This window comes from Asticcacaulis sp. MM231 (assembly GCF_964186625.1).
In the GTDB taxonomy this organism is placed as follows: Bacteria; Pseudomonadota; Alphaproteobacteria; order Caulobacterales; family Caulobacteraceae; genus Asticcacaulis.
This window is the reverse complement of the sequence record NZ_OZ075108.1, coordinates 2,572,501-2,686,432: the sequence shown is the minus strand read 5'-3', so window position 1 is coordinate 2,686,432 and position 113,932 is coordinate 2,572,501. Positions and strand designations below refer to the sequence as shown.

Genomic DNA, 113,932 nt, shown 5'->3' with positions numbered 1-113,932 from the left:
TCTGTTTGTAGGCGGGACATAAAGACGCTAAACTTCAGATCAGACCAGAGGAACGGGGGAGGGCAACCATGCGTCTGAGAGCGATAAAGGTCTGTTTTGCCGCAGCGATCGTGATGGTAACGGTCGGCGCGCCGGTCGCCGGTCATGGCCTGGCTTTGAAGCCCTCGGCGGCCGCGACGGTTTCAAACCCTCTTAAGGCTTTTCCGAATACGACTTTAAGGTATCACGACGTCGCCGGCACCGATGTCCGCTCCATTCGTGCCTATATGAATGCGCACGGAGCGAAAGACCCAAATGACGGTGGCGTTTTTGACGCTATGACGCGCTGGCGTATCTCCTGGCGCTGGCCGGTCATCAACGGCGTCTGTCAGACGTCACAGGTCCGGGTGAGCTTTTCGGCCGATGTGCTGTTACCGCGACTGACCAAAATCGACACCCTCACACCAGAGGTGCGGAACGCGTGGAATCGCTACATGTCGGCCTTGATCACCCATGAGGCTGGCCATTTGCGCCACGCCTACGAGCATATGGATGAGGTTGCGGCGGCGATCAGACCGGCCGGATGCGCCGATGCCAACAGGGTAGGGCAAGCGGCTGTTAAGCGTCTGAATCAATACGATATAGAGTATGATCGTGAGACACGTCATGGCGAAACCCAGGGCGCGATATTCCCATAGTATTGAGTGCAGGCGCGTAGGCGGTTGATATAAATACCTGTTCTTTTGACGGCCTGGCCATGTTAAACATAGGCTCCGGGGGCGCTTTCAACGAGAGACAAAATCATGACGGATAAGCCAGATATGCCGCCCTCCGAGAGCTTCAAGCCCGAAGTCCTGCAACTGTTTGACAAGTATGTGCACGGCCTGATGGACCGTCGCGCTTTCCTCACCCAATGTGCACAATATACCGCCGGTGCCGCCGGTGCGGTGGCCACCCTGGCGGCGCTGACGCCCAATTTTGCCCGGGCCCAGCAGGTCAAACCCGATGATGCGCGCCTGAAAACGGAATGGGTCGAGATCGCGTCACCCAGTGGCTACGGCAAGATCAAGGCCTATGTCGTGCGGCCTTTGAAGTCTGCTGGCAAGCTCCCGGTGGTGCTGGTGGTGCATGAAAACCGTGGTCTGAACCCACATATCGAGGATATAGCCCGTCGTCTGGCTCTCGATAACTTCATCGCCATCGCACCCGATGCCCTGACCACGCTCGGCGGTTATCCCGGTGACGAAGACAAGGCGCGGGCGCTCTTTGGCCAACTGGAGCAGGCGAAAACGCGCGAGGATTTCGTGGCGGCTGCGCATTACGCGGAGACGGTCGCGGGCGGCAACGGTGCGCTCGGCGTGGTCGGCTTCTGTTATGGCGGTGGCATCGCCAACCTTCTGGCGACCAAGTTGCCGAGGCTTAAGGCCGCCGTGCCGTTCTATGGCTCGCCGCCACCGCTCGATCAGGTGGCAAACATCAAGGCTGACCTGCTGATCCATATGGGCGGCAATGACCAGCGCATCAACGAGGCCTGGCCGGCTTATGAGGCAGCGCTTAAAGCCACCAATATCCCTTACGAGGCCTTTGTCTATGCCGGCGCCGAGCACGGCTTCAACAACGACACCACGCCGCGCTTCAATCCGGAAGCGGCTAAGCTGGCGTGGTCGCGCACGCTGGCTCTGTTTAACCGTACTTTACGCAGTTAGGTTTATCTGAAATTTATGGACGCGGCGTGTCTTCACGCTGCGTTCCTTACCCTCCCGCGCCTAAGCTTTAAGGCTGCAATCGGGAGTGCATCATGGCCTTACGTCCTTACTGGAGCGGCACCATCCGGCTGTCGCTGGTATCCTTGCCGGTGAACATGTACGCGGCGCTGAATCGCTCCAAAACCATCGCCTTTCACGAAATCTATCGCCCGACCGGCGAGCGCGTCCATCATGAACTGGTGGCCGGTGACAAGACGATCGAGCGCGACGACGTGATCAAGGGGTATGAATACGAGAAGGGCGAATATGTCCTGATCGAGCCGTACGAACTGAAAGAGTTGAAAATACCCTCCAGCAAGACGCTTGATATCGTCGAGTTCGTCAATGCCGATGAGATCGACGATGTCTATATGGAAAGCCCGTATTTCATCGCGCCCGATGGCAAGGGCAATGACGCCACCTTCGCGGTGATCCGCGATGCCTTGCGCGATTCGAAGAAGGTGGGCGTAGGCCAACTGGCGATCGGGGGGCGTGAACGCTTATGCGCCATAAAGCCGTGTGGCAGCGGTCTTTTGCTGCAAACCCTGCGTTACGAAGACGAAATCCGCGAGACCGATCCCTACTTCGAAGGCATCCGCGACAAGAAGCCCGACAGCGAGGAGCTCGATCTCGCCAAGGAACTGATCAAGCGCAAGACGGTCAAGTTCGACGCCGGCAAGTTTCATGACCATTACCGCGAGGCCTTGCAGGAGTTTATCGACGCGCGTGTTGAGCACCGTGAGCCGCGCCAGGTGGAAGAAGAGCGCCCGACCGCCAAGGTGGTCAATCTGATGGACGCCTTGCGCCAGTCGCTACGTGAAAAGGGTGGCAGCGATGCGCCCGCCAAGGCAAAGACGCCGGCGCCGAAACGCACCCGCAAGGCGACACCGCCGAAATCGACCGAGAAAGCCAAGGCGCCGGCACGAAAAGCGAGTTAAGCTATGGCGGATAATCTGGATAAGTATCGCCAGAAGCGCGATTTCAAGCTGACCGCCGAACCGGAAGGCGTTTTGAAAAAGACGACGGGCAACCGCTACCTGATCCAGAAGCACGACGCCACGCGACTGCATTATGATTTCCGCCTCGAACTCGACGGCACGCTGAAATCCTGGGCGGTGACCAGGGGGCCAAGTCTCGATCCGGCTGATAAGCGTCTGGCGGTCGAGGTTGAGGACCATCCGGTTTCGTATGGCACCTTTGAGGGCACGATCCCAAAAGGCGAGTATGGTGGCGGCACGGTCATGCTGTGGGACGAAGGCACATGGGAGTTTATTGGGGAGCCCATCGGCGACCCGCACGAAGCTCTGAAAAAAGGCGACCTGAAATTTCGCCTCAACGGCAAGCGGTTGCAGGGCGAGTGGGTGCTGGTGCGGATGAAGCCGCGACCTCAGGATAAGGGCCGCAACAACTGGCTGCTGATCAAGCATCATGATGAGCATATGGTCGAAGGCGATCATGATCAGTTTTTAAGCGATAACATCACCAGTGTCGTTTCCGACCGGACCATGGAGGAGATCGCGGCGGCCGGCGACAAGGTGTGGAATTCATCGCCAAAAAGAGCAGGGCCCGCAAAGGAGCAGCTGACATTTATCGCGCCCGAACTTGCGACCCTGGCGGATGCGATTCCGACCGGGACAAACTGGCTGCACGAGGTCAAGTTTGATGGCTACCGCACCCTCGCCATGATCGAGGGCGAAGAGGTCCGGATGATGACGCGGACCGGTCTCGACTGGACGCACAAGTTCCGCCACACGGCCGATCTGCTGAAAAGCCTCGGCGTTACTTCGGCCATTCTCGATGGCGAGATCGTGGCTATTAATGAAGCCGGACGCTCGAGTTTTAAGGGGTTGCAGGACGCCTTGATGGAGGGTCATAGCGCTGACCTGCAGTATTATGTCTTCGATCTGCTGCACCTCGATGGCGAGGACCTGCGCAAATTGCCCCTGACTGAGCGCAAGGCGCTTCTGGAAGACTTGCTGAAAGGCAAAGACCTCAGCGAGCGCATCATCTACAGCGATCATTTTCTCGAAGCCGACAAGGGGTTCTTGAATAAGATCTGCGATCTGGAGATGGAAGGCATCATCTGCAAGCGCGCTGATTCCACCTATGTCAGTGGGCGCGGCAAGTCGTGGTTAAAGGTGAAGTGTCACAAGCGGCAGGAATTTGTCATCGGTGGTTTCTCCGAATCAACCCACGCCGAACGTGGTATAGGCGCTTTGTTGCTCGGCTATTATGAAGAAGAAAAGTTCGTCTTCGCCGGTAAGTGCGGCACCGGCTTCGACCGCAAATCATCGGTGGCGATTTGGAAAAAACTCGACACGCTGGAGCAGGACACACCGGCCTATGACGACAAGGTGCCGGCTGATGCGCGGCGCGGCGCCCACTGGGTGAAGCCTGAGGTCGTCTGCGAGGTCGAGTTCACCGAATGGACGACGGATGGGCGATTGCGCCACCCGTCGTTTCAGGGCTTGCGCGAAGACAAGCCGGCCGGCGAGATTGGCCGCGACCGCGAACTGCATGTGACGAAGACGATTTTGCTGCCGGAGCCGCCCGCCATGGACGAAGACACAAAGCCTACCCGAAAAAGTGCAGCCAAGAGCAAGGATGAGGAGGTCGCAGGCATCCATATCTCGCATCCGGAGCGCGTGATCTTTCCCGCGCTTGGAGCCACCAAGCTGCAACTGGCGCACTATTATGACAGCGTTGCCGACCTGATCCTGCCCTTTGTCAGGGAGCGGCCGCTCTCCATGCTGCGTTGCCCCGAAGGTATCGGCGACACGTGTTTCTTCCAGCGTCACATCGGCCACGGCGAGATGAAGCACATCTACGACACGGGTATTACGGTCAAAGGCCGCAACGAAGACTATATGATGATCAAGGACCGCGAAGGCCTGATCTCCCTGGTGCAGTGGGGCGTCATTGAGTTGCATCCCTGGGGCTGCAAGGCCGACAAGCCGGACCTGCCGGACAAGATGATCTTCGACCTCGATCCCGATCCGGAAACACCCTGGAAGCAGGTGATCGACGGCGTGCATGAGGTAAAGGCGCGCATGGACGAGTTTGGTCTGAAAAGCTTTCTGAAAACCACCGGTGGCAAGGGGTTGCATATCGTTGTGCCGTTGACGCGCAAGCATAACTGGAACACCGTCAAGGCCTTCACGCGTGCCATCGCCCAATCGATGGCGCATGACATGCCGGACAAATATATCGCCGTGGCCACCAAGGCCGCGCGCAAGGGCAAGATCTTCGTCGACTATCTGCGCAACGACCTGACAGCGACGGCGGTGGCGCCCTTCTCGGTGCGAGCGCGTGAAGGCGCTGGGGTGGCGACACCGCTATTCTGGGACGAATTGAGCGTAAGGCTCAAGCCTTCGGATTATACGATCAGCACGATTGCCAAACGTCTGGCGCAGTTGAAAAGCGATCCGTGGGCTGATTTCGAGACGACTAAGCAGACAATTCCTGATGAGATTTTAAAGGCGCTGAACATCGAAGCGGATATTTAACGCGCTTTACGGCCAATAACCTGCAATAACTACGTTTACGCCATTTGGGCGAACAAGGAGACGACGATGGCTAAGGGACAAAAGAAGAGCACCAAAGAAGTCCGCAAGCCCAAGAAGGCCGCCGTCAAGGTCGAGACCGTGCAGGCAAGCTATGGCCGCAGCCAGCAAGCGACCCTGGACACTATCAAGAAGTCTTGATGTTGGACGGCAAATGCTGGTAACAGCGGCGCTTAACATGCGCACCTGTATGCTGGAGACCTGCCTTGACCGTTCACGACGCCCTCGAAAAAATCTATGAGTCCCTGGCCAACGACAATGTCGAACTCGACGCAGCCATCAAAGACCTGAAGACGGCCCTGACCGAAGAAGGTTTGAAAGAGGCTGTGGTCGAGCCTGCGCGTCTGGCGCAGAACAACCGTCAGGGACGCAAGCTGATGCAGTCCTACTTTAAGAAAAAGGGCGTCACCGTCACCTTTGCTGGCTGATGATGTCGAAAAGGCTACACGCCCGCCATTCAGGTAACGTTATTATGCGGAATATTTGAGCGGCCCTTTACCGAATATACGCTTTCGTCATCTAAACCTTTGATTCCGCCGCTTGATTCAGGCGTGTCTTTCGGCAAAAGTAGGTTAATCCCGCATTTGGCGAATCCGACGCGCGTCACGGATAAGCTCAGGGGCGCCAAACATAACCGGAATTGACGGCGAGGTAGCTAATGAAGATCGTTTCCCATACTCTGATGGCGCTTTCCGCGGCCATGATGTCGCTGGCCACGCAGGCCCATGCGCAGGCGATGAATCCGCAAGGGTCTTCGCCGATCTCGAACGCGCTCGACTGGATTCAGGGTACCCTCATGGGTAAGGTGGCGACGACCGTCGCCGTTATCGCTGTCGCGGCTGTCGGCTTCATGATGCTGACCGGCCGTATGAACTGGCGCTTTGGCGCTACGGTTATCGTTGGTTGCTTTATCCTGTTTGGCGCGGCGACCATTGTCGGCGGCATCCAGGCCGTCGCGAATTAATGTCTGACCTGATCAAATCGCCGGTCTTCAAGGCGCTGACCCAGCCCCAGATGTTTGCGGGCGTGACCTACAGCTTTTTCATCATCAATGCCGTGGTGACAACCGAGGTTTTCCTGATCACGCGCTCCTTCTGGGCGTTTGGCGTGGCGCTTATCGTTCACGCCATCGGGTATCTGGCCTGTCTGCGGGAGCCGCGCGTTTTCGATCTGTGGATGACCAAGGTGCAGCGCTGCACCCGTATTCGTAACTGGCGCCGCTGGCGCTGCAATTCGTATCTTCCTTAAAGCCAGAGAACATAACGAACGATGGTCGACGGTCCAAAAACTTTGAAGGGTTTCGCAAGCTGGTTCGCCACGGAAAAGCGTGTCGGCGACCGTCTGCCCTATGACCGCCTCCTCGATGACCGCACCATCGTGATGCGTGACGGTTCGCTGATGCAGTCTATCTATCTTGAAGGGTTCGCCTTCGAGACGGCTGATACCGAAGAGGTCAACCACCGCCAGATCATACGCGCCGCCGCCCTGCGCGCCATCGGTTCGTCGCGCTTCGTGCTCTATCACCACATTATCCGCCGTCGCGTCAGTGTGGGGCTGGACTCGACCTTTGATGATCCGGTGTGCAATCTGATCCAGCAGCGCTGGCAGGACAAGCTGTCGTCACGCCAGTTGTTCGTCAATGACCTGTTCATCACCGTGGTCCGCCGCAACCCCAAGGGCAAGGTCGGTTTCGCCGAAAGGCTGGCCGATATGTTCGGCCGTGGCATGGGCGAAAACAGTCAGGCAGCGGGTCTGGCGCGCGACCACAAGGAGCTGCAGGGCGCGAGCGAAGCGCTGTTGGCGGCTTTGCAGGCCTATGGTCCACGCATTTTGAGCGGTTACGAAACCGCCAATGGCCGCTGTTCGGAGCCGCTTGAGCTTCTGTCGGCCATCTATAACGGCGAGATGCGTCCGGTTTTGCGTCCGGCCACCGATCTTGGCCAATATATCCCCTATCGCCGCGTCAGCTTCGGGCTGGAAGCGATGGAGCAGTCGAGCCTTGGCAATGGCAAGGATTTCGCCGCCATCATGTCGCTGAAGGACTATCCGCCGCACGCCACGCCGGGCATGTGCGACGCCATCCTGCGCCTGCCGTTCGAGATGGTGCTGACCGAGAGCTTCGGCTTCGTCGATCGTCAGATCGGGCTAGAACGCATCAACCTGGCTCTGCGCCGCATGCGGGCCGCCGACGAAGAGGCGATGAGCCTGCGGCAGGGGCTGATGTCGGCCAAGGATGACCTCTCGACCGGCGCCATGGGGCTGGGCGAACATCACATGAGCCTGCTGGTGCGCGCCAAGTCGATGGCTCAACTCGATCCGGCGGTGGCGCAATCTCTCGCCGCCCTGGCTGATCTCGGCGCCGTGGCGGTGCGTGAGGATGTCAATCTGGAACCGGCCTTCTGGGCGCAGTTCCCCGGCAATGAGGCCTATATCGCCCGCAAGGCGCTGATCAGCACAGGCGCCTATTCGTCCTTCGCCAGCCTGCACGGGTTTCCGATCGGCCAGCCGGAGGGCAACCACTGGGGGCAGGCGGTCTGCATCTTCGAGACGTCGTCTGGCACGCCTTATTATTTCAATTTTCACAAGGCCGATCTCGGCAATTTCACCGTCATCGGGCCATCGGGTTCCGGCAAGACGGTGGTGCTCAACTTCCTGGCGGCGCAATCGCAGAAGTTCAAGCCGCGCACCGTGCTGTTCGACAAGGACCGCGGCGCCGAAATCTTCATCCGCGGCATCGGCGGCCACTACGCCACCTTGCGCCCCGGTGAGCCGACCGGCTTCAATCCGCTGCAACTGCCAGATAATGCCGGCAATCGCGCCTTCCTGCGCTCGCTGATCGCACAACTGATCGTGCGTCCGGATCTGCCGCTCAATTCGGAGGAAGAGGCGATCATCTCTGAAGCGGTCGACGCCAATTTCGATCAGGAACCGCGATATCGCCGCCTGCGCTTCTTCCGCGAATTGCTGGGCGGCGTGCGTCGGCCGACACACGGCGATCTTGCCGCCCGTCTCAATCCATGGGTTGGTGAGGGCGAACACGCCTGGCTGTTCGATAATGCCGAGGACGAACTGGACATGGAGACCCGCACGCTTGGGTTCGACATGACCCTGCTGCTCAATGAGCCGATCCTGCGCACGCCTTGCATGATGTATCTGTTCCAGCGCGTTGAGGAACGTCTGGACGGCACACCGACGCTTATCATCATCGACGAGGGCTGGAAGGCGCTCGATGACGAGGTGTTCGCCGCCGCCATCCGCAACTGGATGAAAACGCTGCGCAAGCGCAACGCCATCCTGGGCTTTGGCACGCAAAGCGCGCGCGATGCGCTCGACAGCCGCATTTCGTCGGCGATCATCGAACAGGCAGCGACGCAGATCTTCATGCCCAATCCGCGTGCGCAGGAGGAGGACTATTGCGTTGGTTTCGGCCTGACCCTGCATGAACTCGACTTGATCCGCGCCTTGCCGGCCTCGTCACGCGTCTTCCTGATCAAGCACGGCAACCATTCGGTTGTGGCGCGCCTTGATCTGGGATCGATGCCCGATATCCTGACCGTCCTTTCCGGGCGTGAATCGAGCGTGCGTCAGCTTGATGAACTGCGCGCCCAGTATGGCGATGCGCCGGCTGACTGGTGGCCGCATCTGCTTGGCCAGCCCTATCCGGGCAGCGTCCCAAGCCAGACCAGGAGGCTGTAATGGCCGGTTATTGCCCCGCCATCAATCTGGTCGGTGAGACCTCGGTTTCGGGGTCGCTTCAGGCCATGGACTGCCAGATCAATGCGGCAGTCCAGACCGGCTATGACCGTCTGTTTGGTGCGGGTGGCGCCTTTGGCTCGGCACTTTTCGTGCTGCTCAGCATTTATGTCGCTTTGATCGGCATCGGCTTTATGACCGGCCGCACGCGGCTGACCCTGACCATGATGAGCCCGCGCATCATGACCATGGTGCTCGTGCTGACCTTCGTGTCGTTCTGGCCGGCCTATCACGCCGTCTTTTACGGGCTGATGATGAATGGCCCTGACGAGGTGGCGGCGGCGCTTCTGGGGCAAAAGGGCAGCGCGGTGATGAATTTCGCCCAGTCTCTGGACGGGCTGTTCGTGCGTTTCGCCGATATCGCCCGGCGTCTTGATCCTGCCTATACCGCCAATGCTGGTAATGTGATGACCACAACGGCGCAGCCTGTGCTGGTGCTGCCGCAATCCATGCCGGTGACCCTGTTCTGGCTATCGGGCCTGTTCCTGCTGGTTTCGACGCTCGGCGTGCTGATCCTGACGCGGCTGGTGCTGTATCTTTTGCTTATTCTGGGGCCGATCTTTATCGTCTTTGCGCTGTTTCCGCAGACGCGTGGCCTGTTCAATGGCTGGCTGCGCACCACGGTGGTGTTCGCCCTATCGCCCATGCTGGTCGTGCTGGGTGGTACGGCGGCGCTGATGTTGTTGGTGCCGCTGATCGAGAGCATCAGCAATGATCCCTTGGGTGCGGTCAGGGCGGTGCAGCCCATGGTCATTCTGTTCATGGGGGCGCTGATCTATTGCGGATTCCTGTTTACGCTGATCTGGGTTGCGGCCTCGCTGGTGCGCGACTGGCAGGCGGCCTTACGCGAAAAACCGGCTACCGATATCCCGGGCGGGCAGGTGCCCATGGTGTCGCCAGGCAGTCAGTCCGCCATGTGGCAAACCGGTGGCGGGCAGGGCGCGCGCGGGGACGCATCCTATGCCCGCACCGAGCCGATGATTTCCGCCATCACCCGCAGCGCCGATGTGGCGGCCGGTGCCGCCACCGGCACGGTCAGCCGCACCGAGACGCTCGGGCTTTATGATCAGCAAGGACGTCAGGGTAGCGCTGACCGGTTCAGCCGCGTTCAGGGGCTGGGCCAGCAATTCCGCAATGCTCAGACCATGCCCAATATGCAGCCATCCGGCGCAGCTCCTGTCACGCCTAATGTCCCCCCAAATGTCCCTAAGGGACCGATTTCATGACTAAGACCCGTATTTCATTGGCTGTCAGCCTGTTGCTTGCCCTGCCGCAGTTAAGCTTTGCGCAAGGCTACGAAGCCGATTCCCGCTTGCAGACGATTGACTATGATCCGGCGGCCGTGGTGCGTCTGGAAGGCTGCGTCAATTTCCAGACCATGATCAGTTTTGCTTCGGATGAGCACGTCGAGAATGTCGGCGTCGGCGATTCTGCCGGCTGGCAGGTGATGCCGAACAAGCGCGGCAATCTCCTGTTCGTGAAGGCGACGGCTGGCAGCGGGCATACCAATATGACGGTGGTCAGCGACAAGCGCAGTTATAATTTCGAGCTGCGCACGGCCAGTGCCTCTGACTGTACCCGTGGCCGCATATCCTATGAACTGCGGTTTCGTTATCCGCCGGCGCCAGCCAAGCCGGAGGCCAATGCGCCGTCGGGGCCTGTCGATCCTAACGCCTTCCTGCCGGTTCCGGAAAAGCGCAACGCCGCCTATACCTATTCGGGCGACGTAACACTGGTGCCGATCCGCGTGTTTGATGACGGTACCTCGACCTATATGAAATGGGCCGCCGGCGTCAGCGTACCGGCTGTCTATGCGCTCAATCCGGATAATACCGAAAGCCTCGTCAACTATGCCTCGCGCGGTGATTATTTCGTCATCGAACAGGTGGCACGCGGCTTTGTGTTGCGCCGTGGCGATCTCAAGACCGTGCTTTATAACGATACCTATGTGGTGCAGGGGCTGGACACGCTGTCGCCCAAGCCCCGTTCCAAGAGCCAAGGAAGCATAAAGTGATGCCCGAAGCTAAAGATTCGACCCTGCGTCGTCGTTTGCCGCAAGGCGACGATCCGCGCCTCAAGATCGACGCTGATGAGCTCGACGCCGCCAATACGCAGGCCCTGCCGCAGGTCGCGCGTTCGTCCGGCATGGGCGACAGTGCCGTCATGATGCTCGGTGTTCTTGGTGTTCTAGGGCTGGGCGCCATCACCTGGTTCGGTATCGGCCAGCAGCCACCACGTCCCGCGCCACAGCCAACCCAGCAAATCGCAACGCCGCAGTCGCAGCCATCAACTCTGCCGCCGGTCGATCCCTCGCTGAACCCGGTCGAACCGCCGCCGCAATCCTTCCTAATGCCGCAGCCGGCGCAACCGCTGCAGCAACCTGTGGCGGCGCCTGCGCCGGACAACAGTGTGCGATCGCCGGCCCTGATCATCGACAACAGCAATCCGGCTGGACAACAGGCGGCGCAGGCTCAGGCCGCGCTGGCGGCCAAGCCGGCGGGCAATGCCAATGACCAGTTCCTGGCGGCGCAAACCTCGGAGGTGTCGCAGCGCGCCTGGAAAATCGGCGATCCATCTAAGGTTGTGCCGCAAGGCGCCGTCATCCCGGCTGTGCTGGAAACCGCCATCAATTCCGACCTGCCGGGCTATACCCGCGCTATCGTTTCGCGCGATATCCGCAGTTTCGACGGCACGGCGATCCTCATTCCGCGCGGTTCGCGTCTGATCGGGCAATACAAGAGTGGCCTGACCAGCGGCGAAACGCGCGCCTTCATCATCTGGAACCGCCTGATCCGGCCCGACGGCCTGTCGGTGCAACTGGCGTCGCCGGCGACCGATGACCTTGGTCAGGCGGGCATGACCGGCAAGGTCGATACCCACTTCGCCAAGCGCTTCGGCTCGGCCATGCTATTGTCGGTCGTCAACGGCGTGTCCGGCGCCCTGAGCGGCAAAAGTTCCTCGACCATTGTCATCGGCACCTCGAAAGATGCCTCCGGCGTTATGGGCGAGGCGCTGTCCAACGACATCAAGATCCCGCCGACGATCAAGGTGCCGCAAGGCGCGCCGATTCAGGTTTTCGCCGCGCGCGACCTTGATTTCAATCAGTAGGGATAGCATGGTCGCTCCAGACAATAGCGTTGTGGCTCTGGATGGGGTGTACTTACGCACCTATCTGCGTCCGTTCCTGCCGTTTCTGGAACGCGATGAGATCACCGAAATCCTCGTCAACCAGCCGGGCGAGATATGGATCGAGGTCTCCGGCCAAGCGCATATGCAGCGTATCGAACTGCCGGAGGTCGATGACGTCCTGCTCAGCCGTCTGGCGGCGCAAATCGCCCGCGTGGCGCACCAGGGCATCAACCGCGAAAATCCGCTGCTGGCGGCAAGCCTGCCGAGCGGCGAGCGCGTGCAATTGGTTGGACCGCCGGCGGCGAAGCACTGGGCGCTTGCCATACGTCGTCACCGTATGGTTGACTTGTCGCTCGAAGCCTATGAACGTGGCCCTATTCCTGATATCGGCGGCCAGGTTCAGCGCGATGATCTCGCCTATGCTCGCAAGAACCCGGTCGCCTTCCTGAAAGAGGCCGTGCTGGCGCGCAAGACGATCCTGATCTCCGGTGGCACGTCATCCGGCAAGACCACCTTCCTCAACGCCATGCTCAAGACGATTCCGCCGCATGAACGCATTATCCTGGTCGAGGATACGCCGGAAATCGCCGACAATCACGCCAATGCGCTGCGTCTGGTGGCGGTGAAAGGCGACATGGGCGAGGCGCGCGTCACCATCAATGACCTGCTGCAGGCTAGTCTGCGCCTGCGCCCAGACCGTATCATCGTCGGCGAAATTCGCGGCGAGGAGGCGGTCACCTTCCTGCGCGCCATCAATACCGGCCACCCGGGTTCGTTCACCACGGTGCACGCCAATACGCCCAAGGGCGCGCTGGAACAGATCGCCCTGATGGTGATGCAATCGGGTACGCAACTGACCCGGCTGGAAACCCTGAGCTATGCCTCGTCTCTGATCGACGTGGTGGTGCAGTTGTCGCGCTTCGGCGGTGAGCGGATGATCTCTGATATCGACCTGCCGACGAAGAGTTAAGGCCTCGTCTTTCGAAATTGTGTTTGCTGGAATGCTTTCAAGGGTGACATAAACCGATCTGAACATTTGCCGTAATCCCTGCGTATCGCTGTTGTCTTAGCCATACACCGGGGAGTACATTATGTCTGATCATCAAACGAACCAACCTGCTCACAAAGATGAGGGTAGTCTCGAAGACTTCATCGTTTCCGCCATGCCGTCACGCCGCAAGGCCATATGGTTTCTTGGCGCCTCGGCGCTTTCGACCAGCGCACTGGCGGCCTGCGGGGGCGGCGGTTCCGGCGGCACCTCTGTCAGCGTCTCAAGCTCATCGTCCTCCAGCAGTTCGTCATCGTCTTCCTCGTCATCGAGCAGCAGTTCGTCGTCAACCTCCTCCGCCTCAGCTACGGGCTCCTGCACCGAACTGCCGGAAGAAACCGCCGGTCCCTATCCGGGGGACGGCTCCAACTCGGCCTCTGGTTCGATCGTCAATGTGCTGACCCAGAGCGGTATCGTGCGTAGTGATATCCGCACCAGCATCGGCAGCTATTCGGGCACGGCTTCAGGCGTTGAACTGACACTGACCATCCGTCTGGTCAATACCAGCCTTGGCTGCACACCCTTGGCGGGATATGCCATCTATCTTTGGCACTGCACGCTCGATGGCAAGTATTCGCTCTATACCGTCACCAATCAGAATTATCTGCGCGGCGTTCAGGTGACCGATTCGGACGGTTACATCACCTTCACTACCATCGTGCCAGGGTGTTATTCCGGTCGGATGCCGCACATCCATATCGAGGTTTATTCGAGTCTGGCCACCGCCACCGCCTACACCAATAAGATCCAGACGACGCAATTCGCGCTTGATCGCGCGTTCGCCACCACCTTCTACGCGGCGGCCAGCGGTTACAGTGCCAGTATAGCCAATCTAAACGCCATAACCTTCGCCAGCGACAATGTTTTTGGTGACGATACCGCCGCGCAACTGGTCGCCTCAACCATCACCCCGACAGGCAGCATCACCGCCGGCTATACCGCCACTATTGATCTCGGCGTCGCAATCTAGGCCTAGAGAGACCGGGCTGAGACAGCCGGCGTCGGTAACGGCGCCGGCTTTTTCCTGGACGGCTGGCAGACGATCAGCGTCACCGGAATATTGCGCCACTCGCACTGTTTGCGCGTGAGGTAGTGGTGATAGGTCAGAGGTGCATAGAAGAGATAACTGCCGGCGATGGCCACGCTGATCGTGCATAGAATGGTGAAGCGATGCTTCTCGATCAGCGGGATCTGCCGCGCAGCAATCTTGAAGCTAAGCGCCACCAGGAAGAAGCTCAACGAGAGCCCGATGAAATAGTGATAAATGTACATGACCCGGTGGATGCCGAGATAGATGTGGAAGGTCCAGAAGATCATGTACATGGCGAGCAGGGCTTCGAGGCGATCGTAATCCTGCGAAACCTGCGCGGCTTCCTTGTCGAAACGCCGGCGCAAAACCAGTACGCAGGCGCCGACGATACCGACAATACCTAAGCCCCAGTCCACCGGATTGCCGACCATATGGGTGTAGGCGGTGCGCTTGCCGTCGAAGTCCCAGCGGTAGCTGATCGCCTTGGCCATGAAGGGCCAAAGCGCCGGCTGCGAGCCGTTGGGTTCGGTTTTCACCTCTCCGGTGAAGTCGTACTTCATGTATTTATAATAGCCGGCGGTAGCATCCCAGACCACGGCGGGTGACAGACCGCGTTTATCGGCCAGGTAATCCTTGTAGGTCTGGCCCATGGCGCGCAGGTCGCGTTGGCCGGCCTTGGTGGTCGAATTGGGCAGGTTGGGATTGAAGACGACATGCAGGGTGAAGACGGTGACGACCACGGCCACGAAGGCCCCGGCGATGGCGGCGCCATTACCGATCTGACACAGCCAGTTTTGGCGCGAACGGTCGATCCAGACAGCTCGGATCAGGCTTAAGGCGCCAAGCGCCAGCATGACCAGCGAATTGACCTTGACCATGAACGACAGTCCGCACAGCAGACCGAACAGGCCGTACATCAGGAGCGGCCGTTTCGGTTCCTTGCCGAAGGTATGCAGCCACACCAGGATCGAGCCGAGGGTGAAGGTGAACTGGTAGGAATCGAGATGGGCGGCGCGGAAATGGACGATGTAGGCGTTCTCGAAGACGAACAGCAGCGAGAAGACAAAGGCCTCGAACGCTTCACCATTGAGCCGCAGAATTATGAGGTAAAAGAGCAAGGCACTCAAAACGGCGAACAGCGCCGAAGGCATCCGGATCGGTGTGAAGTTGTAAGCCTTGGGCACGACGCGCGAATCGATCTTCTTCAGATCGCCGAGCGCGTGGGTGTTGACGTCCGTATTGACGCCCAACATATAGCCGACCTTGACGCCGGCATCCATGAACATGAAACCAAGCGGCGGATGCGAGGCGTATTGCGCCTTGCCTTCTTCGTAGCGCTGGGTCGAGGTCAGATAATAGGATTCATCCCAGAAGGCGCGATTGGGATTGTTGATATCGCGGGCGAAGTTGAACACCGCTAGAATGACGATCAGTACGCCGAGCACCCAGCGCAGGGTCTTGTCATCGGCATTCCACAGGGCATGGGCGAAGCGGGCGATTTTCTGGCGCAAGGTGAGGGCGGCGGCAGGCACATTCGCGTCGGTCGTCATGAGGGCTCGCAAGGGTCGCATAAGGATCGGGTCTGCTCTTATGCCCTATTCGGCACGGCCTGCCTATAGATTTGACAAGGAAGACATGGCTTTGATGCGCAAAGCTGGCTGTGTTGAACAAGACGCCTTTGGCGTGCGCATTTTCAGTTCATTAAACCCTTGCGCGATATCGTAATGGTGTTGCGGCGCTTCCGCGACTAAGGACGTCAACCGCCGAGTCCACTGGCCCTGGACTCGGCGGACCACTCAGGCAGCGAGGCTTCTTCGACGCGCCTGCACGCTCCGCATGGCTCAACTTCTCAGGCGGTAACCGGTCTTGAATATCCAGGTAATGACGGCCACACAGGCCACCATGAAGAGCGCGGTCATACCAAAGCTGACCATGGCGTTGACATCCGCCTTGCCATAAAAGGCCCAGCGGAAACCATTGACCAGATAGACGATGGGGTTGAACAGGGTGACGGTCTTCCAGAATTCCGGCAGCATCTTGATCGAGTAGAACGTGCCGCCGAGGAAGGTGAGGGGCGTGATAATCAGCAGAGGCACGATCTGGAGTTTCTCGAAGCCATCGGCCCAGACGCCAAGGATAAAGCCAAACAGCGAAAACGTCAGGGCGATCATGACGAGGAAAAGCGCCGCCCAGACGGGGTGGACGATCTCATAGGGTACGAACAGCCGCGCGGTGAGCAGGATGATCGAGCCCAGGATGACCGATTTCGTCGCCGCCGCCCCGACATAGCCCAGCAGCACCTCGGCGACCGAGACCGGCGCCGATAGCAACTCGTAGATCGTGCCGGTAAAGCGCGGCAGATAGATGCCGAAAGAGCCGTTGGAGGTGCTTTCGGTCAGGATGCTGAGCAGGGTCAGGCCGGGGATGATGAAGGCGCCGTAGGAGACACCGTCGATCGTGGTCATCTGGCTGCCGATGGCCGAGCCAAAGACGATGAAATAGAGCGAGGTCGAGATGACCGGCGCGGCGATACTCTGGAACAGGGTGCGCCAGGTACGGTGTAACTCGAACATATAGATGGCGCGCACGGCGTGGAGGTTCAGGCTCATGTCTTTTTCTCCACCAGATCGACAAAGATATCTTCGAGTGACGAGCGCTTGGTATTGACCGATTTGAAGTCGACCTTGCGTTCCATCAACGCTTTCAACACATCGGCGACGCCGGCATCTTCTGAATCGCCTTCACCGGTCAGGGTGAAGGTCAGGGTTTCGCCGTCTTCCGACAGATCGAGCTTTTGCGGGATATCCGGCGGCGCATCCAGTTTTGACTTCAGGCCGATGGTAACGCGGGTCTGGCCGAGCTTCTTCATCAGGGCGTGCTTTTCCTCGACCAGAATAATCTCGCCCTTATTGATGACGCCGATGCGGTCTGCCATCTCCTCGGCTTCCTCGATATAGTGGGTGGTGAGGATGATAGTGACGCCCTGATCGCGCAGCCGGCCGACCATGGCCCACATGTCGCGGCGCAACTCGACATCGACGCCGGCGGTCGGCTCATCAAGGAACAGGATCTTCGGTTCATGCGACAAGGCCTTGGCAATCAGCACCCGACGCTTCATGCCTCCGGACAGCGTGGCGATCTTGTTGTCCTTCTTGTCCCACAAGGAGAGGTCTTTCAGGATCTTTTCGATATGGGCCGGATTGGGCGCCAGTCCGAAGAGACCGCGCGAAAAACTGACCGTGGCCCAGACGGTTTCGAACATGTCGGTAGCCAGTTCCTGCGGCACGAGGCCGATCTTGGCGCGGGCGGCGCGATAGTCTTTCGTGATGTCGTGGCCATCGGCGATGACCGTGCCGCCGGTCAGCTTTACCAGCCCGCAGACGACGCCGATCAGGGTGGTCTTGCCGGCGCCGTTAGGGCCGAGCAGAGCGAAGATTTCACCACGTTTGATATCGAGATCGATGGATTTCAGCGCCCGGTGGCCACTCTTGTACGTCTTGTCGAGCTGTTTGATCGAGATGACCGAATCCATATGATTTCCTTTGCCGGGTAGCGTGCGGCCTATATAGTCGTGCCTGCGCCAAAAAACGACAGGGGATGCGTCGATGAAAAGAGTTTTGTGTCTGGCAATGGCTTTTACGGCGTTCAGCACCGAGGCTAAGCCGCTTCCCAAGGCGGATACCGTTTTCCTGCATGGCTATGTCTATACGGTCGACGCCAGGGACAGTGTGGCGCAGGCCGTAGCGGTGCGTGAGGGTAAAATCATCTACGTTGGTGACGATGCCGGCACAAAACAACTGATCGGCAAAAAGACACAGGTGATCGATCTTAAAGGTCGCATGGTCATGCCGGGTCTGATCGACGGTCATATGCACCCGCAATCGGGCGGCCTGCGGATGCTCAACTGTAATCTCAACTACGAAGCCCTGACCATTCCGCAGTTTCAGGCGCGCATACAAACATGCGTCGATGCCGACACGGAGGACGGTCCCGATAGCTGGCTGGTGGTGATCAACTGGTTCGAGCAGAACATGCAGCCGGCGGGAACCGTGCTGACGCACGCAGCGCTCGAAGGTGTCAAGACGACGCGGCCGATCATGGTGCATTCGTCGTTTGGCCATTCCAATCTCGTCAATGCGCGCGCAATGGCCCTGGCGGGGATCACCCGCGATACACCCGACCCTAAGGATGGCCGGATCGTGCGTGACGCCGACGGCCAACCGACCGGCCTGTTGGAAGAGGCCGCTCAGGATCTGGTCGATAAGCTGGTGCCGCCGCCTTCGGTGGAAAAGAACTACAAGGCTACGCACTTGGCGCTGGAAGCTATGCGCGAGGAGGGGATCACATCGTTCCTCGACGCCTATACCGATATCGAAACCATGACGGCCTATCGCACAGTGGCCGACGAAGGCGGGCTGACGGCGCGGGCGCATTTCGCCGTGCTGATCGATTCGCCGGCTGATTATGACCCCGATAAAGCGATTGCCGAAGTCCTGCGCCAGAAGGCCGAGTTCGAGCAAAAGGACGATGGCGCGAAGCCGGTCATGAAGGTCGATACCGCCAAGCTCTTCCTCGATGGCGTCTATTCGGCGCCGGCCTTTTCGGCGGTAATGGTCGAACCCTATTTCGAGCATGGCCGGCCTGGGCAAAGTTACGGTCCGAAGCCCTATTTCAGTCAGGCACAGCTCGAAGATACCCTGATCAAGCTTGCGGCGGCGGGGCTGAATCCGCACATGCACGCCGATGGTGATGGCTCGGTGCGCCAGGGACTGGACGCCATCGCGGCCATGCGCAAGGTCCATCCGGGGGAGGATATCCGTCCGGCCATTGCTCATGACGAAATCGTCGATCCAGCCGATTACAAACGCTACGCCGAGGTCGGCGCCCTGCCGGTGCTGTCGTTCCAGTGGGGCAAGCCGTCGGTCGATATCGCAGCCTCGAAGGAGGCGCTGGGGCCTGTGCGCTATGCCCTGATCGAGCCGACCGGACTGCTGGAGCTTTATGGCGCGCGGATTGTCTACGGTTCGGACTGGCCGGTCGATCGGCTCGATGAGTGGCTGGCCCTGCAGGTAGCGGTGACACGCGAAGCGGTGGGCGAGGACGCGGTTAAATATCCCGGTCGGTTGGGTATCGATCCGGGACTGAAGATCACGCAGGCGATTCGCGCCATCACGATCAATGCGGCGTATAGTCTGCGACGGGACAAGGTGACGGGATCGCTTGAGCCGGGCAAGTTCGCCGATCTGATCGTGCTTGACCGTAACCTGCTGGAGATCAGACCGGAAGAGATTTCCGGCACACAGGTTCTGCTGACCATGGTCGGGGGCAAGGTGGTCTATAAGGCCAGAGAATGAGTGCGCTGGCGCCGGTCGAAGCCTTCTGACACCTAAGAAAAAGGCCGGCGAGGGGAACTCGCCGGCCTTTCAGGTTAAAGCAACAAAAGCTTATTGGAACTTGTAGCTAAGTTCGAGATAGGCGCTACGTCCTACGGAATCGTACCAGTTGGAGTTATAGTAGGGGTATGACGCCCAGGTGTTGTCTTTGGCCGGCTTGGTGTCGAGAAGGTTATTGATAGTCAGGGTCGCTTTCACGGAAGGCGTGATATCCCAGAGCGCTGTTGCGTTATAGAGGGTCCATGGCTTCACCCATGCATCTTCATCATAGTTAGGCAAGCGGCCAATACGGGTGCCTGACACGGTAACGGATACTGGTGCCAGCGACCAGGTCAGCGCCATGTTGGTCTTGTCACGCGGAATGTAGTAGCCGCTATCCTGCGCCAGGCGATCAACCTCGGCATCGCCGGCATACTGGACGGAGGTGTGGTTCAGGACGTGGGTATGACCGGCAGACAATTTGAACTGACCGTAGGGGGTTGGCCACAGGGCGTGCATTTCAACATCAATACCATCGGTCTTTTCATTCGAGACGTTGATAGGGTTGATATAGACGTAGGTAATATCGCCATCTTCGTTGCGGTGCACACGAGAAAGGGCGTCAAGACAGGTCGGAGAAGCGCTGTTGACGGCGTTTCCCGATTCCGTGGTGCCGACCCGGCAATCGGCCTCATCGCGCAACACCTGATCAAGACTCATGTCATTGACCTGATCCTTCATATCGACGTTGAAGTAATCAACAGAGATGTCGAAATAGCGGTTGGGCTGCCAGACTGCACCATAATTATAGGACGAAGAGGTTTCCGGCTTGAGTTTTCGGTTGCCTTCGCGATGCTTCAGAATGTCCTCATCGGAATAGGAGCAGTCCGAGTAGTCGGTGCCTGGTTCTTCGGTGCGGCACTTGTAATAGTCAGTGACCGATGGATGGAAGAGATCGAGATTGGCAAAAACATAGTGCAAATCTGGGGCGCGGAAACCGGTGCCATAAGCGGCACGGAGCAGCACCTCTTTGACGGGGCGATATTCAAGGCCAGCATTGTAGGTGAGTTTGCCGATGGTGTTGCCGTCATACTTGTACTGGTCATAGCGCGTGGCGAGGCTGCCTTGAAGCGTCGACCGTAAGGGCAGGTTGAATTCGGCACCGAGCGCCTGATGACTGCGCTCACCTGCGCCTGAGGTAGCGGCATATTGGTAGTAATAGCCAAAGTCCGTAGCTTCTGGATTAGGATTGACCGTGTAGTTCTGGTGATCGAGTTCGGCGATGACGGCAAAGCCGACCGGACCGGCAGGAAGGTCGAAGATATCCGGGTGGTTCAGCGTAAGAGAGACACCCTTCGTCGTGGCCTTCGCGCTGGTGCGCGCTTCTTCGGAAATCGAGTCGTATTGTTCCGGCGTCAGAGCCGTGAACAGTTTGGCTGGATCAGCGTTGAAGATATCGTAACCATCCGAATCCACGCCCTGAGATTCACCCAGGTAGAAGGCATTGGCCTTGGCGGCAACAATCTGTGGAATTTTGATCGTGCTGGAATATTGCGAATAATTCAAAGCGGCTTCATAGGTCCACTGTTCGCCAAACTGTCCGCGAATGCCCGGCGACACCGATATGGTCGATGAGTGGTTGGTGATCATGCCTTTTTTCAGACCACCCATTTCCTCCGGCATGAACACGCGCGACCAGTTTTCATAGCTGCCGGAATATTCATTATAGAAGTCGGAGGTACTGCCATCGGGCAGTTGATAGCGCCAGTAGGTGACATCGTTCATCAGGGCCGTGTCGCTGGTGCCAAGAGACACTTCGGCGAACAGGCTTGTCGTATCATTGAGTTGATAATTGATGTTGGTGAAGGTGTTGAGCGCTTCTCTTTGCGATAAAATAGTGCCGTATGAAACAGCCGTAGGCGAGGCGCAATAGTAATCGTCAAAACGGTCGGTCGTTTTAACGACCGTGCCGCCCGCCAGCTTCGCCAGATCAGAACAGTCCGTTCCGCCCTCGGTGGCGATGTAGGCGTCATCGTCATAGCGCTGCGCCACCTTGAACGGGAAACGGGCGCGCGCTGTCGGCGCGTCATCGCGGGAATCCTGAATGTCGCGGTCAAAAGCCCACAGAGGATCTTGCTTATCGTATTGCGCGCCAAAGGTAACGCTCAGGCGGTCTTTATTAAATCCGGTCGCCAGTGACAGGCGGTGGCTGGCACCACCACCGTGCTCGGTCATGCCGTAACGATAGTTGAGTGTGGTGTCCTCAACATTTTTCTTCATGGAGAAGTTCACGACACCCGCAATGGCGTCCGAACCATAGATGGCGGAGGCCGAACCTGACAAAACCTCAACGCGGTCGATGAGAGCGGCAGGAATATTGGAAATATCGGTAAAGTTGCTCAGTCCGTTAAACGGCATCGGGAAGTCAGCCACGCGACGTCCGTTGATCATGATCAGTGTATGGTTAGGACCGAGGCCACGCAGATCGACCTGCGCCGAACCCGGTGTCATGATGGCTCCACCGTAGGATTGCTGGCTCAGGGTTTCGCCGCTGTTTTGTGTCACCGACTTCAAGATATCCGGCACGCTGGCAAAGCCGCGGGCGCTGATATCGCTGGATGTGATCACAGTAACGGGCGCCGGACCTTCTTTTTGCGTGCGGGGAATGCGCGAACCGAGCACGGTGACAGTGGTGGGTTCGTCAGCCGCCGGTGCGGTAGCCGCATCCTGAGCTTGCGCCACGCCGTGAAGGCTGTATAGGCTGCATCCTGCCAGCAGGGTGAGCTTGCAGAAGCGGGTGAACTTCGATCTCGTCATGTCGGGAAGTCTCCTTTTACCATAGTGGCGTTCGCGGTTGCTAAATAAGGGAATTTCGCAAATATGGTTTCAAACTGTACCAATTGCGAGATAACTTGAGCAAAAGTGACATCAATGTGTCATGCATGGCAATCAAATTGTTGCCATCAGGTCAATTTGCGATCACAGTTGTGCGTATATGTTGCATTTGCGCACTAACCGCACGGAGCCCCGCATGTCCCGCCGCAATCTAGCCTCAAAACTTGCCCTGAGTTCTCGCGCTTGTCGCCTTAAGTTTCGCTCATGCGGCGCAGGCCGCACCGTGGAAAAGCGGTCCGGGCTACAAAACCTTCGTCATCGGCGACGAAAAGAAGCCGACGCCCGATCCGGTGACGGGTGGTTTTCTCTTAAGTGGCGGCGGCGATTGGGCCCTCGACGCCTTCCGCTGGTTTACGGCGCATTCGGGCCACGGTCATATCGTTGTGTTGCGCGCTTCAGGCACGACCGAGACCCAGGACGAGATGTACAAGACCGTCAAGGGCGTCACCTCGATCCGCACCTTCCTCTTTACCGACCGCAAAGCGTCCTATGACGCCAAGCTGCTGGAAGCAGTTAAGAATGCCGACGGTATCTTTCTGGCGGGTGGCGATCAGTCGAACTATGTCCGGATGTGGAAGGGCACACCGTTGAACGCGGCGCTCGACGCCCACATCGCGGCCAACAAGCCGATCGGCGGCACCTCGGCAGGGCTGGCTGTGCAGGGAAGCTGGCTCTACAGCGCCATGGATGGCGGCAGCATCACCTCACCCGAAGCCATGAACGATCCGATGGGGGCGGCCAACACCATTGAGGGCGACTTCCTGCATTCCGAGCTGATGAGTAACATCGTCACCGACAGCCATTTCGGCATCCGCGACCGGCTCGGCCGCCTGATCGCCTTTGTGATCAAGGCTGAAGCCCTGCGCGCCTCGCCGAACAAGCGCTACGCTCACCCGCTCGTCGGTCTCGGCATCGATGAAGAGGCGGCGATGACGGTGGAGACGGACGGCACGGCGAAAGTCTATTCCAATCTCGATGGCCATGCCTGGCTGGTGCAGCGCGGTGAGGTCAATGAGCTGGCCCTTGGTAAAAAGCTCAATGTGAAGAATGTCAGCGTCACCGGTATCGGCAAGGCCAGCACTTTCAACATCAGAACGCTGGAGGTCGGTCAGCCGTCCTTCACGCGCACCTATGATGTGACCGATGGCGTGCTGACGCAGCAAAAGCACTGGTCGCTGGCCATCCATGGCGGCGCCGGCGTGATTGATCGTGGCGACCTGACGCCGGCAAAGGACGCGACCTATCGCGCCGGTCTGGCCGAAGCGCTCAAGGCCGGTCAGGCGGTGCTCGACAAGGGTGGTTCGTCGCTCGATGCGGTCGAGGCGGCGCTGAAACCGCTGGAGGACAACCCTCTGTTCAATGCCGGCAAGGGCGCGGCCATAGCCGCCGACGGCAAGACCTATCTCGATGCGGCCATCATGGATGGTGGCACGATGAAGGCCGGTGCGGTGGCTTCGATCACCCGGACGAAGAACCCGATCATGGCGGCGCGCGCCGTCATGGACAAGACGCGTCATGTGTTTCTGGCCGGTGAGGGGGCTGACGCCTTCTCCCTGCAACAGGGGCTTGAGCAGGTCGATCCGAGCTATTTCCATACGCCGGAACGCGAGCAGATGCTCGTTGACTGGAAGAAGGATCATTCGGCGATGATCAACCCGACCCATATGTACGGCACGGTCGGCGCGGTGGCGCTGGACAGTGACGGCCATCTGGCGGCGGCCACCTCGACCGGCGGCCTGACCGGCAAGCAATGGGGCCGTATCGGTGACAGCCCGCTCATCGGCGCCGGCACCTATGCGCGTGACGGTGATTGTGCCGTTTCGGCCACTGGCACGGGTGAATATTTCATCCGCGATACGGCGGCACGTCAGGTTTGTGACCGTGTGCGCTGGAACCATCAGGCCATCGAACAGGCGGCGCAGGACACAATCATGTCGGTGGGCAGCCTCGGTGGCGACGGCGGTCTGATCGCCATGGGCGCCGACGGCAAGCCGGCCTTTGCTATCAACGACCTGGGGATGTATCGTGGGGCGATCTCTTCCGATTCTCCCGTTATCCGAACGGCGATCTATGGCGATGAAAAGCTCAAATAAATGACAACTCGCAAGCCTGCTCCCGAACTCGATCCGACCGACCGCAAGCTGATGGCCAGTTTGCGCGAAAACTCGCGTTTGCCGGTGTCGCAACTGGCCACCATGCTCGATATTCCGCGCACTCAGGTTTATGCACGGCTGGAACGGCTGGAGGCTGAGGGCATCATCGACGGTTATACGGTGCGTCTGGGGCAGGCCTATTCCAAATCGCGCCTACGGGCGCACGTGATGATCAAGACCCTGCCGCGGCTATGCCAGGAAGTCGAAATACGGCTGGCGGAGATTTCTGAGATCGCCGCCATTTATGCCATCAGCGGCGAGTACGACATTATCGTGCTGGTTGAAGCCGCCGACAGTATAGAGATGAACGAGCTGATCAACCGGATCGGTCTGCTCGATGGTGTGGAACGCACTACAACCTCGATCATTCTGGCGGCCAAGCTGGAGCGATAAAGCCGGCTTTTGTTGTTAAATCCCTGACCAGACCCATCTAAAGGCCACCTGTGCATGAATAAAGCACCGGAAAGCTTGTAACTGCCCATAGAGTTTGCTAGGTGAGAATGATTATCAAATACTGACGGTACGCGTTGTTCCATGCCCGGTTCTCCAACAACCTCTCCCTCCTTCTGGGGCACCTTCTGGCGTAATCAGTTGCGCCAGTGGCACTGGATCAGTTCGGCCATTTCGCTGATGGGGCTGGCGCTTTTTGCCGTCACCGGTTTCACGCTCAATCACGCCAGCCAGATCGAAGCTAAGCCGCAGATTGTTACGATAGAGAAAGACCTGACGGCCGAGGGCCTTGCCGCCATGGCGAGCGTTGCCGACAAGACACCGCTGACCTTTGCGCAAACCGCGGTAATCAAAACCGCGACCGGCGTCGATGTTGGCAAGTCCGCCCCCGATGTCGATGACGATGAAATCTATCTCGCCATGCCGCAGCCGGGCATCGACGCCACCATGACCATCGATCGTCATGACGGCCATATCGTTTATGAACGCACGGATCGCGGCGTCATTGCCGTGCTTAACGATCTGCACAAGGGCCGTCATTCCGGGGCGGTATGGTCGCTGTTCATTGACCTGATCGCCGTAGCCAGCGTCGTCTTTTCGATCACCGGCCTTGGCCTTTTGTGGCTCTATTCCAAAGGGCGCCGTATCACCTGGCCGCTGGTGGCGTTCGGTTTGCTGGCGCCCTTCATCCTCTTCCTGCTGTTTGTTCACGCCTGATGACCCCGCCGGCCTATACTCTGGATCGCCACGTGCTGATCCCCGATCTCGACGAGGCGCCGGACCTGTATCCGCAGGCGCGGCGCATGGATTTGAAGGGCAAGGCCTTCGCCACCACCTGGTCGATCGCGCTCTATGCCGATACGGCGACGGAAGGGCTTGATGTTCGCTGTCAGGCCGTGCTGGACCGCATCGATAAAGAGATGAGTCCCTATCGTATCGACTCCGACCTGACACGCTTTAATCTCGCGCCCGCTGGCACTTTTGTGAATCTGCCGGACTCCCTGCGCACTGTGGTGGGGCATGCGCTGGAGATCGCGGCCTTAAGCGCCGGCGCCTTTGATCCGGCACTGTTGTCGGCGGTCGAACTGTGGGGCTTCGGTGCCCGCGTCGTGGCCGAAGGTCTGCCAGAAGCCAGCGATGTCAGCGCGTTGCGCGGGCAAAAGCATGGCTGGTGCGATCTGGTCGTGCAGGGCGGTGGGATGGTCAAGCCTGCTGAAGTGCGGCTCGATCTGTGCGCCATCGCCAAGGGTTTCGCGGTCGATGAACTGATGCGCCTGTTGCAGGTCGAGCCCGGCGTCAGGGCCGCTTTGGTCGAAATCGGTGGTGAACTGAAGGGCTGGGGCGTGCAGCCCGACGGCCTGCCGTGGTGGGTGGAGATTGAAGCACCGGAAGCCGCGAAAGAGCCGCGCACCGTGGCGGCCTTATGTGGCTGGGCGGTGGCGACCTCTGGTGAGCGTGTGCGCTCATTTGTGCACGAGGGGCAGGTCCATTCCCACACCATCGACAGCGTGACGCAATCGCCGACCCGCTCAGATATCGTCAGCGTTACGGTATTCGATCCGCAGTGCTGGCGCGCCGACGCCCTGGCCACAGCCCTGATGGTGATGGGCGAAGAACGGGCGATCGAGTTTACCCGGCAACACGAAATTCCCTGTCTGCTGTGGGTGCGTGCCGAGACCTTGCATAACGGCCTTCGTGCTGTGCGCAGTCCGCGTCTGGAGGGCTGGCTATGATTTGGGAGACCCTAACGGACGATCCGACGCGGCTGGCATGGGCTTACGGCTCGGCGGCGGCGTTCGGACTGGTCTGTTTGTGGGCGGGGCTTAAAGGCCGAAAGCGCACGACAGCGACCAGCGACTATCTCGTGCTCTATGCGTCTCAAACCGGTCAGGCCGAAGAGATTGCGCGTAACAGCGCCAAAGCCTTGCTGGCGGGTGGGCGGGACGCTCAGGCGTTTTCGATCGCGCAGGTCACTGTGGCGCAGTTACAGGCGGCCAAAACGATTTTGTGCGTGATCTCGACCACCGGCGAAGGCGATGCGCCGGACGAAGGCCTGCGCTTTGCGCAAAGCCTGATGCAGGACAGACCTGATCTGTCTGGTCAGAGCGTGGCCGTGCTGGCGCTTGGCGACCGCAACTATGATCAGTTTTGTGCTTTTGGACGCCGGGTATTCGACTGGCTGGTGGTGTGCGGGGGAAAGGCTCAGTCCTTGATCGAGGTCGATGATCTGGACGCTGCAGCCCTGAAACGATGGGACGAACTGATCCATGCGCTCGGCGGCAAGGGAAATAGCGCCACCGAGGCCGGTGTGCCGTGGCGAATGGAGCAGCGCACCCGCCTCAATCCGCTCGGTGACAATCCTTTGTATCATCTGAGGTTCATGTCGGATCAGGTGCTGTCATGGCAGGCGGGTGATCTGATAGAGATTGTCACACCACAGGGGCATCGCCGTGATTATTCGGTGGCCAGCCTGCCGGAAGAGGGCCACCTCGATCTCTATGTCCGTGAGGTTATTAAAACGGATGGCAGTTATGGTGATGGTTCGGGTTTACTGATCCACGGGCTGCAAGCCGGCGACAGCCTGCCACTAAGGCTCAAGTCGCACCGCAACTTCCATGCGCCGGAAGGCGAGGGGCCGCTGTTGCTGATCGGCGCCGGTTCGGGACTGGCGGGCTTGCGCGCGCATATTCTGCAAGCCGCCAAAATAGGCCGGCCTGTCTGGCTGATCTATGGTGAGCGCCATCCGCTTCATGATGGTGCGCTGACGGAGGCCATGATGGTATGGCGCGAAGAGGGCACATTGCAGGGGCTCGACATCGCCTTCTCACGTCCGGATGAGGGCGAAGGCCGCTACGTTCAGGCGGTTGTGGCAGCGTCTGGTGCAGCCATCAAGGACTGGCTGGGCCATGAAGGCGGGCTTATGTGCTGCGGTGGTCTTGCCATGGGGCGCGAGGTCGAAAACGCGCTGGCCGGCATCATGGGGCAGGCCTGGGTTGATGATGCCAAGGTCTCGGGGCGCTACCGTCGCGATCTGTATTAGGCAAGGAAAAAGCCGCTCGCAGGTCTGGTGAGGCAAGATGCTTAGTCTGAAGCTACACTTTGCTGTCGGCTGTGCTAAGTAAACCTCTCAGGCACAAACCACGAGGCAGGGATGTTAAAGAGTTTTGTCACAGGGCTGTTGGTCTTATTCGCCATTCCAGCCATGGCGGCGGACCTGCCGCAGCTCAAGCTCAATCCTGACACCGGTCGTATGTATTCTGACGCCTCGCCGGAGGTGCGTCTGTTTGGCGTCAACTACCTCGGCGGCAGCTACCAGTATTTCGCTGTCTACAAAGGCAAGGGCGGAGATATCCAGCCGCTCAAACGCCCCCTGTTTCAGGATATCGGCGTCACCGATGTCAAGCGCGAGGTCATCGATCGCGATCTTGATGATCTGCAAAAGATGGGCGTCAACCTGATCCGCATCCATGTGCTGATGAGCGATATCGCCCTGCCGGAACGCTTTTAGGGACAGGAATGGGAAGGGACGGCGTTTACTTCCGACCGCAATATCATCGACCAGGAAGCGGCCTTTGTCGTCAATCTGCTGCGCCACACCAACGGCTATCTCGATGAGGGACGCGGCCGCGCCTATGGCGCCGAACCGGGTCTTGGCCTGATCGGCCTGATGAACGAGCCGCCTTACCGCACAGATCCGAAGGGCGCCTACAATCTGGGGCCTTACGATGAAGGCTATATCCGCGAAGGCCTGATCAACCGGCTGATATTTGCCGTGCGCGAAGGCGAAAAGGTGCCTGGCGGCGTGCCGCATCTGGTCGGCTGGAGCACCTGGGGTTGGGACAAGACCGAATTGGACAACGGCCAGGGGCCACGAAATCCGAATATTTTAGCCGCGATCCGCGGCAGCAAGGCGCAGTTCCTTGAGCACACAGGCTATACCAGCGAAGCCTACTGGAAAACCTATCCCTTTGCTGAAAATCCGTCCGCCGAACCGCAGTTTCGCATGTCCGGCATCGCCGGCCGGGCACGCTCGATGATCCCGGCAAGCGCAAGGCCGATGTGGTCTATGAATGGGATGCGCCGGGCACGCAGAAAGCCTATGTCTACCCGAACCTGTCGGCGCAGATGCGCTCCAATGGCGTGCAGGTGGCGGCGCAATTTCAATATGATATGGCGGTTGAGGCCGACAAGAACGTGGTGTGGCCGCGTCATTATCTCAACTGGCTCTATACGCCGGAGCGCACCGTCGCCTTTATGATCGCCGGTGAAACCTTCCGCGATGGCGCGTTGAAAGAGCCGTTCGCCGATAGCGATACTCATAGCTTCGGCCACACCACGACGTCGTTTTCCAGCGACGTGGCGATCTATAATGATGATGACACCCTGATGTACAGCCGCAGTATTCCGGCGGCTTTGGCGCCGAAGGTTTCCCCCGATCTCAAGCGCGTGGTGGGCGTGGGCACCTCATCGGTGGCGACCTATGATGGCAGCGGTCTTTATGAGTTGATGAAAGGTGAGGGCGGACGGATCGAACTGACGCTCAATCCTGATGTCGATGTGAAAACGCGGACCTACAAGATGGATGGCCGCAGCCTTCAGTCGACCGTGACCGGCGATCCCTCATGCTATTGCGGGCTCGATCCGAACAAGGTGGCCGATACGCGCACCCTGGCATCGCGAACGCACAGTTTCAGCCTGCAATGGCCGGGGGTGACGACGTTTCGGGTGACGCAGAAGACGGGGAATCTGGAAACCGAGATTGGCCATTTCCGCGCCGGCGATCCGGTGCCGGTGACGGCGGGTGAGGTGGTGGCCAGGAGCAAGCCGGTCAAGGCAGAGGCTACGGTTTATGTGTTTTATCCGGAATAGTCTTCCTTAACGCGCATTCGATACCCCTTGCCGTGGACCGTCTGGATAATATCGAACGGTGACTGTTCAAACAATTTGGCGCGCAGGCGGTTGACAAGCAGGTCGACGCCACGTGAAGGCATGGCAAGTTCGCCGTCCGACGTGAGGTGCACCTGGATATCCTGCCGCGTCAGGGTGTAACCGGCGCGATCGAGAAACAGCCGTATGACGCGGTATTCATTAGGCGACAGCCTGAGCACTGTGCCATCCTCATGCGTCAGCAGGCGGCGGGAGTTATCGAGTGTCCAGCCAAAAAAACGACTGAGGGCATGGCGCTCCGGTGCCTTATAGCGGCTGCGCAGGATGGTGCGGATGCGCGCCACCAGTTCGCGCGGATTGAACGGCTTGGCCATGAAATCGTCGGCGCCCAGTTCAAGGCCTATGATACGGTCAATGGCGTCGGCCCTATCGCTGACAATGATCAGCGGCGCCGGCGCCACCCAGGACTTGGTAGCCTGGGTGATCGACAGGTCGGTATCGTGTCGGTTAGGAAAATCAAGCACAGCCAGATGGAAGCGTCCGGCCGGGCTCTCATGATGGCGCTCGTTGAGATAGACGACATCGAGATCGAAACCGGCGTCGCAAAGCTCGGTCGCCGGAACCGGCTGGCCGCCACGGCCGGTCCGTATGAAAAGGATGCGTGCCTCCCCAGCGTCCACCTAGAACTGGAACCGTGTGCGCAGCGAGATCGAAGTGTTGGTATAGGCGTCGGTCTTCTCGTATGCGGCTTCTATGGCGAAATAGCTGTAGGGGTTATCAGCCGAGATACGGAAACCGGCCACAGGCCCGCCGCCTTCGATATTGCCGCCGCTGAGGGTGAAGGGATCGCCGCTGGCGAAACTGGCCACGGTATCGGCCAGCGTGGCCGAGATGTTCTGTTTATAGCCGAGCCATAGCTCTGGCTTGATCATTCCAGTCTTATAGCTGACATTGACTTGCGCGGTCGAGCTCAGGAGATGGCCCTCGCGCTCATCGATCGTCAGATCGAAATAATCACCGCCCCCCGATTCGGCGTGCTTGCTTTCATTCAGGCCGTAATAATCGATAAACACCTGCGGTGTGACCCCGAGCTTGCCGGAGGTAAGGTCGTAGGACGCCCCGGCGCCGGCGCTGGTCGAATAACCGTCCCACTTGGCGATGGCGGTGTGGCTGACCGTGGTGGTTAGCAGATTGCGCGTGGTTTTGAACTGGGCGTAGCCGGCACCGGCATGGGCCCAGCCCTTGAATGCGCCCGAGTTAAGGCGCCAGTAACCACCTAAGGTAATATCTGAAACCGAAGCGATTTCGTTACCGATGGCGAAGGTGTCTTTCGGCGATGACGAGGTCAGCGACATGTAGGCGCCGACCATCTGGTTGCCATAGACCTGACGTTCCCGGCCGCCGGCGAAGCTGAAGCCTGTTGAACTGAAGCCCGCCGTATCGCTATAGCCGCGCTTGGTGTTGAAGCCATATTCCTGGAGCCAGTACTGGCCGCCGTTATTGTCGGGGATAACGGTCAGGTTGCCGAGGGAGCGGTTGAGCGCTGAGGCGCCGACGGACAGACTGAGCAGGTTTTCACCCGAATAGTCCGGCAGGTATTGGTTATAGACCTGATCGAAACTGGCCTTGGTGGTCTGGCTAAGAAGAGCGCTGTCTGCACCGGAATCCTGCGCCACAATGGCCAGAATGGGCTTCAAAGCGTTATACTGGTTGTCGGAATAGCCGGCTTCTTCCTGAGTTTTGAGGCGGAAGTTGGCGTAAAGCTCAGTGCCGGCCGTATTGGTCTCCAGGTCGGCATGATAGAGATAAGGAATATAGCCGTCGAGCGTCGAGGTCGTCATGTTGCCGAGACTAAAGCTCGAAGCGGTCATCACTTTGAAGGTGGACGGTGTGATCAGGATCTTGTCGAGCGTCAGGTAGAGAAGGGCATCGTCATCAAAGACCGCTGCCCCACTATTGATAAGGATCGGTGTATCTGGATTGTCGACCCCAAGTGTCAGGGCCAGGGTACTGTCGGCGCCGACATGCAGACTGGATAGCAAAACTGAACTGCCGGCGGTCAGGCCTGCGCTGGCGCCTGAATTGATGTTCATGGCGATCTCGCCGGTCGAGGTCATCTTGCCGAGGAAAATGGCGTCATCGGTCAGAGTGAAGCTGCCGGTGCCAGCGCCGTAATCGATGTTGCCGTAGATATAGCCGCCGGAAGACGAGATCGAATCGTTACCCGAACCCAGAAGGATATTGCCGTAGATATAGGGCGCGGCGATGTCCTCATCGTCATCGCTGTCGGTCGCATTGTTATCGACCTGGGTGATGGTGACACCGGTGGTGTTGGCGCGGAGATCCATGGCGGTCGCAGTGCCGGTAATGGTCTCGGTCACATCGTCGCCGTCATCGTCGGTGGCGGTTATGGTGGCACTGATCGCGCCACTGTTGGTGATGGTGGAAAGGGTACCTGAAGCATCAATGATGGCTGTGGCGCTACCCGTAGAACCACTGGAGGAAGCGTAGATGCCGGAACTGGCAGAGACATTGACCGTCGACAGGCTGGCGCCGGAAGAGATGCTGAGCGCCGTGGCCTTGCCGACATTCGAGACGGTGTAAGACGTGATATTACCGTCATCATCTTCTGTGGTGGTGAGGTAGCGTGTGGTGGTGGCGCTGATGCTGCCGCCATTGATATCGAGTTCCGGTGTCGTGGCGCCATCGAGCAGCGAGACCGCCGTGGTGTCGCCTCCATAAGATGTGGAGGTCACTGAGCCTTCTATGCCGATTCCATTGGCGATGGTGGTGGCATAGCCGGTGCCGCCAATAACCAGGGCATTGGAGGTGATGCCCGGATGGACGCCATAAGCCCCAACGCTGCCGCGGATCAGCAGGCCATAGTTGACGGAGGGCGGATCTATGGCGGTTGAGGTATAGGTCAGGCCGCCCAGAGTGATGTCCTCGGTTGTTGAGCCGATGACAAGCGCTGGTGCGCTGCCATACTGTGCGAGGGCGGCCGTGCTTTGGTCACTGTCGGTTAGACCATCGCCGTCTTCGTCGGTATTGTCGTCATCTTCACTGGTTACAGACGAACCGAGTAAAACGCCGTTGGCGACATTGCTGGCAATGGTGACGAGCGGGCCTGCCTGCAACAGATTGTTGGCCGGAATCAGGTTGTCGTAGACATCCTGGCTGAGCGCCGAGGTCGAACTGTAGGCGTAGCCGGTATAGGTGCCATCGATCAGCAGGCTGCCGCCGAGATCGCCGGTGATCTTGATAGCCGAGGCATTTTCGCCAACGGCCGTGACTGAACCCGACAGATAGACGTTGCCGGTGACGCCCTTTTCCAGCGAGATGCCGGTCGAATTGTCACCGATCAGCGTCATGCTGCCGTCATAGGTGAAGGCGCCGTCTATATTGTTTTCGAAGCGGATTCCGTAAGAGTTGTTGCCCTCGACATCGATCGCCGAGCCGCTGACGATATCTATATCGCCCACGAACGGGGATGTTCCGATGGAGTGGATACCGTATCGGCCTGTGCCCTCTGCCCACGGTGCTTCGACATAGCCATCTTCGGATTCGTCCAGGCTGGTGGTGTCCTCAGCCGTATAGTCGTCGGTGACCGTAATGTCGCCCGTAAAGGTGAGGGCAGCGGTGCGATCGACATAGTCGGTGATCAGGATGCCGGTCGAGCCCGATTCGGATTCTGACATATCTATAGCGCCGGCGAAGCTCATGGTGTTGTTGCTGTCGACCGTAATGGCCGTACCGCTGGTCAGGGTGATCGTGCCATCGGAGGTAACGGTCAGATCGCCTGTCGTGCTGGTGACCAGCGGAGTTGTCGTCGACGAAGAGATGCTGGTTTCAGCGAGTGCCTGACCGGTGAAGGGGATAAGGCCTCCACCCAGAACGAGCCCAAGGGCGGTGGCGGTCAGAAGGCTGTTTTTGCGCATGTCGTCGGTTTTCCAATGGGTTCGCGTGCGGCGGGCAGGCGGGTGGCCGGAACATGGAAAATCAGGAGGGCGCCAATAAGTCGTCTATACGACAGTGTCGAAACGCTGCGACAAAACGGTAAGGATTTGGCAGCTTTGGGGCTGAAATGAGGCGCGGGGGTGGTACTAAGGTGTAATTGGCATGGCTCTGTAACATTGCCCAGATAAGGACGCGTGACTATCTAAGCTGACACAGGCAGTTATTAAGTCCTAAACCCAGGTGGTCATCTGAGCCGTTGCCAGCGCTTACCGGTCTTGCACTCGCGTAAATGGCCAGTTTCTGAAATAGCCCTGCATACAGGCCCTAAAGATGGGGTAACGGGCCGGCTTTAGCCAGGGCTTGCGCTTTGGTGGTCGTCCCTCAGAATGATGGTGTCATCAACCAACGGCGTCAGGTTAGTGGCCTGCGCCAAGCATCATCGAGAGACGACCATGAAATACTATGCCGGAATTGATGTGTCTTTGGAACGTTCAAGTGTATGCGTTGTCGATGCGGCGGGCAAAATTTGTCGCGAAGGCGAAGCGTTGAGCGATCCTGAATCCCTGGTCGCGTGGTTTGCGGCCTTCGGAGCTGAGCTCGAGCTCATCGGCCTTGAAGCCGGTCCGTTGTCGCAATGGCTCTATGCCGAGATGACGGCCAAAGGGTTATCCTGCGAACTGATCGAGACCCGGCATGTGCGCACGGCGTTTAAAATTATGCCGGTCAAGACCGACAAGAAGGATGCTCGCGGCATTGCTCAACTGATGCGGCTGGGCTGGTTCCGCCCTGTACATTGCAAATCTCAGCCGGCTCAGGAAGTCCGTGCGGTCTTGACCGCACGCAAGCTTCTGCAAACAAAGCTTCTAGACATCGAGAAAAGTCTTCGTGGTATTCTTCGGGGCTTTGGCCTGAAGGTCGGCGCCATATCAACCGGAGGATTCGAAGCTCGGATACTTGAACTTTGCGAAGGTCATGAGACGCTGACGCAGATCGCCAGGTCAATACTCGACGCCCGACAGGCCCTTCTGGAGCAGTTCAACCTTCTCCATCGAAAGGTTCTAGCTATGGCAAAGGCCGACCAGCGAACGTGTCGACTGATGACCATACCCGGCGTCGGCCCTCTAACCTCGCTGACTTTTGTATCTGCTATCGACCAAGCCGAGCGGTTCTCCTCGTCACGCGACATTGGTCCACACTTCGGACTGACCCCGCGAAAGTATCAGTCAGGAGAAACAGACTACACCGGCCGCATCTCAAAGACGGGGGATGCCAGCGTACGCACAGCTCTTTACGAGGCGGCGAACACAATCATGATCCGGCCCAGCAAAGCCATACGCCTGAAAGCGTGGGCGACAGCGATTGCCACGCGCTCGGGCCTGAAAAAGGCCAAGGTCGCCTTGGCCAGGAAGCTCGGCGTCATCATGCATGCCATGCTCCGCAATGGGCAGGACTTTGCGGCTACCCAAACAGAAAGGGCTGCCATGGCCTGACATATTACACCCTCAGGCCGCTCTACCATCCTCGGCCTGAGCCAGGTCCCTTCGCCGGGACGCGAGGATCGGTCAGACCGCATGTCCGCTCGCAGCCGAATAGGACTGCGACCTAAAGATTGGTCGGCCGAGCCTTTTTCCTACACCATCATGCAGCGCTCTCAGAGATGACTGCGGACAGAAGCACGAAGCCGGCGATCGGAAATGGCTCAAAAGGGATTGACTTTAAGTGGCCCGTTACAGAAGCGGACGCTTGAAAACCAGGGCCATGCGATCGGTCTTGCCGCGGACCTGCGGATCAAACACGATCTTCGTATGGTCATCGGCCGGATTAGCAAGAGTATTGCTATCCGCAACCAGCTCAAAGCCCGCCGCCTTGAAATCGGCCAGAACGCTCGCCTTTTCAATGCGATGCAGGCTATTTGTGGCGCTGGTTCCTGCGCCGGCTACGGTGGCGTGGTCGGTTACGATGACAAGGCCGCCCGGCTTGAGCGCCGACAGCAGGGCCTTGTCGAGCATCAGGGCATCGTGGCCCTTTTCATTGTAGGTGTCGTGGTAGACCGTGCCGATAAAGATGACATCGTAAGGCACAGCAGGCACGGGGATCTTGTCGAAATCGGCGGTGAGCAAATGCACATTGGGACGCGCGGCGGCCATGGCGTCACGCGCCGGCCCCATCTTGTAGCCATCGACCCAGCCCTGAGGATTTTGCGAATCAACCTGACCGGAGCACACCGCGGCTGACAGCAGCATTGAGGCGTAGCCCTGGCCGGCGCCCATATCGAGGACATGATCGCCCGGTTTGACGTGAGACAGTACAAAGCGTGTTTCACTCAGGCGGTGAGCATCGTTATCGCGCTGATGGGCGGGACGGTCGGTTTTGGCCAGCACCGCCTCGACACGGGTGTCGAGCGTGGCGCCTGGCGCACATTCGGGTGCGGTTTCGGCCATGGCGGCGCCGGATAAAGCGCCGAAGGACAGCGCCAGGGCGAGACAGAGGATACGCTGCGATACCATGGTATTTCTCCCGAAATTGATTATTGGCCAAAGAAAAAAGGCGCTCAGAAAGAACGCCTTTTTCACATATCTCACAAGTAAATTCTCGGTAACCTAGCACTACTTTGGCAGAAAATGAATTTTGAGGATTCCCCCGGCTGACATTGCGTGATTTATAGAGAGCCAGCTTTAAGGAGACTGGCGATGTCGGAACATTGGCGCGTAGATTTGGAAGATTGGTTGACGCCCTTCCTGGTGGCCTTGCGGCATAAGACCCGGATGCGGCTGTGCCCTGCCTATATTGCAGGCCTGATTGGCCCGGGTGACCGCAAGAGTGTCCAGCCGATGGCCGCCCGCGATGGCGAGTTTGGCTATGACCAACTCCATCATTTTGTCTCTGACGGCGTTTGGGAAAGTGGACCGCTTGAAGCCGTTCTCCTGAAGGAGGCCGACCGTCTGGTGGGGGATGATGCCGGTTATCTTGTCATCGATGACACGGCGCTGCCGAAAAAGGGCAGCCATTCGGTTGGCGTGGCGGCGCAATATGCTTCCTCGCTTGGCAAGACGTCCAACTGCCAGTCGCTTGTTTCGGTGACGCTGGCATCGCGCGAAGTGCCTGTGATGGTGGGCCTGCGCCTGTTCTTGCCCGAGAGTTGGACGAATGATGTCGCGCGGATGAACCGGGCTCGGGTCCCGCAAGAATGCCAGGTTGCCCTGACAAAGCCGGAGATCGCCATTGAGGAAATTGATCGTGTTATAGCCTCTGGGGCCCGGTTCGGGTGCGTGCTGGCCGATGCTGGCTATGGGTCAAGCGGGCCGTTCCGCGAGGCCCTGAGCAAGCGCGACCTGTTGTGGGCCGTCGGCATATCACGGCGTCAGAATGTGTATCAGGCAGACGTCGGCCTAATCTTCCCGGAAGCGGCAACCGGAAGGCGGCGCAAATACCATGTCCCTGACGATGTTGCTGTCTCTGCCGAAAAGATGTTGGCTGATGGGAAATGGAAGAAAGTAAGTTGGCGGCGCGGAACCAAAGGCAAGCTGAACTGCCAGTTTGCCGCTTGCCGCGTTCGGGTCGCAGATGGCCACAGGCATCGTATGAGCGACGGTCGTGTCCAAGCCATGCCTGGCGAGGAGGAGGTCTGGCTGGTCGGGGAAAGGCGTTCAACCGGAGAACAGAAATACTACCTGTCAAACCTGCCTGCCGACGCCCCCCTCAAGATGCTAGCCGCGGCTATCAAGGCAAGGTGGATCTGCGAACAGGCACATCAGCAACTCAAGGAAGAGCTTGGGCTTGATCACTTCGAAGGCAGGTCATGGACCGGTTTGCACCGACATTGTCTAATGGCGATGATCGCTTTTGCATTTCTCCAATCCCGCCGCCTCAAAGCAGCGGGACGAAAAAAAAAGAGTTGGGGGGCCACCGCCTCAGCCGACAATGCCCGCCATCCGCCAGGCCATTCTCGACCTCTTCATGCGACCGCCACCAAGGCGCTGTCCCCACTGTGACAAACGCCTCGCCGAGCCCGCCAAGAATAATATGCCAAAGTAGTGCTAGTGTTGTGACTTTAACGCCTGTCGCCCCCTGGCGACCTTTTCAAGAATGTCTGTAGCGGATTTGGTCCAAACGAAGGGCTTTGGATCGGCGTTGTGATGATCGAGATAGTCTTGAATTGCGCCTTCGAGTTCGGCGACACTCTTGAACACGCCGCAGCGGATGCGATCGCCTGTTATCAAGCCGAAAAAGCGTTCGACCTGATTGAGCCAGGACGCCGAAGTGGGGGTGAAATGCATGTGGAAGCGAGGATGTTTGGCCAGCCATGCTTTGACCGCCGGATGCTTATGGGTGGCATAGTTGTCGGCGATCAGGTGCAGGTCGAAGCCCTTGGGCGTGCTGCGGTCGATGAGTTGAAGGAATTTGAGCCATTCCTGGTGCCGATGACGTTTCATGCATTCGCCGATCACCCTGCCGGTGGCGACATCGAGGGCGGCGAACAGTGTCGTCGTGCCATGCCGCTTATAGTCGTGGGTCATCGTTCCCGCCCGCCCCTTCTTCATTGGCAGGCCCGGTTGGGTGCGGTCCAGCGCCTGGATCTGTGACTTCTCATCGACCGAGAACACCAGTGCCCGGTCCGGCGGATCAAGATAGAGACCGACGACGTCCGTCACCTTCTCGACGAACTGCTTGTCGTTCGACAGTTTGAACGTCTTGGTCAAATGGGGCTTGAGCCCATGCGCGCTCCAAATGCGCTGTACGCTGGTGTGGCTCAGACCCACCGCCTTGGCAAGCGTGCGCGCGCTCCATTGCGTGGCAGCCGGTGGCTTCTGTCGCAGCGTCATCTCGACCACACGCGCAATGACTTCGGCGCTCAACGGCGTCTTACGGCCAGGCCGGGTCGCGTCGCGCCCAAGCCCATCGACACCCTGCTCAAGATAACGATCGCGCCAGCGGTAGGCCGTCTTCTTGGTCTTGCCCAGCGTCCGCACAATCGACGCCAAACTCGCCGCGTCCGCCCACATCAGCACGATCCGCGCACGCCAAACAAGCTTCTGCGGCGTGTTCCGGTCCGCCACCCAACCTTCCAACCGCACCCGAGCCTCAGGCGACAGCAACAGCCTTTTGTCCATGTCCATCGACACAGACTCGCATATTTGCAAGATCAAGGGAATCGATCCGTTGATTCCGCAACACTAGAGGCCTTGCTTTACAGGCCGGGCAGCTTGAACTTGCGATCCGGCTTTTGCGTGATGATGATCGGCTGCGTGCCGACCAGAGCCTTGACGCGCTCGGCCTCTGCGGTGGCGTCAACCGGAGTTGACAGGTTGCCCAGGCTGGCATTAGTGGAGGCGGCCGTGGTGTCGTCCTTCTTTTTCCAGAACATCACCTTGTCGGCGAAGGAAGGCTCCTTGTACGCCAGATCACCAAATTGATCGTCTACCACATAGCGGGCCAGCGGGTCAGCCTTGTCGGCGCCCATGCGCGCGACGAGGGCGGTTTCACCGGCTGTGCGGTTGGTGGCGTCGCGCTGACCGAGCAGGGCCTGACGGGCGGCGCTGTCGGGTTGCAGTTCCTGCGGACGGGGCTCACCGGGTGCGGGCGGACGCAGGGCGTAATCGGGCGGCACGACGAGCGGCGCCTTGGTGACCACGCGGAATTCGTCGGGCACAACCTTATTCAGGCCGAGCGCGTTCTTGGTGGACGAGCAGCCTGACAAGGCTACACCCGCCAAAATCATCAAACCCGCCGCGATCTTAACCGACTTCATCATTTGCTCCAAATTCCCCATCCGACATTTTAACCATGCGGGACTGTGAAGTGATACTTGTTTTCTACATACCTGCCAAGCGCTTTACGCCTGACCGGCATCTTTGTCCTTGGTCGTCATGTCCGCGCGGATGAAATACCACACGAGCAGGGCCACCCCGATGCAGATGGCGCTATCGGCGACATTAAAGACCCACGGGAAGATATGCGTCCCAGAAAAGTCAAGAAAATCTACCACATAGCCCAGCCGCGCCCGATCGATGCCGTTACCCAGAGCGCCACCCATGATCAGACCGAGGCTCAAGGCGGCCAACGGGCTTTTCTGGTTGCGCAGGAAATCGACAATGACCGCGGCCATGCCGAACTGAAACAGCACCAAAAGCCACCTGCCAGGGCCTTCCGAAGTCAGAAGTCCGAAGCTGATGCCTTTGTTATGAACCATGGTGAAGGAAAAGAACGGCAAAATATTGACGTGCTGTATCTCCTCCAAGCGCAGGCCGAATAAAATCCATAGCTTGCTGGCCTGATCGAGCACCAGCACGACCAGCGCCAGAAGGATGCCTTGCAGGCCAAGCGGGCTGTAAAGAGGTGTGAAATGGGGGCGCAGTTTCTGCATCAGGTTATCCGGCATGGGTTTGGTCCCACAGGGCCACGGCCTCGGCGTCACGCACCGACAGGTCGGGGTAACGCGAATCCGTGCCAACCTCGGGCAGGATGCGCCACGATCTCTGGCACTTTTGCCCTTCGGCGAGCGCGAATTCGACCGCGATCATCGGCAGGCCTTCTAGCGTAAAGGCGTGGGCCGGCGGCGAATTGGTGGTGACACTCGCCTGTGACGTGCGGAACACTTCTGCGGCGTCAATGTCCTCGAAGGCCTCAAAGGCGGCGCCATCGGCGAGATAGACCCTGGGCGCAGCTTCGAGCGCCGAGCCGATCACCTTGTCACGGCGCTTGTCTTCGAGGGCTGCGGTGACGACCGAAAGAACCGTCTCGATCTTGGCCCAACGGTCGCCTTCGGCGACATTGTGCCAGACGTCCGGCGCGGCTTCGAGCACGCGGAACAGATTGGCCTTGTCGTTCGGGTTACGTGAAGACCAGGCTTCTTCCATGGTGAAGGTCATGATCGGCGCCAGCCACAGGGTGATGCGCTCGAACAGGATGTTCATGACGGTGCGGCAGGCGCGGCGTTTCAGCGACGAGGGCGCGTCGCAATAGAGGCTGTCCTTGCGGATATCGAAATAGAGCGCGGAAAGCGTCTGGATACAGAAATCGGCGACCGGGCGAACCACGGCGGCGAAATCATAGACCTCGTAGGCGGCGCGCACCTTGGCATCGAGCGAATAGACCTCATTGAGGATATAGCGCTCCAGCGACGGCAGGTCAGCGTAATCGACAGCTTCGGCCTCGCTGTAGCCGTTGAGTGCCCCCAGCAGGTAGCGCACGGTGTTGCGCAGCTTGCGATAGGCGTCAACCGTGGTCTGGATGATCTGCTTGCCGATGCGCAGGTCTTCGGAATAGTCGGCGAAGGCGACCCACAGGCGCAGGATTTCAACGCCGGATTCCTTGGCGATATCCTGCGGGGCCACGACATTGCCCTTGGACTTCGACATCTTCTCACCCTGTTCGTCGAGAACGAAACCGTGGGTCAGGACGGCGTTATAAGGCGCGCGGCCGCGCGTGCCGCAGGATTCCAGCAAGCTTGACTGGAACCAGCCGCGGTGCTGGTCGGAGCCTTCGAGATAAAGATCGGCGGGCCAGTGTGAGTTGGCACGGCCTTCGATGGTGAAGGCGTGGGTGCAGCCGGAATTGAACCAGACGTCGAGGATGTCGGTGACCTTCTCGTAGTCGTCCGGGTTATAGCCATTACCCAGGAAGTCGGCATCGGGTCGGGTGAACCACGCATCGGCGCCGCCATCAGCGATCATCTTGATGATGCGCTCGTTGACGGCTTCGTCCTTCAGAGGTTCGCCGGTCTTCTTGTCGACAAACATGGCCAGGGGGGTGCCCCAGTTGCGCTGGCGGCTGATCAGCCAGTCCGGGCGCGTCTCGACCATGCCGCCGATACGGTTGCGGCCCTGATCGGGATAGAACGCCGTGGCGGCGATGGCGGCCATCGCCTTGTCGCGCAGGGATTTTCTGCGTTGCGCTACCGCTTCGCTGCTTGAGCGCGGCATCGCCATCCATGCGGATAAACCATTGCGGCGTGTTGCGGAAGATGACCGGGGCTTTCGAGCGCCAGGAATGCGGATAGGAGTGCTCGACCCGGCCGCGCGCCAGCAGATTGCCGGTCTCGATCAGCTTCGTCATGACCGCGCCATTGGCCTCGCCGAACTTGCCGGCCTTTTTGCCTTCGGTTTCCAGCACCTTCATACCGGCAAAGAGCGGCACGTGCGGATAGTAGGCGCCGTCGGGATCGACCGTATCGGGGATCGAATTGAGCGAGCGGCCCGATTTCAGCCAGACAAGGTAGTCGTCGGCGCCGTGGCCCGGCGCGGTATGGACAAAGCCGGTGCCAGCATCGTCGGTGACGTGATCGCCGGCCAGCATAGGCACGTCGAAGCCGTAGCCTTCATCGAGCGCGGCGAGTGGGTGCGACAGCTTGAGACCACCCAGGACGTCAGGCGGCACGTCGATAACCTGTTTCCAGGCGGTGGCGTTGGCGGCCTGCAGCACGCCTTCGGCCAGCTTTTCGGCAAGCACCAGCTTGTCGCCGGCCTTAACCCAAGGTGCGAAGCCGAGCTCTTCCTCGGTCTTCACGGCGGTCACTTCATAGACGAAGTAGGCGACCTTGGGATTGAAGCTGACCGCGCGGTTGGCGGGGATCGTCCATGGCGTCGTCGTCCAGATAACGACCGAGGCGTCTTTCAGATTGTCGAAGGCTTCGGTGGCTTCCGCCCAATCGCCGGTCTGGATCGGGAACCTGACCCAGATGGTGGGGCTGACATGCGGATGGTATTCGATCTCGGCATCGGCCAGCGCCGTGCGCTCAACCGGCGACCACATCACCGGCTTGGAACCGCGATAGAGCTGGTCCGACATCAGGAACTTGTGGAACTCAGACGTTACCTTGGCTTCGGTGGTGAAATCCATGGTGGCGTAACGGTTCTGCCATTCACCAAGCACGCCCAGGCGCTTGAATTCGTCGCGCTGGCTCTCGATCCATTTGGCGGCGTATTCGCGGCAGGCCTTGCGGAACTCGGCGGCGGGCACCTCGTCCTTCTTGCGGCCTTTGGCGCGGAATTCTTCTTCGATTTTCCATTCGATCGGCAGACCGTGGCAATCCCAGCCCGGCACATAATCGACATCATGGCCGGTCAGGAACTTCGAGCGCACGACAAAATCCTTGAGGATCTTGTTGAGGGCATGGCCTATGTGGATATTGCCGTTGGCGTAGGGCGGGCCGTCATGTAGCACGAACAGCGGCGCGCCGGCGGCCTGGCGTGCCTTGCGCACGGCGTGATAAAGATCGGCCTCATCCCACTTTTTCAGCATTTCAGGCTCAGCCTTTGGCAAGCCGGCGCGCATGGGAAATTCGGTTTCGGGCAGGAAGACGGTTTCGCGGTAATCGCGGGCCGCAGGGGCATTTTCGAATTCGGGCATGACTCTCAGGTCTTATAAAAAGATGTCGGTAATGGGGCAGGCATGTCTATTCCCAGCACAGGCGATCCTGCGCTGGGCCTCAAATTCGTATGATTTGCAAGCCTGACATCAACATGGTTCTGGCTTTAACAGAGCGTCCCAAACTTGCCTAGAGCCTTATGCCAAAAAGTGGATGCCACTTTTTGGAAAAACATAAGGCGTCACAAAGATTTACAGCCTTGAACCGATTTAACCTCATCGTTCAAGGCTATAACGCACAATAGGATAAAGTGGCTTTTTGCAAACACAAAGCCGCATTGACTTTGCCGGTGGCTCCGAACTAGCCTGCGCTCATAAAACAGCCAAGGAAGCGCCCCATGAAAGCCATCCCCGTTCTCAGTCTCGCCCTGCTGGTCCTGACCGCCGGCGCCTGTCAGGCGCAAACCCCCGCGGAATTGGGCGCCGCGCCCTTCACCGTCACCGAGGTGGCGCGCTTCGATCAGCCCTGGGCGATGGTCTTTCTGCCCGGTGGCGACGCGCTCATCACTGAAAAGGCTGGCAAGCTGAAATGGCTGTCCGGCAAGACCATCAGGGAGGTGGCCGGTGCGCCCAAGGTGCTTGAGGAAGGCCAGGGCGGTTTCGGCGATGTGGCCCTGGCGCCGGATTTCGCGCAATCGGGTATGATTTATCTGAGTTGGGTCGAAGAAGGCGAAGGCAGCCTCAGCGGCGCCGTGGTCGGTCGCGGCAAGCTGACGCTCGATGCGGCCAATCCGCGTGTTGAGGGGCTTGAGGTCATCTGGTGGCAGACCAAGGTGGAAGGCGACGGGCACTTCTCGCACCGCCTGCTGTTCTCGCCGGATGGCAAATATCTTTACGTGACCTCTGGCGAGCGGCAGAAAAAGACGCCCGCGCAGGATCTCACGGTCAATCTCGGCAAGGTGCTGCGCCTTACGCCCGATGGCAAGCCGGCGCCGGGCAATCCCTTCGCCGGCAAGGGCGGGCAGTCGGCGGAAATCTGGAGCTATGGCCACCGCAATCTGTATGGGCTCGGTTTCGATAAGGTCGGCCGTTTGTGGGAAAACGAGATGGGGCCGCAGGGCGGCGATGAGGTCAATCTGATCGCGGCGGGCAAGAATTACGGCTGGCCTATTGTTTCCAACGGTAGCGACTATGACGACACCGATATTCCGGATCATTCGACGCGGCCGGAATTCGAGGCGCCGAAGGTGTGGTGGAATCCGTCGATCTCCCCGTCTTCCATGCTGATCTATACAGGCAAAAAATTCCCGAAATGGCAGGGCGACATGTTCATCACGGCGCTTTCGGGCAGGCCCTGATCCGTGTCCATCTCGATGGTGACAAGGCCACCAAGGGCGATCAGTGGCCGATGGAGCGCCTGCGTGAAGTCGAGCAGGGGCCTGACGGTGATATCTATCTGCTGGAGGATGGTGACGGGCGGTTGCTCAAGCTTTCGCCGAAAGCCTGATCCTGCTGGCAGATTTTGGCATCAGGCCGGTTATTCTGCTCAAAACAGGAGACCGGAATTGAGCAAGATCGATCTGAAAACGGAATATAAGTCGCTGTATAGCGCCACGTCGAAGGACTTTGCGCTGATCGAGGTGCCATCGCTGCACTATCTGATGTTCGATGGTGTGGGCGATCCCAACACCGCGCCGGCATATGCCCAGGCCATCGAGGCGCTCTATTCCTTGTCCTACACGCTCAAATTCATGAGCAAGCGCGCGTTTGACCGCGATTATGTCGTCGGGCCGCTGGAAGGTCTGTGGTGGGCCAGGGACATGAAGACCTTCGTCACGCGCGAAAAGTCAAAATGGTCATGGACCATGATGATCCTGCAACCGGACTGGATCGAAAAAGGCCACCTGTGCGCCGCGCTCAGCGAGGTGGTGATGAAAAAAGGCCTGCCGGGACTTGAAAAGGTGCGGCTGGAACGGCTGGACGAGGGTTTGAGCGCCCAGATTCTGCATGTCGGCCCTTATGATGATGAAGGGCCGGTTTTACAGCGGCTGCATGAAGAGTGGCTACCGGCACAGGGGTTGATCGAAACCGGTAAGCATCACGAAATCTATCTTAGCGATCCACGCAAGACGGCGCCGGAAAAGTTGAAAACCATCCTGCGTCAGCCGGTAAAAAAGCGTTAGAGCACTGGACTTGCCGGGAAAGGGACGGCATTTTGCCCGCAGTAGCGGCGGAGTGTTATGCGTATCAAGTGGATCAGTGGCGTGGTGGTGATGACTTTGGCGGTAGCGCTGGTCAGCCGACTGGGGAGTAACGCCGATGCGGCCATTCGTTCCCATTGCACCGCTATTGGTCTGGAACTGCGGGTTCGTGCCGCTAAGAAGGCCAAAGACATGGCGGCCTTACGCAAACGGGGCGCCGATCCCGTTGTGATGACGCAGTGGGACGTCTATATCAGCCATGTTGACGCCATGGGGCGCACACTGATCGATAATTTCAGCGAGCCTGAGCCGCCACGCCCGCGCGATACGGCTGCCATGCGACGTCTCGATCTCGACAGCCTGACCCATGCGGGCGAAGGCTGTACCGGTTAAGCTTGGAAATAGGCCCGCGCCTTGGCCGCATCGCCCTGGATGGCGATCTTCCGACCGGACCGGCAGGAGGATCGAAGATATCCGGTGGTTCAGCGTAAGAGAGACACCCTTCGTCGTGGCCTTCGCGCTGGTGCGCGCTTCTTCGGAAATCGAGTTGGTATTGTTCCGGCGTCAGAGCCGTGAACAGTTTGGCTGGATCAGCGTTGAAGATATCGTAACCATCCGAATCCACGCCCTGGAGACTTCACCCAGGTAGAAGGCATTGGCCTTGGCGGCAACAATCTGTGGAATTTTGATCGTGCTGGAATATTGCGAATAATTCAAAGCGGCTTCATAGGTCCACTGTTCGCCAAACTGTCCGCGAATGCCCGGCGACACCGATATGGTCGATGAGTGGTTGGTGATCATGCCTTTTTTCAGACCACCCATTTCCTCCGGCATGAACACGCGCGACCAGTTTTCACAGCTGCCGGAATATTCATTATAGAAGTCGGAGGTACTGCCATCGGGCAGTTGATAGCGCCAGTAGGTGACATCGTTCATCAGGGCCGTGTCGCTGGTGCCAAACACTTCGGCGAACAGGCTTGTCGTATCATTGAGTTGATAATTGATGTTGGTGAAGGTGTTGAGCGCTTCTCTTTGCGATAAAATAGTGCCGTATGAAACAGCCGTAGGCGAGGCGCAATAGTAATCGTCAAAACGGTCGGTCGTTTTAACGACCGTGCCGCCCGCCAGCTTCGCCAGATCAGAACAGTCCGTTCCGCCCTCGGTGGCGATGTAGGCGTCATCGTCATAGCGCTGCGCCACCTTGAACGGGAAACGGGCGCGCGCTGTCGGCGCGTCATCGCGGGAATCTGAATGTCGCGGTCAAAAGCCCACAGAGGATCTTGCTTATCGTATTGCGCGCCAAAGGTAACGCTCAGGCGGTCTTTATTAAATCCGGTCGCCAGTGACAGGCGGTGGCTGGCACCACCACCGTGCTCGGTCATGCCGTAACGATAGTTGAGTGTGGTGTCCTCAACATTTTTCTTCATGGAGAGTTTACTACACCCGCAATGGCGTCCGAACCATAGATGGCGGAGGCCGAACCTGACAAAACCTCAACGCGGTCGATGAGAGCGGCAGGAATATTGGAAATATCGGTAAAGTTGCTCAGTCCGTTAAACGGCATCGGGAAGTCAGCCACGCGACGTCCGTTGATCATGATCAGTGTATGGTTAGGACCAGGCCACGCAGATCGACCTGCGCCGAACCCGGTGTCATGATGGCTCCACCGTAGGATTGCTGGCTCAGGGTTTCGCCGCTGTTTTGTGTCACCGACTTCAAGATATCCGGCACGCTGGCAAAGCCGCGGGCGCTGATATCGCTGGATGTGATCACAGTAACGGGCGCCGGACCTTCTTTTTGCGTGCGGGGAATGCGCGAACCGAGCACGGTGACAGTGGTGGGTTCGTCAGCCGCCGGTGCGGTAGCCGCATCCTGAGCTTGCGCCACGCCGTGAAGGCTGTATAGGCTGCATCCTGCCAGCAGGGTGAGCTTGCAGAAGCGGGTGAACTTCGATCTCGTCATGTCGGGAAGTCTCCTTTTACCATAGTGGCGTTCGCGGTTGCTAAATAAGGGAATTTCGCAAATATGGTTTCAAACTGTACCAATTGCGAGATAACTTGAGCAAAAGTGACATCAATGTGTCATGCATGGCAATCAAATTGTTGCCATCAGGTCAATTTGCGATCACAGTTGTGCGTATATGTTGCATTTGCGCACTAACCGCACGGAGCCCCGCATGTCCCGCCGCAATCTAGCCTCAAAACTTGCCCTGAATTCGCGCTTGTCGCCTTAAGTTTCGCTCATGCGGCGCAGGCCGCACCGTGGAAAAGCGGTCCGGGCTACAAAACCTTCGTCATCGGCGACGAAAAGAAGCCGACGCCCGATCCGGTGACGGGTGGTTTTCTCTTAAGTGGCGGCGGCGATTGGGGCCCTCGACGCCTTCCGCTGGTTTACGGCGCATTCGGGCCACGGTCATATCGTTGTGTTGCGCGCTTCAGGCACGACCGAGACCCAGGACGAGATGTACAAGACCGTCAAGGGCGTCACCTCGATCCGCACCTTCCTCTTTACCGACCGCAAAGCGTCCTATGACGCCAAGCTGCTGGAAGCAGTTAAGAATGCCGACGGTATCTTTCTGGCGGGTGGCGATCAGTCGAACTATGTCCGGATGTGGAAGGGCACACCGTTGAACGCGGCGCTCGACGCCCACATCGCGGCCAACAAGCCGATCGGCGGCACCTCGGCAGGGCTGGCTGTGCAGGGAAGCTGGCTCTACAGCGCCATGGATGGCGGCAGCATCACCTCACCCGAAGCCATGAACGATCCGATGGGGGCGGCCAACACCATTGAGGGCGACTTCCTGCATTCCGAGCTGATGAGTAACATCGTCACCGACAGCCATTTCGGCATCCGCGACCGGCTCGGCCGCCTGATCGCCTTTGTGATCAAGGCTGAAGCCCTGCGCGCCTCGCCGAACAAGCGCTACGCTCACCCGCTCGTCGGTCTCGGCATCGATGAAGAGGCGGCGATGACGGTGGAGACGGACGGCACGGCGAAAGTCTATTCCAATCTCGATGGCCATGCCTGGCTGGTGCAGCGCGGTGAGGTCAATGAGCTGGCCCTTGGTAAAAAGCTCAATGTGAAGAATGTCAGCGTCACCGGTATCGGCAAGGCCAGCACTTTCAACATCAGAACGCTGGAGGTCGGTCAGCCGTCCTTCACGCGCACCTATGATGTGACCGATGGCGTGCTGACGCAGCAAAAGCACTGGTCGCTGGCCATCCATGGCGGCGCCGGCGTGATTGATCGTGGCGACCTGACGCCGGCAAAGGACGCGACCTATCGCGCCGGTCTGGCCGAAGCGCTCAAGGCCGGTCAGGCGGTGCTCGACAAGGGTGGTTCGTCGCTCGATGCGGTCGAGGCGGCGCTGAAACCGCTGGAGGACAACCCTCTGTTCAATGCCGGCAAGGGCGCGGCCATAGCCGCCGACGGCAAGACCTATCTCGATGCGGCCATCATGGATGGTGGCACGATGAAGGCCGGTGCGGTGGCTTCGATCACCCGGACGAAGAACCCGATCATGGCGGCGCGCGCCGTCATGGACAAGACGCGTCATGTGTTTCTGGCCGGTGAGGGGGCTGACGCCTTCTCCCTGCAACAGGGGCTTGAGCAGGTCGATCCGAGCTATTTCCATACGCCGGAACGCGAGCAGATGCTCGTTGACTGGAAGAAGGATCATTCGGCGATGATCAACCCGACCCATATGTACGGCACGGTCGGCGCGGTGGCGCTGGACAGTGACGGCCATCTGGCGGCGGCCACCTCGACCGGCGGCCTGACCGGCAAGCAATGGGGCCGTATCGGTGACAGCCCGCTCATCGGCGCCGGCACCTATGCGCGTGACGGTGATTGTGCCGTTTCGGCCACTGGCACGGGTGAATATTTCATCCGCGATACGGCGGCACGTCAGGTTTGTGACCGTGTGCGCTGGAACCATCAGGCCATCGAACAGGCGGCGCAGGACACAATCATGTCGGTGGGCAGCCTCGGTGGCGACGGCGGTCTGATCGCCATGGGCGCCGACGGCAAGCCGGCCTTTGCTATCAACGACCTGGGGATGTATCGTGGGGCGATCTCTTCCGATTCTCCCGTTATCCGAACGGCGATCTATGGCGATGAAAAGCTCAAATAAATGACGACTTGCAAGCCTGCTCCCGAACTCGATCCCGACCGACCGCAAGCTGATGGCCAGTTTGCGCGAAAACTCGCGTTTGCCGGTGTCGCAACTGGCCACCATGCTCGATATTCCGCGCACTCAGGTTTATGCACGGCTGGAACGGCTGGAGGCTGAGGGCATCATCGACGGTTATACGGTGCGTCTGGGGCAGGCCTATTCCACAAATCGCGCCTACGGGCGCACGTGATGATCAAGACCCTGCCGCGGCTATGCCAGGAAGTCGAAATACGGCTGGCGGAGATTTCTGAGATCGCCGCCATTTATGCCATCAGCGGCGAGTACGACATTATCGTGCTGGTTGAAGCCGCCGACAGTATAGAGATGAACGAGCTGATCAACCGGATCGGTCTGCTCGATGGTGTGGAACGCACTACAACCTCGATCATTCTGGCGGCCAAGCTGGAGCGATAAAGCCGGCTTTTGTTGTTAAATCCCTGACCAGACCCATCTAAAGGCCACCTGTGCATGAATAAAGCACCGGAAAGCTTGTAACTGCCCATAGAGTTTGCTAGGTGAGAATGATTATCAAATACTGACGGTACGCGTTGTTCCATGCCCGGTTCTCCAACAACCTCTCCCTCCTTCTGGGGCACCTTCTGGCGTAATCAGTTGCGCCAGTGGCACTGGATCAGTTCGGCCATTTCGCTGATGGGGCTGGCGCTTTTTGCCGTCACCGGTTTCACGCTCAATCACGCCAGCCAGATCGAAGCTAAGCCGCAGATTGTTACGATAGAGAAAGACCTGACGGCCGAGGGCCTTGCCGCCATGGCGAGCGTTGCCGACAAGACACCGCTGACCTTTGCGCAAACCGCGGTAATCAAAACCGCGACCGGCGTCGATGTTGGCAAGTCCGCCCCCGATGTCGATGACGATGAAATCTATCTCGCCATGCCGCAGCCGGGCATCGACGCCACCATGACCATCGATCGTCATGACGGCCATATCGTTTATGAACGCACGGATCGCGGCGTCATTGCCGTGCTTAACGATCTGCACAAGGGCCGTCATTCCGGGGCGGTATGGTCGCTGTTCATTGACCTGATCGCCGTAGCCAGCGTCGTCTTTTCGATCACCGGCCTTGGCCTTTTGTGGCTCTATTCCAAAGGGCGCCGTATCACCTGGCCGCTGGTGGCGTTCGGTTTGCTGGCGCCCTTCATCCTCTTCCTGCTGTTTGTTCACGCCTGATGACCCCGCCGGCCTATACTCTGGATCGCCACGTGCTGATCCCCGATCTCGACGAGGCGCCGGACCTGTATCCGCAGGCGCGGCGCATGGATTTGAAGGGCAAGGCCTTCGCCACCACCTGGTCGATCGCGCTCTATGCCGATACGGCGACGGAAGGGCTTGATGTTCGCTGTCAGGCCGTGCTGGACCGCATCGATAAAGAGATGAGTCCCGATCGTATCGACTTCGACCTGACACGCTTTAATCTCGCGCCCGCTGGCACTTTTGTGAATCTGCCGGACTTCCTGCGCACTGTGGTGGGGCATGCGCTGGAGATCGCGGCCTTAAGCGCCGACCCGCTCAGATATCGTCAGCGTTACGGTATTCGATCCGCAGTGCTGGCGCGCCGACGCCCTGGCCACAGCCCTGATGGTGATGGGCGAAGAACGGGCGATCGAGTTTACCCGGCAACACGAAATTCCCTGTCTGCTGTGGGTGCGTGCCGAGACCTTGCATAACGGCCTTCGTGCTGTGCGCAGTCCGCGTCTGGAGGGCTGGCTATGATTTGGGAGACCCTAACGGACGATCCGACGCGGCTGGCATGGGCTTACGGCTCGGCGGCGGCGTTCGGACTGGTCTGTTTGTGGGCGGGGCTTAAAGGCCGAAAGCGCACGACAGCGACCAGCGACTATCTCGTGCTCTATGCGTCTCAAACCGGTCAGGCCGAAGAGATTGCGCGTAACAGCGCCAAAGCCTTGCTGGCGGGTGGGCGGGACGCTCAGGCGTTTTCGATCGCGCAGGTCACTGTGGCGCAGTTACAGGCGGCCAAAACGATTTTGTGCGTGATCTCGACCACCGGCGAAGGCGATGCGCCGGACGAAGGCCTGCGCTTTGCGCAAAGCCTGATGCAGGACAGACCTGATCTGTCTGGTCAGAGCGTGGCCGTGCTGGCGCTTGGCGACCGCAACTATGATCAGTTTTGTGCTTTTGGACGCCGGGTATTCGACTGGCTGGTGGTGTGCGGGGGAAAGGCTCAGTCCTTGATCGAGGTCGATGATCTGGACGCTGCAGCCCTGAAACGATGGGACGAACTGATCCATGCGCTCGGCGGCAAGGGAAATAGCGCCACCGAGGCCGGTGTGCCGTGGCGAATGGAGCAGCGCACCCGCCTCAATCCGCTCGGTGACAATCCTTTGTATCATCTGAGGTTCATGTCGGATCAGGTGCTGTCATGGCAGGCGGGTGATCTGATAGAGATTGTCACACCACAGGGGCATCGCCGTGATTATTCGGTGGCCAGCCTGCCGGAAGAGGGCCACCTCGATCTCTATGTCCGTGAGGTTATTAAAACGGATGGCAGTTATGGTGATGGTTCGGGTTTACTGATCCACGGGCTGCAAGCCGGCGACAGCCTGCCACTAAGGCTCAAGTCGCACCGCAACTTCCATGCGCCGGAAGGCGAGGGGCCGCTGTTGCTGATCGGCGCCGGTTCGGGACTGGCGGGCTTGCGCGCGCATATTCTGCAAGCCGCCAAAATAGGCCGGCCTGTCTGGCTGATCTATGGTGAGCGCCATCCGCTTCATGATGGTGCGCTGACGGAGGCCATGATGGTATGGCGCGAAGAGGGCACATTGCAGGGGCTCGACATCGCCTTCTCACGTCCGGATGAGGGCGAAGGCCGCTACGTTCAGGCGGTTGTGGCAGCGTCTGGTGCAGCCATCAAGGACTGGCTGGGCCATGAAGGCGGGCTTATGTGCTGCGGTGGTCTTGCCATGGGGCGCGAGGTCGAAAACGCGCTGGCCGGCATCATGGGGCAGGCCTGGGTTGATGATGCCAAGGTCTCGGGGCGCTACCGTCGCGATCTGTATTAGGCAAGGAAAAAGCCGCTCGCAGGTCTGGTGAGGCAAGATGCTTAGTCTGAAGCTACACTTTGCTGTCGGCTGTGCTAAGTAAACCTCTCAGGCACAAACCACGAGGCAGGGATGTTAAAGAGTTTTGTCACAGGGCTGTTGGTCTTATTCGCCATTCCAGCCATGGCGGCGGACCTGCCGCAGCTCAAGCTCAATCCTGACACCGGTCGTATGTATTCTGACGCCTCGCCGGAGGTGCGTCTGTTTGGCGTCAACTACCTCGGCGGCAGCTACCAGTATTTCGCTGTCTACAAAGGCAAGGGCGGAGATATCCAGCCGCTCAAACGCCCCCTGTTTCAGGATATCGGCGTCACCGATGTCAAGCGCGAGGTCATCGATCGCGATCTTGATGATCTGCAAAAGATGGGCGTCAACCTGATCCGCATCCATGTGCTGATGAGCGATATCGCCCTGCCGGAACGCTTTTAGGGACAGGAATGGGAAGGGACGGCGTTTACTTCCGACCGCAATATCATCGACCAGGAAGCGGCCTTTGTCGTCAATCTGCTGCGCCACACCAACGGCTATCTCGATGAGGGACGCGGCCGCGCCTATGGCGCCGAACCGGGTCTTGGCCTGATCGGCCTGATGAACGAGCCGCCTTACCGCACAGATCCGAAGGGCGCCTACAATCTGGGGCCTTACGATGAAGGCTATATCCGCGAAGGCCTGATCAACCGGCTGATATTTGCCGTGCGCGAAGGCGAAAAGGTGCCTGGCGGCGTGCCGCATCTGGTCGGCTGGAGCACCTGGGGTTGGGACAAGACCGAATCGGACAACGGCCAGGGGCCACGAAATCCGAATATTTTAGCCGCGATCCGCGGCAGCAAGGCGCAGTTCCTTGAGCACACAGGCTATACCAGCGAAGCCTACTGGAAAACCTATCCCTTTGCTGAAAATCCGTCCGCCGAACCGCAGTTTCGCATGTCCGGCATCGCCGGCCGGGCACGCTCGATGATCCCGGCAAGCGCAAGGCCGATGTGGTCTATGAATGGGATGCGCCGGGCACGCAGAAAGCCTATGTCTACCCGAACCTGTCGGCGCAGATGCGCTCCAATGGCGTGCAGGTGGCGGCGCAATTTCAATATGATATGGCGGTTGAGGCCGACAAGAACGTGGTGTGGCCGCGTCATTATCTCAACTGGCTCTATACGCCGGAGCGCACCGTCGCCTTTATGATCGCCGGTGAAACCTTCCGCGATGGCGCGTTGAAAGAGCCGTTCGCCGATAGCGATACTCATAGCTTCGGCCACACCACGACGTCGTTTTCCAGCGACGTGGCGATCTATAATGATGATGACACCCTGATGTACAGCCGCAGTATTCCGGCGGCTTTGGCGCCGAAGGTTTCCCCCGATCTCAAGCGCGTGGTGGGCGTGGGCACCTCATCGGTGGCGACCTATGATGGCAGCGGTCTTTATGAGTTGATGAAAGGTGAGGGCGGACGGATCGAACTGACGCTCAATCCTGATGTCGATGTGAAAACGCGGACCTACAAGATGGATGGCCGCAGCCTTCAGTCGACCGTGACCGGCGATCCCTCATGCTATTGCGGGCTCGATCCGAACAAGGTGGCCGATACGCGCACCCTGGCATCGCGAACGCACAGTTTCAGCCTGCAATGGCCGGGGGTGACGACGTTTCGGGTGACGCAGAAGACGGGGAATCTGGAAACCGAGATTGGCCATTTCCGCGCCGGCGATCCGGTGCCGGTGACGGCGGGTGAGGTGGTGGCCAGGAGCAAGCCGGTCAAGGCAGAGGCTACGGTTTATGTGTTTTATCCGGAATAGTCTTCCTTAACGCGCATTCGATACCCCTTGCCGTGGACCGTCTGGATAATATCGAACGGTGACTGTTCAAACAATTTGGCGCGCAGGCGGTTGACAAGCAGGTCGACGCCACGTGAAGGCATGGCAAGTTCGCCGTCCGACGTGAGGTGCACCTGGATATCCTGCCGCGTCAGGGTGTAACCGGCGCGATCGAGAAACAGCCGTATGACGCGGTATTCATTAGGCGACAGCCTGAGCACTGTGCCATCCTCATGCGTCAGCAGGCGGCGGGAGTTATCGAGTGTCCAGCCAAAAAAACGACTGAGGGCATGGCGCTCCGGTGCCTTATAGCGGCTGCGCAGGATGGTGCGGATGCGCGCCACCAGTTCGCGCGGATTGAACGGCTTGGCCATGAAATCGTCGGCGCCCAGTTCAAGGCCTATGATACGGTCAATGGCGTCGGCCCTATCGCTGACAATGATCAGCGGCGCCGGCGCCACCCAGGACTTGGTAGCCTGGGTGATCGACAGGTCGGTATCGTGTCGGTTAGGAAAATCAAGCACAGCCAGATGGAAGCGTCCGGCCGGGCTCTCATGATGGCGCTCGTTGAGATAGACGACATCGAGATCGAAACCGGCGTCGCAAAGCTCGGTCGCCGGAACCGGCTGGCCGCCACGGCCGGTCCGTATGAAAAGGATGCGTGCCTCCCCAGCGTCCACCTAGAACTGGAACCGTGTGCGCAGCGAGATCGAAGTGTTGGTATAGGCGTCGGTCTTCTCGTATGCGGCTTCTATGGCGAAATAGCTGTAGGGGTTATCAGCCGAGATACGGAAACCGGCCACAGGCCCGCCGCCTTCGATATTGCCGCCGCTGAGGGTGAAGGGATCGCCGCTGGCGAAACTGGCCACGGTATCGGCCAGCGTGGCCGAGATGTTCTGTTTATAGCCGAGCCATAGCTCTGGCTTGATCATTCCAGTCTTATAGCTGACATTGACTTGCGCGGTCGAGCTCAGGAGATGGCCCTCGCGCTCATCGATCGTCAGATCGAAATAATCACCGCCCCCCGATTCGGCGTGCTTGCTTTCATTCAGGCCGTAATAATCGATAAACACCTGCGGTGTGACCCCGAGCTTGCCGGAGGTAAGGTCGTAGGACGCCCCGGCGCCGGCGCTGGTCGAATAACCGTCCCACTTGGCGATGGCGGTGTGGCTGACCGTGGTGGTTAGCAGATTGCGCGTGGTTTTGAACTGGGCGTAGCCGGCACCGGCATGGGCCCAGCCCTTGAATGCGCCCGAGTTAAGGCGCCAGTAACCACCTAAGGTAATATCTGAAACCGAAGCGATTTCGTTACCGATGGCGAAGGTGTCTTTCGGCGATGACGAGGTCAGCGACATGTAGGCGCCGACCATCTGGTTGCCATAGACCTGACGTTCCCGGCCGCCGGCGAAGCTGAAGCCTGTTGAACTGAAGCCCGCCGTATCGCTATAGCCGCGCTTGGTGTTGAAGCCATATTCCTGGAGCCAGTACTGGCCGCCGTTATTGTCGGGGATAACGGTCAGGTTGCCGAGGGAGCGGTTGAGCGCTGAGGCGCCGACGGACAGACTGAGCAGGTTTTCACCCGAATAGTCCGGCAGGTATTGGTTATAGACCTGATCGAAACTGGCCTTGGTGGTCTGGCTAAGAAGAGCGCTGTCTGCACCGGAATCCTGCGCCACAATGGCCAGAATGGGCTTCAAAGCGTTATACTGGTTGTCGGAATAGCCGGCTTCTTCCTGAGTTTTGAGGCGGAAGTTGGCGTAAAGCTCAGTGCCGGCCGTATTGGTCTCCAGGTCGGCATGATAGAGATAAGGAATATAGCCGTCGAGCGTCGAGGTCGTCATGTTGCCGAGACTAAAGCTCGAAGCGGTCATCACTTTGAAGGTGGACGGTGTGATCAGGATCTTGTCGAGCGTCAGGTAGAGAAGGGCATCGTCATCAAAGACCGCTGCCCCACTATTGATAAGGATCGGTGTATCTGGATTGTCGACCCCAAGTGTCAGGGCCAGGGTACTGTCGGCGCCGACATGCAGACTGGATAGCAAAACTGAACTGCCGGCGGTCAGGCCTGCGCTGGCGCCTGAATCGATGTTCATGGCGATCTCGCCGGTCGAGGTCATCTTGCCGAGGAAAATGGCGTCATCGGTCAGAGTGAAGCTGCCGGTGCCAGCGCCGTAATCGATGTTGCCGTAGATATAGCCGCCGGAAGACGAGATCGAATCGTTACCCGAACCCAGAAGGATATTGCCGTAGATATAGGGCGCGGCGATGTCCTCATCGTCATCGCTGTCGGTCGCATTGTTATCGACCTGGGTGATGGTGACACCGGTGGTGTTGGCGCGGAGATCCATGGCGGTCGCAGTGCCGGTAATGGTCTCGGTCACATCGTCGCCGTCATCGTCGGTGGCGGTTATGGTGGCACTGATCGCGCCACTGTTGGTGATGGTGGAAAGGGTACCTGAAGCATCAATGATGGCTGTGGCGCTACCCGTAGAACCACTGGAGGAAGCGTAGATGCCGGAACTGGCAGAGACATTGACCGTCGACAGGCTGGCGCCGGAAGAGATGCTGAGCGCCGTGGCCTTGCCGACATTCGAGACGGTGTAAGACGTGATATTACCGTCATCATCTTCTGTGGTGGTGAGGTAGCGTGTGGTGGTGGCGCTGATGCTGCCGCCATTGATATCGAGTTCCGGTGTCGTGGCGCCATCGAGCAGCGAGACCGCCGTGGTGTCGCCTCCATAAGATGTGGAGGTCACTGAGCCTTCTATGCCGATTCCATTGGCGATGGTGGTGGCATAGCCGGTGCCGCCAATAACCAGGGCATTGGAGGTGATGCCCGGATGGACGCCATAAGCCCCAACGCTGCCGCGGATCAGCAGGCCATAGTTGACGGAGGGCGGATCTATGGCGGTTGAGGTATAGGTCAGGCCGCCCAGAGTGATGTCCTCGGTTGTTGAGCCGATGACAAGCGCTGGTGCGCTGCCATACTGTGCGAGGGCGGCCGTGCTTTGGTCACTGTCGGTTAGACCATCGCCGTCTTCGTCGGTATTGTCGTCATCTTCACTGGTTACAGACGAACCGAGTAAAACGCCGTTGGCGACATTGCTGGCAATGGTGACGAGCGGGCCTGCCTGCAACAGATTGTTGGCCGGAATCAGGTTGTCGTAGACATCCTGGCTGAGCGCCGAGGTCGAACTGTAGGCGTAGCCGGTATAGGTGCCATCGATCAGCAGGCTGCCGCCGAGATCGCCGGTGATCTTGATAGCCGAGGCATTTTCGCCAACGGCCGTGACTGAACCCGACAGATAGACGTTGCCGGTGACGCCCTTTTCCAGCGAGATGCCGGTCGAATTGTCACCGATCAGCGTCATGCTGCCGTCATAGGTGAAGGCGCCGTCTATATTGTTTTCGAAGCGGATTCCGTAAAGTCGTTGCCCTCGACATCGATCGCCGAGCCGCTGACGATATCTATATCGCCCACGAACGGGGATGTTCCGATGGAGTGGATACCGTATCGGCCTGTGCCCTCTGCCCACGGTGCTTCGACATAGCCATCTTCGGATTCGTCCAGGCTGGTGGTGTCCTCAGCCGTATAGTCGTCGGTGACCGTAATGTCGCCCGTAAAGGTGAGGGCAGCGGTGCGATCGACATAGTCGGTGATCAGGATGCCGGTCGAGCCCGAATTCGGATTCTGACATATCTATAGCGCCGGCGAAGCTCATGGTGTTGTTGCTGTCGACCGTAATGGCCGTACCGCTGGTCAGGGTGATCGTGCCATCGGAGGTAACGGTCAGATCGCCTGTCGTGCTGGTGACCAGCGGAGTTGTCGTCGACGAAGAGATGCTGGTTTCAGCGAGTGCCTGACCGGTGAAGGGGATAAGGCCTCCACCCAGAACGAGCCCAAGGGCGGTGGCGGTCAGAAGGCTGTTTTTGCGCATGTCGTCGGTTTTCCAATGGGTTCGCGTGCGGCGGGCAGGCGGGTGGCCGGAACATGGAAAATCAGGAGGGCGCCAATAAGTCGTCTATACGACAGTGTCGAAACGCTGCGACAAAACGGTAAGGATTTGGCAGCTTTGGGGCTGAAATGAGGCGCGGGGGTGGTACTAAGGTGTAATTGGCATGGCTCTGTAACATTGCCCAGATAAGGACGCGTGACTATCTAAGCTGACACAGGCAGTTATTAAGTCCTAAACCCAGGTGGTCATCTGAGCCGTTGCCAGCGCTTACCGGTCTTGCACTCGCGTAAATGGCCAGTTTCTGAAATAGCCCTGCATACAGGCCCTAAAGATGGGGTAACGGGCCGGCTTTAGCCAGGGCTTGCGCTTTGGTGGTCGTCCCTCAGAATGATGGTGTCATCAACCAACGGCGTCAGGTTAGTGGCCTGCGCCAAGCATCATCGAGAGACGACCATGAAATACTATGCCGGAATTGATGTGTCTTTGGAACGTTCAAGTGTATGCGTTGTCGATGCGGCGGGCAAAATTTGTCGCGAAGGCGAAGCGTTGAGCGATCCTGAATCCCTGGTCGCGTGGTTTGCGGCCTTCGGAGCTGAGCTCGAGCTCATCGGCCTTGAAGCCGGTCCGTTGTCGCAATGGCTCTATGCCGAGATGACGGCCAAAGGGTTATCCTGCGAACTGATCGAGACCCGGCATGTGCGCACGGCGTTTAAAATTATGCCGGTCAAGACCGACAAGAAGGATGCTCGCGGCATTGCTCAACTGATGCGGCTGGGCTGGTTCCGCCCTGTACATTGCAAATCTCAGCCGGCTCAGGAAGTCCGTGCGGTCTTGACCGCACGCAAGCTTCTGCAAACAAAGCTTCTAGACATCGAGAAAAGTCTTCGTGGTATTCTTCGGGGCTTTGGCCTGAAGGTCGGCGCCATATCAACCGGAGGATTCGAAGCTCGGATACTTGAACTTTGCGAAGGTCATGAGACGCTGACGCAGATCGCCAGGTCAATACTCGACGCCCGACAGGCCCTTCTGGAGCAGTTCAACCTTCTCCATCGAAAGGTTCTAGCTATGGCAAAGGCCGACCAGCGAACGTGTCGACTGATGACCATACCCGGCGTCGGCCCTCTAACCTCGCTGACTTTTGTATCTGCTATCGACCAAGCCGAGCGGTTCTCCTCGTCACGCGACATTGGTCCACACTTCGGACTGACCCCGCGAAAGTATCAGTCAGGAGAAACAGACTACACCGGCCGCATCTCAAAGACGGGGGATGCCAGCGTACGCACAGCTCTTTACGAGGCGGCGAACACAATCATGATCCGGCCCAGCAAAGCCATACGCCTGAAAGCGTGGGCGACAGCGATTGCCACGCGCTCGGGCCTGAAAAAGGCCAAGGTCGCCTTGGCCAGGAAGCTCGGCGTCATCATGCATGCCATGCTCCGCAATGGGCAGGACTTTGCGGCTACCCAAACAGAAAGGGCTGCCATGGCCTGACATATTACACCCTCAGGCCGCTCTACCATCCTCGGCCTGAGCCAGGTCCCTTCGCCGGGACGCGAGGATCGGTCAGACCGCATGTCCGCTCGCAGCCGAATAGGACTGCGACCTAAAGATTGGTCGGCCGAGCCTTTTTCCTACACCATCATGCAGCGCTCTCAGAGATGACTGCGGACAGAAGCACGAAGCCGGCGATCGGAAATGGCTCAAAAGGGATTGACTTTAAGTGGCCCGTTACAGAAGCGGACGCTTGAAAACCAGGGCCATGCGATCGGTCTTGCCGCGGACCTGCGGATCAAACACGATCTTCGTATGGTCATCGGCCGGATTAGCAAGAGTATTGCTATCCGCAACCAGCTCAAAGCCCGCCGCCTTGAAATCGGCCAGAACGCTCGCCTTTTCAATGCGATGCAGGCTATTTGTGGCGCTGGTTCCTGCGCCGGCTACGGTGGCGTGGTCGGTTACGATGACAAGGCCGCCCGGCTTGAGCGCCGACAGCAGGGCCTTGTCGAGCATCAGGGCATCGTGGCCCTTTTCATTGTAGGTGTCGTGGTAGACCGTGCCGATAAAGATGACATCGTAAGGCACAGCAGGCACGGGGATCTTGTCGAAATCGGCGGTGAGCAAATGCACATTGGGACGCGCGGCGGCCATGGCGTCACGCGCCGGCCCCATCTTGTAGCCATCGACCCAGCCCTGAGGATTCTGCAAATCAACCTGACCGGAGCACACCGCGGCTGACAGCAGCATTGAGGCGTAGCCCTGGCCGGCGCCCATATCGAGGACATGATCGCCCGGTTTGACGTGAGACAGTACAAAGCGTGTTTCACTCAGGCGGTGAGCATCGTTATCGCGCTGATGGGCGGGACGGTCGGTTTTGGCCAGCACCGCCTCGACACGGGTGTCGAGCGTGGCGCCTGGCGCACATTCGGGTGCGGTTTCGGCCATGGCGGCGCCGGATAAAGCGCCGAAGGACAGCGCCAGGGCGAGACAGAGGATACGCTGCGATACCATGGTATTTCTCCCGAAATTGATTATTGGCCAAAGAAAAAAGGCGCTCAGAAAGAACGCCTTTTTCACATATCTCACAAGTAAATTCTCGGTAACCTAGCACTACTTTGGCAGAAAATGAATTTTGAGGATTCCCCCGGCTGACATTGCGTAATTCATAGAGAGCCAGCTTTAAGGAGACTGGCGATGTCGGAACATTGGCGCGTAGATTTGGAAGATTGGTTGACGCCCTTCCTGGTGGCCTTGCGGCATAAGACCCGGATGCGGCTGTGCCCTGCCTATATTGCAGGCCTGATTGGCCCGGGTGACCGCAAGAGTGTCCAGCCGATGGCCGCCCGCGATGGCGAGTTTGGCTATGACCAACTCCATCATTTTGTCTCTGACGGCGTTTGGGAAAGTGGACCGCTTGAAGCCGTTCTCCTGAAGGAGGCCGACCGTCTGGTGGGGGATGATGCCGGTTATCTTGTCATCGATGACACGGCGCTGCCGAAAAAGGGCAGCCATTCGGTTGGCGTGGCGGCGCAATATGCTTCCTCGCTTGGCAAGACGTCCAACTGCCAGTCGCTTGTTTCGGTGACGCTGGCATCGCGCGAAGTGCCTGTGATGGTGGGCCTGCGCCTGTTCTTGCCCGAGAGTTGGACGAATGATGTCGCGCGGATGAACCGGGCTCGGGTCCCGCAAGAATGCCAGGTTGCCCTGACAAAGCCGGAGATCGCCATTGAGGAAATTGATCGTGTTATAGCCTCTGGGGCCCGGTTCGGGTGCGTGCTGGCCGATGCTGGCTATGGGTCAAGCGGGCCGTTCCGCGAGGCCCTGAGCAAGCGCGACCTGTTGTGGGCCGTCGGCATATCACGGCGTCAGAATGTGTATCAGGCAGACGTCGGCCTAATCTTCCCGGAAGCGGCAACCGGAAGGCGGCGCAAATACCATGTCCCTGACGATGTTGCTGTCTCTGCCGAAAAGATGTTGGCTGATGGGAAATGGAAGAAAGTAAGTTGGCGGCGCGGAACCAAAGGCAAGCTGAACTGCCAGTTTGCCGCTTGCCGCGTTCGGGTCGCAGATGGCCACAGGCATCGTATGAGCGACGGTCGTGTCCAAGCCATGCCTGGCGAGGAGGAGGTCTGGCTGGTCGGGGAAAGGCGTTCAACCGGAGAACAGAAATACTACCTGTCAAACCTGCCTGCCGACGCCCCCCTCAAGATGCTAGCCGCGGCTATCAAGGCAAGGTGGATCTGCGAACAGGCACATCAGCAACTCAAGGAAGAGCTTGGGCTTGATCACTTCGAAGGCAGGTCATGGACCGGTTTGCACCGACATTGTCTAATGGCGATGATCGCTTTTGCATTTCTCCAATCCCGCCGCCTCAAAGCAGCGGGACGAAAAAAAAAGAGTCGGGGGGCCACCGCCTCAGCCGACAATGCCCGCCATCCGCCAGGCCATTCTCGACCTCTTCATGCGACCGCCACCAAGGCGCTGTCCCCACTGTGACAAACGCCTCGCCGAGCCCGCCAAGAATAATATGCCAAAGTAGTGCTAGTGTTGTGACTCTAACGCCTGTCGCCCCCTGGCGACCTTTTCAAGAATGTCTGTAGCGGATTTGGTCCAAACGAAGGGCTTTGGATCGGCGTTGTGATGATCGAGATAGTCTTGAATTGCGCCTTCGAGTTCGGCGACACTCTTGAACACGCCGCAGCGGATGCGATCGCCTGTTATCAAGCCGAAAAAGCGTTCGACCTGATTGAGCCAGGACGCCGAAGTGGGGGTGAAATGCATGTGGAAGCGAGGATGTTTGGCCAGCCATGCTTTGACCGCCGGATGCTTATGGGTGGCATAGTTGTCGGCGATCAGGTGCAGGTCGAAGCCCTTGGGCGTGCTGCGGTCGATGAGTCGAAGGAATTTGAGCCATTCCTGGTGCCGATGACGTTTCATGCATTCGCCGATCACCCTGCCGGTGGCGACATCGAGGGCGGCGAACAGTGTCGTCGTGCCATGCCGCTTATAGTCGTGGGTCATCGTTCCCGCCCGCCCCTTCTTCATTGGCAGGCCCGGTTGGGTGCGGTCCAGCGCCTGGATCTGTGACTTCTCATCGACCGAGAACACCAGTGCCCGGTCCGGCGGATCAAGATAGAGACCGACGACGTCCGTCACCTTCTCGACGAACTGCTTGTCGTTCGACAGTTTGAACGTCTTGGTCAAATGGGGCTTGAGCCCATGCGCGCTCCAAATGCGCTGTACGCTGGTGTGGCTCAGACCCACCGCCTTGGCAAGCGTGCGCGCGCTCCATTGCGTGGCAGCCGGTGGCTTCTGTCGCAGCGTCATCTCGACCACACGCGCAATGACTTCGGCGCTCAACGGCGTCTTACGGCCAGGCCGGGTCGCGTCGCGCCCAAGCCCATCGACACCCTGCTCAAGATAACGATCGCGCCAGCGGTAGGCCGTCTTCTTGGTCTTGCCCAGCGTCCGCACAATCGACGCCAAACTCGCCGCGTCCGCCCACATCAGCACGATCCGCGCACGCCAAACAAGCTTCTGCGGCGTGTTCCGGTCCGCCACCCAACCTTCCAACCGCACCCGAGCCTCAGGCGACAGCAACAGCCTTTTGTCCATGTCCATCGACACAAACTCGCATATTTGCAAGATCAAGGGAATCCATCCGTTGATTCCGCAACACTAGAGGCCTTGCTTTACAGGCCGGGCAGCTTGAACTTGCGATCCGGCTTTTGCGTGATGATGATCGGCTGCGTGCCGACCAGAGCCTTGACGCGCTCGGCCTCTGCGGTGGCGTCAACCGGAGTCGACAGGTTGCCCAGGCTGGCATTAGTGGAGGCGGCCGTGGTGTCGTCCTTCTTTTTCCAGAACATCACCTTGTCGGCGAAGGAAGGCTCCTTGTACGCCAGATCACCAAATTGATCGTCTACCACATAGCGGGCCAGCGGGTCAGCCTTGTCGGCGCCCATGCGCGCGACGAGGGCGGTTTCACCGGCTGTGCGGTTGGTGGCGTCGCGCTGACCGAGCAGGGCCTGACGGGCGGCGCTGTCGGGTTGCAGTTCCTGCGGACGGGGCTCACCGGGTGCGGGCGGACGCAGGGCGTAATCGGGCGGCACGACGAGCGGCGCCTTGGTGACCACGCGGAATTCGTCGGGCACAACCTTATTCAGGCCGAGCGCGTTCTTGGTGGACGAGCAGCCTGACAAGGCTACACCCGCCAAAATCATCAAACCCGCCGCGATCTTAACCGACTTCATCATTTGCTCCAAATTCCCCATCCGACATTTTAACCATGCGGGACTGTGAAGTGATACTTGTTTTCTACATACCTGCCAAGCGCTTTACGCCTGACCGGCATCTTTGTCCTTGGTCGTCATGTCCGCGCGGATGAAATACCACACGAGCAGGGCCACCCCGATGCAGATGGCGCTATCGGCGACATTAAAGACCCACGGGAAGATATGCGTCCCAGAAAAGTCAAGAAAATCTACCACATAGCCCAGCCGCGCCCGATCGATGCCGTTACCCAGAGCGCCACCCATGATCAGACCGAGGCTCAAGGCGGCCAACGGGCTTTTCTGGTTGCGCAGGAAATCGACAATGACCGCGGCCATGCCGAACTGAAACAGCACCAAAAGCCACCTGCCAGGGCCTTCCGAAGTCAGAAGTCCGAAGCTGATGCCTTTGTTATGAACCATGGTGAAGGAAAAGAACGGCAAAATATTGACGTGCTGTATCTCCTCCAAGCGCAGGCCGAATAAAATCCATAGCTTGCTGGCCTGATCGAGCACCAGCACGACCAGCGCCAGAAGGATGCCTTGCAGGCCAAGCGGGCTGTAAAGAGGTGTGAAATGGGGGCGCAGTTTCTGCATCAGGTTATCCGGCATGGGTTTGGTCCCACAGGGCCACGGCCTCGGCGTCACGCACCGACAGGTCGGGGTAACGCGAATCCGTGCCAACCTCGGGCAGGATGCGCCACGATCTCTGGCACTTTTGCCCTTCGGCGAGCGCGAATTCGACCGCGATCATCGGCAGGCCTTCTAGCGTAAAGGCGTGGGCCGGCGGCGAATCGGTGGTGACACTCGCCTGTGACGTGCGGAACACTTCTGCGGCGTCAATGTCCTCGAAGGCCTCAAAGGCGGCGCCATCGGCGAGATAGACCCTGGGCGCAGCTTCGAGCGCCGAGCCGATCACCTTGTCACGGCGCTTGTCTTCGAGGGCTGCGGTGACGACCGAAAGAACCGTCTCGATCTTGGCCCAACGGTCGCCTTCGGCGACATTGTGCCAGACGTCCGGCGCGGCTTCGAGCACGCGGAACAGATTGGCCTTGTCGTTCGGGTTACGTGAAGACCAGGCTTCTTCCATGGTGAAGGTCATGATCGGCGCCAGCCACAGGGTGATGCGCTCGAACAGGATGTTCATGACGGTGCGGCAGGCGCGGCGTTTCAGCGACGAGGGCGCGTCGCAATAGAGGCTGTCCTTGCGGATATCGAAATAGAGCGCGGAAAGCGTCTGGATACAGAAATCGGCGACCGGGCGAACCACGGCGGCGAAATCATAGACCTCGTAGGCGGCGCGCACCTTGGCATCGAGCGAATAGACCTCATTGAGGATATAGCGCTCCAGCGACGGCAGGTCAGCGTAATCGACAGCTTCGGCCTCGCTGTAGCCGTTGAGTGCCCCCAGCAGGTAGCGCACGGTGTTGCGCAGCTTGCGATAGGCGTCAACCGTGGTCTGGATGATCTGCTTGCCGATGCGCAGGTCTTCGGAATAGTCGGCGAAGGCGACCCACAGGCGCAGGATTTCAACGCCGGATTCCTTGGCGATATCCTGCGGGGCCACGACATTGCCCTTGGACTTCGACATCTTCTCACCCTGTTCGTCGAGAACGAAACCGTGGGTCAGGACGGCGTTATAAGGCGCGCGGCCGCGCGTGCCGCAGGATTCCAGCAAGCTTGACTGGAACCAGCCGCGGTGCTGGTCGGAGCCTTCGAGATAAAGATCGGCGGGCCAGTGTGAGTCGGCACGGCCTTCGATGGTGAAGGCGTGGGTGCAGCCGGAATCGAACCAGACGTCGAGGATGTCGGTGACCTTCTCGTAGTCGTCCGGGTTATAGCCATTACCCAGGAAGTCGGCATCGGGTCGGGTGAACCACGCATCGGCGCCGCCATCAGCGATCATCTTGATGATGCGCTCGTTGACGGCTTCGTCCTTCAGAGGTTCGCCGGTCTTCTTGTCGACAAACATGGCCAGGGGGGTGCCCCAGTTGCGCTGGCGGCTGATCAGCCAGTCCGGGCGCGTCTCGACCATGCCGCCGATACGGTTGCGGCCCTGATCGGGATAGAACGCCGTGGCGGCGATGGCGGCCATCGCCTTGTCGCGCAGGGATTCTTGCGTTGCGCTACCGCTTCGCTGCTTGAGCGCGGCATCGCCATCCATGCGGATAAACCATTGCGGCGTGTTGCGGAAGATGACCGGGGCTTTCGAGCGCCAGGAATGCGGATAGGAGTGCTCGACCCGGCCGCGCGCCAGCAGATTGCCGGTCTCGATCAGCTTCGTCATGACCGCGCCATTGGCCTCGCCGAACTTGCCGGCCTTTTTGCCTTCGGTTTCCAGCACCTTCATACCGGCAAAGAGCGGCACGTGCGGATAGTAGGCGCCGTCGGGATCGACCGTATCGGGGATCGAATCGAGCGAGCGGCCCGATTTCAGCCAGACAAGGTAGTCGTCGGCGCCGTGGCCCGGCGCGGTATGGACAAAGCCGGTGCCAGCATCGTCGGTGACGTGATCGCCGGCCAGCATAGGCACGTCGAAGCCGTAGCCTTCATCGAGCGCGGCGAGTGGGTGCGACAGCTTGAGACCACCCAGGACGTCAGGCGGCACGTCGATAACCTGTTTCCAGGCGGTGGCGTTGGCGGCCTGCAGCACGCCTTCGGCCAGCTTTTCGGCAAGCACCAGCTTGTCGCCGGCCTTAACCCAAGGTGCGAAGCCGAGCTCTTCCTCGGTCTTCACGGCGGTCACTTCATAGACGAAGTAGGCGACCTTGGGATTGAAGCTGACCGCGCGGTTGGCGGGGATCGTCCATGGCGTCGTCGTCCAGATAACGACCGAGGCGTCTTTCAGATTGTCGAAGGCTTCGGTGGCTTCCGCCCAATCGCCGGTCTGGATCGGGAACCTGACCCAGATGGTGGGGCTGACATGCGGATGGTATTCGATCTCGGCATCGGCCAGCGCCGTGCGCTCAACCGGCGACCACATCACCGGCTTGGAACCGCGATAGAGCTGGTCCGACATCAGGAACTTGTGGAACTCAGACGTTACCTTGGCTTCGGTGGTGAAATCCATGGTGGCGTAACGGTTCTGCCATTCACCAAGCACGCCCAGGCGCTTGAATTCGTCGCGCTGGCTCTCGATCCATTTGGCGGCGTATTCGCGGCAGGCCTTGCGGAACTCGGCGGCGGGCACCTCGTCCTTCTTGCGGCCTTTGGCGCGGAATTCTTCTTCGATTTTCCATTCGATCGGCAGACCGTGGCAATCCCAGCCCGGCACATAATCGACATCATGGCCGGTCAGGAACTTCGAGCGCACGACAAAATCCTTGAGGATCTTGTTGAGGGCATGGCCTATGTGGATATTGCCGTTGGCGTAGGGCGGGCCGTCATGTAGCACGAACAGCGGCGCGCCGGCGGCCTGGCGTGCCTTGCGCACGGCGTGATAAAGATCGGCCTCATCCCACTTTTTCAGCATTTCAGGCTCAGCCTTTGGCAAGCCGGCGCGCATGGGAAATTCGGTTTCGGGCAGGAAGACGGTTTCGCGGTAATCGCGGGCCGCAGGGGCATTTTCGAATTCGGGCATGACTTTCAGGTCTTATAAAAAGATGTCGGTAATGGGGCAGGCATGTCTATTCCCAGCACAGGCGATCCTGCGCTGGGCCTCAAATTCGTATGATTTGCAAGCCTGACATCAACATGGTTCTGGCTTTAACAGAGCGTCCCAAACTTGCCTAGAGCCTTATGCCAAAAAGTGGATGCCACTTTTTGGAAAAACATAAGGCGTCACAAAGATTTACAGCCTTGAACCGATTTAACCTCATCGTTCAAGGCTATAACGCACAATAGGATAAAGTGGCTTTTTGCAAACACAAAGCCGCATTGACTTTGCCGGTGGCTCCGAACTAGCCTGCGCTCATAAAACAGCCAAGGAAGCGCCCCATGAAAGCCATCCCCGTTCTCAGTCTCGCCCTGCTGGTCCTGACCGCCGGCGCCTGTCAGGCGCAAACCCCCGCGGAATCGGGCGCCGCGCCCTTCACCGTCACCGAGGTGGCGCGCTTCGATCAGCCCTGGGCGATGGTCTTTCTGCCCGGTGGCGACGCGCTCATCACTGAAAAGGCTGGCAAGCTGAAATGGCTGTCCGGCAAGACCATCAGGGAGGTGGCCGGTGCGCCCAAGGTGCTTGAGGAAGGCCAGGGCGGTTTCGGCGATGTGGCCCTGGCGCCGGATTTCGCGCAATCGGGTATGATTTATCTGAGTTGGGTCGAAGAAGGCGAAGGCAGCCTCAGCGGCGCCGTGGTCGGTCGCGGCAAGCTGACGCTCGATGCGGCCAATCCGCGTGTTGAGGGGCTTGAGGTCATCTGGTGGCAGACCAAGGTGGAAGGCGACGGGCACTTCTCGCACCGCCTGCTGTTCTCGCCGGATGGCAAATATCTTTACGTGACCTCTGGCGAGCGGCAGAAAAAGACGCCCGCGCAGGATCTCACGGTCAATCTCGGCAAGGTGCTGCGCCTTACGCCCGATGGCAAGCCGGCGCCGGGCAATCCCTTCGCCGGCAAGGGCGGGCAGTCGGCGGAAATCTGGAGCTATGGCCACCGCAATCTGTATGGGCTCGGTTTCGATAAGGTCGGCCGTTTGTGGGAAAACGAGATGGGGCCGCAGGGCGGCGATGAGGTCAATCTGATCGCGGCGGGCAAGAATTACGGCTGGCCTATTGTTTCCAACGGTAGCGACTATGACGACACCGATATTCCGGATCATTCGACGCGGCCGGAATTCGAGGCGCCGAAGGTGTGGTGGAATCCGTCGATCTCCCCGTCTTCCATGCTGATCTATACAGGCAAAAAATTCCCGAAATGGCAGGGCGACATGTTCATCACGGCGCTTTCGGGGCAGGCCCTGATCCGTGTCCATCTCGATGGTGACAAGGCCACCAAGGGCGATCAGTGGCCGATGGAGCGCCTGCGTGAAGTCGAGCAGGGGCCTGACGGTGATATCTATCTGCTGGAGGATGGTGACGGGCGGTTGCTCAAGCTTTCGCCGAAAGCCTGATCCTGCTGGCAGATTTTGGCATCAGGCCGGTTATTCTGCTCAAAACAGGAGACCGGAATTGAGCAAGATCGATCTGAAAACGGAATATAAGTCGCTGTATAGCGCCACGTCGAAGGACTTTGCGCTGATCGAGGTGCCATCGCTGCACTATCTGATGTTCGATGGTGTGGGCGATCCCAACACCGCGCCGGCATATGCCCAGGCCATCGAGGCGCTCTATTCCTTGTCCTACACGCTCAAATTCATGAGCAAGCGCGCGTTTGACCGCGATTATGTCGTCGGGCCGCTGGAAGGTCTGTGGTGGGCCAGGGACATGAAGACCTTCGTCACGCGCGAAAAGTCAAAATGGTCATGGACCATGATGATCCTGCAACCGGACTGGATCGAAAAAGGCCACCTGTGCGCCGCGCTCAGCGAGGTGGTGATGAAAAAAGGCCTGCCGGGACTTGAAAAGGTGCGGCTGGAACGGCTGGACGAGGGTTTGAGCGCCCAGATTCTGCATGTCGGCCCTTATGATGATGAAGGGCCGGTTTTACAGCGGCTGCATGAAGAGTGGCTACCGGCACAGGGGTTGATCGAAACCGGTAAGCATCACGAAATCTATCTTAGCGATCCACGCAAGACGGCGCCGGAAAAGTTGAAAACCATCCTGCGTCAGCCGGTAAAAAAGCGTTAGAGCACTGGACTTGCCGGGAAAGGGACGGCATTTTGCCCGCAGTAGCGGCGGAGTGTTATGCGTATCAAGTGGATCAGTGGCGTGGTGGTGATGACTCTGGCGGTAGCGCTGGTCAGCCGACTGGGGAGTAACGCCGATGCGGCCATTCGTTCCCATTGCACCGCTATTGGTCTGGAACTGCGGGTTCGTGCCGCTAAGAAGGCCAAAGACATGGCGGCCTTACGCAAACGGGGCGCCGATCCCGTTGTGATGACGCAGTGGGACGTCTATATCAGCCATGTTGACGCCATGGGGCGCACACTGATCGATAATTTCAGCGAGCCTGAGCCGCCACGCCCGCGCGATACGGCTGCCATGCGACGTCTCGATCTCGACAGCCTGACCCATGCGGGCGAAGGCTGTACCGGTTAAGCTTGGAAATAGGCCCGCGCCTTGGCCGCATCGCCCTGGATGGCGATCTTCATCTCATCGAACGAATTGAACTTGGCTTCCGGACGAATGAAATCGAGCAGACGGGTCTCGACCACCTGGCCATAAACCTCTTCTCTGAAATCGAACAGATAGGTTTCGAGCAGTTCGATATCGCCGCCGACCGTCGGGCGGACGCCGATATTGCTGACGCCATTGATCACGCGGCCATCGGGCAGGGCGGTCTGGGTGACATAGATGCCGTAACGCGGGCGTAGATAATCACCCAGCGTCAGGTTGAGGGTGGGAAAATCGATAGTGCGGCCTTGCTTGGCGCCATGGATGACCTCGCCGAGATAGGCCTGCGGGCGGCCGAGAATCTCCGTCGCCAGGGACGCATCACCGGCCAGCAGCGCATCGCGCACAGCGGAAGACGACAGCTTATGGCCTTCGGCATCGGTCTGGCAGGGCAGGATGTCGGTGGTGAAGCCAAGCTGGTCGCCGAACGCCACGAGATCCTTGGCATGGCCGCCGCCGCGCTTGCCGAACTGGAAATCAAAACCGGCCGAGACGTGGCTCAGTTTGAGATAGTCACGCAGGATCAGGCGGGCGAAGTCTTCGGCAGAGAGCGATGACAGATGGGCATCGAAGGTCAGCGCAAACGCATAGTCGACCCCCAAGGCCTCGAATGCACGCAGTTGTTGCGAAAGCTGCATCAGGCGGAAGGCCTTGCCGTCCTTGTGGAAGAAGCTTTGCGGATGCGGATCGAAACAAATGACCGCCGAGGGCATGCCCTTGGTTTTTGCAGCGCGGATAGCCGATTCGATCACGTGCTGATGACCTATATGCACGCCGTCGAAACTGCCGATTGCGGCGCTGGCGCCGACGGGCAGAGGCGCATCGGCCTCAAGACTGTGGTCTGCTGCCACGCCAAGCGTGATGACCTTGATGAAGCGAGGCAGGAGAACGGTCACAGACTTATGCAGGTCTCTTAGGGGCGATAACCACAGCGGTTCCGCTCAACATGGTCTTGTTGCGCACTTTGACAAGGGTCGAGAGCGTGACATGGCCGGATTTTAAGTCGATGGCCTTGATGGTCAGTTCAACTGTCGCTTCATCGCCGGGTCTGACGGCGCGTTTGAAATCGAGCGTCTGCGAGACATAGATCGCGCCGCGGCCTGGCAGATCGGAGGCCAGGGTGGCCGATATATAGGCGCCGAGTAACATGCCGTGGGCGATGCGGCCCTTGAAGGGCGACGCGCTGGCAAAGTCCTCATCGACATGGACGGGGTTATGGTCGGTCGAGACATCAGCGAAGGCGCGGATGGCGGCGTCATCCACCATAAAGACGCGGGCGGCGGTCTGGTCGATCGATAGTTCGTCAAGATAGAAGGCGTTGGTCATGGTGTGAGGTCTAATGGATGGGACGAAGGCTGCCAAGGGCAAATCCCGGGACCTATTGATTTTGCTTCAACCGCAGCCGTGCGGGATAAAAAGGCAAGCGGCTAACGATAGAAGCGTCCCGCTTCGGCACAAATAATAGAGATTTCAGCGCTATTTTCACTATAAATGATGGTTAATATAGGATAAATCGTTGAATTTATTAAATAAAAAATGAAATCGCTCTTAACCTGATTTTATCGTCTGCAAGCTATTCTGGACCGGTCTTGAAACAAGAGCCTGCGTATTGCAAGGTTCGCTTAGAAAAAGTGGGGCGTTACATGGCCATCGATATGTCCATGCCGGTCTTGGTAGTTGATGACTATAAGACCATGCTGAGGATTATTTCCAATCTGCTTAAGCAGTTGGGATTTGAAAACGTCGAAGAAGCTTCGGATGGTACCGAGGCGCTCGATAAAATGAAAAAGAGTTCTTATGGGCTGGTCATCTCCGACTGGAACATGGAACCCATGACCGGCTATGAGCTGTTGTTGAAGGTTCGCGCAGATGATGTTCTGAAGCGCACGCCCTTCATCATGGTCACCGCCGAAAGCAAGACGGAAAACGTCATTGCGGCCAAGAAAGCTGGTGTTAACAATTACATTGTTAAGCCTTTCAATGCCGCGACTCTCAAGCAAAAGATCACCGCCGTTCTCGGCGATTTCTAAGCCTGTCCATTCGTATTAAGTAGGATTATCATGGCCCTGCCAGCATCAAAAACGCCAGAGTCTCAAGGTGATGACAGCCACGGTGCCGGCGGGTTCGAAGCCGCCATGGCCGGCGAGCTTGAGCCCAAGCTCATCAATCTGATGCAGCAATCCGAGGCGCTCGTCGCCCTGATGCGCGGCTTCTTCCAGCAGCTCGATAAGCGCCGCTCGGACGAATTCAGCATCATCGCCGGTTACATCGCCAAGGCGAAGGAAGAAATCCGTGACATGCGTCCGCATGATATTTCGCAGGAACGCATTCCGACCGCCGGCGCGGAACTTGAAGCCATTACCCGCGATACCGAAAACGCTACCCACAATATCATGAACTGCGCTGAGGCGATGATGGGCTTTTCCATCAAGGACTTTGGCGACGATCCGAAGGCTTACAAGGCCGCGGTCGATGATGAGGTCATGAAGATTTTTGAGGCCTGCTCGTTCCAGGACATCACCGGCCAGCGCGTGTCGAAGGTCGTCAATGTTTTGAAGCAGATCGAAGAGCGCGTTGGTCGTTTGGCCAACACTCTGGGAATCGAAGACGGTTCGCCCCGTGAAATGACGGCTGAAGAGAAGCGGGCCCACGATCTGTTGCTCAACGGTCCCGCCATTGGCGGTCCGGAAACCAAGCAGGACGCCATCGACGCCATGTTTGATGAGGCGCCGGCCTTTGAAGCCCCGATCAAGGCCGATGCCCTGGCCGACAAGGCACCTGCTCCGGCACCTGTTGCCAAGGCGCCTGAACCCGCTCCGACGCCTAAGCCAGCCCCGGCGCCCGCACCGGTCGCTAAAGCGCCTGAACCCGCACCGGCTCCCAAGCCGGCCCTCGCTCCAGCCCCGGCCCCTGCGCCCCAGGAAGCCGCCGGCAACTCGCAGGACGATATCGACTCGATGTTCGATATCCCCGAAGAGGATATGGGTAAGACCAATTCGCAGGACGATATCGACGCCCTGTTCGACTAAGCATAAGCAGCAAAGACATTTCGAACCTCATCAAGAAGGTAGAATGCTAAAGATTGCGATGGTGAAGAAGCGCGGTGGCCAGTGTGGCTGCCGCGTTTTTTCGTTCCACGTGCCAAGCTTTTTTGCTTAAGTTGTCCTTATGACAGAGACGTATATCGTGCGGCCGATAAGGCCGGAAGATTATCCATCCTGGCGGCCGCTATGGGATGCCTACAACGCCTTCTATGGCCGCAAGGATGCCACCGCCTTGGCGGAAAGCGTGACGCAGACAACATGGGCGCGTTTCTTCGATGCGGCCGAGCCGGTTCATGCGCTGGTCTGCCTCAGTGGTTCTGAAATGGTCGGGCTGGCGCATTACCTGTTTCATCGCTCGACCTCGGCGATCGAGCCAAGCTGTTACCTGCAAGACCTGTTTACGGTGCCGGCACGGCGCGGACAGGGCGTAGCCCGCCGGTTGATCTCAGCCGTCAGCGAGGCGGCGCAGGCGGCCGGTACGGCGCGCCTCTACTGGCACACCCATATGAACAACCGGACGGCGCAGAAGCTATATGACAAGGTCGCTGAGCGTTCTGGCTTTATTGTCTATCGCAAGACGTCGTGACTATCTCCAGCGCAGGGCGTCAGAGACGTATTTGGCATTGGCCATCTGGGTATCGAGCACGGCCTTGAGCAACAGCGGATCAAGCACGCCTTGGGCATTGGTGGCCTCAAGCGCATGGATGCCCGCGGCGATGAAGACGAGGTCGAGGCCCTGGCCATTGGCGCCCAGAACATCTGTCGGCAGGCCATCGCCGATCGCGACAATGCGCGCCTTGTCGTGCGTCTTGCCGGTGATTTTTTCCAGGGACTGATAGCAAAGCTCATAGATGGGCGCATAGGGCTTGCCGGCCATAATCACCGGGCCGCCAAGAGACGCATAAAGATCAGCCAGCGAGCCCGCGCACATGATGATCTTGTCACCGCGCTGCACCACCTTGTCCGGATTGGCGCAGATCATCACGATTTTGCGCTGGGCGGCGAGGGTGAAGGCGTGCTGATACTGGTCGAGCGTATCGTTCTCGTCGTCGAACGGCCCGGTGCAGGAGATAAAGGTCGCCGTTTGGGGTGTGCCTGACAGGTCGATCTCAATGCTTTCATATATAACGCTGTCACGCTCGGGACCAACCTTCCAGGCGGAGCCTTGCGGTGCGAATTTCTTGAGATATTCGCGGGTGGCGTCGCCGGAGGAAATGACGTCGGAGAAGGCATCATCCATGATGCCGAGGCTGGCCAATTGTTTGATCAGGCTTTCGCGCGGACGTGGCGAATTGGAGATCAGGATGACCGGGCCACGTTCGGCCTTGAACTTGCGCAGGGCCTCGTAAGCAGGCGGGAAGTGCTGACGGCCATTGTGAAGGACGCCCCAGATATCGCAGAAGACGGCGTCGTAATGTTCGGCAATGTCAAAAATACCGTTCAGCAGTTCAGGATGGCTCATCAGACTCACATAGGTTACGCGGCGGTTCGGCCTTCCTTATCGGCTGCGTGTGACGAGGGAAAGGCAGAAAGTCAGTGTGAGCGAATTAAAGCCTATCAGGCCCGGCGGCGGCCTTGCTGCGGCATGGTCGATTTGACGAAGCCTGCGGGCGGATCGGTTTCGGCCAGAACCTGTTCCTTGATGGCGCGCGGTTCGCCGAACAGATGACCCTGCGCATAGCCGATCTCGATGTCGAGAATATCGACGACCTGACGCTCGTTCTCGACCTTTTCAGCGATAACCTCGATGCCATAGCGCGCCAGCAGGCCGGCATAGTCACCGGCGTGGATGTCCTTGAGGAACTTGAGCGTCGGCTTGCCTTCGACGTCCAGCAGTTGTTCGAGCAGCAGATTAGCGCCAACCTTAACGTAGCGCACGTCAGAACGGTGCAGATCCTGCAGGTCGAAATCGATGGTTGTCACTTTGTCGATCGAGAAGCGGAAGCCGAGATCGGCCAGCTTGGCCATGTTACGCGCCTCAACCGAAGCGCGGGTGGCAAAGGCGTCCTGACCCAGTTCAAAAATCAATGATCCGGCGAGATCACGGTTTTCGTTGAGGAATTCCAGGAACTGCGGGAAGAAGGTCTCGTCACGCAGGCTCGTCAGGGATATATTGCAGAAGATGCCGATGCGGCGGTCCTGCTTGGCGAGACGACGCACGATCTGCACGCACCGGAACAGCAACAGGTTGTCGATGCTCGGCACCAGACCTTCGGCGTCGGCCACGGTCAGGTATTCGGCGGGCATCAAGACACGGCCGGTGACATCGCGCAGGCGCGAAAACGATTCATAGAAGATGGTCTTGCGCTGGGGCAGCGAGACAACCGGCTGGAGATAGAGATCGACCCGGTTTTGCGTCAGGGCTTCGCGGATGGTCTCGATCAGCGCCAGAGCCTGCGCTTCTTTGTGGTTCATAGCGGGCGAGCCGCGCAGCGGCACTACAACAGGGCCGGATTTCCACTCGTTCATGCGGTCTTCGATGCTCTCACCGAGCTTCATGACCAGATCTTCCAGCATCTTGACTTCCGAGGTCAGTTCCTCGGACCGTGAGGTGCGCTGGTTCTGCACGCGATCGGCCAGTTCGATCATGTCTTTTTGCGTGGAATTGATAGCATCGACCATCAGGCGGTGGGCATCACGCACGTTTTCGACATCGCGGATAATGCGGCGTTCGGCCATCTGCTGCGAGGCATAGGCGTGAAAAGCAAGGCAGCAGCCCAGCGTGCCGGCGAGGGCCGCAATCGCCGTGCCGCCATCCGAACCGCCACGGAAGATCATCGCGGCGACGCTCGCGCTGATCAGAATGTAGGTTACGACAAGGATGGCCGGAACAAATTTGCCCATTGGAGGTCCCAGATACGCCAAAAGCGGCACGCAGAATCACACATTGACTATGGAATGATTCAGGAGGCCCGGAAAGGGGTTGTTAACACTTGTAAACAGATATTAACGTGGTGTTCTAAATGACGCCGTCTGTATTCCGGCGGAACGGACCGGAATAGTGTTGGTCGGACGTCCGGCGGCGATCGGGGCCGAAATAGGTCTTGCACCGGATGTAGGGGCGCGGCCGCATGATGACCGAATCGAGCCGTCCGAGCAAGGCGCGGGCTGTCAGCGGTTTGACCACGAACTCATTGACGCCGGCATCACGGGCCTGAATGACGCGCGATCGCTCCGAATGGCCGGTGATCATGACCACGGGCAGGTAGGGGTTCATCGAATTGGGGGCGTTGCGTAGTAACTTGGTGAACTCGACGCCATCAATCGGGTCCATGTTGAAATCGACCAGGGCAATATCGGCTGGAAACTGACGCAGCATGTCGAGTCCTTCGGCGCCATCGCGGGCCTCGCGGACATTACGGATGCCGGTGCCTTTCAGGATGGCGGCCACGATGGACCGCATATGCTGATTATCCTCAATCAGCAGAATTTTCAGACTACTGTAGTCAGCCATTGTTCAAATGCAGTTTGAATAGATGCGAGCCTTACGCCCGGGTTGTTATGGCGAACGCATAGAGCCGTTATGCGAAATGTCCAAATCTTTTCAAAGCGAACCTTGATATTTCGGGTATATTTCCGATAGAGCGGATATTAGGCAACACCGATGTAGAAATATCGCTAAACGCTTGTGACCATGAAGCTGGGGTCCATATGGAAATCGCCCCATTTGAGTCGCCAGCACAGGTGCGGGCCGGTGGCGCGGCCTTTGGCGCCGACGAGCCCGATCAATTGCCCTTGCACGACTCGGTCGCCCTTCTGCACCAGCACATTCGACTGATGCAGGTACATCGAGATGACGCCCTGGCCATGGTCGATAAAGGTCAGGCCACCTTCGTAAAACAGATCCGGCTCGGCCAGCACCACCAATCCGCCTTGCGGCGCATAGATAGGCGTGCCGATGGGAGCGGCCATGTCGAAGCCATAATGCGGGCTTTTCGGTACGCCATTGAGCACACGCTGATTGCCGAACTGGCCAGAAACCAAGAAGTTTTTGAGCGGATAGATAAAGCCGCCCTTGAAGGTGTCATCGGTGTAGCGGCTGGCGAAGGCTTCGGCCTTAAGGGCTGAATCGCGCTTGATGCGCTCCAGCACCTCAGGGGCTGTGGGCGTGACCGTTTCCGGGGGCAGGCCATCGACGCGCTGCACATCATAAAGTCGCGGGGTGAAAGTAAGGTCGAAACTGTCACTGCCGGCGGGTGTGCGTATCTCGATACGGTAGGGCGATACACCGTCGCGGTCGATGCCGATATAGAACCAGCCTTCCGGCGAGGTATGGCCGCGTAAGGTCCCGTTCAGCCACAGGTCGGCGTCAGGAGTTGCCTGACCCACAGCATAGCCGCTTTGCTCGAAACGGCCGCGCAGACGAAAGGGCAGGTCAGCCGAAAAGGCCGGCCGCGCCAGCAGCTCAAGCGCCGCGCCGGCGCTCAAACTCAGCACGGAACGGCGGTTCAGCCCTTTGGATATCACGGGTTCCGTCTTTTCCAGGCCTGGGTCGCTTCTTCCGGACCGGCATAGGCTTCCTGCGTGCGCGGGTCCCAGTATTTCAGCGCTTCGAGCGGGATCTGCTTGCCGGAAACGGCGCAGATCACGAACTTGCCGGGGCGCATAAGCGTGTAGTCGCCATCGCCGTAATGGACAATGGCCTGGCCGGGCAAGGGAGAGGGCGTGTGCATATTCATGCTGGCAACATAATCCTATGATGCGGGGCGATCAAGACTGGCGTTCAAAAAGCTGTAGCCATATATTAATTTCATCTCTTCAAGTTGCGGGGCTGGGAAATGAACGTGCGAACGTGGCGTTTGATGGGAGCGATTGTGTTGAGTATCGGCGGATTTTCATCCGCACCTGCACAGCCGCAGAAATTGATGCATGTTTTACCGCTCTGCCAGCCAGCCTCGGTTCTGGATGCGGGTTGCTTCGCGCCGGTTGATTTTGATGCACAAACGGCCTCCGTCCACCTGGGAGATAAAAGCCTGACCTATTGGTTAGATGGCACAATGCTGCGTATTGCCGCACGAAGCCTTGACGGCAATCCACCCGACTTATGTTGTACTTTTCAGGATCAGATGTTGCCCTTGCAGGGAGAGCCTCAAGGGCTTTGGGGCCTACAATATGATTTGCCTTTTATCAATGAAAGTATCGTTGATATTTCTTTGTTGGTCGAAGGCACGCAAACGGAAAAAACGGTTTATCGCGGTATCAAGGCGCCTATTGCAGTCCGTGTCGACAGTCTGAAAGGCAGGGTCGACACTGTTGAGATCGACAGCGTGCACCTCGGACAAAAGCGTGGTCTGACCATCTATACGCCACCACAATCATCGCCGGTCGACGGATATCCGGTGATCTATATGGCGGATAACGCCGTCGAGTCCTTTGCGCCTATGGTTGAGAAACTCATTCTGGATGATGTCATTCGTCCGGTATTGCTGGTTGGCATTGATAATGGCGGTGAAGCGCGCGGTCGTGAATATTTGCCTGGCTCGCGCTCTGACCCTCAAGCCTATGGACGTCATGAGGCCTTTGTACTTGAAGAGGTCATGTCGTTGGCAGAAAAGAAGTTTCACGCTGCTCATAGGCCTTCTGCTCGCATGACCTATGGTTTTTCAAACGGCGGAGCCTGGGCTTTGGCCTTTGGCACAAAGCATTATGATCTGTTCGGTCATGTCAGTGCTTTCGCCGTCGCGGGAAGACCCGATGCGACTTATGATTTTGCGGGCGCTAAGGGCCAAGCGCTTTATCTTGGCGCGGGTGCCTATGATTATTTCAATGCCCAAACAGCGGCTTTTTGTAAAAAGGCGCGAGAGGCGGGCCTTGTTTGCCACTATCTGACGATTTACGCAGGACATGACTCGTCCATGTGGGAGCAAGGCCTTATAAGTGCCCTTAAAGGTGCATTCCCGGCATAGACAAAACTAGAATAGGCTGCCTTGGTCCGGTGACGGCGGTTTTGGCTTGGCAGCGGCAGGTTTTAGTGCTGGCTGGGGTTTCGGCCCTTCTGATCGGGTGGCCACGGGCGGCGGGCCATCACCATGGGCGATGACGCCAAGGGTTTCGTGGTTCTTGAAGGTCAGAACCAGCGCATCGCCCGATGCGATGCCGGTGGGAGAGACGACCAGCGCCCCATCGGCGCGGTTGACGCGGGCGAAGCCAGTATTGAGCGGACGATCCGGATCGAGGCTGACGCGCAGTTGCTCCAGTCGCTTCAACTGCTCGCTACGCTGGGAAAGGGTGCGCGTCATCGCCTCGCCAAGACGTTTGGCAAGCTCGGGCAGGCGTTCGCCGCTGCGCGTGACGGTGCGCGTCAGCGCGGCGTCCATACGCGTGGTCAGGCTCGGCAGGCGCGCGTGGCTTTCTGCCAGGGTAACACGGCGCGCCATGGCCAGATCGAGGCGGTGGGCCAGTTGGGCCAGTTGCGTGTGTTTTAGCTGACGTGGACGCTCCAGCAGACCGGGCGAAAAGCGGCCGGAGACGCGGACATAGGCGGTCTGGTGCAGGTTGAGGTTTTGCAGCAGGCCGCCGCCAAGACGGTGCGCTACATAATCCAGCCGTTGCTGGGCAGAGTCGATCAGGTCGAGCGGCTTGGGCAGGGCGCGCGCCAGCATGGTCAGACGTTCGCGGCGGGTCTCTAACAGACGCGCCATGGTGCCCTGACGGCGGCGTTCGAGATCGGCGGTGAAGGCGCGCAATTCGCCCAGCACCGGCGTGGCCATTTCAGCGGCGCCGGTGGGGGTGGGGGCGCGGCGGTCGCTGACATAGTCGATCAGGGTGGTGTCGGTTTCGTGCCCGACGGCCGAAATGATTGGGATGGTGCAGGCATGGACGGCGCGGGCGAGGTCTTCATTGTTGAAGGCCCACAGATCTTCGACCGAACCGCCGCCGCGCGCCACGATGATGACATCGGGACGCGGAATAGCGGGATCGGTGTGAAAACCACGCAGGGCATGGATCACCTGAGGCGCGGCGGTATCGCCCTGCACTACGACCGGCCAGACGATAACGCGGCAGGGCCAGCGGTCGCGAATACGATGCAGGATATCTCGGATGACCGCGCCGGTGGGCGAGGTGATGACGCCGATGGTTCTTGGCGCGTAGGGGAGGGCTTTTTTAAGTGCCGGATCGAAGAGGCCTTCGGCGTGGAGCTTTTTCTTGATGCGATCGAGCTGGGCCAGCAAGGCGCCGACGCCGGCGACCTCCATGGCGTCGATGACGATCTGGTATTTCGATGACGCCGGAAACGTGGTGATCTTGCCGGTGACGATTACCTCAAGACCGTGCTCCGGCTGGGCTTGCAGGCGGCTGACATTGCCCTTCCAGATAACGCCGTCGATGGCGGCCTTGTCGTCCTTGATGGTCAGGTAGACATGGCCCGAAGCGTGGCGCGTCACCTTGGACACCTCGCCGCGCAGGCGGACGTGATCATAGGTGGTTTCAAGCGTACGTTTGAGCGCGCCGGCTAGTTCGGACACCGAATAGGCGGCGGCGTTACTTTGAGGGTTGGTTGATTTGGGGGGAAGCAGATCGTCGGCCATGTCTCAGTTTAGCGAAATTTGCGTCTGCGGCCAGCCTTCATGCCAAAACAGGGGGGGAAACTTATTTTTCCGTGATCGTTAGGCTTTCCTTAGCGCCCTCAACTTAGGGTGAGCCTTTTAGTGCCCGTGTAGAACAGAACCGATGCGCCAGCTTATGCCATCCTCGGACCTGGAAGTCAGCCGCCACGCTGCCTTTCATCAGCCGGAAAGCCTCGAAGCCGAACCGGATTCCGGCTTTGGTCATCTTGTCACGCTGGCCGCTGATATCTTCGAGGCGCCGATCGCCCTGATTTCGCTTGCCGAAGGGGATACACATACCTTTATCGCCTCGGTCGGCCTGGATATGACCTCGGTGCCGGCCAAGGTTTCCTTCTGCGATCACGTGTTGAAGCACGGCGATGTGATGGTTATCCCTGACGCGACGTCTGATGCGCGCTTTATGGCCAATCCGTTTGTGACGCGGACGCCGCACATACGTTTTTATGCCGGCGCTCCCTTGCGCCACGAAGGCGCCCTGATCGGCACATTCAGTATTATTGACACGCAACCACGTGATGATTTTGACGCCATAAAGATTGGCCGCCTGCGCAAACTGGCTGATACCGTGGCGGCTATGCTGGCGATGCGCAAAGGGGCGGCGATCCGCAAGGCCACGATCCGGAAGCTTCAGGAAACCCAGCGCAAGCTCGAACTGATGGAAGAGGTGGCCGGGGTCGGTTACTGGCATATCAATGCCAGGAGCGGAGCCTGTTTCTGGTCGCGCGGTGTCTACGCCATTCATGGCCTGAAATCGGGTCAGTTATCAGCCGCAGCTTGAAACCTCGATCGCGCTGTTCCACTCCGAAGATCGTGAGGCGGTCGAGCGTTGCGTTCGCCAAGCCATGACAAGCGGGGAGGATTTCACCTTCCAGAATCGCCTGATCCGCGCTGATGGCGAAGAGCGCATTGTCTATTCCAAAGGCGGCGTCGAGATGGACGAAAAGGGCGCGCCTGAGTTCATTTTCGGCATCCTCCAGGACGTCACCGAGCAGGTGCATTTGCAGGAAACCCTGCTTGCCGCCAAGGAAAATGCGGAGGCCTTCGTCCTGGCTAAATCGGACTTCCTGTCGAATATGAGCCATGAAATCCGCACGCCGCTGACAACGATCCTCGGCTACGCCACCCTGCTCAATGGCGTGCCGGAAATGCCAAGCGACGCCAGACACTATATCGGCCGCATCAATAAGGCCGGCGAGGCGCTGCTCAGCCTGATCACCGATATTCTAGACTTCTCGAAGCTGGAGGCCGGGCAGGTCAAGCTGACGCCGCAGCCAACGGATCTGCGCAGCCTGGCCTCGGATATCATCGACCAGTTCGCCGTGCTGGGTGAAACCCGCAACATCACCCTGAAGTCTCGCCTATGACGCACGCACGCCGGACTGGCTGATGCTCGATGAGGTGCGCCTGCGTCAGGTGCTGTACAATCTGATCGGTAACGCCTGTAAATTCACCCATGACGGCGCCGTCACCCTGTCGGTGGAGATGGATAAGACGGGCCGGTTGCGTGTCGAGGTCCGGGACAGCGGGCCCGGTATTGCGGCCGATCAGCAGGCACGTCTTTTCACGCGCTTCAACCAGATCGACAACAGCATCAACCGCAAGCACGGTGGTTCGGGGCTTGGCCTGTCGATCTGCTACGAAATCTGCAAACTGATGCAGGGCGAGATCGGTGTAACATCGGTTCTGGGCGAGGGCTCGTGCTTCTGGTTCGAGATTCCGGTCGCCATTGCCAAAGCGCCCAAAGCGGTTACGGCCGCGCTCGATCTCAAGCCGTTTTTCCTTGAAGACCGCAAGGTGCTGATCGTCGATGATCATCCGATCAACCGCGAACTGATCCGTCTGTTGCTCACCGATTCAGGCCTGGAGCTTCATGAGGTTGGCGATGGCGAGGCAGCGCTTGAAATCTGCGAAACCATCAAGTTCGACCTGATCTTCATGGATATCCAGATGCCGGTGCTCGACGGTATTGCCGCCACTCGCTGTCTGCGTGAACAGGGTGGCCTCAACGCGGAAACCGCCATTGTGGCGCTAAGCGCCGCCGCCCAGACCAAGCTTTCAGACGATACACGCGGGCAGGGCTTTACCCATGTGCTGAGCAAGCCGATCGATATGCCGCAGTTTTTCGCCATTCTGCGCGATTGTCTCGAAGGCACGTTTATCTCACACCGGCTGGCGGGCTAATTTCAGTTTTTATGGTTTTTCTCCTTGACCGGAACCCGCCTCTGAGGGAAGCGAAAGCATGAACATTCTGCTGATCGGTTCGGGCGGCCGCGAACACGCCCTCGCTTGGAAAATCGTGCAATCACCGCTTTGCGACAAGCTGGTCATCGCGCCGGGCAATCCGGGCATGGCGGCTTTAGGCGCCAAAGACATAGAGTGCCATAATATCAAGGCGACGGACGTGGCGGGCCTGGTCGGTCTGGCGCGGGACATCAAGGCTGATCTGGTCGTGGTCGGTCCCGAAAACGCCCTGGCGGAAGGTTTGGCCGATGCCCTGGCCGTGGTCAATATTCCTTGTTTCGGTCCGAAGAAACAGGCGGCGCAGCTTGAGGCCTCGAAGGCCTTCACCAAGGATTTCTGCAAGCGTCACAATATCCCCACCTCAGCGTCGGAAACCTTCGATAACGTCGCTGAGGCGCGCGAATTCCTCAAAACCTACAGCCCGCCCTATGTCATCAAGGCCGATGGTCTGGCCGCCGGCAAGGGCGTTGCGATCTCGCCGGATTATCAGGACGCCGTGGCCGAGATCGAGGCCATGCTGGGTGGCCGTTATGGTCCGGCCAGCTCGAACATCGTGATCGAAGAATTCATGACCGGCGAGGAGGCTTCGGTCTTCGCTATCTGTGACGGCGAAACGGCTATGCTGTTCGGCTGGGCGCAGGATCACAAACGCGCTTTCGATGGCGATACCGGCCCCAATACCGGCGGTATGGGCACCTATTCGCCGGCGCCTATCGTCACGCCCGATCTGTTGCGCATTACCCAGGATGAGGTGCTCAACCCGACCATGGCGGGCATGAAAGCCGAAGGCAACGCCTATACGGGCGTGCTCTATGCCGGCCTGATGATCGAAAACGGCCGCCCGCGTCTGGTGGAATACAATGCCCGCTTCGGCGATCCGGAATGTCAGGTGCTGATGCTGCGCCTTAAAAGCGACATCGTGCCCTATCTTCTGGCGGCGGCCAAGGGCGGCCTCAAAAACATGCCGGCGCCGGAATGGCATGACGAACCGGCGGTCTGTGTGGTCTATGCCGCCAAGGGCTATCCCGACAGCCCCTTGACGGGGTCGATCATCCGTGGCGCCGAGCAGGATTTCGGCAGCGATGTCACCGTGTTCCACGCCGGCACCAGCCGCGCCGAGGACGGTTCTTTGCGCGCGGCCGGCGGGCGCGTGCTGAACATCTGCGCGCGCGGCAAGACCTTGCAGGACGCGCGAGACAAGGCCTACGCCGCGATCGGCAAGATCGACTGGCCGGGCGGCTTTTATCGCACCGATATCGCCTGGAGAGCGCTTTAGGCTTTTAGCCGAGATATTAGGGGGGGAGAATGAGCCGACTGATTATCAAACCGCGCAAGACTACGCAATATGGTATGCTGATGATTGGCAGTGTCCTACCGGTCATGACAATCGGTCTTGGTCTGCTTCCTGTATTCGAGCGCGGTATAGTGGCGTTTGGTAGCCTGCCAGATATTGGCGAGACCTTGCTGTCATTGGCTGGAATGACAACTATGGGGGCTTTCTTATGGCTCTATTTTGAAACCTGCCGTTACATAGTCGAGAACGGATATCTCTCTGAGAAGAAGTTCGGCCTCACGCTTTGGAAAATTCATAGCGAGCAAGCTGAGATCGAGTAAATTCAAGACAGCGGGTTTACGCATTGGATCGTTCGTAACTGCCAAACCCACAAACGCATTGGCAAAATCTATTGTGGGCAGTTTTATCCTGAAGACTTACAGCAGTTGCTCGACACACTCTTCCCGGATGCGATGCGGGAAGAGTAATTATCCCTCAATCATATAGGTAAAGGGCTTGCCGCGGGATTCGGGTTCCCAGCCGGCCTCCATGGCCTTGCCGATCTGAATGGCCACGTCCTGCTTATTGACCTTCGGGCGCTGGGCATGGCGGCTGGGCTTCGGGAACGGATATTCGAGCAGCAGCACCTTTTGCGGGTTTTCCTCGTGCTGCACCGAGATGCACAATCCCTTGGCGCCATCCACTGTGGCCCACTGCGGTTCACGGTGGATATGCCAGCGGTACGCGACGCCGTCGACCTTCGCGACGTCTTCCATGGCTCGTTTCGCCTTAGCGACCATTATTTACTCTTTTGAATCAGGGCTTCGAGGATCGGTTTGATCCCATGGCGGCTTGTCTACATCATAGACGGCAAAACCGCCATCCCAATGACGTCAGGCTACACGTGTCGCTTAAGCAGTTACGGGTAAAACTCATGACAACTATTCTTTGCTAGCGGGGATGAGGGCTTTCAGGATGGGTTCGACCCAGGCCTGCTTCTTGAAATCATAGACGATGAAGTCGCTGGAAAACTGCCAGTAGGCATAGGCGAAACCACGACTTTCCGCGGCGCGCGCTACGGTCGAGGTCCACAGAACGCGGTCCTTCATGGCCGCCTTGTCATAGGCGCCGAATTCACCAAGCAGTATCGGGCGATCGTTTGCGACCGACCAGGCTTTCACGGCGTCGAAATCCTTGCCGACCTGAGCGATCTGCTCGGGCGTACCGAACAGCACATCCTTGAGCGCGGTGATTTCCGGCGGTGCCCAGCTAGCACCCTGATGGGTGAAGTTGAATGGATCGTAATAGTGGAAGGTGGCGATGATATGCCGGTCGTCCTGCGGCAGCTTGAGCAGTTCCAGATCGTTGCGGCTGTTCCAGTGCGTTGGCCCGATGATCACGTTACGCTTTGGATTGCTGGCGCGGACGATGCTCAAGACCTGAGGGAACAGGGCATTCCAGGTATCGGCGTCGAGTTTATCGTGCGGTTCATTGAGCAGTTCGAAAATGACCGTATTGGGCTCGTCGGCATAGCGCGTCGCCAGTTGCGACCAGACGTTTTTCAGCGTTGTGGCGCAGACCGCGGCGTCCTTTGAACAGTCGGTGAAGTCGTGCTCATCGAGGATGACGGTGAGATTGTATTTCTTGCCCATCTCAACCACCCAGTCGAGTTTGGTCATCCATTTCGGATCGATCTTGCCGTCCGCGCCGATGTGGCTGAAGGTGAAGAGCACTACGCGGATCGTACCGAAACCGGCATCGTGCATTGCCTTGAAATGTTCTTCTTTGTAATTGCCTTGGCCACCGTCCTGCCAGTAGGGATCATAACCGATAATGTTGACGCCGGGGCCCATTTTCGCCACCTGTTCGGCGGCCGAAATCTCAACAAAGGGCTTGGGGCGTTCAGCGTGAGCGGCTGAGGCCAGGCCTAAAGGGCCGGCCATCAGGGCAAGCGCCAGCCGGAGGCCCGTCATAGGTTTTAACATATATCGTCTCCCTCATTTATCGTTGTTATGAGGGGAAGGTAGTCCGCGAGGTTTACCGAGTTAAACCCTGCGCGCCACTTCTGACAGCGTTGTCGAGAAACGCCAGCAGGCCGGCTTCATTGTCGAATTTGGCGCGGATCGGCAGGCAGGCGATTCGGCTGCGCCAGGCAGGATCAAGCTTGATCCAGTCCTTTTGCGTGGTGATGAGCCGGGCGCCCAAGGCTTCGGCCTCAGCCATCAGCCTGGTCAGATCGGCGGGGGTAAGGGACGCATGGTCGGGGAAGCCGCGAAAGCCCGCGATATCATAGCCTTCGCTCTGCAGGGTAGCCTCAAACTTCCAGGGCTTGGCGATGCCGGCAAAGCCAAAGACCGGTGCGGGGATCGCTGGTGCATGGGCTTGCAGGCGGGCGACGAAGACCGGTTTGTCGCCGAGCAGAGCGATCATATCCGGATCGGGCTGGGCGTCATCGTCCGGCATCCACAGCACGCAGAGGTCAGCACGCTCAAGGCCTTGCGCCAGCGGTTCACGCATCGGGCCATAGGGGCAGACGCCATTATCGCCGAAAGGCCAGGCGCCGTTGCGCGTATCACCATCGATGATCAGAATATGCAGGTCCTTGGCGATTTTCAGGTTCTGGTGAGCGTCATCGACCACGGCGATGATCGGCTTCGGTGTCTTGCGCACCTTTTCAATAAGACGCAAACCAGCGGCGCGGTCATGGGCGATGACGAAGGGATGATCCTGCGCCAGCATCAGGGGTTCATCACCGACGTCTGCTGCGCTATGGAGCGTGGGATCGACCCTGATCGGCCCGGCCAGCGTGCCGCCGTGACCGCGCGACAGACCGTAAGCCTTAGGCGTCAGCAGGCTGAGAATCTCGCCGGCGATCGGCGTCTTGCCCGATCCACCGAGCGTCACATTTCCGATGCTGATAACGAACAGCTTTGAACGGAAGGGCTTGGCCGTGGCGCTTTTGATCCTATTGATCGCGAGCCATACCAAGGACAGAGGCCACAGGAGAAAGCGCCACCACGGTGCGCCAGCGGCGTTTTTCTTATACCACCAGTCCGGCGTTTTGATCGTCATGGCGTGCGTTCGGGTAACAAAGGCGACAGCGCCGCCCAGACAGTATCAAGCGTATTGGCTTCGCGCTTGCTGACGATATGCGCCTTTTCGTTGGCGGTCCGCACCACTTCCGGGTGCTGGCGCAACTGGCTGAGCAGGAAGCCGAGTTCGCTCGGTCCCTGAACGCGGAAGCCCGCATCATCATCGAGCAGGTCGGCATAGATGCCGCTCCAGTTGCTGATGTCCGGTCCGGTGATGACCGCCTTACCGAGCCGCGCGGCTTCGAGCGGATTGTGGCCGCCAATGTTTTCCAGAAAGCTGCCGCCCATGATGGTGATGCCGGCGAGGCTGAAAAAGACGCCCAGTTCGCCCAGCGTATCGGCGAGGTAAACGTGGGTCTTGGCGGTGATCTTTTCAGCCTTCGAGCGCTGCGCCACTTTCAATCCCATGGCTTCGAGATCGAGCCTGATCTCGGCGGCGCGGATGGGATGGCGCGGAACCAGAATCAGCAGGTCGCCGCCCCATAGCGCCGGTTCCAGCGTCTTGGCGATCAGGCCGTCCTCGCCAGCATGCGTGCTGGCCGCCAGATAGGTGAACTGCTTGCCGACCAGCTTTTTCAGCTCTGACAGGGCAGCCTGATCGACCGGCAGGGCAGCGCCGACCGATTTGAGATTGGCGCGCGGACCGACGATGGCCCCCATGGCCTCCAGCCGTTCCTCGCTGTCGGCATCCTGCGCCATGATCAGGCTGTAGCCTTTCAGCAGGGTGCGGACCCCGCCCTTGAAACGCTGCCAGCCCCTGTAGGTCTTCTCGGTGATGCGTGCGCTCAGCAATACATTCGGCACCTTGCGCAGGCTTAGTTCGCGCAACTGGATCGGCCAGATGTCGCTTTCGATGAAGACGGCCAGATCGGGACGCCAGTGATCGAGGAAGGCCTTGACCGCCTGCGGTGTATCGATCGGCGCAAACTGGTGGATGACGCCTTCGGGCAGGCGCTTGGCGAGAATATCGGCCGAGGTCGTGGTGGCCGTGGTGATCAGGATAGTGAGGTCCGGGCGCTCGGCGGCCAGCACCACGATCACCGGCAGGGCCGAAAGGCTCTCACCGACGCTGACGCCATGGAACCATACGAGTTCCTCCGGAAGGACGCGGCATATCGGTCTTACCGAGACGTTCGGTATAACGCACGGCGTCTTCCTTGCCACGCGCCACACGGTTTTTCAAAAGGCGCGGGGCGATGCCGTGGGCTAGTCCCATCAAACGACGGTAGAGGGCCAGCGAAAAGCTCATGAGGTCAGGCCTAGAAGCGCATCGGCATGATCGGTGACGGCGGTCAGGGCCTGTTCGGCCTCAAGGCGCAAGGCCTCAAACGCGGCTTCGTCCGTATCGGTCGGCACAGGCGGCAGCACGCCCCATACCATGGCGCCCTTGGTGAAGGGCAGGGGCACACGCATCCGGTCCCAGGTGTTGAATTCGAGATAGGTCTTGGTCGATTGGCCCAGCACGACCAGTGGCGCCTGGCTGATCTGTGACAGCTTGAGCGAGCCTTCGGTCATGACGCGCGACGGTCCGCGCGGGCCATCGGGAGTCATGGCAACGCAGCGCCCGCCGATCTCCTTGTCGCCGCGTATCCAGCGGATCAGTTCGCGGAAAGCGCCGGCGCCGCCTTTTTGCTTGCTCGGGTCGGACTTCTTGGCCGAGGAACCGCGGATCGAATGATAGCCGAAGCGCGTATTGATCTTGACGCTGACATCGCCGCTTTTCGACATCGAGGCCAGCACACAGACCGGCTGCCCGCGATCGCGCGGCCATGAGGCGTGGCCGAGGTGCAGGCGACCGTGCCAGAACATCAGCAGGACCGGGCCCTTGCCATCCCAGATGGCTTCGACGGCGTCTTGCCCCTCGACCTGCCATGTGGTGGTGGCGTAACAGAATTTGAGATAGCCAACGATAATCGTGGCGATCAGGGTTTGCATAAAATCGGATTGCAGCAATTTTTTCACGCGACCACCTCCGCGACGTAGGGCTGGCCGAACTGGCTGGCGGCGAGGGTGGCGTAAAGCCCGCCGCTGTTGAGCAAAACGCTGTGCGTGCCGCGTTCGACGATTTGTCCCGCCTCCAGTACCAGAATCTGGTCGGCGTGGCGGATGGTGGAGAGGCGGTGCGCGATGATAAAGGTCGTGCGACCGGCCATCAGGCGCTCCAGCGCTTCCTGCACCTTGATCTCGGATTGGGTATCGAGTGCCGAAGTGGCCTCATCGAGCAGCAGGAGCGGGGCGTTTTTCAGGAAAGCGCGGGCAATGGCGATACGCTGCTTCTGACCGCCGGAAAGACGCGAACCGGCTTCACCAACGCGGGTGTCGTAGCCTTGCGGCAGGGCGCGGATGAAATCATCGGCAGCGGCGTCCTTTGCAGCCTGTTCGATTTGCGCCAACGAGGCGCCGGCAGTGCCGTAAGCGATATTAGCGCGGATGGTGTCGTCGAACAGAAAGGGATCTTGCGTCACCAGTGCTATCTGGTCGCGAAGCGAAGAGAGGGCGATGTCACGATGGCTCACATCGTCGAAACGGATATCGCCGTCGCTCAGATCATAGAAGCGCGGAATCAAATTAAGCAATGTTGATTTTCCGGAGCCGGACGGCCCCACCAGCGCGATGCTCTCGCCCGCCTTTGCAGTAAAAGATACGGCGTGCAAAACCGGGGCATCGCCATAGGAGAAGCTCGCCATGTCGAAGGTGATAGTTTTGAAATCGCGTGACAGGGGCTTCGCATTGGCGGTCTCAGTTATTTCCGGCTCGATATCGAGCGCGGCGAAGAGACGTCGTGCGGCGGTCATGCCTTGCGTAAACGTGCCTTGCAGACCGGCCAGTTGGCGCAAGGCCTGACTGGCGGTGCCAAGCGCGGTGATGAAGGCGAAGAGGCTCCCGGCGGTGATGGCGCCGCTTTGGGCGCGCCAGCCAGCATAGGCCAGAAGACCCGCCAGCAACAGGGCCGTCAGCACTTCGGTGGCGGGCGCGGCCATCGAACGGGCATTGGCGCCCTTGATCATATGGTTCTGGCGGCGGGCGATGACGTCGCCGATGCGCGCCTCTTCGGCGGTTTCCTGATTGCTGATCTTGATGATCTTGACGCCATCGAGGCTTTCCATGACGGCGGTCGAGAGGGTCGAGGTCTCCGCCATGGTGCCCTGCGCCGCCTTACGCGTCAGCTTGAGGTAGCGCCCCATTACCAGGCTAATGAGGGGGGCAGCGACCAGAACAGCCAGGGTCATGCGCCAGTCATAGATCAGCATGGTGACGATGCCGCCCACCACGATCAGGCTCGCCTGCACGTATTGAACCACGCCGGTTGAGGCGGCATCGCGCACCAGATCAGCATCATACAGCACCGACGACAGGTATTGACCGGAGTGGGCCTGTTGCAAACGGCCGAGATCGGCGCGGACGAGGCGTGAAAACAGTTGTCCCTGAATCTTGCCGACAAGCTGATTACCGAGTTGATTGAGGGACATGGTCAGGCCGCGCTGGCCCAAGAAGCGGATCAGGCCGGTGACGATAATCACGGCTGGCACGATCACCAGCGGGTGTGCGCGCAGCCAGTTTTTCAGATCGACAGGGAAGACTTTCAGGGAGGCTTCGGCGCTGGCGGCATGAAAGAGAAGGTCAATGGCCGGGCCGAGCCACCAGGCCAGAATCGAGGTGGCAATGGCGACGATAACGGCGCCCAGGAGCGCTATCGCCAGCAAACCTCGTTGGGGCTTAAGATATTGCACCCACACGCGCGCCATCAGCGCTTTGGCGCTAAGGTCTGCTGGGGCGGTCGAATTTGCTTGGTTCATCAATCGGTCTGGTAATCGCTTTTTGAGCATTTATATAGGTTTATGCGTCAATTCTGTAAGCCTGTCGCCTGTTTATGTGTTAATAGCCACCCGAATCCACCTCCAAAAGCCTCTTGGCTTTTGGCAAGAGCGACCGCTTGCCTGCGCCCGGAAACCTATCTGCTGCGCGTAGCCGGCGGCGCTTGAGCCCTAAGAGAATAAATGAAACTGCTGCCCAAGAAGATCCACAAAAAGGCGTTTCCGACTGACACCAAGTGGGGGCTTTTCACCACCTATATGCATTATCTTTGGGCCGATCACGCCTATCTGCGTGTTGGTTTCACCAATGCGCACTGGATCGGCAAGGACATGGTGCGGACCAACCAGCCGTGGCCGTTTCAACTGGCCTGGTGGAAAAAAGAGGGCATCCGCACGGTGATCAACCTGCGCGGCGGCAAGGGCTCGTTCTATTATCTCGAAAAACACGCCTGCGAAAAGCTGGGGCTCAAGCTGGAAGATTTCGGCCTGACCTCGCGCAGCTTGCCGACCGCGGCTGAATTCCGCGAAGCCAAGGCGCTGTTTGAGCGCATCGACTATCCGGCGCTTTTGCATTGCAAATCGGGCGCAGACCGCGCCGGCATGATGAGCGTGCTCTATCGCCACTTCCATCTTGGCGATCCAATCCGCGAAGCGGCCAAGGAACTGGGCTTGCGCACCCTGCACATGAAGGCCGGCCATACGGGCGTGTTAGATTACGTGTTCGAGGTTTACCTGCGCGACATCGAGCCCAAGGGCATCAGCTTCTATGACTGGACCCAGAGTCCGGACTATGATCCCGACAAGATCAAGTCGACCTTCCACGCAAGCTGGTGGGGCACGCTGCTGACCGACAAGCTTTTGAAGCGCGAATAGGAAAAAGGCCCGTGAAACTCACGGGCCTTTTTGATTTACGCATCGGCGGTCGACGGATCGATCAGCTTATGGGCGTGGATGACGAAATAACGCATCAGCGCGTTATCGACCGTCGATTGCGCCTTGGCGCGCCAGGCTGCGACGGCCTCGGTGTTGTTGGCGTAGGCGCCGACAAACTCGACCTTTTTCAGATCCTTGAAGGTGGTGCCGTCGAGGCTCAAAAGCTCGCCGCCGATGACGAGGTGGAGGAGTTGTTTGTCGCTCATAATCTTACTCGCTAAATATCAAAGATGTTCCAGGTGAGCGCAACGCCGGATGATATCATCGAAAAGCGGTGCGCCCGCGCAGATCAGGGAGGGCTTGAGGCTGTCTATAGCATTGAATCCGTAAGGATTACCTAAATGGTCTGTGACAATCGCGCCAGCCTCCTGCGCGATCAGGGTGGAGGCCGCCACGTCCCAGTCACGTTTCGGCGTAAGCGCGATAGTGAAATCCGCCTTGCCGGCGGCGACGCACACCATGCGGTAGGCGACAGACGGGCGCGAATGGACGCTGAGACGCGGCCACGGCACCGGCCATATATCCTTGCCGAACAGGCGGGAATTGCCGAGCACTTCGGAATCTTCCAGTTGTGTGCGCTGGCTGGCGCGGATCGGCTGGCCATTGAGCCATGCGCCTTCGCCATAGGCGGCCGCGTACATTTCAGACGAATCCGGCGCATAGACCACGGCGGCGACCGGCAGGTTGGCCTCGATGACCGCCAGAGCGATGGTCCAGTACGGGCTGCCCTTCGACAGGCCCATGGTGCCGTCGATCGGATCAAGCACGAAGGTGCGCACGGAGGTCAGGCGCTCGGCGTTATCGGCTTCCTCCTCGCTCTGCCAGCCATAATCGGGGCGAGCCGCGAGCAGGGCCTCCTTGAGCCATAGATTGACCTCGGTATCGGCATTGGTGACGATGGAGCCGTCGGCCTTGTAGCTGGTGATCAGGCCGTTGGCTTTGAGGTGCTGGGCAAGCGCCCCCGCACGACGCACCTTGTCGATAATCAGTTCGAGGTCGGTGGCGTGATCATCGCGCATCATTTGCCCCCAAGGCTCAAGCCTTCGACGAGCAGGCTTGGTGTATCCATGGTGCCGCGAATCTCCAGATCGGAGGCGGGAACCAGCCGCTTGAAGATATCGATCAGATTGCCGGCGACGGTAATTTCATTGACCGGATAGGCGATGACGCCGTTTTCGAACCAGAAGCCCGAAGCGCCGGCCGACCAGTCGCCCGTTTCGTTATTGACGCTGGGGCCGAACATTGAGGTGACAACGACACCCTTGCCCGCCAACTGCATAAGGGCTTCCGGCGACTGCGTGCCGGCTTCCAGCGTGATGTTGTGTGTAGCGACGCCCGGTGGGCTGGCAAGGCTGCGCGAGGCGTGGCCGGTCGAGGGCATGCCGAGTTGCTTGCCGGCACCGGTGTTGAGCAGCCAGCCGGACAGGACGCCATCCCTGATGATCGCGCGCCGGCTGACCGCCACGCCTTCATCATCGAAAAAGCACGAGCCGAGGCCACGGACGCGCAGCGGATCATCGATGATCTGCACAGAGCTGTCGAAAAGCTGATGGCCCAGTTTGTCCTTTAAAAAAGACGAGCCGCGCGCGATCATGCTGCCGGAAATGGCGCCAAGGAACTGGCCGATCAGTGACTTGGCGATGCGCTTGTCAAACAGGACCGCCGCTTTTTGAGTCTCGATCTTGCGGGCGCCCAGAGCGGCGAGGGCGCGTTCGGCGGCTATGCGGCCGGTCTCGGTGACATCGGGCAGGTCAGCGGCAAAACGGACGCTGCGGCCTTCGCCATCGCGCTCCATATTGCCGTCTGTATCCGTGGCGATAAAGCGGCCGGACTGGAAGAACAGGCTGGTCTGATGCGTGCCGCGGAAACCATCGGAGGTCAGCATCGACCACATGTTCTGCACGTAGCCGGTGCTGGCGGCGTCGCTTTGCAGCGCGTCATTGCCCCCCGCCAGTCCGCCGGCTTCGATATCGAGCGCGCGCTGTTGCAAGCTTTCGGCGCTCAGGTGCGTCGGGTCGAAGAGTTGCAAATCCGGCTTTGTGGCTGCGGGCTTGTAGAGCAGCGCCGGATCGGCCAGGCTGGCATAGGGATCTTCCGGTGCCAGGCCGGCCATGGCGACGGCACGCTCGACCAGGCGATCAAGCGTCGCTTTCGAGAATTCGGAAACCGAGACGACCGCCTGTTTCCGGCCGACGAAGACACGCAGACCCAGATCGCTGTTCTCATCGCGCTCGACGGTTTCGACCTCGCCCTTGCGAATGCCGACCGACAAAGAACGGCTTTCGGCGAACACGGCTTCGCAGTCATCCGCGCCGGCCTTGCGGGCAGCGGTCAGAATATCGTCAAGGCGCTGGACTTGCGCGTCTGCGCGGGCGGAATCGGTGTCGTTTCGCGTTTGCAACATGAAAAATCTATAGGCCCGCGCCCTGTGGTTAGGCAAGTCTCGTTTGTGACAATTCGACGTGGCGAAACATGCGCAAAACGGCTTTTTGTTGCAGCCGCGTACCGCAGCTTAGCGGTTTTTTTATATGTGAGGTCTAGGGTGCCGTGCAATCGGGCCTGCCTGACTAGACTTTCAAGACCATGACTGAGGCTAAATGCGTATTTTGATGAACAGCTTGGCGAATTTGCTTACGCCGCGGCGGTGGTCAAAGAACAGCGCCCCGCGGGCGGCTGACACGAACGGCCTTACCCTGAGCGAAGCGGAAGAGGTGGCGGCTATGAAGCCCATCATCTCCAGCTATTGCCTGATCATCGGTTGTTACTATACGTTCGTTACCCTTAACCGCTTCCTCAGCGAAACGGGGCATGGCCTAATGATACTGGCCACTTTATCCGTTTTGACCACAGGGGCGTCTCTGATCTTTCACGCCTTTTATGTCAAAAAAGCGCGTCACGTATATCAGCTCAACATCGCGAGCCTTACGGTCAATTTTCTGCTGTTCTGCAATCCGGTCGCTTTCCAAGCACTGCATTTCAATGAGAACCGACTGGTCTATTTCGTTTTCTTAAGCCTGGTCTATGCCATGACCGGGATCAGCCTGCGCGTGGTTATTCCGAGCGTTGGCGTCACACTCGTGACGGTCGCTGGAATGGGCTATATACATAACGGCAGATTGTCCGTCGATAATGTCGCCATGGTGATCCTGATGGTGGGACTGGCCACTCTGTTGACCGTGGTCGTGCGTCAGACGCTTTTACGCGCCGTGCAGGCGCGCGTTATGGCGGAAGATCTGCACGGTAAGGCACAGGCCATGGCCGATAGTGATGTTCTGACCGGATTGCCCAATCGTCGCAGTTTCTTTCGTGTCATGGAGGCGGCACTGGCGGGCGTCAGTACGGGCCGGCAGGTCTTCCATCTCGCGCTCATCGACCTCGACGGCTTCAAGCCGATTAACGATATCTATGGCCATAGTGTTGGAGACACCTTGCTGATCGAGGTCGGTAATCGCCTGACACGGGTCTGCGAGGGGCGTGCCTTTGCCGCGCGCATGGGCGGTGACGAATTTGCGATTATCCTCTATGGCGATGTCAGCGCGCAATCGCTTGAAGACTTTGGCGCCAAACTATGCGACGCCCTGCGCGATACCTATTTCCTCGGTGGCGTGACGGCCAATATCTCCGGCAGTGTCGGTTTCGTGAAATGCGCTTCCGATCAACTGACCGCTTCGCAATTGCTGGAGCGCGCCGACTATGCGCTCTATTTCGCCAAGCAGAATCTGCGCGGCGCCCCGGTGGTTTTCACCGACAAGCACGAAGCTGACATGCGCGATTTCTCGCTGGTTGACCAGACCCTGCGCACCAGCGATCTCGATACAGAACTGTCGATTATGTTCCAGCCTCAGGTCGATGTGGTGGACAACAAGACGGTTAGTTTCGAAGCGCTGGCGCGCTGGAATAGCGCCAAGTTGGGCTCGGTGCGGCCGGATATCTTTATCAAGGCGGCCGAGCGTTCCGGCCTTATCACTCAGATCACGCTGTTGCTTCTGGAAAAAGCTCTGACCGAAGTGCGGACATGGCCGGAAGCGACGCGTGTGTCCTTTAATCTGTCGGCACGCGACCTGCGTTCCGGCATTTCGATCGTCAATATCTGCAATGCCGTGCGCAATTCCGGTATCGATCCGCACCGCATCGAATTCGAGATTACCGAAACCGCCATGCTGACTGATTTCGAGCAGGCGTGCGAGGCACTGGCCAAGCTGAAAAGCATGGGCTGCCGCATCGCCATCGATGATTTCGGTTCGGGCTATTCGAGCTTCAGCTATATCCATCGTCTGCCGGTCGACAAGATCAAGATCGATCGCAGTTTTGTGGTGCAACTCCTGCAACATGGCTCAGCGCTCAAGATCATCAAGACGATCATCGATCTGTGCCGTAATCTCAATCTGGATTGCGTCATCGAAGGCGTGGAAACGCAGGCCGAAATGAACAAGCTGGCACAGATCCGCGCGCGCTATATTCAGGGGTACCTGTTCTCAAAACCGATGCTGGCCGAGCAGGTTCTGCCCTATCTCGAGAACGAGACATCGCGCATCCATGCGGCGCTTGAGGCGGGCTGATTACTTCCAGATGCTCTTTCCGCTGCCGGGCAGGCCCATCTCGGCCCACTTTTTCGACACGAGGTCGATGACCTCCTGCTCCATATAAAGCTTCTCGCCCCACTCGCGGTGGGTTTCGGGTTCCCACTTATTGGTGGCGTCGAGACCGATCTTGGACCCCAGACCTGATTCCGGTGAAGCGAAATCGAGATAGTCGATCGGCGTGCGATCGACCAAGGTGATGTCGCGCGCCGGATCCATGCGCGTGCTCATCGCCCACATGACATCCTTCCAGTCGCGGGCATTGATATCGTCATCCACCACGATGATCCACTTGGTGTACATGAACTGGCGCAGGTAGGACCACGCGCCCATCATCACGCGCTTGGCGTGACCGGGATAGGCTTTCTTCATCGAGATCACCGCGATGCGGTAGGAGCAGCCTTCAGGAGGCAACCAGAAATCGACGATCTCAGGAAACTGCTGCTGGATAAGCGGGATAAACACCTCGTTGAGCGCTTCGCCAAGCACCGAGGGCTCATCGGGCGGACGTCCGGTGAAGGTGGAAAGATAGATCGGCTTCTTGCGCATGGTGATGGCGCTGATCTTGAAAATCGGGAACTTCTCGACCGAATTGTAATAGCCGGTGTGGTCGCCGTAAGGCCCTTCGTCGGCATAGTCATCGAGCATGACGTGGCCTTCCAGGATAATCTCGGCGTGGGCTGGCACCAGCAGCGGCACGGTCTTGGCCGGTACAAGCTCGGCCTTTTGTCCGCGTAAAAGTCCGGCGAACTGGTATTCCGACAGAGTGTCCGGCACAGGTGTGACGGCGGCGAGGATCAGGCCGGGATCGGCGCCCAGAACGGCCGCGGCGGGCAGGGGCTCACGCCGGCCCTCGGCCTTCCAGCGACGGTGGTGCTGCGCACCGCCGCGATGGGCCAGCCAGCGCATGATGGTGGTGTCCTTTGATAACACCTGCATCCGATAGATGCCGAGATTATAGTCGTCTTCGCGCTTGTCCGAAGGACCTTTGGTGACGATCAGCGGCCATGTGATCAGTGGCGCCGGCTCGCGGGGCCAGCAGCCCTGGATCGGTAATCGGGTCAGGTCGATCTGGTCGCCGGTCAGCACCACCTCCTGCACTGGCGCGGTCTTCACCGTCTTCGGGCGCATGGCCATGACCGTTTGGGCAAGGGGCAGCATGTCCCAGGCGTCCTTAAGGCCACGCGGGGGCGCAGGCTGGCGCAGGAAGGCCAGCAATTCGCCGACTTCGCGCAGATCGGACGGCAGGGTGCGGTCCTTGCCATCCATTGTGACGCCCATGGCGACGCGCTTGACTGTGCCGAACAGGTTGACCAGAACCGGCATGGGCGAAGGCGTACCGTCTTCGAGCATGACGTTCTCGAACAGGACGGCCGGGCCTTTTTCCGCCAGCAGGCGGGTCTGGATCTCGGTCATCTCCAGGTGCGTCGAGACCGGCGTGGTCACCCGAACGAGTTCGCCGGAAGCTTCCAGCTTGTCCATAAATTCGCGCAAAGACTTATAAGCCGACATTTTATATCCTTAGTCGCTCAAGCGCCGCGAAGGCTACCTCGCATGGGTTCGGACGGGCGCTTGCCCTTGCCACGGCAAGACCGTGGAGAGCGTTCAATCCCGGTCACATAGGCTGGAATGTCAGCCGTGGCAATGGGGCCAAGGGTCGCAAGTGTTGGGCCATTGAAAACAGATGTCAACTCGGCCAAGGTGACGCGATTCGTCGGGAGGATGCCGTGGTCGCGGACAACAGAGGCTTGCTGGTTATTGGCGCGCGTTCGCTGGTCGGACGCCGCATGGCCGAAGCCATCAAGAGCGCCGGCTGGCCGCAGGACAGCGTGCGCTATACCGCGCGCGAACCACTGGCCGGACAGAGCCTGATCCTCGACACGACGCGGCCGCAGGACTTCCAGCCGGATCGCAATTTCGTAGCCGTCATTATGTGCGCGCCAATCTGGCTGATCAGCGAAGCCCTGCTGGAGCGCCTCACCGAGCTTGGCATGAAGCGGATCATCGCCTTCTCCTCGACCAGCCGGCTGACCAAGGCTACTTCCGCTGAACCGGCCGAACGCGAGGTTGTGGCGCGCCTGGCGGAAGGCGAGGCTATCCTGACCGCCTTTTGCGAAGCGCGCGGGGTCGCCTGGACCATCCTACGCCCGACCCTGATCTATGATGAGGGCGAGGATGCCAATGTCAGCCGTATCGCCGGGACCATCCGCAAGCTGGGCTTTTTCCCGGTTTGCGGCCTGGCATCGGGTCTGCGCCAGCCTGTTCATGCGCGTGACCTCGCCACCGCCGCCATGCAGGCCCTGACCGCGAAACCGGCTTATAATATGGCCTATAACTTAAGCGGTGGCGAAGACCTGACCTATGCCGATATGGTGCGTAGGATTTTCGAGGCGCTCGGCAAGGCGCCGGTGATCATCGCCCTGCCGGTCTGGATGTGGCGCCTTGGTTTTTTCGCTCTCAATCTGATCCGGCCGAAAAAGGCGCTCAAACGCAATATCAGCATGGCTCTGCGCATGAATGTTGATCTGTGGTTCGACCACAGCGCCGCTACGAAGGCTTTCGGCTATGCACCAAGAGCTTTCAGGCCCGTTTTCCAGACGTAATTATTTCGGCTTCCATTTCATCGATACGCGCACAGACTTGCCATCAAAGCGCTTAGCCCAGTCGGTCTTGTTCCCCGAACTGCCGAGACGGTCCATGATTCGCATCAACGAGGCGCCGAAACCATAATCCTTGGGCGATTCTGTCACCAGCACGCAGTCGTCTAAATCGCCGCTGGGGCTAAAGCGACATTCGGCGGCGGCTTCACCGCTGATGTTGTCGTTCTGGGCGTCCCCGGGATAGGACGAAACGCTCAACTGATCGAAATAGCCATGGATATCCAGGGTCTGAAAGCGCGGGTCGTTGGTCTCGGTGGCATAGAAGATGACGTCGCGCGGAATTTGCGCCAGCGACAAAATCTCAGGCTCTTTGGGTGCATCGGGATGGGCTGCCAGCCAGGCATGGCCCACCTTATCGTCGTCGTTACGCGCCAGAATGTGATAGAGCCGCGCAGCGCGGTCGAGATCGGCGCTTGTGCCCTGACCGGCCTCATAGGCTTGCGCCGTCAACGCAATCGCCTCTCGGTCGCCACGGCGTGCCGCTTTCTTGAAGAGGATCAGCGCCTCTGTGTAGTTCTGCGGCACGAGATCGCCGATCTGGTAAAGCTGTCCGAGTTCGGTCAGGGCTGCGGCATGTCCCTGGTCGGCAGCCTTTTTCAGATTTTGCAGAGCTAAGGTGTTGTTGGGCGCCGTGCCGCGACCTTCGGCATAGGCCATGCCCAGGGCATATTGCGCATTGGCGGCGCCTTCAGCGGCAGCCGTTTTGCAGTAGGGGAAGGCTTTCGGCCAGTCGGCGTGGATCGTGGCATCTTCTGTATAGGCCTTACATATAAACAAACTGGCCTCCGTACGCCCCTGATCGGCGGCCTTTTGATACCAGGTCAGCGCCTGGCCGGAATCCGGCTTCACGCCTCGGCCCAGGCGATAAAAACCGGCCATATCGAGCTGGGCCTGCGCATTGCCGGCGTCGGCGGCCTTGCCGATCCATTCAAGGGCAGATTTTTCATTCTTCTTCTGAGCGTACTTGCCGATCAGATAAGCCTGGCCGAGATCGTATTGCGCTTGAATATCACCGGCATTGGCCTTGTTGCTAAGTGTTTCAAACTGTTCCTTGGCGGTGGGCGGCTTCGGTGCGGCCAGTGTTGCCATAGCCGGCTGAGCGTTCCCGATCAGGGATGCCGCCAGAAACGCTAAAACGGAGACCAAAGCGGCTTTACGCACAAATGCCTCTACTTATCTGACCAGACACCCAGTTCATTACCGGAAGGATCACGAAAATGAAAGCGACGTCCGCCGGGGAAATCGAAGATCGCCAGCGTGATCTCGGCGCCTTGCGCCTCGACCTGCGCGAGTGAGGCTTCGAGATTGTCACTATATAGGATCACCAGCGGCTTGGCGGAAGAACTGTCGGCGTCAAAGCCGCCATCGATGCCGGCATCGGCCAGCGCCGCATAGGTCGGGCCGTAGTCGATAAAGCTCCAGCCGAAGGCCTTGCTGTAAAAGTCTTTCAGCGGGTTGAGATCGCCGCCGGGAAATTCGATGTAGTCGATCTTGTGGTGCGCAGGCATTCAGGCGTTTCCTTAAGGGTTCAGTTTCCAGACACTTGCCGGCTTCAGCGCGCGGTCTTCGATATCGGCATTGGTGATGATGTCGTAAGCGGCCAGTCGGGTCAGGCCATCCTTGGGGAAGTAGGTCCGGTGCGGGTCACCGATATAGACCTCTATAGATTGCCGCGCGGCGCGGCGAAAATATGTCAGCATGGCGTCAGTCATCGCTTTTTCATAGCATATATCACCGGCCAGAATGACATCGATCTCCGGCAGCGGGCCGTCAAGCAGATCATCGCCTGTGAAGGCGAGCGTGACATCATTGAGCGCTGCATTAAGTGCAACCGCTGCTTCCGCATAAGGATCGATATCGTTGCACAGCACGCTTTCAGCGTCAGCCCGCATGGCGGCGATCCCGACCAGGCCGGAGCCGCAGGCGATATCGAGTACACGCTTGCCTTGGACAATAGCCGGGTGCGCGGCGACATATTTCGCCAGAGCCTGACCGCCCGACCAGGCGAAGGCCCAGAAGGGCGGCGCCAGCCGTTCCTGTACCAGATTCTGCTCGGTCATCAGCCACAGCGGCGTCACTTCGTCAGCCTGATAGAGGCGCATTTCTGGCAGGCTGGGCACAGGCAGCACACGGGTCTGGTTCCGAATAAAGGCTTGCTTATCGGGCATTACGGCTTGGAGACCGGCTTTGCCAGCGCCTCCGCCTTGACGGCTTCCCCGCCAAACTGGCTGGCAAATTCAGGCGCGATGAGGCCCGTCAGCATGGCCTGCGGCACGTGAATTTCATAGGCCCCCTCGGCATAGGGACCGACATCATAAGGCGCGTAGAGCGCGCCAATAGCGCCGATCTTGCCCGTTTGGACGGATGGAAGCAGGATCAGGCGGCTCTCGGCGAATTTAGGGCAGGCAAAACCGGAACCGCCCTGCGTGATCGGCTCGCCGGCGCGTTTGGAGCGCGCGGCTTCGATCTGGCGGCAAACGTAGGAATTGATCGGTTTGAAATCGGCGCCGGGCGCAAACAGGTGCGAAGCCGACAGCAGATCCTTGCCGGTCTTGTCCCACAGAAGCGTCTGAAAGGTATGGTTGGGGTGGGCGCCGCCCTGAAAATCATCTTCCTCGGCGAAAAGCGACACAAGCCGCTCGCTCTGGGCCGATATCTTCCAGTCGATCGCATGGGAATAGGGCGGCTCAATGAAGCCATCGGAGCTGTTTTGCGCATGGTCCTTGCGCGCTTGGTCGATAAAGGCGGTCAGGGTCGCTACACCTTCCTGATAGAGGCGCGCGTGCAGTTCGGGATAGAGCTTGATAGGATCGGGCAGAGACAGGCGGACATCTACATCGGCGTCCGACTTGGCGAAGCTCATCGGCGCCGCGACGACCGGCGGCGCACCCGGCGCGGCTTCGTCCTTGGGTTTCTTATGGCACGCCGAAACCGTGACCAGCGTCAGCAGAACCAGCCCGGCGAATTTTAGCGTATGCGTCATGCCGTTCCCTATAGCAGGCTGGTGAAGTGGACCGCCAGCAGGCTGAAAAACCAGATCAGGCCGGTGGTGCGGTTGGATTTGAACAGTTTCAGCGCCTGGGCGCTGTCCCAGCCGTCTCCGTGTGCGTTCGGCCGCAGGCGAACGACCTGCCAGAAAAGATGCGCCGTTACGAGCAAAAGTCCACCAAAAAAGAGGCTAGGAAGATTGGCGTAATAAGCCGCGACGCCGGTCAGGGCCGAGGCCAGGCCATAGAAGATGCTGACGCCGTTGACGGTGTTCTTGCCAAGGGCGCGGGCACTCGACTTGACGCCGATCATAGCGTCATCCTCGATATCCTGCAGGGCGTAGATGGTATCATAGCCCAGCGTCCAGAAGATCAGGCCGGCGTAGAAGAGGATCGCGGGCAGGGTCAGGGTGCCGGTGATGGTGGCGTAGCCCATCAGGAAGCCCCAGTTGAAGGTCAGGCCCAGCCAGGCCTGCGGCCACCAGGTGATGCGCTTCATGAAGGGATAGGCGGCGACGAGCAGAAGCGAGCCAACGCCAAGGAGGATGGTAACGAGACCAAGCTGGATCAGGATCAGGAAGCTGATCAGCGAGCACGCGGCGGCGAAGGCGAGTGCCTGTTTCGGCGTAATCTGGCCGGCGGGAATGGGGCGGCTGCGGGTGCGCTCGACCTTGGCGTCGATATCGCGATCGACGAAATCATTGAAGGCGCAGCCGGCGGCGCGCATCAGCACCGAGCCGATGGCGAACAGCAGCAGCTTGTACCATGGGAAATGATCGCGCAGGACGTCCTGCGGCGGCAGAACCGCCGCGATTCCATTGACGTTAAGTGTGAAGAACGGGTGCGCGATGGCGAAGGCAAGTCCCATGGCGCCGGGCAGGAACAAAAGCCAGATGCCGATAGGGCGATCCAGCCGGCCAAGCTTCAGCCACGGCTGGAATTTCGGCGGGGCGTAACGGTCGACCCAGTTGAGTTTGGCGGCATCGGGGAGCGGGGCGTGAGCAGGAGTTTTTCATGCCCTGTTGATGAACCGAGCGATTGCAATTGTCGAGTGGATTTTGTGGCGATCAGCGCGCGCTGTCAAGCAAACGGGTCAAGGGCCTGTGGCCCTTGTTAAGCCCGGCGCTTGTGCAGCAGCGAGCGGTCCTTGCGCACCTGGCTGGCAGGGATAACACGGGCGAACGGACGCATGCCGAACAGGCTGTCCTCCATGCCGGTTTCAAGGATATCGCCGCGCTTGGGTGCTTTCAGAAACAGGTCTTCCATCGGCGTGATGACGTAAAGCCCTGCCGGCACATAGACCAGAACCAGACCTTCGTTCTTGGGCATGACCTCGGACCAGATTTTGAGCTGGTCATAATAGTGCGGACGGCGCCAGTCGTTGGGGCGATCGGGATCGACATCGACGGCGAGGGTGGTGCCGTTGGGTTCAAGGCGCAATACAAAGCCGGCGTGATCGGGGCGCCATACGCCATTCATGTCGTCGTGCTTGAGCCACAGGCACTTGAATTCCTGGCAAAGAGTTGGGTGCAGGCCCCATACGCCGCAGCCGCCTTCGGGGCGCACGTTGAAGCAGGTGTGACCGGCCTTCTTTTCCAGATCCGGGATATCGTAGACCTTGCAGCACAGGTTGCAGTCGCCGCATTCTTTCAGCTTCGCACGCTTGGCGGGCGGCGCCTTCTGGCTGTCATCATGGTACGCTTCATGCGTGACGTGCGGCATCTTAAGACCCTGAACCTTTTGTCCAGTACTGCCGGCCCTTTTGCCTGCAGAACGGCTGGAAGGGTGTCAAATCAGAGTCAACAAACGGTTACTTTAACCTTTTATTTTTCAATATTTTGAACGGCGATTCGATGTTCTCGGCCTGTTCTATTTCCTGAGTGACTTGCGGCCTTCGATAACCTCGTCATAAGAAAAAACAATCGCCGGATCAGGGGCAGCGACATCTTCCGAAGCGTGCGGGCAGGCCAGCACCTTGAGGACATGACGCAGAATATGTTCGCGCGCCTTCACCTTGCTGTCGGTAGCCACGCATATCCATGGGCCATGTTCATGGTGTGAACGGCGCAGCATATCGTCCCTGGCTGCGGAATAGTCTTCCCAGCGATCCTGGGCCACCTGATCTAGGTCACTGACCTTGAGCTTCTTGCGTGGGTCGGAACGACGGTCATCAAGACGCTGCTTTTGTTCGTCACGCGAAATATCGAGCCACAGCTTGATCAGGGTGATTCCGCTGCGCACGATCATGCTTTCAAAATCCGGCACGTCGCGGATGAAGGTTTCCTGCTGATCCGGTGTAGAGAAGCCCATGACCCTCTCGACGCCGGCGCGATTGTACCATGACCGGTTATAGACCACCCATTCGCCGGTGGAGGGCAGGCGGTTGACGTAGCGCTGAAACCACCAGGCGCCCTTGTCAAAATCTGTAGGCTTTGGCAGGGCGATGACATGTGTGTTGCGCACCGACAGGCATTCGGTTAGGCGCTTGATGGCGCCGTCCTTGCCGGCGGCGTCACGGCCTTCCAGCAGGATGCAGACTTTCTGGCCATTCGCCATGGTCCAGATCTGGGTGTCGACCAGGTCAATCTGCAACTGCTCCAGACGCGCCTCGGCAGCTTTTTTTTGGGAACGCTTGTCGTCTTCGGATTTGGACATGGGGGCCTCTATATAATGACAGCCCCATACCTTGCGCTGAACATATAAAGAATCAAGCTATTCGACGGCCTTCCGAGGCTATGAGGCGCAGATGGGCTGCCTTGATGTCAGCGTCGGGAGCATAAAGCTTTGATGCCACAAGCGTGTACTGGCCGAGCCAGCCGTTAGGATTGCGCGGTGCCGCACAGGTAGTCTGGTAAATGCCAACCATACGATCGACCTTGCCGTAGCGGTTCACCATGGGACACAGACAGATTTCAAAGGTCACTGTCTCAGTTTGGAACAGGTCGGCGTCTTCCGGTTCCATGTCCGAAGTCTGCGTCTTCCAGGGCGCGCTGAGGGTCAGCACGATGGGCTGTTCACGCCTGCGGCTGATGCCGAGCGTGGTGCCGATCGTATCGACGAAGGCTGGACAGAAAAGATCAAGAAAAGACGTATCCTTCAGTTCATAGCCATGTAAGGAACGTAAAAAGCCGCCTGACAAGCGAAAACGGTGGCCTGGCGCCGCCGTGGAGATCATGATCATCTGCGGTATCAGGCTCTTGAGGCGAGCCGGATCAAAGCTGTCCCGTGAGGGCGCCTTATCCGGGCTTGCCTGAAGGCCGCGCCAGTAGTTTAAGAATGAAACTGTGCTGGAATGGGGCACGGTGGTCTCCTTTGCCCCTGTAAAAGGCAAGATTGTTGCCGTGATTGTCCATTTTGAAGCGTTTTCCACGGTTGATTTAATCAAAAGGCAAGTTTGGCGCGGTATGGTTCTTGCTCATGATCGGGCTAGAATAGCCAAGAGGAATGTTTTGATGCGCGCTATGTTTGCAAAATTTGTTACCGTCCTTCTGGGCGTCAGCATGCTGGCCTTTGCCGGCCAGGCCATGGCCTGTGCCACCGGCTGCACGCCCCCGAAGCCGCCCAGCGTCCCGACGAACCCTAATCCGCCCCACACGCCCTGCACGAGTTGCGGTGGTGGTCACGGCGGCGGCAAGACCACGGTCGATGTCAATGTCAATGTTCGCGCCAACGCGTCCGGTTCGGCCTCGGCCGGGGCCACCTATTATGGCGGTGGTTACAGCAACTGGTCGCAGACCCCCGGTTACCCACAGGCTGCGGGCGGCCTCAATGTGATCACCGGCGACGCAGCGGCTTTTGAATCCTATTCGGAACAAAAGAGCTTCACCCGCCAGACCATCATTCAGGCTAGCTGCATCGACGACACCGGCGTGCCGCACCCGGCGTCGCAGGTCTTTTCGGGCCGTGACATCGCCAACGGTTATCGCGGCGAAGTCTATCGCTGCATCGCCGGCACCCACATGCAGTGGACCTATGCCGACTATGACGGCTCGAAGATCAATTTCGATGGCGGCAAGAACATGACCTGCGCCAAGAACGAGGCCCTGTGGTTCGAGAACGGCGCCCTGACCTGCAAGGTGCAAACTCCGCAGCGCCAGTGCAACGAGCGCTCGCTGCTGCGTCGTTTTGGTGTCGGCATCAAGATCCTGACCCTGACGCGCACTGAGACGATCACCAAGCAACGTCAGATCGCTTCGGCGCAGAGCTCTTCGAGCTCAACTGTGATGAGCTTCGATGGCGGCGTCGGCGGCTTCGTCCAGTAAGCTATTGGATATAAAAAAAGCGCATAAAACTGAAAACCCCGCAGGTCACCTGCGGGGTTTTTGTTTCTTACTTCGCGGCGGTCGCTTCCGCCGTCGCCGCCGGTTTGATCTGGATACGCACGGCCTTGCTCATGTCGAGATATTGCGCGGCCAGGCGCTGGATATCAGCCGCTGTCACCGCCTGGTACTGTTCGCGGCGATTGCGGATATAGTCGAGCTTGCGCGGATCAGCGGTTGAGCCGGGCAGGGCACCGGCCCAGTAGGTATTGGTTTTCAGGTCGGTGTCCATCCGGTCGAGCAGCGGTTTTTTTGCGCGCAGCAGTTCGTCATCGCTAACCGGCCTGGTCTTCAGTTCGGCAACGATCTCCGAAAGGGTGTCATAGAAGGCCTGATCGTCCTCCGGCTTCACCTGCGCCACGGCGCTGAGATAACCAAAGCCCGGGAAGGTCTGCGAGTAATAGTTGCTGGCGTAGGGGCTGTAGCTCAGGCGCTTCTTTTCGCGCACGATATCGGTCAGTCGCAGCGACATCACTTCAGCCAACACAGTCAGGGCGCGGGCGCGTTGGGTATCCGAGGTGAAATCAGCGCTTGGCCAGGCGACATAGCTCAAATCCTGATCGGCGCGTCCCTGATGCTCGAAGACCTGTTTGAGGTTTTGTGTCGGGAAATGCAGGGTCAGGCCATCGGCCGGGATCACCGGTTTGTCGGCGCGCTTGGCCAGCGTAGCGAAGGTCTTGGCGATTTGTCCTTCCGCCTCGGTTTCGCTAATGTCGCCGACAATGGTAATCTCGATAGGGCCCGTTTTGAGCTGGCGATCGACCAGTGCCTTGACCTGCTCATTCTTCGTGGCGAGGAAATCGGCCTGAGACGGCATGGTGTAACGCGGATCATTATCGCGCAGGACGGCGCTGCCCTTCATCTGGAAGACGCCGCCGGGTGTTGAATTGAGCGAGTTGTAATAGTCGGGGATGAACGCCTTGAGGCGCTCGAAAGCGTCATTGCTGTAGGCCGCGTCGGTGGTGAAGGCCATCAGGACTTCCATCTGCGTGGCGAAGTCAGCCTTGGTGGTGCCGCCGGAAAGCGTGGTGGCATCTTCACCGAGGCCTAAGCCGACGCCATATATCTTGCCGGTCAGGCTGTCCTTCAGTTCCGAAGCGGTCAGCTTGCCGAGGCCGCCTTCCTGCAGATCTGATACGGAGGCGGCGAAGACCGGCGGTTTGGAGGCCGGCGATAGCGAACTCAAGCCACCGGCGAAGCGGACGGTGATGCCGATTTCATCGGTCTTGAAGTCCGTGGTCTTGATGGTGGCGCGCACGCCATTGGCATAGGTAAGCTGGGTGATGCCGAGGTCATTAATGTCCTCCCGCTTGATCACCTTGCCCGGTGTGCCGAAGCTCGTATAGGGCCACGGCTTGTTGGCGCGCGCTTCCGAAGCCGTCATGTGTGCGGCCTGCACCTGCTTATAGGTATCGAGGAAGGCCTTCTTGTCGAAATCGCCGAGCGTTGGGCCTTCGTGCCACAGCAGCGGACCGTCGCCGGCAAACAAGGGCTTGATGCCGTCGTTGAGGGTGGCCAGCGTGATCTTAGGCTTCATGGCGACGAAATAGTCCCAGTCTTGCTGGGGCGAGGTGAAGACATCGCCATCGGCCATGGAGTTGACAAGGGCTTCGGACAGATCGCGGCTGTTGCGCGTCTTGGCGCCTTGCAAGGCCTGCTTGAAGTAGGTTTCGATATCGCTGAGCGCGCGGTCGAGTTCGGCCTGATCGGCGCCGAATTCGGCATACTGGCGCACCGTAGTATAAGCAGCGATAAAGGCGTCCTTCTCGCGGCCGGGCTTGGGCGTGATCGAAAGCTGCGTCACCTTGGCGGTATGGTCGATATCGTCGTGCGCGATGGTAGCCGAGGCGAAGGGGGTATCGGGCAGCTTGGCCTGACGCTCCAGACGTTCGTTGAGGATCTGGGTGCGGATGCCATTGAGGAAATCGATATTGGCGCTGGCATAGGTCTGGTAGGTTTCGGTGAGGGGCGCTGCCCATGTCAGGCTCAGTTCGGTGCGCAAGCCCTTTTCGGTATAGACTTCCGAGATGACGCCCTTGGGCTTGTAGGCGCCGAAATCGGTGACGCGGATGGGCGCGGCCGGCTTTTGCCAGTCGGCGAACTTTGTCTTGATCTTGCCTTCCATGGCGTCAGGGTCAAAATCCCCGACGACCACGAGGGTGGCCTGTTCTGGGCGGTAGAAGTGGTTGTAATAGTCAACGAAGCGGTCGCGCTTGGCGTTGCTGATAATGTCGGTCAGGCCGATGGGCAGGCGGACGGCGTATTTCTGGTTGCTGAAGGCGGCGGTGGCCCACTTCATATAGGCGTGACGGCCGGGGCTGTCGCTGGCGCGTTCTTCACCCAGGATAACGCCGCGCTCACGATCGATGGCGCCGTCGTCCAGCGACAGATTGCCAGCGGTTTCACGCATCAGGAACAGGCCGGTGTCGAGATCGTCCTCGGCCACCTTGGGCAGGTCGAGTTCGTAAACCGTCTCGCTGAAATCCTGTATGCGCGTTGGTATCGGCGCCGAACGACAGCCCGTGGCGTTCGAGAATCTTGACCATGTCGCCTTCGGCCACGTTCTTCGAGCCGTTAAACGCCATGTGTTCGAGGAAGTGGGCCAGGCCCTGCTGGCTGTCGTCCTCCATTAGCGATCCGCCATTGAAGCGCAGTCGGATCGAGGCGGTGCCGGGAGGCGTAGCGTTTTTCAGGATGATGTAGGTCATGCCATTTGGCAGCTTACCGAAGTGCACGGCCGGATCGGCCTTAATGTCGGAATGGTTTTGCGCGAAATCCAGTCCCTTGCTGATGTCGATGGCCGTGCCGATGGCAGGTGCGGAGACGGTGGGCGTGTCGGCATGGGCGCTGATCGGCGTCAGGGCGGTCGTGGTCAGGGCCGCGACGGCAAAGGCGGTCAGCAGGGTTTTCTTTATCAGCATAGGTGCGCTCCGGTTTGATGGAAGGACACTGCCGCAGGATTGCGTCTGAAGAAAGGGGAATTTGGTTGATTAACTTTTGTTAAGGTTGCGCCTGCGGGCAATGCGATATGCCAGAAAGATGAGGAAGGCCAATGCTGGCAGCGCAATCGCAAAACTGGTAATGACAAAGTGTCGCTGATCGGAATAGCACTTGGCTATTTCGTCAGGTGAAATGGCTACGCCGCAATCACCGAAAACTAGCAGGGAAAGAAGACCAAGAAAAAATAAGGGCAATGCACCGACCAGGTTAAGCCATATGGCAATGACCAGAATGATGTTCACGTATGAGATGTGCCGACAAGAAAAAAAGCGCCACCTGAAGATGACGCGCTTTTAAATCGACTTCGCCGAAAGTTTTAGTTGCCGACGTAGAAGGTGGCGCTGTTGCCTGTGGCGCGTGCGGTCGAGACAATCGTGCGTCCGCGACCGACGCTGGCGGTTGCCGTGGCGTTGACGTCGGAATTGTTGACCTGCGTGTTGCTGACGCCCATGTCGGCCTGACATTCGGCGCAGGCATAGGCCACCGCCTGATTGCCGACCGCATCGGCGGTGACATAGCCATCCCAGCCGGTGGCGCCCTCGAACGAAGCGACCACGTCTACCCCGCCGGATGACAGCTGGTTGTTGTCAAGGCGAACATAGATGTCGTTATTGCCGGCGGAAACCTGGTTGCCGATGCCCGAAGCGGTGGCGTAGGCCTGACCGTATTCGTCGGCCTGAATCACAGCCTGTGACTGGACGAGGCCGCTTTGCGTCTGGTCATTTGTCACGACGAGCGAGCCGCCCTGGTTTTCCAGATTGACGTTGTTGCCGAGGGCGGTCGAATTGGCCTGCATGTTCCAGACATTGCCGGCATAAACTTCGGCGCGGGCCTGGGTCATGGCTGAAGCCGTCTGGGTGACATCATGCTCTTGTGAGCCGCGATCATCACTATAGGCGGTGTAAGCGTTGTTGGTCGCCGACGCGTTATACGCATTGGGCGAGGGCGAGTAATGCACAGTCGCCGACACGTTGGAGCGTGCTTCGGTGGACGAGGTCTGGACAGCCGTCGAATCGAGGCGACCGTTGGTTGCCTCATAGGCGGTGTGGTTGACCTCGGTGATGGCATTGCCTTCGCCGCTGACATAGATGGCGTTATTCGGCGCATTAACCTCGGTTATGGCTTCGACGCGATCGGCGGTAGAAATCTGCTGTGTATCGGCGGTCAGGTGACCAGTCTTGGTGACTCCGGAAGCATAGTTGCCGATGCCTTGGCTCAAAGCATACACCGGTGTACCGAGCGACAGGTCTTCGTCCCCGGAATTGGTGCCGGTAATCGTCGTGGTCGCCGTCGTGCGACCACTCAGAAACTGATACGAATAGAGCGTCGCGTCATAGGTGTCGTTACCGGTCTGAACGCTGTTGGCGGTGGCATAGGTGTCCGCACGCGTCAGGCCGTCGTTCTGCACCACATTCAGAGTCTGGTTCGCGGCAATGACACCGGTCTGCGTCTGATTGTTGGTCCATTCCCCGTCGGGGATGGTCTGACTAGTAGCGGGAACCGCCGTCAGAAGAACTGTAGCCAGCGTCGTGCTCAGCAGGGCCGCGACGCTTGTCGCCAGCGATGTTTTGCCAACGGCTCGGTTCTGCGCGCGTACCAGCATTGTTCGTCTCCAGATTGTCGTAGGCCGGGGTCAGGCCGCCCGTGGCGCCCAGGGTGTCGTTGTAGAGGAAATCGTTTTGCGGATCGAGACAGACGTCCGGACCGGAAGCGCCGTAAAGATTGGCCATGAATTCCAGCGTGGCGCGTTCGATCATGGCGCGCACGGCGAGTTGCATGGGCTCAAGTGCGCCCTGGCCGCCGCTGATGTCGAAGATGTTGCCGTTCAGCACGTCGAACACGCCGGCCTTCACTTCTTTACCAACGATCTGCTTCTGGTAGGAGATCACATCAACCACTTCCAGCGTGCGGGTATCGACGAGGCGCAGATCGAGCGCAACATTCATCACCAGCGTGCGGCCGTAGAACAGGCCCTTAACGCCAGTCGTAGAACTTTCGCCAGCATAGGCGTCCACGCCGGAAGAGCGGATATTGTTGTTCAGTTCGGTGATGCCGCCGACGATGAAGAAGTCTGAACCGGCCACCTGACCGGCCATGATCTTGCGGTAATCAGCCGGCTGCGTCGGGTTGGAAACCGGCGCGTCGGTGATAAGCTTGTTGTTGGCATACTTCAGTTCCAGTTCTCCGACCGAAGTGTCGAAACGCTCGACCTGACGGGCGCCGGCCTTGGCCAGGGCGGTCATCGCCATCAGCGAGGCGCCCTGAGTGATTTCGCGGCCACCGTCGAGTGAGGCGCGACCGGTGTAATCGGAGATACGACCAACGGCGAGACGCGGCGAGGCCAGACGGTGCGAGCGGGCATAGCCGCCGAGGCAGACCAGAGCGTCCGAATAGGCGGTCGGGTTGGCTGTCACCGGTGCTTTGCCGATAGGGGTCTTGTAATTGCCTGCGGCATTAACGCTCGGCGTGGTCATGCAGCCGGTGAGGGCAACTGCCATCGCCGCGGCGCTGATCAGGCCAAACAGAGCGGGTTTGCGGATTTGCATGGTCATCAGAAGTTTACCTGTCCGTTGAGTGTTCCCTGGTCGCCAGTAACGGTCGTTCCGTTGGCGGTCGCAGTGACATTGCCGTTGTTGGTTTGGGTCGAGTTGATGATCACGGTGTTGTAGTTACCCTGAACAGTGACCTGGAGATTGTTGCCGATGGCCGAGGCGCCGCCCAGCGCGCCTGCGCCTGAATAAGAGTCGCCGGCGCCAGAGTTTTTGAATAGGAATAGACGCTGTTATCGCTGCCGATCGACATGACGCCGTCCACTATGACGCGATTACCATTGGAGTCGCGCGTCGAAGGATCGATGGCCGTTTGCATCTGGTGCAGGCTGAGGCCGTAACCCGCCTGATAGGAGGCTGAAGTGGTGCTCATGGTCTGGGCCTGCGCGCCGGCTCCTAGGCTGGCCATGCCGGCTAAGGTCAGGATAGATACTTTACGTAACGGCATTAGGTTCGCTCCGCTGTCCGGGCCGATACGCCGCGGATACGGCCGACGACCAGCAATTTGGATGCCACTGTCCGTTACAACCCTAAAAAATAGGTGTATTTTTCCTAAAATGACGCATTAAATTCATTTATATAGGCTTTTTGCCTGTCACCGGCGCGCATCACCTCTGTTAAAAGGGGAAAACTGCGGGCATATATAACCAAATTGAACCACTTTTGATCTCGCAGTTTCTGAGAAGTCCCGAAATATGACAGACGGCCCTGAACCCGAAGTGCCTGAAAACACGCAACGCCACAGGGAGCCTGCTTTTAACGCGCCTTTAATGGTGGTGGTCCTGCCGGTTTTGATGATCGGGGCCTATTGGCTGCAAATATCCGGCGGTCCTGCGCTCGAAGGCGCGCTGCTTGATAATTTTGCCCTGTCGCCGATCCTGTTGCGTCAGGGGCATTTCGAGCTGCTGTTAACGCATATCTTCCTGCACGGGAGCTGGACGCATGTTCTGTTCAATGCTGGCGCCTGCCTGATCTTCGCCACGCCGGTGGTGAGAGCCTTTGGTAAGGGAATTGGCGCCGGTCTATCCTTCTTTGCCTTCTTCTTTCTATGCGGCATCGCGGCAGGCCTTGGTTTTTGCCTTCTGAATCTAATGTCCAGTATGCCGGTAGTGGGAGCATCGGGAGCGATCTACGGACTGATCGGCGCCTCTACGCGCATTATAGGTGCGCGTGGTGCGGGGCGTGTGCTGCCGTTAATGAGCCGCCATGTCCTGACGACAAGTGCGGTGTGGTGTGGGCTTAATCTGCTGCCGGCCCTGCTGCCGTTCCTGCCGGGCGGGGAGGGGGTTGTCATCGCCTGGCAGGCGCACATTATAGGTTTTCTCTTCGGTGTGCTGGTGATCGGCCACTGGTTACATGCGTTTCACCCGCGATTCTTCACGACAAATTGACCCTCCCGACGCGCATGTGAA

General features: G+C 59.0%; 107 protein-coding genes and 2 pseudogenes. 55 read left to right on the top strand and 54 right to left on the bottom strand.

The genetic code is table 11. The features are described from left to right. Window positions 1-68 precede the first annotated feature (68 nt). From ABQ278_RS13175 to ABQ278_RS13110, 14 genes are all read left to right on the top strand, one after another. Window positions 69-677, top strand: coding sequence for a DUF922 domain-containing protein (locus ABQ278_RS13175; protein WP_349319999.1), 609 nt, complete (start codon window positions 69-71; stop codon window positions 675-677). Window positions 678-782: 105 nt separating this feature from the next. Further along, complete coding sequence (locus ABQ278_RS13170; RefSeq protein WP_349319998.1) at window positions 783-1,685, top strand: dienelactone hydrolase family protein; 903 nt, start codon at window positions 783-785, stop codon at window positions 1,683-1,685. A 92-nt stretch (window positions 1,686-1,777) separates the two neighbouring features. After that, window positions 1,778-2,662: a Ku protein gene (locus ABQ278_RS13165; RefSeq protein ID WP_349319997.1), complete on the top strand. Its 885-nt coding sequence runs from the start codon at window positions 1,778-1,780 to the stop codon at window positions 2,660-2,662. A gap of 3 nt (window positions 2,663-2,665) precedes the next feature. After that, window positions 2,666-5,230: a DNA ligase D gene (ligD, locus tag ABQ278_RS13160; protein ID WP_349319996.1), complete on the top strand. Its 2,565-nt coding sequence runs from the start codon at window positions 2,666-2,668 to the stop codon at window positions 5,228-5,230. Between the two features lie 66 nt (window positions 5,231-5,296). Next, the gene (locus ABQ278_RS13155; protein WP_349319995.1) at window positions 5,297-5,428 is read left to right on the top strand and encodes a hypothetical protein; all 132 of its coding nucleotides are present in this window, start codon (window positions 5,297-5,299) and stop codon (window positions 5,426-5,428) included. A 65-nt stretch (window positions 5,429-5,493) separates the two neighbouring features. Beyond that, complete coding sequence (locus tag ABQ278_RS13150) at window positions 5,494-5,715, top strand: hypothetical protein (protein ID WP_018082216.1); 222 nt, start codon at window positions 5,494-5,496, stop codon at window positions 5,713-5,715. 230 nt (window positions 5,716-5,945) lie between these two features. Then, window positions 5,946-6,251 carry a TrbC/VirB2 family protein gene (locus tag ABQ278_RS13145; protein WP_349319994.1) on the top strand — a complete coding sequence of 102 codons (306 nt, stop codon included), beginning with the start codon at window positions 5,946-5,948 and terminating at the stop codon, window positions 6,249-6,251. Further along, complete coding sequence (locus ABQ278_RS13140; protein WP_349319993.1) at window positions 6,251-6,535, top strand: type IV secretion system protein VirB3; 285 nt, start codon at window positions 6,251-6,253, stop codon at window positions 6,533-6,535. Before ABQ278_RS13145 ends, ABQ278_RS13140 begins: the two co-directional genes overlap by 1 nt. A gap of 21 nt (window positions 6,536-6,556) precedes the next feature. Then, complete coding sequence (locus ABQ278_RS13135; RefSeq protein ID WP_349319992.1) at window positions 6,557-8,983, top strand: VirB4 family type IV secretion/conjugal transfer ATPase; 2,427 nt, start codon at window positions 6,557-6,559, stop codon at window positions 8,981-8,983. Then, window positions 8,983-10,266, top strand: coding sequence for a type IV secretion system protein (locus ABQ278_RS13130; protein ID WP_349319991.1), 1,284 nt, complete (start codon window positions 8,983-8,985; stop codon window positions 10,264-10,266). Before ABQ278_RS13135 ends, ABQ278_RS13130 begins: the two co-directional genes overlap by 1 nt. Next, entirely contained in the window at window positions 10,263-11,054 is a 792-nt protein-coding gene (locus tag ABQ278_RS13125; protein WP_018082221.1) for a TrbG/VirB9 family P-type conjugative transfer protein, read from the top strand. Before ABQ278_RS13130 ends, ABQ278_RS13125 begins: the two co-directional genes overlap by 4 nt. Further along, entirely contained in the window at window positions 11,054-12,148 is a 1,095-nt protein-coding gene (virB10, locus tag ABQ278_RS13120) for a type IV secretion system protein VirB10 (protein WP_349319990.1), read from the top strand. The genes ABQ278_RS13125 and virB10 overlap by 1 nt, the downstream gene beginning before the upstream one ends. Window positions 12,149-12,155: 7 nt before the next feature. Continuing rightward, complete coding sequence (gene virB11 / locus ABQ278_RS13115) at window positions 12,156-13,139, top strand: P-type DNA transfer ATPase VirB11 (RefSeq protein ID WP_349319989.1); 984 nt, start codon at window positions 12,156-12,158, stop codon at window positions 13,137-13,139. A 121-nt stretch (window positions 13,140-13,260) separates the two neighbouring features. Next, window positions 13,261-14,187 carry an intradiol ring-cleavage dioxygenase gene (locus ABQ278_RS13110; protein ID WP_349319988.1) on the top strand — a complete coding sequence of 309 codons (927 nt, stop codon included), beginning with the start codon at window positions 13,261-13,263 and terminating at the stop codon, window positions 14,185-14,187. Window positions 14,188-14,189: 2 nt separating this feature from the next. Here ABQ278_RS13110 and ABQ278_RS13105 read toward each other — a convergent pair whose 3' ends face one another. From ABQ278_RS13105 to ABQ278_RS13095, 3 genes are all read right to left on the bottom strand, one after another. Next, a complete protein-coding gene (locus ABQ278_RS13105; protein WP_349319987.1) occupies window positions 14,190-15,797 on the bottom strand; it encodes a phospholipid carrier-dependent glycosyltransferase in 1,608 nt (535 codons plus the stop codon). 291 nt (window positions 15,798-16,088) lie between these two features. Next, window positions 16,089-16,850, bottom strand: coding sequence for an ABC transporter permease (locus ABQ278_RS13100; RefSeq protein ID WP_349322167.1), 762 nt, complete (start codon window positions 16,848-16,850; stop codon window positions 16,089-16,091). Window positions 16,851-16,852: 2 nt separating this feature from the next. After that, window positions 16,853-17,779 carry an ABC transporter ATP-binding protein gene (locus tag ABQ278_RS13095; protein WP_018082225.1) on the bottom strand — a complete coding sequence of 309 codons (927 nt, stop codon included), beginning with the start codon at window positions 17,777-17,779 and terminating at the stop codon, window positions 16,853-16,855. 73 nt (window positions 17,780-17,852) lie between these two features. On the opposite strand from ABQ278_RS13095, the gene ABQ278_RS13090 reads away from it, so the two are divergent. Further along, window positions 17,853-19,601 (top strand): amidohydrolase, encoded by a 1,749-nt coding sequence (locus ABQ278_RS13090; RefSeq protein ID WP_349319986.1) that lies wholly within the window; start codon window positions 17,853-17,855, stop codon window positions 19,599-19,601. Between the two features lie 90 nt (window positions 19,602-19,691). Here the strand turns inward: ABQ278_RS13090 and ABQ278_RS13085 are convergent, their stop codons facing one another. Then, window positions 19,692-22,436, bottom strand: a complete 2,745-nt coding sequence (locus ABQ278_RS13085; RefSeq protein ID WP_349319985.1) for a TonB-dependent receptor domain-containing protein — start codon at window positions 22,434-22,436, stop codon at window positions 19,692-19,694. Between the two features lie 368 nt (window positions 22,437-22,804). Here ABQ278_RS13085 and ABQ278_RS13080 point away from each other — a divergent pair, with 368 nt between their 5' ends. From ABQ278_RS13080 to ABQ278_RS13050, 7 genes are all read left to right on the top strand, one after another. Next, window positions 22,805-24,607, top strand: a complete 1,803-nt coding sequence (locus tag ABQ278_RS13080; RefSeq protein WP_349319984.1) for an isoaspartyl peptidase/L-asparaginase — start codon at window positions 22,805-22,807, stop codon at window positions 24,605-24,607. Next, window positions 24,608-25,060, top strand: coding sequence for an Lrp/AsnC family transcriptional regulator (locus ABQ278_RS13075; RefSeq protein ID WP_018082229.1), 453 nt, complete (start codon window positions 24,608-24,610; stop codon window positions 25,058-25,060). 141 nt (window positions 25,061-25,201) lie between these two features. Beyond that, complete coding sequence (locus tag ABQ278_RS13070; RefSeq protein WP_349319970.1) at window positions 25,202-25,834, top strand: PepSY-associated TM helix domain-containing protein; 633 nt, start codon at window positions 25,202-25,204, stop codon at window positions 25,832-25,834. Next, window positions 25,834-26,850, top strand: a complete 1,017-nt coding sequence (locus tag ABQ278_RS13065) for an FAD:protein FMN transferase (RefSeq protein ID WP_349319983.1) — start codon at window positions 25,834-25,836, stop codon at window positions 26,848-26,850. The genes ABQ278_RS13070 and ABQ278_RS13065 overlap by 1 nt, the downstream gene beginning before the upstream one ends. Next, window positions 26,847-28,157, top strand: a complete 1,311-nt coding sequence (locus tag ABQ278_RS13060) for an NADPH cytochrome P450 oxidoreductase family protein (protein WP_349319969.1) — start codon at window positions 26,847-26,849, stop codon at window positions 28,155-28,157. The genes ABQ278_RS13065 and ABQ278_RS13060 overlap by 4 nt, the downstream gene beginning before the upstream one ends. Before the next feature lie 111 nt (window positions 28,158-28,268). Then, complete coding sequence (locus ABQ278_RS13055; RefSeq protein WP_349319968.1) at window positions 28,269-28,625, top strand: hypothetical protein; 357 nt, start codon at window positions 28,269-28,271, stop codon at window positions 28,623-28,625. A gap of 551 nt (window positions 28,626-29,176) precedes the next feature. Continuing rightward, complete coding sequence (locus tag ABQ278_RS13050) at window positions 29,177-29,986, top strand: hypothetical protein (RefSeq protein WP_349319967.1); 810 nt, start codon at window positions 29,177-29,179, stop codon at window positions 29,984-29,986. Here the strand turns inward: ABQ278_RS13050 and ABQ278_RS13045 are convergent. Both ABQ278_RS13045 and ABQ278_RS13040 read right to left on the bottom strand, forming a co-directional pair. Next, a complete protein-coding gene (locus tag ABQ278_RS13045; protein ID WP_349319966.1) occupies window positions 29,974-30,684 on the bottom strand; it encodes a response regulator transcription factor in 711 nt (236 codons plus the stop codon). The two genes, ABQ278_RS13050 and ABQ278_RS13045, sit on opposite strands and share 13 nt — an antisense overlap. Further along, a complete protein-coding gene (locus tag ABQ278_RS13040) occupies window positions 30,685-33,942 on the bottom strand; it encodes an autotransporter domain-containing protein (protein ID WP_349319982.1) in 3,258 nt (1,085 codons plus the stop codon). Window positions 33,943-34,413: 471 nt separating this feature from the next. Between ABQ278_RS13040 and ABQ278_RS13035 the strand changes: the two genes are divergently transcribed. Next, entirely contained in the window at window positions 34,414-35,451 is a 1,038-nt protein-coding gene (locus tag ABQ278_RS13035) for an IS110 family transposase (protein ID WP_349319963.1), read from the top strand. A 237-nt stretch (window positions 35,452-35,688) separates the two neighbouring features. On the opposite strand, the gene ABQ278_RS13030 is transcribed toward ABQ278_RS13035, so the two are convergent. Further along, on the bottom strand, window positions 35,689-36,468 hold the full coding sequence (locus ABQ278_RS13030; protein ID WP_349319981.1) for a methyltransferase: 780 nt from the start codon (window positions 36,466-36,468) through the stop codon (window positions 35,689-35,691). Window positions 36,469-36,651: 183 nt separating this feature from the next. Here ABQ278_RS13030 and ABQ278_RS13025 point away from each other — a divergent pair, with 183 nt between their 5' ends. Further along, window positions 36,652-37,953 (top strand): IS701 family transposase, encoded by a 1,302-nt coding sequence (locus ABQ278_RS13025; RefSeq protein ID WP_349319980.1) that lies wholly within the window; start codon window positions 36,652-36,654, stop codon window positions 37,951-37,953. Between the two features lie 45 nt (window positions 37,954-37,998). Here the strand turns inward: ABQ278_RS13025 and ABQ278_RS13020 are convergent, their stop codons facing one another. The 4 genes and pseudogenes from ABQ278_RS13020 to ileS (ABQ278_RS13005) form a co-directional block, all read right to left on the bottom strand. Beyond that, window positions 37,999-39,078, bottom strand: a complete 1,080-nt coding sequence (locus tag ABQ278_RS13020) for an IS630 family transposase (protein WP_349319979.1) — start codon at window positions 39,076-39,078, stop codon at window positions 37,999-38,001. A gap of 71 nt (window positions 39,079-39,149) precedes the next feature. Then, complete coding sequence (locus ABQ278_RS13015) at window positions 39,150-39,710, bottom strand: DUF3035 domain-containing protein (RefSeq protein WP_349322165.1); 561 nt, start codon at window positions 39,708-39,710, stop codon at window positions 39,150-39,152. Between the two features lie 84 nt (window positions 39,711-39,794). After that, on the bottom strand, window positions 39,795-40,340 hold the full coding sequence (gene lspA, locus ABQ278_RS13010; RefSeq protein WP_349319960.1) for a signal peptidase II: 546 nt from the start codon (window positions 40,338-40,340) through the stop codon (window positions 39,795-39,797). Then, window positions 40,330-43,309: pseudogene (ileS, locus tag ABQ278_RS13005) on the bottom strand (isoleucine--tRNA ligase). Before ileS (ABQ278_RS13005) ends, lspA (ABQ278_RS13010) begins: the two are co-directional and overlap by 11 nt. A gap of 356 nt (window positions 43,310-43,665) precedes the next feature. On the opposite strand from ileS (ABQ278_RS13005), the gene ABQ278_RS13000 reads away from it, so the two are divergent. From ABQ278_RS13000 to ABQ278_RS12985, 4 genes are read left to right on the top strand one after another with little or no spacing between them, the layout of a single operon-like run. After that, window positions 43,666-44,625, top strand: coding sequence for a PQQ-dependent sugar dehydrogenase (locus tag ABQ278_RS13000; protein ID WP_349319978.1), 960 nt, complete (start codon window positions 43,666-43,668; stop codon window positions 44,623-44,625). After that, window positions 44,580-44,774, top strand: coding sequence for a PQQ-dependent sugar dehydrogenase (locus ABQ278_RS12995; protein WP_349319977.1), 195 nt, complete (start codon window positions 44,580-44,582; stop codon window positions 44,772-44,774). The genes ABQ278_RS13000 and ABQ278_RS12995 overlap by 46 nt, the downstream gene beginning before the upstream one ends. Window positions 44,775-44,832: 58 nt before the next feature. After that, complete coding sequence (locus ABQ278_RS12990; protein WP_349319957.1) at window positions 44,833-45,450, top strand: GyrI-like domain-containing protein; 618 nt, start codon at window positions 44,833-44,835, stop codon at window positions 45,448-45,450. A 57-nt stretch (window positions 45,451-45,507) separates the two neighbouring features. Then, entirely contained in the window at window positions 45,508-45,861 is a 354-nt protein-coding gene (locus ABQ278_RS12985) for a hypothetical protein (protein ID WP_349319956.1), read from the top strand. 171 nt (window positions 45,862-46,032) lie between these two features. On the opposite strand, the gene ABQ278_RS12980 is transcribed toward ABQ278_RS12985, so the two are convergent. The 3 genes from ABQ278_RS12980 to ABQ278_RS12970 all read right to left on the bottom strand — a co-directional run bounded on the left by ABQ278_RS12980 (window position 46,033) and on the right by ABQ278_RS12970 (window position 47,430). Next, window positions 46,033-46,668 carry a hypothetical protein gene (locus ABQ278_RS12980; protein WP_349319976.1) on the bottom strand — a complete coding sequence of 212 codons (636 nt, stop codon included), beginning with the start codon at window positions 46,666-46,668 and terminating at the stop codon, window positions 46,033-46,035. 223 nt (window positions 46,669-46,891) lie between these two features. Next, window positions 46,892-47,065 (bottom strand): TonB-dependent receptor plug domain-containing protein, encoded by a 174-nt coding sequence (locus ABQ278_RS12975; protein WP_349319975.1) that lies wholly within the window; start codon window positions 47,063-47,065, stop codon window positions 46,892-46,894. Window positions 47,066-47,067: 2 nt separating this feature from the next. Further along, window positions 47,068-47,430: a hypothetical protein gene (locus tag ABQ278_RS12970; protein ID WP_349319974.1), complete on the bottom strand. Its 363-nt coding sequence runs from the start codon at window positions 47,428-47,430 to the stop codon at window positions 47,068-47,070. 388 nt (window positions 47,431-47,818) lie between these two features. Here ABQ278_RS12970 and ABQ278_RS12965 point away from each other — a divergent pair, with 388 nt between their 5' ends. From ABQ278_RS12965 to ABQ278_RS12930, 8 genes are all read left to right on the top strand, one after another. Continuing rightward, on the top strand, window positions 47,819-49,600 hold the full coding sequence (locus tag ABQ278_RS12965; RefSeq protein WP_349319973.1) for an isoaspartyl peptidase/L-asparaginase: 1,782 nt from the start codon (window positions 47,819-47,821) through the stop codon (window positions 49,598-49,600). A gap of 52 nt (window positions 49,601-49,652) precedes the next feature. After that, window positions 49,653-49,832, top strand: a complete 180-nt coding sequence (locus ABQ278_RS12960; RefSeq protein ID WP_349319972.1) for an Lrp/AsnC family transcriptional regulator — start codon at window positions 49,653-49,655, stop codon at window positions 49,830-49,832. Continuing rightward, entirely contained in the window at window positions 49,832-50,056 is a 225-nt protein-coding gene (locus ABQ278_RS12955; protein WP_349319971.1) for an Lrp/AsnC ligand binding domain-containing protein, read from the top strand. The genes ABQ278_RS12960 and ABQ278_RS12955 overlap by 1 nt, the downstream gene beginning before the upstream one ends. A 141-nt stretch (window positions 50,057-50,197) precedes the next feature. Continuing rightward, window positions 50,198-50,830, top strand: a complete 633-nt coding sequence (locus ABQ278_RS12950) for a PepSY-associated TM helix domain-containing protein (protein ID WP_349319970.1) — start codon at window positions 50,198-50,200, stop codon at window positions 50,828-50,830. 345 nt (window positions 50,831-51,175) lie between these two features. After that, a complete protein-coding gene (locus ABQ278_RS12945; RefSeq protein WP_349322166.1) occupies window positions 51,176-51,373 on the top strand; it encodes an FAD:protein FMN transferase in 198 nt (65 codons plus the stop codon). Further along, window positions 51,370-52,680: an NADPH cytochrome P450 oxidoreductase family protein gene (locus ABQ278_RS12940; RefSeq protein ID WP_349319969.1), complete on the top strand. Its 1,311-nt coding sequence runs from the start codon at window positions 51,370-51,372 to the stop codon at window positions 52,678-52,680. The genes ABQ278_RS12945 and ABQ278_RS12940 overlap by 4 nt, the downstream gene beginning before the upstream one ends. Before the next feature lie 111 nt (window positions 52,681-52,791). Then, window positions 52,792-53,148 carry a hypothetical protein gene (locus ABQ278_RS12935; protein WP_349319968.1) on the top strand — a complete coding sequence of 119 codons (357 nt, stop codon included), beginning with the start codon at window positions 52,792-52,794 and terminating at the stop codon, window positions 53,146-53,148. A 551-nt stretch (window positions 53,149-53,699) separates the two neighbouring features. Continuing rightward, complete coding sequence (locus ABQ278_RS12930) at window positions 53,700-54,509, top strand: hypothetical protein (RefSeq protein ID WP_349319967.1); 810 nt, start codon at window positions 53,700-53,702, stop codon at window positions 54,507-54,509. On the opposite strand, the gene ABQ278_RS12925 is transcribed toward ABQ278_RS12930, so the two are convergent. The 3 genes from ABQ278_RS12925 to ABQ278_RS12915 form a co-directional block, all read right to left on the bottom strand. Next, window positions 54,497-55,207, bottom strand: coding sequence for a response regulator transcription factor (locus ABQ278_RS12925; protein WP_349319966.1), 711 nt, complete (start codon window positions 55,205-55,207; stop codon window positions 54,497-54,499). The genes ABQ278_RS12930 and ABQ278_RS12925 overlap by 13 nt on opposite strands. After that, window positions 55,208-57,898, bottom strand: a complete 2,691-nt coding sequence (locus ABQ278_RS12920; RefSeq protein WP_349319965.1) for an autotransporter domain-containing protein — start codon at window positions 57,896-57,898, stop codon at window positions 55,208-55,210. 213 nt (window positions 57,899-58,111) lie between these two features. Beyond that, window positions 58,112-58,465, bottom strand: coding sequence for a hypothetical protein (locus ABQ278_RS12915; RefSeq protein WP_349319964.1), 354 nt, complete (start codon window positions 58,463-58,465; stop codon window positions 58,112-58,114). Window positions 58,466-58,936: 471 nt separating this feature from the next. On the opposite strand from ABQ278_RS12915, the gene ABQ278_RS12910 reads away from it, so the two are divergent. Then, window positions 58,937-59,974: an IS110 family transposase gene (locus ABQ278_RS12910; protein ID WP_349319963.1), complete on the top strand. Its 1,038-nt coding sequence runs from the start codon at window positions 58,937-58,939 to the stop codon at window positions 59,972-59,974. Between the two features lie 237 nt (window positions 59,975-60,211). Here ABQ278_RS12910 and ABQ278_RS12905 read toward each other — a convergent pair whose 3' ends face one another. After that, complete coding sequence (locus tag ABQ278_RS12905; RefSeq protein WP_349319962.1) at window positions 60,212-60,991, bottom strand: methyltransferase; 780 nt, start codon at window positions 60,989-60,991, stop codon at window positions 60,212-60,214. A 183-nt stretch (window positions 60,992-61,174) separates the two neighbouring features. Here ABQ278_RS12905 and ABQ278_RS12900 point away from each other — a divergent pair, with 183 nt between their 5' ends. Then, entirely contained in the window at window positions 61,175-62,476 is a 1,302-nt protein-coding gene (locus ABQ278_RS12900) for an IS701 family transposase (protein ID WP_349319961.1), read from the top strand. Window positions 62,477-62,521: 45 nt separating this feature from the next. Here the strand turns inward: ABQ278_RS12900 and ABQ278_RS12895 are convergent, their stop codons facing one another. The 4 genes from ABQ278_RS12895 to ileS (ABQ278_RS12880) all read right to left on the bottom strand — a co-directional run bounded on the left by ABQ278_RS12895 (window position 62,522) and on the right by ileS (ABQ278_RS12880) (window position 67,831). Continuing rightward, a complete protein-coding gene (locus tag ABQ278_RS12895; protein ID WP_023447558.1) occupies window positions 62,522-63,601 on the bottom strand; it encodes an IS630 family transposase in 1,080 nt (359 codons plus the stop codon). Between the two features lie 71 nt (window positions 63,602-63,672). Continuing rightward, window positions 63,673-64,233 carry a DUF3035 domain-containing protein gene (locus ABQ278_RS12890; RefSeq protein WP_349322165.1) on the bottom strand — a complete coding sequence of 187 codons (561 nt, stop codon included), beginning with the start codon at window positions 64,231-64,233 and terminating at the stop codon, window positions 63,673-63,675. A gap of 84 nt (window positions 64,234-64,317) precedes the next feature. After that, the gene (lspA, locus tag ABQ278_RS12885) at window positions 64,318-64,863 is read right to left on the bottom strand and encodes a signal peptidase II (RefSeq protein ID WP_349319960.1); all 546 of its coding nucleotides are present in this window, start codon (window positions 64,861-64,863) and stop codon (window positions 64,318-64,320) included. Next, window positions 64,853-67,831 carry an isoleucine--tRNA ligase gene (gene ileS / locus ABQ278_RS12880; RefSeq protein WP_349319959.1) on the bottom strand — a complete coding sequence of 993 codons (2,979 nt, stop codon included), beginning with the start codon at window positions 67,829-67,831 and terminating at the stop codon, window positions 64,853-64,855. The genes lspA (ABQ278_RS12885) and ileS (ABQ278_RS12880) overlap by 11 nt, the downstream gene beginning before the upstream one ends. A 356-nt stretch (window positions 67,832-68,187) precedes the next feature. Here ileS (ABQ278_RS12880) and ABQ278_RS12875 point away from each other — a divergent pair, with 356 nt between their 5' ends. Genes ABQ278_RS12875 through ABQ278_RS12865 form a run of 3 tightly spaced genes read left to right on the top strand, consistent with a single transcriptional unit; the run spans window position 68,188 to window position 70,384 of the window. Further along, window positions 68,188-69,297, top strand: a complete 1,110-nt coding sequence (locus ABQ278_RS12875; RefSeq protein ID WP_349319958.1) for a PQQ-dependent sugar dehydrogenase — start codon at window positions 68,188-68,190, stop codon at window positions 69,295-69,297. Window positions 69,298-69,355: 58 nt separating this feature from the next. Next, complete coding sequence (locus ABQ278_RS12870; RefSeq protein WP_349319957.1) at window positions 69,356-69,973, top strand: GyrI-like domain-containing protein; 618 nt, start codon at window positions 69,356-69,358, stop codon at window positions 69,971-69,973. Window positions 69,974-70,030: 57 nt separating this feature from the next. After that, entirely contained in the window at window positions 70,031-70,384 is a 354-nt protein-coding gene (locus ABQ278_RS12865; RefSeq protein ID WP_349319956.1) for a hypothetical protein, read from the top strand. On the opposite strand, the gene ribF is transcribed toward ABQ278_RS12865, so the two are convergent. Together ribF and ABQ278_RS12855 are read right to left on the bottom strand one after the other, a co-directional pair. Next, complete coding sequence (ribF, locus tag ABQ278_RS12860) at window positions 70,381-71,355, bottom strand: riboflavin biosynthesis protein RibF (protein WP_349319955.1); 975 nt, start codon at window positions 71,353-71,355, stop codon at window positions 70,381-70,383. The genes ABQ278_RS12865 and ribF overlap by 4 nt on opposite strands. 4 nt (window positions 71,356-71,359) lie before the next feature. Beyond that, a complete protein-coding gene (locus tag ABQ278_RS12855) occupies window positions 71,360-71,785 on the bottom strand; it encodes a MaoC family dehydratase (protein WP_349319954.1) in 426 nt (141 codons plus the stop codon). Between the two features lie 323 nt (window positions 71,786-72,108). Between ABQ278_RS12855 and ABQ278_RS12850 the strand changes: the two genes are divergently transcribed. The 3 genes from ABQ278_RS12850 to ABQ278_RS12840 all read left to right on the top strand — a co-directional run bounded on the left by ABQ278_RS12850 (window position 72,109) and on the right by ABQ278_RS12840 (window position 74,089). Beyond that, window positions 72,109-72,489 (top strand): response regulator, encoded by a 381-nt coding sequence (locus tag ABQ278_RS12850; protein WP_349322164.1) that lies wholly within the window; start codon window positions 72,109-72,111, stop codon window positions 72,487-72,489. Window positions 72,490-72,519: 30 nt separating this feature from the next. Next, complete coding sequence (locus tag ABQ278_RS12845) at window positions 72,520-73,488, top strand: protein phosphatase CheZ (protein WP_349319953.1); 969 nt, start codon at window positions 72,520-72,522, stop codon at window positions 73,486-73,488. A 139-nt stretch (window positions 73,489-73,627) separates the two neighbouring features. Beyond that, window positions 73,628-74,089, top strand: a complete 462-nt coding sequence (locus tag ABQ278_RS12840; RefSeq protein ID WP_349319952.1) for a GNAT family N-acetyltransferase — start codon at window positions 73,628-73,630, stop codon at window positions 74,087-74,089. Here the strand turns inward: ABQ278_RS12840 and ABQ278_RS12835 are convergent, their stop codons facing one another. The 5 genes from ABQ278_RS12835 to ABQ278_RS12815 all read right to left on the bottom strand — a co-directional run bounded on the left by ABQ278_RS12835 (window position 74,090) and on the right by ABQ278_RS12815 (window position 78,182). After that, the gene (locus ABQ278_RS12835) at window positions 74,090-74,965 is read right to left on the bottom strand and encodes a TIGR01459 family HAD-type hydrolase (RefSeq protein ID WP_349319951.1); all 876 of its coding nucleotides are present in this window, start codon (window positions 74,963-74,965) and stop codon (window positions 74,090-74,092) included. It lies immediately after the preceding gene. A 95-nt stretch (window positions 74,966-75,060) separates the two neighbouring features. Continuing rightward, on the bottom strand, window positions 75,061-76,347 hold the full coding sequence (locus ABQ278_RS12830; protein WP_349319950.1) for an EAL domain-containing protein: 1,287 nt from the start codon (window positions 76,345-76,347) through the stop codon (window positions 75,061-75,063). 115 nt (window positions 76,348-76,462) lie between these two features. Further along, on the bottom strand, window positions 76,463-76,957 hold the full coding sequence (locus ABQ278_RS12825; protein WP_349319949.1) for a response regulator: 495 nt from the start codon (window positions 76,955-76,957) through the stop codon (window positions 76,463-76,465). 164 nt (window positions 76,958-77,121) lie between these two features. Next, a complete protein-coding gene (locus ABQ278_RS12820) occupies window positions 77,122-77,970 on the bottom strand; it encodes a M23 family metallopeptidase (protein ID WP_349319948.1) in 849 nt (282 codons plus the stop codon). Continuing rightward, a complete protein-coding gene (locus ABQ278_RS12815) occupies window positions 77,967-78,182 on the bottom strand; it encodes a DUF2093 domain-containing protein (protein WP_349319947.1) in 216 nt (71 codons plus the stop codon). Before ABQ278_RS12815 ends, ABQ278_RS12820 begins: the two co-directional genes overlap by 4 nt. A gap of 99 nt (window positions 78,183-78,281) precedes the next feature. On the opposite strand from ABQ278_RS12815, the gene ABQ278_RS12810 reads away from it, so the two are divergent. After that, window positions 78,282-79,409: an alpha/beta hydrolase-fold protein gene (locus ABQ278_RS12810; RefSeq protein WP_349319946.1), complete on the top strand. Its 1,128-nt coding sequence runs from the start codon at window positions 78,282-78,284 to the stop codon at window positions 79,407-79,409. Between the two features lie 6 nt (window positions 79,410-79,415). Here the strand turns inward: ABQ278_RS12810 and xseA are convergent, their stop codons facing one another. Next, a complete protein-coding gene (gene xseA, locus ABQ278_RS12805; RefSeq protein WP_349319945.1) occupies window positions 79,416-81,032 on the bottom strand; it encodes an exodeoxyribonuclease VII large subunit in 1,617 nt (538 codons plus the stop codon). 154 nt (window positions 81,033-81,186) lie between these two features. Here xseA and ABQ278_RS12800 point away from each other — a divergent pair, with 154 nt between their 5' ends. From ABQ278_RS12800 to ABQ278_RS12780, 5 genes are read left to right on the top strand one after another with little or no spacing between them, the layout of a single operon-like run. Then, the gene (locus ABQ278_RS12800) at window positions 81,187-81,849 is read left to right on the top strand and encodes a GAF domain-containing protein (RefSeq protein ID WP_349319944.1); all 663 of its coding nucleotides are present in this window, start codon (window positions 81,187-81,189) and stop codon (window positions 81,847-81,849) included. Between the two features lie 7 nt (window positions 81,850-81,856). Continuing rightward, window positions 81,857-82,435 (top strand): histidine kinase dimerization/phospho-acceptor domain-containing protein, encoded by a 579-nt coding sequence (locus ABQ278_RS12795; RefSeq protein WP_349322163.1) that lies wholly within the window; start codon window positions 81,857-81,859, stop codon window positions 82,433-82,435. A gap of 22 nt (window positions 82,436-82,457) precedes the next feature. Then, window positions 82,458-83,252, top strand: coding sequence for an ATP-binding protein (locus ABQ278_RS12790; protein WP_349319943.1), 795 nt, complete (start codon window positions 82,458-82,460; stop codon window positions 83,250-83,252). Between the two features lie 58 nt (window positions 83,253-83,310). Beyond that, window positions 83,311-84,588, top strand: coding sequence for a phosphoribosylamine--glycine ligase (purD, locus tag ABQ278_RS12785; protein WP_349319942.1), 1,278 nt, complete (start codon window positions 83,311-83,313; stop codon window positions 84,586-84,588). A 29-nt stretch (window positions 84,589-84,617) separates the two neighbouring features. Further along, window positions 84,618-84,926: a hypothetical protein gene (locus tag ABQ278_RS12780; protein ID WP_349319941.1), complete on the top strand. Its 309-nt coding sequence runs from the start codon at window positions 84,618-84,620 to the stop codon at window positions 84,924-84,926. 147 nt (window positions 84,927-85,073) lie between these two features. Here the strand turns inward: ABQ278_RS12780 and ABQ278_RS12775 are convergent, their stop codons facing one another. The 6 genes from ABQ278_RS12775 to ABQ278_RS12750 form a co-directional block, all read right to left on the bottom strand. Then, window positions 85,074-85,361, bottom strand: coding sequence for a hypothetical protein (locus ABQ278_RS12775; protein ID WP_349319940.1), 288 nt, complete (start codon window positions 85,359-85,361; stop codon window positions 85,074-85,076). 165 nt (window positions 85,362-85,526) lie between these two features. After that, on the bottom strand, window positions 85,527-86,570 hold the full coding sequence (locus tag ABQ278_RS12770; RefSeq protein ID WP_349319939.1) for a glycoside hydrolase family 5 protein: 1,044 nt from the start codon (window positions 86,568-86,570) through the stop codon (window positions 85,527-85,529). Window positions 86,571-86,622: 52 nt separating this feature from the next. After that, entirely contained in the window at window positions 86,623-87,657 is a 1,035-nt protein-coding gene (lpxK, locus tag ABQ278_RS12765; RefSeq protein ID WP_349319938.1) for a tetraacyldisaccharide 4'-kinase, read from the bottom strand. After that, window positions 87,654-88,841, bottom strand: coding sequence for a glycosyltransferase N-terminal domain-containing protein (locus tag ABQ278_RS12760; protein ID WP_349319937.1), 1,188 nt, complete (start codon window positions 88,839-88,841; stop codon window positions 87,654-87,656). The genes lpxK and ABQ278_RS12760 overlap by 4 nt, the downstream gene beginning before the upstream one ends. Before the next feature lie 81 nt (window positions 88,842-88,922). After that, the gene (locus ABQ278_RS12755; protein ID WP_349319936.1) at window positions 88,923-89,639 is read right to left on the bottom strand and encodes a lysophospholipid acyltransferase family protein; all 717 of its coding nucleotides are present in this window, start codon (window positions 89,637-89,639) and stop codon (window positions 88,923-88,925) included. Then, the gene (locus ABQ278_RS12750) at window positions 89,636-91,474 is read right to left on the bottom strand and encodes an ABC transporter transmembrane domain-containing protein (protein WP_349319935.1); all 1,839 of its coding nucleotides are present in this window, start codon (window positions 91,472-91,474) and stop codon (window positions 89,636-89,638) included. Before ABQ278_RS12750 ends, ABQ278_RS12755 begins: the two co-directional genes overlap by 4 nt. 201 nt (window positions 91,475-91,675) lie before the next feature. On the opposite strand from ABQ278_RS12750, the gene ABQ278_RS12745 reads away from it, so the two are divergent. Further along, the gene (locus ABQ278_RS12745) at window positions 91,676-92,365 is read left to right on the top strand and encodes a fused DSP-PTPase phosphatase/NAD kinase-like protein (RefSeq protein WP_349319934.1); all 690 of its coding nucleotides are present in this window, start codon (window positions 91,676-91,678) and stop codon (window positions 92,363-92,365) included. Between the two features lie 35 nt (window positions 92,366-92,400). On the opposite strand, the gene ABQ278_RS12740 is transcribed toward ABQ278_RS12745, so the two are convergent. From ABQ278_RS12740 to ABQ278_RS12730, 3 genes are read right to left on the bottom strand one after another with little or no spacing between them, the layout of a single operon-like run. Then, entirely contained in the window at window positions 92,401-92,631 is a 231-nt protein-coding gene (locus ABQ278_RS12740) for a DUF4170 domain-containing protein (protein WP_349319933.1), read from the bottom strand. Window positions 92,632-92,649: 18 nt separating this feature from the next. Beyond that, window positions 92,650-93,447, bottom strand: a complete 798-nt coding sequence (locus ABQ278_RS12735) for a 3'(2'),5'-bisphosphate nucleotidase CysQ (protein ID WP_349319932.1) — start codon at window positions 93,445-93,447, stop codon at window positions 92,650-92,652. Beyond that, window positions 93,444-94,829 carry a TldD/PmbA family protein gene (locus ABQ278_RS12730; RefSeq protein ID WP_349319931.1) on the bottom strand — a complete coding sequence of 462 codons (1,386 nt, stop codon included), beginning with the start codon at window positions 94,827-94,829 and terminating at the stop codon, window positions 93,444-93,446. The genes ABQ278_RS12735 and ABQ278_RS12730 overlap by 4 nt, the downstream gene beginning before the upstream one ends. Before the next feature lie 316 nt (window positions 94,830-95,145). Between ABQ278_RS12730 and ABQ278_RS12725 the strand changes: the two genes are divergently transcribed. Beyond that, window positions 95,146-96,984, top strand: coding sequence for an EAL domain-containing protein (locus ABQ278_RS12725; RefSeq protein ID WP_349319930.1), 1,839 nt, complete (start codon window positions 95,146-95,148; stop codon window positions 96,982-96,984). Here ABQ278_RS12725 and ABQ278_RS12720 read toward each other — a convergent pair whose 3' ends face one another. Continuing rightward, complete coding sequence (locus ABQ278_RS12720) at window positions 96,985-98,517, bottom strand: UbiD family decarboxylase (protein ID WP_349319929.1); 1,533 nt, start codon at window positions 98,515-98,517, stop codon at window positions 96,985-96,987. 215 nt (window positions 98,518-98,732) lie between these two features. Here ABQ278_RS12720 and ABQ278_RS12715 point away from each other — a divergent pair, with 215 nt between their 5' ends. Next, a complete protein-coding gene (locus ABQ278_RS12715) occupies window positions 98,733-99,608 on the top strand; it encodes an NAD-dependent epimerase/dehydratase family protein (protein ID WP_349319928.1) in 876 nt (291 codons plus the stop codon). On the opposite strand, the gene ABQ278_RS12710 is transcribed toward ABQ278_RS12715, so the two are convergent. The 8 genes from ABQ278_RS12710 to ABQ278_RS12675 form a co-directional block, all read right to left on the bottom strand. After that, a complete protein-coding gene (locus ABQ278_RS12710; protein ID WP_349319927.1) occupies window positions 99,609-100,826 on the bottom strand; it encodes a tetratricopeptide repeat protein in 1,218 nt (405 codons plus the stop codon). It abuts the gene before it with no gap. Between the two features lie 8 nt (window positions 100,827-100,834). After that, window positions 100,835-101,173: a VOC family protein gene (locus ABQ278_RS12705; RefSeq protein ID WP_349319926.1), complete on the bottom strand. Its 339-nt coding sequence runs from the start codon at window positions 101,171-101,173 to the stop codon at window positions 100,835-100,837. A gap of 12 nt (window positions 101,174-101,185) precedes the next feature. Then, window positions 101,186-101,833 (bottom strand): 50S ribosomal protein L11 methyltransferase, encoded by a 648-nt coding sequence (locus tag ABQ278_RS12700; RefSeq protein ID WP_349319925.1) that lies wholly within the window; start codon window positions 101,831-101,833, stop codon window positions 101,186-101,188. Beyond that, on the bottom strand, window positions 101,833-102,648 hold the full coding sequence (locus ABQ278_RS12695; protein WP_349319924.1) for a PdaC/SigV domain-containing protein: 816 nt from the start codon (window positions 102,646-102,648) through the stop codon (window positions 101,833-101,835). Before ABQ278_RS12695 ends, ABQ278_RS12700 begins: the two co-directional genes overlap by 1 nt. Before the next feature lie 8 nt (window positions 102,649-102,656). Then, on the bottom strand, window positions 102,657-103,538 hold the full coding sequence (gene ubiA, locus ABQ278_RS12690; protein ID WP_349319923.1) for a 4-hydroxybenzoate octaprenyltransferase: 882 nt from the start codon (window positions 103,536-103,538) through the stop codon (window positions 102,657-102,659). Between the two features lie 227 nt (window positions 103,539-103,765). Beyond that, the gene (locus ABQ278_RS12685; protein ID WP_349319922.1) at window positions 103,766-104,374 is read right to left on the bottom strand and encodes a hypothetical protein; all 609 of its coding nucleotides are present in this window, start codon (window positions 104,372-104,374) and stop codon (window positions 103,766-103,768) included. A 147-nt stretch (window positions 104,375-104,521) separates the two neighbouring features. Then, entirely contained in the window at window positions 104,522-105,307 is a 786-nt protein-coding gene (gene ppk2, locus ABQ278_RS12680) for a polyphosphate kinase 2 (protein ID WP_349319921.1), read from the bottom strand. 52 nt (window positions 105,308-105,359) lie between these two features. Then, on the bottom strand, window positions 105,360-105,953 hold the full coding sequence (locus ABQ278_RS12675) for a PAS domain-containing protein (protein ID WP_349319920.1): 594 nt from the start codon (window positions 105,951-105,953) through the stop codon (window positions 105,360-105,362). Between the two features lie 151 nt (window positions 105,954-106,104). Here ABQ278_RS12675 and ABQ278_RS12670 point away from each other — a divergent pair, with 151 nt between their 5' ends. Further along, entirely contained in the window at window positions 106,105-106,914 is an 810-nt protein-coding gene (locus ABQ278_RS12670) for a hypothetical protein (RefSeq protein ID WP_349319919.1), read from the top strand. Window positions 106,915-106,981: 67 nt separating this feature from the next. Here the strand turns inward: ABQ278_RS12670 and ABQ278_RS12665 are convergent, their stop codons facing one another. The 6 genes and pseudogenes from ABQ278_RS12665 to hfaA all read right to left on the bottom strand — a co-directional run bounded on the left by ABQ278_RS12665 (window position 106,982) and on the right by hfaA (window position 112,893). Continuing rightward, entirely contained in the window at window positions 106,982-109,417 is a 2,436-nt protein-coding gene (locus ABQ278_RS12665) for an insulinase family protein (protein ID WP_349319918.1), read from the bottom strand. After that, window positions 109,374-109,892, bottom strand: coding sequence for an insulinase family protein (locus ABQ278_RS12660; RefSeq protein WP_349319917.1), 519 nt, complete (start codon window positions 109,890-109,892; stop codon window positions 109,374-109,376). Before ABQ278_RS12660 ends, ABQ278_RS12665 begins: the two co-directional genes overlap by 44 nt. Window positions 109,893-109,961: 69 nt before the next feature. Further along, window positions 109,962-110,213 carry a hypothetical protein gene (locus ABQ278_RS12655; RefSeq protein WP_349319916.1) on the bottom strand — a complete coding sequence of 84 codons (252 nt, stop codon included), beginning with the start codon at window positions 110,211-110,213 and terminating at the stop codon, window positions 109,962-109,964. Between the two features lie 74 nt (window positions 110,214-110,287). Beyond that, window positions 110,288-111,574, bottom strand: coding sequence for a holdfast anchor protein HfaD (gene hfaD, locus ABQ278_RS12650; protein ID WP_349319915.1), 1,287 nt, complete (start codon window positions 111,572-111,574; stop codon window positions 110,288-110,290). Then, window positions 111,459-112,517, bottom strand: coding sequence for a holdfast anchoring protein HfaB (hfaB, locus tag ABQ278_RS12645; protein WP_349322162.1), 1,059 nt, complete (start codon window positions 112,515-112,517; stop codon window positions 111,459-111,461). Before hfaB ends, hfaD begins: the two co-directional genes overlap by 116 nt. Before the next feature lie 5 nt (window positions 112,518-112,522). Continuing rightward, a pseudogene (gene hfaA / locus ABQ278_RS12640) lies at window positions 112,523-112,893 on the bottom strand (holdfast anchoring protein HfaA). 322 nt (window positions 112,894-113,215) lie between these two features. On the opposite strand from hfaA, the gene ABQ278_RS12635 reads away from it, so the two are divergent. Continuing rightward, window positions 113,216-113,911: a rhomboid family intramembrane serine protease gene (locus ABQ278_RS12635; protein WP_349319914.1), complete on the top strand. Its 696-nt coding sequence runs from the start codon at window positions 113,216-113,218 to the stop codon at window positions 113,909-113,911. The last annotated feature ends 21 nt before the right edge of the window (window positions 113,912-113,932 follow it).

What these genes read in the sequence shown, in the direction of transcription:
- ABQ278_RS13175 (WP_349319999.1), top strand. Translation starts at nt 69, where the DNA reads ATGCGTCTGAGAGCGATAAAGGTCTGTTTTGCCGCAGCGATCGTGATG.
- ABQ278_RS13170 (WP_349319998.1), top strand. Translation starts at nt 783, where the DNA reads ATGACGGATAAGCCAGATATGCCGCCCTCCGAGAGCTTCAAGCCCGAA.
- ABQ278_RS13165 (WP_349319997.1), top strand. Translation starts at nt 1,778, where the DNA reads ATGGCCTTACGTCCTTACTGGAGCGGCACCATCCGGCTGTCGCTGGTA.
- ligD (WP_349319996.1), top strand. Translation starts at nt 2,666, where the DNA reads ATGGCGGATAATCTGGATAAGTATCGCCAGAAGCGCGATTTCAAGCTG.
- ABQ278_RS13155 (WP_349319995.1), top strand. Translation starts at nt 5,297, where the DNA reads ATGGCTAAGGGACAAAAGAAGAGCACCAAAGAAGTCCGCAAGCCCAAG.
- ABQ278_RS13145 (WP_349319994.1), top strand. Translation starts at nt 5,946, where the DNA reads ATGAAGATCGTTTCCCATACTCTGATGGCGCTTTCCGCGGCCATGATG.
- ABQ278_RS13140 (WP_349319993.1), top strand. Translation starts at nt 6,251, where the DNA reads ATGTCTGACCTGATCAAATCGCCGGTCTTCAAGGCGCTGACCCAGCCC.
- ABQ278_RS13135 (WP_349319992.1), top strand. Translation starts at nt 6,557, where the DNA reads ATGGTCGACGGTCCAAAAACTTTGAAGGGTTTCGCAAGCTGGTTCGCC.
- ABQ278_RS13130 (WP_349319991.1), top strand. Translation starts at nt 8,983, where the DNA reads ATGGCCGGTTATTGCCCCGCCATCAATCTGGTCGGTGAGACCTCGGTT.
- ABQ278_RS13125 (WP_018082221.1), top strand. Translation starts at nt 10,263, where the DNA reads ATGACTAAGACCCGTATTTCATTGGCTGTCAGCCTGTTGCTTGCCCTG.
- virB10 (WP_349319990.1), top strand. Translation starts at nt 11,054, where the DNA reads ATGCCCGAAGCTAAAGATTCGACCCTGCGTCGTCGTTTGCCGCAAGGC.
- virB11 (WP_349319989.1), top strand. Translation starts at nt 12,156, where the DNA reads ATGGTCGCTCCAGACAATAGCGTTGTGGCTCTGGATGGGGTGTACTTA.
- ABQ278_RS13110 (WP_349319988.1), top strand. Translation starts at nt 13,261, where the DNA reads ATGTCTGATCATCAAACGAACCAACCTGCTCACAAAGATGAGGGTAGT.
- ABQ278_RS13105 (WP_349319987.1), bottom strand. Translation starts at nt 15,797, where the DNA reads ATGACGACCGACGCGAATGTGCCTGCCGCCGCCCTCACCTTGCGCCAG.
- ABQ278_RS13095 (WP_018082225.1), bottom strand. Translation starts at nt 17,779, where the DNA reads ATGGATTCGGTCATCTCGATCAAACAGCTCGACAAGACGTACAAGAGT.
- ABQ278_RS13090 (WP_349319986.1), top strand. Translation starts at nt 17,853, where the DNA reads ATGAAAAGAGTTTTGTGTCTGGCAATGGCTTTTACGGCGTTCAGCACC.
- ABQ278_RS13085 (WP_349319985.1), bottom strand. Translation starts at nt 22,436, where the DNA reads ATGACGAGATCGAAGTTCACCCGCTTCTGCAAGCTCACCCTGCTGGCA.
- ABQ278_RS13075 (WP_018082229.1), top strand. Translation starts at nt 24,608, where the DNA reads ATGACAACTCGCAAGCCTGCTCCCGAACTCGATCCGACCGACCGCAAG.
- ABQ278_RS13070 (WP_349319970.1), top strand. Translation starts at nt 25,202, where the DNA reads ATGCCCGGTTCTCCAACAACCTCTCCCTCCTTCTGGGGCACCTTCTGG.
- ABQ278_RS13065 (WP_349319983.1), top strand. Translation starts at nt 25,834, where the DNA reads ATGACCCCGCCGGCCTATACTCTGGATCGCCACGTGCTGATCCCCGAT.
- ABQ278_RS13060 (WP_349319969.1), top strand. Translation starts at nt 26,847, where the DNA reads ATGATTTGGGAGACCCTAACGGACGATCCGACGCGGCTGGCATGGGCT.
- ABQ278_RS13055 (WP_349319968.1), top strand. Translation starts at nt 28,269, where the DNA reads ATGTTAAAGAGTTTTGTCACAGGGCTGTTGGTCTTATTCGCCATTCCA.
- ABQ278_RS13040 (WP_349319982.1), bottom strand. Translation starts at nt 33,942, where the DNA reads ATGCGCAAAAACAGCCTTCTGACCGCCACCGCCCTTGGGCTCGTTCTG.
- ABQ278_RS13035 (WP_349319963.1), top strand. Translation starts at nt 34,414, where the DNA reads ATGAAATACTATGCCGGAATTGATGTGTCTTTGGAACGTTCAAGTGTA.
- ABQ278_RS13030 (WP_349319981.1), bottom strand. Translation starts at nt 36,468, where the DNA reads ATGGTATCGCAGCGTATCCTCTGTCTCGCCCTGGCGCTGTCCTTCGGC.
- ABQ278_RS13025 (WP_349319980.1), top strand. Translation starts at nt 36,652, where the DNA reads ATGTCGGAACATTGGCGCGTAGATTTGGAAGATTGGTTGACGCCCTTC.
- ABQ278_RS13020 (WP_349319979.1), bottom strand. Translation starts at nt 39,078, where the DNA reads ATGGACATGGACAAAAGGCTGTTGCTGTCGCCTGAGGCTCGGGTGCGG.
- ABQ278_RS13015 (WP_349322165.1), bottom strand. Translation starts at nt 39,710, where the DNA reads ATGAAGTCGGTTAAGATCGCGGCGGGTTTGATGATTTTGGCGGGTGTA.
- lspA (WP_349319960.1), bottom strand. Translation starts at nt 40,340, where the DNA reads ATGCCGGATAACCTGATGCAGAAACTGCGCCCCCATTTCACACCTCTT.
- ABQ278_RS13000 (WP_349319978.1), top strand. Translation starts at nt 43,666, where the DNA reads ATGAAAGCCATCCCCGTTCTCAGTCTCGCCCTGCTGGTCCTGACCGCC.
- ABQ278_RS12995 (WP_349319977.1), top strand. Translation starts at nt 44,580, where the DNA reads ATGGCAGGGCGACATGTTCATCACGGCGCTTTCGGGCAGGCCCTGATC.
- ABQ278_RS12985 (WP_349319956.1), top strand. Translation starts at nt 45,508, where the DNA reads ATGCGTATCAAGTGGATCAGTGGCGTGGTGGTGATGACTTTGGCGGTA.
- ABQ278_RS12975 (WP_349319975.1), bottom strand. Translation starts at nt 47,065, where the DNA reads ATGATCAACGGACGTCGCGTGGCTGACTTCCCGATGCCGTTTAACGGA.
- ABQ278_RS12970 (WP_349319974.1), bottom strand. Translation starts at nt 47,430, where the DNA reads ATGACGAGATCGAAGTTCACCCGCTTCTGCAAGCTCACCCTGCTGGCA.
- ABQ278_RS12960 (WP_349319972.1), top strand. Translation starts at nt 49,653, where the DNA reads ATGGCCAGTTTGCGCGAAAACTCGCGTTTGCCGGTGTCGCAACTGGCC.
- ABQ278_RS12955 (WP_349319971.1), top strand. Translation starts at nt 49,832, where the DNA reads ATGATCAAGACCCTGCCGCGGCTATGCCAGGAAGTCGAAATACGGCTG.
- ABQ278_RS12950 (WP_349319970.1), top strand. Translation starts at nt 50,198, where the DNA reads ATGCCCGGTTCTCCAACAACCTCTCCCTCCTTCTGGGGCACCTTCTGG.
- ABQ278_RS12940 (WP_349319969.1), top strand. Translation starts at nt 51,370, where the DNA reads ATGATTTGGGAGACCCTAACGGACGATCCGACGCGGCTGGCATGGGCT.
- ABQ278_RS12935 (WP_349319968.1), top strand. Translation starts at nt 52,792, where the DNA reads ATGTTAAAGAGTTTTGTCACAGGGCTGTTGGTCTTATTCGCCATTCCA.
- ABQ278_RS12920 (WP_349319965.1), bottom strand. Translation starts at nt 57,898, where the DNA reads ATGACGCTGATCGGTGACAATTCGACCGGCATCTCGCTGGAAAAGGGC.
- ABQ278_RS12915 (WP_349319964.1), bottom strand. Translation starts at nt 58,465, where the DNA reads ATGCGCAAAAACAGCCTTCTGACCGCCACCGCCCTTGGGCTCGTTCTG.
- ABQ278_RS12910 (WP_349319963.1), top strand. Translation starts at nt 58,937, where the DNA reads ATGAAATACTATGCCGGAATTGATGTGTCTTTGGAACGTTCAAGTGTA.
- ABQ278_RS12905 (WP_349319962.1), bottom strand. Translation starts at nt 60,991, where the DNA reads ATGGTATCGCAGCGTATCCTCTGTCTCGCCCTGGCGCTGTCCTTCGGC.
- ABQ278_RS12900 (WP_349319961.1), top strand. Translation starts at nt 61,175, where the DNA reads ATGTCGGAACATTGGCGCGTAGATTTGGAAGATTGGTTGACGCCCTTC.
- ABQ278_RS12895 (WP_023447558.1), bottom strand. Translation starts at nt 63,601, where the DNA reads ATGGACATGGACAAAAGGCTGTTGCTGTCGCCTGAGGCTCGGGTGCGG.
- ABQ278_RS12890 (WP_349322165.1), bottom strand. Translation starts at nt 64,233, where the DNA reads ATGAAGTCGGTTAAGATCGCGGCGGGTTTGATGATTTTGGCGGGTGTA.
- lspA (WP_349319960.1), bottom strand. Translation starts at nt 64,863, where the DNA reads ATGCCGGATAACCTGATGCAGAAACTGCGCCCCCATTTCACACCTCTT.
- ileS (WP_349319959.1), bottom strand. Translation starts at nt 67,831, where the DNA reads ATGCCCGAATTCGAAAATGCCCCTGCGGCCCGCGATTACCGCGAAACC.
- ABQ278_RS12875 (WP_349319958.1), top strand. Translation starts at nt 68,188, where the DNA reads ATGAAAGCCATCCCCGTTCTCAGTCTCGCCCTGCTGGTCCTGACCGCC.
- ABQ278_RS12865 (WP_349319956.1), top strand. Translation starts at nt 70,031, where the DNA reads ATGCGTATCAAGTGGATCAGTGGCGTGGTGGTGATGACTCTGGCGGTA.
- ABQ278_RS12855 (WP_349319954.1), bottom strand. Translation starts at nt 71,785, where the DNA reads ATGACCAACGCCTTCTATCTTGACGAACTATCGATCGACCAGACCGCC.
- ABQ278_RS12845 (WP_349319953.1), top strand. Translation starts at nt 72,520, where the DNA reads ATGGCCCTGCCAGCATCAAAAACGCCAGAGTCTCAAGGTGATGACAGC.
- ABQ278_RS12840 (WP_349319952.1), top strand. Translation starts at nt 73,628, where the DNA reads ATGACAGAGACGTATATCGTGCGGCCGATAAGGCCGGAAGATTATCCA.
- ABQ278_RS12835 (WP_349319951.1), bottom strand. Translation starts at nt 74,965, where the DNA reads ATGAGCCATCCTGAACTGCTGAACGGTATTTTTGACATTGCCGAACAT.
- ABQ278_RS12830 (WP_349319950.1), bottom strand. Translation starts at nt 76,347, where the DNA reads ATGGGCAAATTTGTTCCGGCCATCCTTGTCGTAACCTACATTCTGATC.
- ABQ278_RS12825 (WP_349319949.1), bottom strand. Translation starts at nt 76,957, where the DNA reads ATGGCTGACTACAGTAGTCTGAAAATTCTGCTGATTGAGGATAATCAG.
- ABQ278_RS12815 (WP_349319947.1), bottom strand. Translation starts at nt 78,182, where the DNA reads ATGAATATGCACACGCCCTCTCCCTTGCCCGGCCAGGCCATTGTCCAT.
- ABQ278_RS12810 (WP_349319946.1), top strand. Translation starts at nt 78,282, where the DNA reads ATGAACGTGCGAACGTGGCGTTTGATGGGAGCGATTGTGTTGAGTATC.
- xseA (WP_349319945.1), bottom strand. Translation starts at nt 81,032, where the DNA reads ATGGCCGACGATCTGCTTCCCCCCAAATCAACCAACCCTCAAAGTAAC.
- ABQ278_RS12800 (WP_349319944.1), top strand. Translation starts at nt 81,187, where the DNA reads ATGCCATCCTCGGACCTGGAAGTCAGCCGCCACGCTGCCTTTCATCAG.
- ABQ278_RS12790 (WP_349319943.1), top strand. Translation starts at nt 82,458, where the DNA reads ATGCTCGATGAGGTGCGCCTGCGTCAGGTGCTGTACAATCTGATCGGT.
- purD (WP_349319942.1), top strand. Translation starts at nt 83,311, where the DNA reads ATGAACATTCTGCTGATCGGTTCGGGCGGCCGCGAACACGCCCTCGCT.
- ABQ278_RS12780 (WP_349319941.1), top strand. Translation starts at nt 84,618, where the DNA reads ATGAGCCGACTGATTATCAAACCGCGCAAGACTACGCAATATGGTATG.
- ABQ278_RS12775 (WP_349319940.1), bottom strand. Translation starts at nt 85,361, where the DNA reads ATGGAAGACGTCGCGAAGGTCGACGGCGTCGCGTACCGCTGGCATATC.
- ABQ278_RS12770 (WP_349319939.1), bottom strand. Translation starts at nt 86,570, where the DNA reads ATGTTAAAACCTATGACGGGCCTCCGGCTGGCGCTTGCCCTGATGGCC.
- lpxK (WP_349319938.1), bottom strand. Translation starts at nt 87,657, where the DNA reads ATGACGATCAAAACGCCGGACTGGTGGTATAAGAAAAACGCCGCTGGC.
- ABQ278_RS12750 (WP_349319935.1), bottom strand. Translation starts at nt 91,474, where the DNA reads ATGAACCAAGCAAATTCGACCGCCCCAGCAGACCTTAGCGCCAAAGCG.
- ABQ278_RS12745 (WP_349319934.1), top strand. Translation starts at nt 91,676, where the DNA reads ATGAAACTGCTGCCCAAGAAGATCCACAAAAAGGCGTTTCCGACTGAC.
- ABQ278_RS12740 (WP_349319933.1), bottom strand. Translation starts at nt 92,631, where the DNA reads ATGAGCGACAAACAACTCCTCCACCTCGTCATCGGCGGCGAGCTTTTG.
- ABQ278_RS12735 (WP_349319932.1), bottom strand. Translation starts at nt 93,447, where the DNA reads ATGATGCGCGATGATCACGCCACCGACCTCGAACTGATTATCGACAAG.
- ABQ278_RS12730 (WP_349319931.1), bottom strand. Translation starts at nt 94,829, where the DNA reads ATGTTGCAAACGCGAAACGACACCGATTCCGCCCGCGCAGACGCGCAA.
- ABQ278_RS12725 (WP_349319930.1), top strand. Translation starts at nt 95,146, where the DNA reads ATGAAGCCCATCATCTCCAGCTATTGCCTGATCATCGGTTGTTACTAT.
- ABQ278_RS12720 (WP_349319929.1), bottom strand. Translation starts at nt 98,517, where the DNA reads ATGTCGGCTTATAAGTCTTTGCGCGAATTTATGGACAAGCTGGAAGCT.
- ABQ278_RS12705 (WP_349319926.1), bottom strand. Translation starts at nt 101,173, where the DNA reads ATGCCTGCGCACCACAAGATCGACTACATCGAATTTCCCGGCGGCGAT.
- ABQ278_RS12700 (WP_349319925.1), bottom strand. Translation starts at nt 101,833, where the DNA reads ATGCCCGATAAGCAAGCCTTTATTCGGAACCAGACCCGTGTGCTGCCT.
- ABQ278_RS12695 (WP_349319924.1), bottom strand. Translation starts at nt 102,648, where the DNA reads ATGACGCATACGCTAAAATTCGCCGGGCTGGTTCTGCTGACGCTGGTC.
- ABQ278_RS12685 (WP_349319922.1), bottom strand. Translation starts at nt 104,374, where the DNA reads ATGCCGCACGTCACGCATGAAGCGTACCATGATGACAGCCAGAAGGCG.
- ppk2 (WP_349319921.1), bottom strand. Translation starts at nt 105,307, where the DNA reads ATGTCCAAATCCGAAGACGACAAGCGTTCCCAAAAAAAAGCTGCCGAG.
- ABQ278_RS12670 (WP_349319919.1), top strand. Translation starts at nt 106,105, where the DNA reads ATGCGCGCTATGTTTGCAAAATTTGTTACCGTCCTTCTGGGCGTCAGC.
- ABQ278_RS12660 (WP_349319917.1), bottom strand. Translation starts at nt 109,892, where the DNA reads ATGCTGATAAAGAAAACCCTGCTGACCGCCTTTGCCGTCGCGGCCCTG.
- hfaD (WP_349319915.1), bottom strand. Translation starts at nt 111,574, where the DNA reads ATGCTGGTACGCGCGCAGAACCGAGCCGTTGGCAAAACATCGCTGGCG.
- hfaB (WP_349322162.1), bottom strand. Translation starts at nt 112,517, where the DNA reads ATGCAAATCCGCAAACCCGCTCTGTTTGGCCTGATCAGCGCCGCGGCG.
- ABQ278_RS12635 (WP_349319914.1), top strand. Translation starts at nt 113,216, where the DNA reads ATGACAGACGGCCCTGAACCCGAAGTGCCTGAAAACACGCAACGCCAC.